111 protein-coding genes, 3 tRNA genes and 2 pseudogenes (1 of these 116 running past the window's edge) are annotated in these 112,901 nt (G+C 69.7%); 61 read left to right on the top strand and 55 right to left on the bottom strand.

The annotated features are described in order from the left end of the window. From VF106_RS00630 to VF106_RS00550, 17 genes are all read right to left on the bottom strand, one after another. Positions 1-814, bottom strand: the 5' portion of a protein-coding gene (locus VF106_RS00630) for an ANTAR domain-containing protein (protein ID WP_330837521.1). The gene continues 41 nt to the left of window position 1, outside the view; only the first 814 of its 855 coding nucleotides appear in the window; it begins with the start codon at positions 812-814; the stop codon falls past the left edge of the window. Positions 815-933: 119 nt separating this feature from the next. Further along, positions 934-1,527 (bottom strand): class I SAM-dependent methyltransferase, encoded by a 594-nt coding sequence (locus VF106_RS00625; protein ID WP_330837520.1) that lies wholly within the window; start codon positions 1,525-1,527, stop codon positions 934-936. Beyond that, a complete protein-coding gene (locus VF106_RS00620; RefSeq protein WP_330837519.1) occupies positions 1,524-2,177 on the bottom strand; it encodes a sugar transferase in 654 nt (217 codons plus the stop codon). The genes VF106_RS00625 and VF106_RS00620 overlap by 4 nt, the downstream gene beginning before the upstream one ends. Further along, positions 2,174-3,400 (bottom strand): DegT/DnrJ/EryC1/StrS family aminotransferase, encoded by a 1,227-nt coding sequence (locus tag VF106_RS00615; RefSeq protein WP_330837518.1) that lies wholly within the window; start codon positions 3,398-3,400, stop codon positions 2,174-2,176. The genes VF106_RS00620 and VF106_RS00615 overlap by 4 nt, the downstream gene beginning before the upstream one ends. Next, positions 3,397-3,957, bottom strand: a complete 561-nt coding sequence (locus tag VF106_RS00610) for a DapH/DapD/GlmU-related protein (RefSeq protein ID WP_330837517.1) — start codon at positions 3,955-3,957, stop codon at positions 3,397-3,399. Before VF106_RS00610 ends, VF106_RS00615 begins: the two co-directional genes overlap by 4 nt. 10 nt (positions 3,958-3,967) lie before the next feature. Beyond that, a complete protein-coding gene (locus VF106_RS00605) occupies positions 3,968-5,179 on the bottom strand; it encodes a lipopolysaccharide biosynthesis protein (protein WP_330837516.1) in 1,212 nt (403 codons plus the stop codon). A gap of 292 nt (positions 5,180-5,471) precedes the next feature. Beyond that, a complete protein-coding gene (gene wzy / locus VF106_RS00600) occupies positions 5,472-6,836 on the bottom strand; it encodes an O-antigen polysaccharide polymerase Wzy (protein WP_330837515.1) in 1,365 nt (454 codons plus the stop codon). Continuing rightward, positions 6,818-7,882 (bottom strand): glycosyltransferase, encoded by a 1,065-nt coding sequence (locus VF106_RS00595; RefSeq protein WP_330837514.1) that lies wholly within the window; start codon positions 7,880-7,882, stop codon positions 6,818-6,820. The genes wzy and VF106_RS00595 overlap by 19 nt, the downstream gene beginning before the upstream one ends. A 28-nt stretch (positions 7,883-7,910) precedes the next feature. Next, positions 7,911-10,331: a glycosyltransferase gene (locus VF106_RS00590; protein ID WP_330837513.1), complete on the bottom strand. Its 2,421-nt coding sequence runs from the start codon at positions 10,329-10,331 to the stop codon at positions 7,911-7,913. Positions 10,332-10,333: 2 nt separating this feature from the next. Then, on the bottom strand, positions 10,334-11,614 hold the full coding sequence (locus VF106_RS00585; RefSeq protein WP_330837512.1) for a nucleotide sugar dehydrogenase: 1,281 nt from the start codon (positions 11,612-11,614) through the stop codon (positions 10,334-10,336). Further along, positions 11,611-12,561, bottom strand: coding sequence for an NAD-dependent epimerase/dehydratase family protein (locus tag VF106_RS00580; protein ID WP_330837511.1), 951 nt, complete (start codon positions 12,559-12,561; stop codon positions 11,611-11,613). The genes VF106_RS00585 and VF106_RS00580 overlap by 4 nt, the downstream gene beginning before the upstream one ends. Further along, positions 12,549-14,468: a polysaccharide biosynthesis protein gene (locus VF106_RS00575; RefSeq protein ID WP_330837510.1), complete on the bottom strand. Its 1,920-nt coding sequence runs from the start codon at positions 14,466-14,468 to the stop codon at positions 12,549-12,551. The genes VF106_RS00580 and VF106_RS00575 overlap by 13 nt, the downstream gene beginning before the upstream one ends. 147 nt (positions 14,469-14,615) lie before the next feature. Continuing rightward, on the bottom strand, positions 14,616-15,251 hold the full coding sequence (locus VF106_RS00570; protein WP_330837509.1) for an arsenate reductase/protein-tyrosine-phosphatase family protein: 636 nt from the start codon (positions 15,249-15,251) through the stop codon (positions 14,616-14,618). Between the two features lie 37 nt (positions 15,252-15,288). Then, complete coding sequence (locus VF106_RS00565; protein ID WP_330837508.1) at positions 15,289-16,338, bottom strand: LCP family protein; 1,050 nt, start codon at positions 16,336-16,338, stop codon at positions 15,289-15,291. A 16-nt stretch (positions 16,339-16,354) separates the two neighbouring features. Then, positions 16,355-17,770: a tyrosine-protein kinase domain-containing protein gene (locus VF106_RS00560; protein ID WP_330837507.1), complete on the bottom strand. Its 1,416-nt coding sequence runs from the start codon at positions 17,768-17,770 to the stop codon at positions 16,355-16,357. 148 nt (positions 17,771-17,918) lie between these two features. Then, a complete protein-coding gene (locus tag VF106_RS00555; RefSeq protein WP_330837506.1) occupies positions 17,919-18,155 on the bottom strand; it encodes a hypothetical protein in 237 nt (78 codons plus the stop codon). Between the two features lie 10 nt (positions 18,156-18,165). Beyond that, positions 18,166-18,792: a NeuD/PglB/VioB family sugar acetyltransferase gene (locus VF106_RS00550; RefSeq protein ID WP_330837505.1), complete on the bottom strand. Its 627-nt coding sequence runs from the start codon at positions 18,790-18,792 to the stop codon at positions 18,166-18,168. A 486-nt stretch (positions 18,793-19,278) separates the two neighbouring features. On the opposite strand from VF106_RS00550, the gene VF106_RS00545 reads away from it, so the two are divergent. The 3 genes from VF106_RS00545 to VF106_RS00535 all read left to right on the top strand — a co-directional run bounded on the left by VF106_RS00545 (position 19,279) and on the right by VF106_RS00535 (position 22,697). Beyond that, positions 19,279-21,837 carry a winged helix-turn-helix domain-containing protein gene (locus VF106_RS00545; protein WP_330837504.1) on the top strand — a complete coding sequence of 853 codons (2,559 nt, stop codon included), beginning with the start codon at positions 19,279-19,281 and terminating at the stop codon, positions 21,835-21,837. A gap of 153 nt (positions 21,838-21,990) precedes the next feature. Beyond that, positions 21,991-22,380, top strand: coding sequence for a hypothetical protein (locus VF106_RS00540; RefSeq protein WP_330837503.1), 390 nt, complete (start codon positions 21,991-21,993; stop codon positions 22,378-22,380). Between the two features lie 17 nt (positions 22,381-22,397). Continuing rightward, positions 22,398-22,697, top strand: coding sequence for a hypothetical protein (locus tag VF106_RS00535; protein ID WP_330837502.1), 300 nt, complete (start codon positions 22,398-22,400; stop codon positions 22,695-22,697). A gap of 69 nt (positions 22,698-22,766) precedes the next feature. Here VF106_RS00535 and VF106_RS00530 read toward each other — a convergent pair whose 3' ends face one another. The 7 genes from VF106_RS00530 to VF106_RS00500 all read right to left on the bottom strand — a co-directional run bounded on the left by VF106_RS00530 (position 22,767) and on the right by VF106_RS00500 (position 31,154). Beyond that, the gene (locus VF106_RS00530) at positions 22,767-24,251 is read right to left on the bottom strand and encodes an ATP-binding protein (RefSeq protein ID WP_330837501.1); all 1,485 of its coding nucleotides are present in this window, start codon (positions 24,249-24,251) and stop codon (positions 22,767-22,769) included. Between the two features lie 16 nt (positions 24,252-24,267). Continuing rightward, complete coding sequence (locus tag VF106_RS00525) at positions 24,268-26,697, bottom strand: putative Ig domain-containing protein (protein WP_330837500.1); 2,430 nt, start codon at positions 26,695-26,697, stop codon at positions 24,268-24,270. Between the two features lie 20 nt (positions 26,698-26,717). After that, positions 26,718-27,722, bottom strand: coding sequence for a lamin tail domain-containing protein (locus VF106_RS00520; RefSeq protein ID WP_330837499.1), 1,005 nt, complete (start codon positions 27,720-27,722; stop codon positions 26,718-26,720). A gap of 19 nt (positions 27,723-27,741) precedes the next feature. Next, positions 27,742-28,293: a hypothetical protein gene (locus VF106_RS00515; protein ID WP_330837498.1), complete on the bottom strand. Its 552-nt coding sequence runs from the start codon at positions 28,291-28,293 to the stop codon at positions 27,742-27,744. Positions 28,294-28,442: 149 nt separating this feature from the next. Continuing rightward, positions 28,443-28,985: a hypothetical protein gene (locus tag VF106_RS00510; protein ID WP_330837497.1), complete on the bottom strand. Its 543-nt coding sequence runs from the start codon at positions 28,983-28,985 to the stop codon at positions 28,443-28,445. 151 nt (positions 28,986-29,136) lie between these two features. Further along, positions 29,137-30,360, bottom strand: coding sequence for a GAF domain-containing sensor histidine kinase (locus VF106_RS00505; protein ID WP_330837496.1), 1,224 nt, complete (start codon positions 30,358-30,360; stop codon positions 29,137-29,139). A gap of 107 nt (positions 30,361-30,467) precedes the next feature. Beyond that, positions 30,468-31,154 (bottom strand): response regulator transcription factor, encoded by a 687-nt coding sequence (locus tag VF106_RS00500; protein WP_330837495.1) that lies wholly within the window; start codon positions 31,152-31,154, stop codon positions 30,468-30,470. A 216-nt stretch (positions 31,155-31,370) separates the two neighbouring features. On the opposite strand from VF106_RS00500, the gene VF106_RS00495 reads away from it, so the two are divergent. From VF106_RS00495 to VF106_RS00485, 3 genes are all read left to right on the top strand, one after another. After that, positions 31,371-32,537, top strand: coding sequence for a PAS domain-containing sensor histidine kinase (locus VF106_RS00495; protein WP_330837494.1), 1,167 nt, complete (start codon positions 31,371-31,373; stop codon positions 32,535-32,537). 127 nt (positions 32,538-32,664) lie between these two features. After that, positions 32,665-33,219, top strand: coding sequence for a helix-turn-helix domain-containing protein (locus tag VF106_RS00490; RefSeq protein ID WP_330837493.1), 555 nt, complete (start codon positions 32,665-32,667; stop codon positions 33,217-33,219). 96 nt (positions 33,220-33,315) lie between these two features. After that, the gene (locus VF106_RS00485) at positions 33,316-34,566 is read left to right on the top strand and encodes a sensor histidine kinase (RefSeq protein WP_330837492.1); all 1,251 of its coding nucleotides are present in this window, start codon (positions 33,316-33,318) and stop codon (positions 34,564-34,566) included. 104 nt (positions 34,567-34,670) lie between these two features. Here the strand turns inward: VF106_RS00485 and VF106_RS00480 are convergent, their stop codons facing one another. Beyond that, positions 34,671-35,411, bottom strand: a complete 741-nt coding sequence (locus VF106_RS00480) for a prepilin peptidase (protein ID WP_330837491.1) — start codon at positions 35,409-35,411, stop codon at positions 34,671-34,673. A gap of 222 nt (positions 35,412-35,633) precedes the next feature. Between VF106_RS00480 and VF106_RS00475 the strand changes: the two genes are divergently transcribed. The 9 genes from VF106_RS00475 (at position 35,634) to VF106_RS00435 (ending at position 44,001) form a co-directional block, all read left to right on the top strand. Further along, entirely contained in the window at positions 35,634-35,843 is a 210-nt protein-coding gene (locus tag VF106_RS00475; RefSeq protein ID WP_330837490.1) for a Flp family type IVb pilin, read from the top strand. Further along, positions 35,840-36,247: a TadE/TadG family type IV pilus assembly protein gene (locus tag VF106_RS00470; RefSeq protein WP_330837489.1), complete on the top strand. Its 408-nt coding sequence runs from the start codon at positions 35,840-35,842 to the stop codon at positions 36,245-36,247. Before VF106_RS00475 ends, VF106_RS00470 begins: the two co-directional genes overlap by 4 nt. Continuing rightward, a complete protein-coding gene (locus VF106_RS00465) occupies positions 36,235-37,332 on the top strand; it encodes a TadE/TadG family type IV pilus assembly protein (RefSeq protein WP_330837488.1) in 1,098 nt (365 codons plus the stop codon). The genes VF106_RS00470 and VF106_RS00465 overlap by 13 nt, the downstream gene beginning before the upstream one ends. 133 nt (positions 37,333-37,465) lie before the next feature. After that, positions 37,466-38,113, top strand: a complete 648-nt coding sequence (locus tag VF106_RS00460; protein WP_330837487.1) for an RcpC/CpaB family pilus assembly protein — start codon at positions 37,466-37,468, stop codon at positions 38,111-38,113. 13 nt (positions 38,114-38,126) lie between these two features. Further along, positions 38,127-39,296: a CpaE/TadZ family protein gene (locus VF106_RS00455; protein ID WP_330837486.1), complete on the top strand. Its 1,170-nt coding sequence runs from the start codon at positions 38,127-38,129 to the stop codon at positions 39,294-39,296. Continuing rightward, positions 39,283-40,659 (top strand): TadA family conjugal transfer-associated ATPase, encoded by a 1,377-nt coding sequence (locus tag VF106_RS00450; RefSeq protein ID WP_330837485.1) that lies wholly within the window; start codon positions 39,283-39,285, stop codon positions 40,657-40,659. The genes VF106_RS00455 and VF106_RS00450 overlap by 14 nt, the downstream gene beginning before the upstream one ends. 5 nt (positions 40,660-40,664) lie before the next feature. Then, entirely contained in the window at positions 40,665-42,218 is a 1,554-nt protein-coding gene (locus VF106_RS00445; RefSeq protein ID WP_330837484.1) for a type II secretion system F family protein, read from the top strand. 4 nt (positions 42,219-42,222) lie between these two features. Continuing rightward, on the top strand, positions 42,223-43,122 hold the full coding sequence (locus VF106_RS00440) for a type II secretion system F family protein (RefSeq protein ID WP_330837483.1): 900 nt from the start codon (positions 42,223-42,225) through the stop codon (positions 43,120-43,122). A 234-nt stretch (positions 43,123-43,356) separates the two neighbouring features. After that, positions 43,357-44,001: a response regulator gene (locus tag VF106_RS00435; RefSeq protein WP_330837482.1), complete on the top strand. Its 645-nt coding sequence runs from the start codon at positions 43,357-43,359 to the stop codon at positions 43,999-44,001. Position 44,002: 1 nt separating this feature from the next. Here the strand turns inward: VF106_RS00435 and VF106_RS00430 are convergent, their stop codons facing one another. From VF106_RS00430 to VF106_RS00420, 3 genes are all read right to left on the bottom strand, one after another. Then, on the bottom strand, positions 44,003-45,739 hold the full coding sequence (locus tag VF106_RS00430; protein ID WP_330837481.1) for a glycosyl hydrolase family 28-related protein: 1,737 nt from the start codon (positions 45,737-45,739) through the stop codon (positions 44,003-44,005). 164 nt (positions 45,740-45,903) lie between these two features. Next, the gene (locus tag VF106_RS00425) at positions 45,904-46,743 is read right to left on the bottom strand and encodes a mechanosensitive ion channel family protein (protein WP_330837480.1); all 840 of its coding nucleotides are present in this window, start codon (positions 46,741-46,743) and stop codon (positions 45,904-45,906) included. Positions 46,744-46,757: 14 nt separating this feature from the next. Then, a complete protein-coding gene (locus VF106_RS00420; RefSeq protein WP_330837479.1) occupies positions 46,758-47,225 on the bottom strand; it encodes a DUF4383 domain-containing protein in 468 nt (155 codons plus the stop codon). Positions 47,226-47,498: 273 nt separating this feature from the next. Between VF106_RS00420 and VF106_RS00415 the strand changes: the two genes are divergently transcribed. The 19 genes from VF106_RS00415 (at position 47,499) to VF106_RS00325 (ending at position 64,252) form a co-directional block, all read left to right on the top strand. After that, complete coding sequence (locus VF106_RS00415) at positions 47,499-48,185, top strand: hypothetical protein (protein WP_330837478.1); 687 nt, start codon at positions 47,499-47,501, stop codon at positions 48,183-48,185. Then, on the top strand, positions 48,182-48,928 hold the full coding sequence (locus VF106_RS00410) for an SRPBCC family protein (protein ID WP_414638822.1): 747 nt from the start codon (positions 48,182-48,184) through the stop codon (positions 48,926-48,928). The genes VF106_RS00415 and VF106_RS00410 overlap by 4 nt, the downstream gene beginning before the upstream one ends. Further along, entirely contained in the window at positions 48,925-49,323 is a 399-nt protein-coding gene (gvpJ, locus tag VF106_RS00405) for a gas vesicle protein GvpJ (protein ID WP_330837477.1), read from the top strand. Before VF106_RS00410 ends, gvpJ (VF106_RS00405) begins: the two co-directional genes overlap by 4 nt. A gap of 5 nt (positions 49,324-49,328) precedes the next feature. Then, the gene (locus tag VF106_RS00400; protein ID WP_330837476.1) at positions 49,329-50,093 is read left to right on the top strand and encodes a GvpL/GvpF family gas vesicle protein; all 765 of its coding nucleotides are present in this window, start codon (positions 49,329-49,331) and stop codon (positions 50,091-50,093) included. A gap of 5 nt (positions 50,094-50,098) precedes the next feature. Further along, positions 50,099-50,353 (top strand): gas vesicle protein GvpG, encoded by a 255-nt coding sequence (locus tag VF106_RS00395; protein WP_330837475.1) that lies wholly within the window; start codon positions 50,099-50,101, stop codon positions 50,351-50,353. Between the two features lie 3 nt (positions 50,354-50,356). Then, positions 50,357-50,680 (top strand): gas vesicle protein GvpO, encoded by a 324-nt coding sequence (gvpO, locus tag VF106_RS00390; RefSeq protein WP_330837474.1) that lies wholly within the window; start codon positions 50,357-50,359, stop codon positions 50,678-50,680. Continuing rightward, positions 50,681-51,040, top strand: coding sequence for a gas vesicle protein (gene gvpJ, locus VF106_RS00385; RefSeq protein ID WP_330837473.1), 360 nt, complete (start codon positions 50,681-50,683; stop codon positions 51,038-51,040). Then, positions 51,033-51,806 (top strand): GvpL/GvpF family gas vesicle protein, encoded by a 774-nt coding sequence (locus VF106_RS00380; RefSeq protein WP_330837472.1) that lies wholly within the window; start codon positions 51,033-51,035, stop codon positions 51,804-51,806. Before gvpJ (VF106_RS00385) ends, VF106_RS00380 begins: the two co-directional genes overlap by 8 nt. Further along, on the top strand, positions 51,803-52,003 hold the full coding sequence (gvpJ, locus tag VF106_RS00375) for a gas vesicle protein (protein WP_330837471.1): 201 nt from the start codon (positions 51,803-51,805) through the stop codon (positions 52,001-52,003). Before VF106_RS00380 ends, gvpJ (VF106_RS00375) begins: the two co-directional genes overlap by 4 nt. Then, entirely contained in the window at positions 51,988-52,272 is a 285-nt protein-coding gene (gene gvpK, locus VF106_RS00370; protein ID WP_330837470.1) for a gas vesicle protein K, read from the top strand. Before gvpJ (VF106_RS00375) ends, gvpK begins: the two co-directional genes overlap by 16 nt. 27 nt (positions 52,273-52,299) lie before the next feature. Continuing rightward, the gene (locus tag VF106_RS00365) at positions 52,300-52,578 is read left to right on the top strand and encodes a GlsB/YeaQ/YmgE family stress response membrane protein (protein WP_330837469.1); all 279 of its coding nucleotides are present in this window, start codon (positions 52,300-52,302) and stop codon (positions 52,576-52,578) included. A 266-nt stretch (positions 52,579-52,844) separates the two neighbouring features. After that, positions 52,845-54,191, top strand: coding sequence for a GH12 family glycosyl hydrolase domain-containing protein (locus VF106_RS00360; protein WP_330837468.1), 1,347 nt, complete (start codon positions 52,845-52,847; stop codon positions 54,189-54,191). 160 nt (positions 54,192-54,351) lie between these two features. Beyond that, positions 54,352-54,621, top strand: a complete 270-nt coding sequence (locus tag VF106_RS00355) for a hypothetical protein (protein ID WP_330837467.1) — start codon at positions 54,352-54,354, stop codon at positions 54,619-54,621. 141 nt (positions 54,622-54,762) lie between these two features. Further along, the gene (locus tag VF106_RS00350) at positions 54,763-55,605 is read left to right on the top strand and encodes an ESX secretion-associated protein EspG (RefSeq protein WP_330837466.1); all 843 of its coding nucleotides are present in this window, start codon (positions 54,763-54,765) and stop codon (positions 55,603-55,605) included. 49 nt (positions 55,606-55,654) lie between these two features. After that, complete coding sequence (locus VF106_RS00345; RefSeq protein WP_330837465.1) at positions 55,655-56,044, top strand: hypothetical protein; 390 nt, start codon at positions 55,655-55,657, stop codon at positions 56,042-56,044. A 3-nt stretch (positions 56,045-56,047) separates the two neighbouring features. Then, on the top strand, positions 56,048-58,363 hold the full coding sequence (locus VF106_RS00340; RefSeq protein ID WP_330837464.1) for a hypothetical protein: 2,316 nt from the start codon (positions 56,048-56,050) through the stop codon (positions 58,361-58,363). Positions 58,364-58,365: 2 nt separating this feature from the next. Beyond that, positions 58,366-58,683 (top strand): type VII secretion target, encoded by a 318-nt coding sequence (locus VF106_RS00335; RefSeq protein WP_330837463.1) that lies wholly within the window; start codon positions 58,366-58,368, stop codon positions 58,681-58,683. A 59-nt stretch (positions 58,684-58,742) separates the two neighbouring features. Continuing rightward, complete coding sequence (locus tag VF106_RS00330) at positions 58,743-59,183, top strand: YbaB/EbfC family nucleoid-associated protein (RefSeq protein ID WP_330837608.1); 441 nt, start codon at positions 58,743-58,745, stop codon at positions 59,181-59,183. A gap of 47 nt (positions 59,184-59,230) precedes the next feature. Beyond that, entirely contained in the window at positions 59,231-64,252 is a 5,022-nt protein-coding gene (locus VF106_RS00325; RefSeq protein ID WP_330837462.1) for an RHS repeat-associated core domain-containing protein, read from the top strand. Positions 64,253-64,633: 381 nt separating this feature from the next. On the opposite strand, the gene VF106_RS00320 is transcribed toward VF106_RS00325, so the two are convergent. From VF106_RS00320 to VF106_RS00310, 3 genes are all read right to left on the bottom strand, one after another. Further along, entirely contained in the window at positions 64,634-65,506 is an 873-nt protein-coding gene (locus VF106_RS00320; protein WP_330837461.1) for an SAM-dependent methyltransferase, read from the bottom strand. A gap of 26 nt (positions 65,507-65,532) precedes the next feature. Beyond that, entirely contained in the window at positions 65,533-66,390 is an 858-nt protein-coding gene (gene relB, locus VF106_RS00315; RefSeq protein ID WP_330837460.1) for a type II toxin-antitoxin system RelB family anti-toxin, read from the bottom strand. Positions 66,391-66,496: 106 nt separating this feature from the next. Continuing rightward, a complete protein-coding gene (locus tag VF106_RS00310) occupies positions 66,497-66,724 on the bottom strand; it encodes a DUF397 domain-containing protein (protein WP_330837459.1) in 228 nt (75 codons plus the stop codon). A 227-nt stretch (positions 66,725-66,951) separates the two neighbouring features. On the opposite strand from VF106_RS00310, the gene VF106_RS00305 reads away from it, so the two are divergent. Both VF106_RS00305 and VF106_RS00300 read left to right on the top strand, forming a co-directional pair. After that, positions 66,952-67,149: a hypothetical protein gene (locus VF106_RS00305; RefSeq protein WP_330837458.1), complete on the top strand. Its 198-nt coding sequence runs from the start codon at positions 66,952-66,954 to the stop codon at positions 67,147-67,149. Between the two features lie 119 nt (positions 67,150-67,268). Then, positions 67,269-67,451: a DUF7455 domain-containing protein gene (locus tag VF106_RS00300; RefSeq protein ID WP_330837457.1), complete on the top strand. Its 183-nt coding sequence runs from the start codon at positions 67,269-67,271 to the stop codon at positions 67,449-67,451. Positions 67,452-67,455: 4 nt separating this feature from the next. Here the strand turns inward: VF106_RS00300 and VF106_RS00295 are convergent, their stop codons facing one another. Together VF106_RS00295 and VF106_RS00290 are read right to left on the bottom strand one after the other, a co-directional pair. Continuing rightward, positions 67,456-68,337: a universal stress protein gene (locus VF106_RS00295; protein ID WP_330837456.1), complete on the bottom strand. Its 882-nt coding sequence runs from the start codon at positions 68,335-68,337 to the stop codon at positions 67,456-67,458. After that, complete coding sequence (locus tag VF106_RS00290) at positions 68,324-69,148, bottom strand: hypothetical protein (RefSeq protein ID WP_330837455.1); 825 nt, start codon at positions 69,146-69,148, stop codon at positions 68,324-68,326. Before VF106_RS00290 ends, VF106_RS00295 begins: the two co-directional genes overlap by 14 nt. A 142-nt stretch (positions 69,149-69,290) precedes the next feature. On the opposite strand from VF106_RS00290, the gene VF106_RS00285 reads away from it, so the two are divergent. From VF106_RS00285 to VF106_RS00275, 3 genes are all read left to right on the top strand, one after another. After that, entirely contained in the window at positions 69,291-69,809 is a 519-nt protein-coding gene (locus VF106_RS00285) for a SigE family RNA polymerase sigma factor (protein WP_330837454.1), read from the top strand. Next, positions 69,806-70,963 (top strand): hypothetical protein, encoded by a 1,158-nt coding sequence (locus tag VF106_RS00280; RefSeq protein WP_330837453.1) that lies wholly within the window; start codon positions 69,806-69,808, stop codon positions 70,961-70,963. The genes VF106_RS00285 and VF106_RS00280 overlap by 4 nt, the downstream gene beginning before the upstream one ends. Positions 70,964-71,079: 116 nt before the next feature. Then, a complete protein-coding gene (locus tag VF106_RS00275; RefSeq protein ID WP_330837452.1) occupies positions 71,080-72,459 on the top strand; it encodes an MBL fold metallo-hydrolase in 1,380 nt (459 codons plus the stop codon). Between the two features lie 4 nt (positions 72,460-72,463). Here the strand turns inward: VF106_RS00275 and VF106_RS00270 are convergent, their stop codons facing one another. From VF106_RS00270 to VF106_RS00255, 4 genes are all read right to left on the bottom strand, one after another. Continuing rightward, positions 72,464-74,113, bottom strand: coding sequence for a (2,3-dihydroxybenzoyl)adenylate synthase (locus tag VF106_RS00270; RefSeq protein ID WP_330837451.1), 1,650 nt, complete (start codon positions 74,111-74,113; stop codon positions 72,464-72,466). Next, complete coding sequence (locus VF106_RS00265; RefSeq protein ID WP_330837450.1) at positions 74,094-76,163, bottom strand: acetate--CoA ligase family protein; 2,070 nt, start codon at positions 76,161-76,163, stop codon at positions 74,094-74,096. The genes VF106_RS00270 and VF106_RS00265 overlap by 20 nt, the downstream gene beginning before the upstream one ends. Beyond that, complete coding sequence (locus tag VF106_RS00260; protein WP_330837449.1) at positions 76,160-77,731, bottom strand: FAD-dependent monooxygenase; 1,572 nt, start codon at positions 77,729-77,731, stop codon at positions 76,160-76,162. Before VF106_RS00260 ends, VF106_RS00265 begins: the two co-directional genes overlap by 4 nt. Before the next feature lie 88 nt (positions 77,732-77,819). Beyond that, positions 77,820-78,641 (bottom strand): PaaX family transcriptional regulator, encoded by an 822-nt coding sequence (locus VF106_RS00255; protein ID WP_330837448.1) that lies wholly within the window; start codon positions 78,639-78,641, stop codon positions 77,820-77,822. 89 nt (positions 78,642-78,730) lie between these two features. Between VF106_RS00255 and VF106_RS00250 the strand changes: the two genes are divergently transcribed. After that, positions 78,731-79,447 (top strand): alpha/beta fold hydrolase, encoded by a 717-nt coding sequence (locus VF106_RS00250; RefSeq protein ID WP_330837447.1) that lies wholly within the window; start codon positions 78,731-78,733, stop codon positions 79,445-79,447. Between the two features lie 39 nt (positions 79,448-79,486). On the opposite strand, the gene VF106_RS00245 is transcribed toward VF106_RS00250, so the two are convergent. The 5 genes from VF106_RS00245 to VF106_RS00225 are packed head-to-tail and all read right to left on the bottom strand — an operon-like array spanning position 79,487 to position 84,597. Then, positions 79,487-80,629 (bottom strand): alpha/beta fold hydrolase, encoded by a 1,143-nt coding sequence (locus VF106_RS00245; RefSeq protein WP_330837446.1) that lies wholly within the window; start codon positions 80,627-80,629, stop codon positions 79,487-79,489. Positions 80,630-80,639: 10 nt separating this feature from the next. Then, entirely contained in the window at positions 80,640-81,536 is an 897-nt protein-coding gene (locus VF106_RS00240) for a fumarylacetoacetate hydrolase family protein (protein ID WP_330837445.1), read from the bottom strand. Then, complete coding sequence (locus VF106_RS00235) at positions 81,536-82,474, bottom strand: VOC family protein (RefSeq protein WP_330837444.1); 939 nt, start codon at positions 82,472-82,474, stop codon at positions 81,536-81,538. The genes VF106_RS00240 and VF106_RS00235 overlap by 1 nt, the downstream gene beginning before the upstream one ends. A 10-nt stretch (positions 82,475-82,484) precedes the next feature. After that, complete coding sequence (locus tag VF106_RS00230) at positions 82,485-83,615, bottom strand: FAD-dependent oxidoreductase (RefSeq protein ID WP_330837443.1); 1,131 nt, start codon at positions 83,613-83,615, stop codon at positions 82,485-82,487. A gap of 19 nt (positions 83,616-83,634) precedes the next feature. Beyond that, on the bottom strand, positions 83,635-84,597 hold the full coding sequence (locus tag VF106_RS00225) for a cyclase family protein (protein WP_330837442.1): 963 nt from the start codon (positions 84,595-84,597) through the stop codon (positions 83,635-83,637). An 85-nt stretch (positions 84,598-84,682) separates the two neighbouring features. Here VF106_RS00225 and VF106_RS00220 point away from each other — a divergent pair, with 85 nt between their 5' ends. The 4 genes from VF106_RS00220 (at position 84,683) to VF106_RS00205 (ending at position 90,206) form a co-directional block, all read left to right on the top strand. Further along, entirely contained in the window at positions 84,683-85,615 is a 933-nt protein-coding gene (locus VF106_RS00220) for a LysR family transcriptional regulator (RefSeq protein WP_330837441.1), read from the top strand. Between the two features lie 109 nt (positions 85,616-85,724). After that, positions 85,725-86,909 (top strand): MFS transporter, encoded by a 1,185-nt coding sequence (locus VF106_RS00215; RefSeq protein WP_330837440.1) that lies wholly within the window; start codon positions 85,725-85,727, stop codon positions 86,907-86,909. A gap of 124 nt (positions 86,910-87,033) precedes the next feature. Beyond that, the gene (locus VF106_RS00210) at positions 87,034-88,401 is read left to right on the top strand and encodes a glycoside hydrolase family 43 protein (RefSeq protein ID WP_330837439.1); all 1,368 of its coding nucleotides are present in this window, start codon (positions 87,034-87,036) and stop codon (positions 88,399-88,401) included. Next, entirely contained in the window at positions 88,398-90,206 is a 1,809-nt protein-coding gene (locus VF106_RS00205) for an RICIN domain-containing protein (RefSeq protein WP_330837438.1), read from the top strand. The genes VF106_RS00210 and VF106_RS00205 overlap by 4 nt, the downstream gene beginning before the upstream one ends. An 8-nt stretch (positions 90,207-90,214) precedes the next feature. Here VF106_RS00205 and VF106_RS00200 read toward each other — a convergent pair whose 3' ends face one another. Together VF106_RS00200 and VF106_RS00195 are read right to left on the bottom strand one after the other, a co-directional pair. Then, positions 90,215-90,901: a polysaccharide deacetylase family protein gene (locus VF106_RS00200; protein WP_330837437.1), complete on the bottom strand. Its 687-nt coding sequence runs from the start codon at positions 90,899-90,901 to the stop codon at positions 90,215-90,217. Positions 90,902-91,078: 177 nt separating this feature from the next. Further along, positions 91,079-91,489, bottom strand: coding sequence for a hypothetical protein (locus VF106_RS00195; RefSeq protein ID WP_330837436.1), 411 nt, complete (start codon positions 91,487-91,489; stop codon positions 91,079-91,081). 388 nt (positions 91,490-91,877) lie between these two features. On the opposite strand from VF106_RS00195, the gene VF106_RS00190 reads away from it, so the two are divergent. The 3 genes from VF106_RS00190 to VF106_RS00180 are packed head-to-tail and all read left to right on the top strand — an operon-like array spanning position 91,878 to position 94,592. Then, positions 91,878-92,951 (top strand): glycoside hydrolase family 62 protein, encoded by a 1,074-nt coding sequence (locus tag VF106_RS00190; RefSeq protein WP_330837435.1) that lies wholly within the window; start codon positions 91,878-91,880, stop codon positions 92,949-92,951. Positions 92,952-92,964: 13 nt separating this feature from the next. After that, the gene (locus tag VF106_RS00185) at positions 92,965-93,687 is read left to right on the top strand and encodes an SGNH/GDSL hydrolase family protein (protein ID WP_330837434.1); all 723 of its coding nucleotides are present in this window, start codon (positions 92,965-92,967) and stop codon (positions 93,685-93,687) included. Next, a complete protein-coding gene (locus tag VF106_RS00180; RefSeq protein ID WP_330837433.1) occupies positions 93,684-94,592 on the top strand; it encodes an extracellular catalytic domain type 1 short-chain-length polyhydroxyalkanoate depolymerase in 909 nt (302 codons plus the stop codon). The genes VF106_RS00185 and VF106_RS00180 overlap by 4 nt, the downstream gene beginning before the upstream one ends. 86 nt (positions 94,593-94,678) lie before the next feature. Here the strand turns inward: VF106_RS00180 and VF106_RS00175 are convergent. Then, positions 94,679-94,855: pseudogene (locus VF106_RS00175) on the bottom strand (IS30 family transposase); the annotation flags it as partial. Positions 94,856-95,305: 450 nt separating this feature from the next. Next, positions 95,306-95,872, bottom strand: coding sequence for a TetR/AcrR family transcriptional regulator (locus tag VF106_RS00170; protein ID WP_330837432.1), 567 nt, complete (start codon positions 95,870-95,872; stop codon positions 95,306-95,308). A gap of 80 nt (positions 95,873-95,952) precedes the next feature. Here VF106_RS00170 and VF106_RS00165 point away from each other — a divergent pair, with 80 nt between their 5' ends. The 6 genes and pseudogenes from VF106_RS00165 to VF106_RS00145 all read left to right on the top strand — a co-directional run bounded on the left by VF106_RS00165 (position 95,953) and on the right by VF106_RS00145 (position 100,522). Beyond that, positions 95,953-96,366, top strand: coding sequence for a tautomerase family protein (locus VF106_RS00165; RefSeq protein ID WP_330837431.1), 414 nt, complete (start codon positions 95,953-95,955; stop codon positions 96,364-96,366). Further along, positions 96,359-97,366, top strand: coding sequence for a zinc-dependent alcohol dehydrogenase (locus VF106_RS00160; RefSeq protein WP_330837430.1), 1,008 nt, complete (start codon positions 96,359-96,361; stop codon positions 97,364-97,366). Before VF106_RS00165 ends, VF106_RS00160 begins: the two co-directional genes overlap by 8 nt. Further along, positions 97,359-97,805: pseudogene (locus VF106_RS50770) on the top strand (alcohol dehydrogenase catalytic domain-containing protein); the annotation flags it as partial. The gene VF106_RS00160 and the pseudogene VF106_RS50770, both read left to right, overlap by 8 nt. Before the next feature lie 158 nt (positions 97,806-97,963). Beyond that, a complete protein-coding gene (locus VF106_RS00155) occupies positions 97,964-98,458 on the top strand; it encodes a zinc-binding dehydrogenase (protein WP_330837429.1) in 495 nt (164 codons plus the stop codon). A 109-nt stretch (positions 98,459-98,567) separates the two neighbouring features. Next, positions 98,568-98,762: a hypothetical protein gene (locus VF106_RS00150; protein ID WP_330837428.1), complete on the top strand. Its 195-nt coding sequence runs from the start codon at positions 98,568-98,570 to the stop codon at positions 98,760-98,762. A 227-nt stretch (positions 98,763-98,989) separates the two neighbouring features. After that, positions 98,990-100,522 carry a glucuronyl esterase domain-containing protein gene (locus VF106_RS00145; RefSeq protein WP_330837427.1) on the top strand — a complete coding sequence of 511 codons (1,533 nt, stop codon included), beginning with the start codon at positions 98,990-98,992 and terminating at the stop codon, positions 100,520-100,522. Between the two features lie 5 nt (positions 100,523-100,527). Here the strand turns inward: VF106_RS00145 and VF106_RS00140 are convergent, their stop codons facing one another. Then, entirely contained in the window at positions 100,528-100,716 is a 189-nt protein-coding gene (locus tag VF106_RS00140) for a DUF397 domain-containing protein (RefSeq protein WP_330837426.1), read from the bottom strand. 13 nt (positions 100,717-100,729) lie between these two features. Beyond that, a complete protein-coding gene (locus VF106_RS00135; protein ID WP_330837425.1) occupies positions 100,730-101,614 on the bottom strand; it encodes a helix-turn-helix domain-containing protein in 885 nt (294 codons plus the stop codon). Positions 101,615-101,825: 211 nt separating this feature from the next. Between VF106_RS00135 and VF106_RS00130 the strand changes: the two genes are divergently transcribed. Beyond that, a complete protein-coding gene (locus VF106_RS00130) occupies positions 101,826-102,215 on the top strand; it encodes a hypothetical protein (RefSeq protein ID WP_330837424.1) in 390 nt (129 codons plus the stop codon). Positions 102,216-102,257: 42 nt separating this feature from the next. Further along, positions 102,258-103,463, top strand: a complete 1,206-nt coding sequence (locus VF106_RS00125; RefSeq protein WP_330837423.1) for an MFS transporter — start codon at positions 102,258-102,260, stop codon at positions 103,461-103,463. A gap of 30 nt (positions 103,464-103,493) precedes the next feature. Here the strand turns inward: VF106_RS00125 and VF106_RS00120 are convergent, their stop codons facing one another. The 3 genes from VF106_RS00120 to VF106_RS00110 all read right to left on the bottom strand — a co-directional run bounded on the left by VF106_RS00120 (position 103,494) and on the right by VF106_RS00110 (position 107,199). Then, positions 103,494-105,035 carry an MDR family MFS transporter gene (locus VF106_RS00120; protein WP_330837422.1) on the bottom strand — a complete coding sequence of 514 codons (1,542 nt, stop codon included), beginning with the start codon at positions 105,033-105,035 and terminating at the stop codon, positions 103,494-103,496. After that, positions 105,028-105,645 (bottom strand): TetR family transcriptional regulator, encoded by a 618-nt coding sequence (locus VF106_RS00115; protein ID WP_330837421.1) that lies wholly within the window; start codon positions 105,643-105,645, stop codon positions 105,028-105,030. The genes VF106_RS00120 and VF106_RS00115 overlap by 8 nt, the downstream gene beginning before the upstream one ends. 927 nt (positions 105,646-106,572) lie before the next feature. Beyond that, complete coding sequence (locus VF106_RS00110) at positions 106,573-107,199, bottom strand: DUF3159 domain-containing protein (RefSeq protein WP_330837420.1); 627 nt, start codon at positions 107,197-107,199, stop codon at positions 106,573-106,575. 138 nt (positions 107,200-107,337) lie between these two features. Between VF106_RS00110 and VF106_RS00105 the strand changes: the two genes are divergently transcribed. Further along, a complete protein-coding gene (locus VF106_RS00105; protein WP_330837419.1) occupies positions 107,338-107,727 on the top strand; it encodes a VOC family protein in 390 nt (129 codons plus the stop codon). A 5-nt stretch (positions 107,728-107,732) separates the two neighbouring features. Here the strand turns inward: VF106_RS00105 and VF106_RS00100 are convergent, their stop codons facing one another. After that, the gene (locus tag VF106_RS00100; protein WP_330837418.1) at positions 107,733-108,581 is read right to left on the bottom strand and encodes a hypothetical protein; all 849 of its coding nucleotides are present in this window, start codon (positions 108,579-108,581) and stop codon (positions 107,733-107,735) included. A 42-nt stretch (positions 108,582-108,623) separates the two neighbouring features. On the opposite strand from VF106_RS00100, the gene VF106_RS00095 reads away from it, so the two are divergent. Further along, positions 108,624-109,004 carry a nuclear transport factor 2 family protein gene (locus tag VF106_RS00095; protein WP_330837417.1) on the top strand — a complete coding sequence of 127 codons (381 nt, stop codon included), beginning with the start codon at positions 108,624-108,626 and terminating at the stop codon, positions 109,002-109,004. Between the two features lie 21 nt (positions 109,005-109,025). Here the strand turns inward: VF106_RS00095 and VF106_RS00090 are convergent. From VF106_RS00090 to VF106_RS00080, 3 genes are all read right to left on the bottom strand, one after another. Beyond that, positions 109,026-109,097 (bottom strand) — tRNA-Asn (locus VF106_RS00090). Positions 109,098-109,125: 28 nt separating this feature from the next. Continuing rightward, positions 109,126-109,252 (bottom strand) — tRNA-OTHER (locus VF106_RS00085). 4 nt (positions 109,253-109,256) lie between these two features. Continuing rightward, positions 109,257-109,329 (bottom strand) — tRNA-Arg (locus tag VF106_RS00080). Positions 109,330-109,839: 510 nt separating this feature from the next. Between VF106_RS00080 and VF106_RS00075 the strand changes: the two genes are divergently transcribed. The 4 genes from VF106_RS00075 (at position 109,840) to VF106_RS00060 (ending at position 112,687) form a co-directional block, all read left to right on the top strand. Then, positions 109,840-110,283: a nuclear transport factor 2 family protein gene (locus VF106_RS00075; protein WP_330837416.1), complete on the top strand. Its 444-nt coding sequence runs from the start codon at positions 109,840-109,842 to the stop codon at positions 110,281-110,283. Between the two features lie 120 nt (positions 110,284-110,403). After that, the gene (locus VF106_RS00070; protein WP_330837415.1) at positions 110,404-111,828 is read left to right on the top strand and encodes an MFS transporter; all 1,425 of its coding nucleotides are present in this window, start codon (positions 110,404-110,406) and stop codon (positions 111,826-111,828) included. Next, on the top strand, positions 111,825-112,253 hold the full coding sequence (locus VF106_RS00065; RefSeq protein ID WP_330837413.1) for a nuclear transport factor 2 family protein: 429 nt from the start codon (positions 111,825-111,827) through the stop codon (positions 112,251-112,253). Before VF106_RS00070 ends, VF106_RS00065 begins: the two co-directional genes overlap by 4 nt. Further along, positions 112,250-112,687, top strand: a complete 438-nt coding sequence (locus tag VF106_RS00060) for a nuclear transport factor 2 family protein (RefSeq protein ID WP_330837412.1) — start codon at positions 112,250-112,252, stop codon at positions 112,685-112,687. The genes VF106_RS00065 and VF106_RS00060 overlap by 4 nt, the downstream gene beginning before the upstream one ends. Positions 112,688-112,901 lie beyond the last annotated feature (214 nt).

The raw sequence follows: 112,901 nt of genomic DNA, 5'->3' as shown, positions 1-112,901 counted from the left end.
GGCCTGGCCCGCTCGTGCCGTTCGGTGCGCCGTTGGCAGAAGTTCGTTGCGTGGCAACGGACGCGATCCGGGTGTACGCGCTGGCCGGGGTTCTCCGTTTGGTCAGTCTGGCGATGCTCGGGCTGTTCTCGACGACGGCACGGGCGACCTCGTCCAGGCGACGCCTGCTGTTCCTGGCGAACGACCTCATCGTCTCGAAGGCACTGTTCATCGGCAGGTCGTGCCGCTCGGCGAGGATCCCCTTCGCCTGTTCGATGACGACTCGCGAGCGCAGCGCGGACTCCAGCTGGATGACCCGCCGTTCGGTCCTGCCGAGCTCCCGCTCGGCGATGAGGAACGCGGTCGCCGCGCTGACGAGCGCCTTGCCCACCACGCGGTCGTCGGCGCTGAGGTCGCCGGGGTTCTTCCGGAACAGGATCAGCGAGCCGACGATCTCACCGGTCAGCATGAGCGGGATGACGTGTGCCGAGGAGAACCCGGCGTTCAGGGTGGCGGACCGGAAGATGTCCCCGTAGCGGTCCTCCGTCTCGAGGTTGGGCACGCTCACCGGCCTGCGGTCCCGGTAGCTCACGATGCTCGGCCCCGCCTCGTAGTGCACCTGGATGACCTGCAGAAGGCGAGCCGTCTGCGACAGTGCCGCCGTGATGGACAGACGGCCCTCCGTGTCGGCGAGGAGGACGCCCGCGTCGTCGGCGTTCAGCAGCCGGGCCGAATGCCGCGCCACGTCGTCGGCATAGCGCGACTCGTCGAACGGGCGACGACGCACGAAGGACAGCTCGGTGATCGCCGTCGCCAACTCGACATCTCGGCCCATGTTGTCTCCCTTCACCGGTCCCCTGTGGAGTGTGGACCACTGTGCCGCATCCGATTCACCCTCGGGGAGACGAAAACGTGATATTCACACACAATCACCCGCGGAAGGTGAGACCTCACCTAGCGCGTCCCGTAGACGCAGTAGTAGATCCGCGGCCGAGGGTCGGCCGGGCGTTGCATCACCGTGAACCCGGCCTCACACAGCAGGTCACCGACCGCGGCGCTGGTCCGCAGCCACGTGCTTCCCCCTTCGTCGGCTCGGAAGTCGTGACAGGACACCACGATGTTGCGTACCCGCGCGAGAACGGCGGGCGCCGCGGCGAGCACGCCGAGCTCACCGCCGCCGATGTTCACCTTGAGGAGGTCGATCCGGTCCACCTCGAGCCGCTCGACGAGCTCGCCCAGCCGTTCGCCGGCCACGGCGCCCTCGGCCGCCGCACCGAGCACAGTGGACCGTACCGCCGTCACGTTGTCCAACCCGTGCTGCGAGATCGTCCAGCGCAGGCACCGGAACAGCCACGGGTCCGGCTCGACGCTGACGACCCGGCCGTCCGGCCTCACGAGGTCGGAGAACAGTCGCGTGTCGACGCCGACGCCCGCGCCGAGGTCGACGATCAGGTCACCCTCCTTCGGGTGGTAGCCGAACAGGAACATGTCCCAGGTGGACAGTGCGTACACCGGTCCGCTCACCGCGGGCCGCTCGTCGGAGCTCATGACGGCGATCCCCCGGGTGAGGGGAAGCCGGGGTTGACGCCACCGTGGCCGGTGATGCCGCGTGGCCGGACGAGCGCGACGACCGTGAGCACGAGGATCCAGGCGTCGAGCCGCCACGACCGGTGTTCGATGTACCAGAGGTCGAGCTCGATCCGTTCGGCCCAGCTCAACCGGTTGCGCCCGCGGACCTGGGCCCATCCGGTCAGACCCGGCCGCACGGCGAGCCGGCCGCGCTGGCGCCGGTCGTACGCGCGGACCTGTTCGGGCAGCGTCGGCCTCGGCCCGATCAGCGACATCTCCCCGCGCAGGATGTTGACCAGCTGGGGCAGCTCGTCGATGCTCACCCGGCGTAGGGCGGCGCCCAGCCTGGTCTGGCGGTCCCGGTCGGGTTCGTCGGGATAGGACGGCTGGCGCATCGTGCGGAACTTGAGGATCGCGAACTCCTCGCCGTCCCGGCCGGACCTGCGTTGCCGGAACAGCACCGGCGTCCCGAGCCGCCACCGCACCAGCAGTGCGACCACGCCGAGCAGTGGCAGCAGCAACGCGATCGCGATCACCGTGACGAGGATGTCGAACAGCCGCCGCGCCGAGGTGTCCCGCCGCCCACGCTCGAAGGCCATGCCGTCGGCCCTCGTCGTGCCACTCGTCATGCGGTTGCCTCCCCCATCACCTTCACCACCGCCCGGCCCACGTCGGTGACGTCCGACGGGTCCAGGTTGGAATGAACGGGCAGGGTCAGCGACGTGCCGCCCAGATGTGCCGCCACCGGCAGGCTCTCGGGCACCCCGGGCAGCCTCTGGAACGCCCGTTCGCGGTAGATCTCGGTACATCCGCCGTGCGCGCACGGAATTCCCTCGGCGTTGATCGCGGCGACCACCCGGTCCCGGTCCCAGCCGTCCCGGAGGGCCTCGGGCCGCACGTGCGCGTAGAAGCGGTAGTAGGCGTGCGCGACGTGCGCCGGCGGGTCCTCGACACGGATCCCGTCGAGCTCGCGCAGCACGCCCAGCAGGGCGTTCGCGTTCGCCTGGCGCCGGGAGACCCAGTCGTTCACCTTGCGCAGCTGCAGCCTGCCGATCGAGGACTGCACCTCGGTCATCCTGGCGTTCGTGCCGAAGCTGTCGTGCAGCCAGCGGAACCCGTACCCGCGTCTGGGTTGTCGCACGGTGGACACGTTGACGCCGTGGTCCTTGAACTCCCAGCAGCGACGCCACAACGACAGGTCCGAGGTCGTGATGGCGCCGCCTTCCCCGCCGGTGGTGAGGATCTTGTCCTGGCAGAAGGACCAGGCCGCGATGTCGCCGAAGCCGCCAACCGACTCGTCGAAGTACCGGGCGCCGTGCGCCTGCGCGCAGTCCTCCACCAACCGGAGGTCGTGTTCCTCGGCCAGGCGCAACAGTTCCGCGAGCTCGGCAGGATGTCCGGCCAGGTGCACGACGACGATCGCCCGGGTCCGAGGGGACAGCAACGGCTCGACGGACTCGGCGGTGAGACACTGGCTGCGGATGTCCACGTCGGCGATCACCGGGGTGGCGCCGCACCGGACGACCGCGCCCGCCGTGGCGATGAACGTCGCGGCGGGCACGATCACCTCGTCGTCCGGCCCGATGTCCAGACTGGACAGTGCGATCTCCAGCGCGGCGGTGCCGTTGGACACGGCCACCGCGTAGCGGGTGCCGACGAACGCGGCGAACTCGTGCTCGAACGCACGTCCGTGCTCGCCGGTCCAGTAGTTGACCCGGCCGGACGACAACACCTCGCTCGCCGCTGCGATCTCCTCCGCCGAGAAGACCGGCCATGGCGGCAGTGACTCGGTCCGAAGTGGTTCACCACCGTCGATGGCCAACTCGGTCGACTTGATCGCTCCGGTGCTCATGCCGCCCCCTCACCCACGCGGATGACCCGTGCCGGCACACCGCCCACAGTGGACCCGGGATCGACGTCGCGCGTCACCACGGCGCCGGCCGCGACCGTCGCGCCGGCGCCCACCCGGACGCCACGCAGCACCGTTGCCCGTGCGCCCAACCAGACATCGGGTCCTATGTAGACCGGGGCGGTGCGGTGCAGTCCGGCGCGCAGCGGCGTGCCGGCGGAGCGGGCGTGGTCGGCGTCGCGCACCACCGTCATCTCCGCCAGGAGCGAACCTTCCGCTATCTCGACGTGGTCGCGTGCCACGATCACCGAGTGGGGCCCGACCGACTCCGCCGCGACGCGCAGGAACGCGCCCGGTCCGGCGATGATCTGGCACCCCCGGCCGACCACCACACCACTGAGCACGACGACCGCGCCCTTGCCGGCGTAGACCTCGACCCCCGGGCCCAGCACCGTTCCGGTGATCGTGACGTCGGGAAACGCGAGCCGTACGTAGCAGACGCGGGCAGCGGACATGGCGAGCGCGCCGGCCCGGCGCACCCCACGCAACGTCCTTCGCATATCAGTCCCTTCAGGTGTGAGCGGCCGTCCGAACGCGGCGGCGCAGCAGATCGCCGGCGACCACGGACATGCCGGCGTAGACGAGTACCGAACCGACCGCGACGCCGGTCGACCCCGCCGACGCCGCGAGGCCGTAGACGACGATGGCCACGCCACCGGCGACGCAGCCGAGCACACCCGCGGCACCGGTCCACCCGCCGCCGAGCAGTCCCCGGCTGGCGACGCTGAACGGCGCGAGGCACACCTCGGCGACCGCCAGCACCGGCAGCAGGCCGACGACGGCGGCGAACTCGGGTCCGAACACCGGCACGACCAGCAGCCATCCCGCGACGACCACGAGAAGCCCACCCACGGCGGCGGCGCAGACCGCGAACCTCGTCGCCCCGCCGAGCCGCCGGGCACCGAGTCCGACCGAGGTGTCCCTCAGGTACACCTGGCCCGCCGCGGCCGGCAGCAGGCGCGACACCTCGGACATCGTGGCCGCGAGCGAGTAGACCCCGACCGTCGCCGGCCCGGCCACGACCCCGAGGCAGTACCGGTCGGCCCGCAGCACGAACGCGAGCCCGACGGTCAGCCCGAGCGCCGGGCTGCCCTGCCGGAGCATCGCCCTCATCCGCCGCGACTCCGGTTTGGACAGTCGCAGGAGGCCGGCCCGACACAACCCGGCCACCTCGGCGAGCCCGACGACGACGATGCCGATCCCCTGCGCGGCAAGCAGAACCGCGGCGGACGGGCCGGCGGGCGCCGCGGCCAGCACCCCGGTGAGCCCACCAAGGCTCATCGCAGCCGCCCCGAGCGCACCCCGCCGGAGGTGACCGTCGGCGAACCAACCGTCCGGCACCTGGGTGAGCAACACCTGGCCCGCGGTACACACGGCGGTGGCGCCGAGAAACGCGGGCGAACGCAGCGCCGGATCGATCCACGAGGCCGACACCGCGGCGGCCGACACCGCGGCGGCCGTGGCGAGCACCAGCCCACCGAGCGAGCACCACGTGTACGCACACACGAGGGACCGCCGCGCGCTGGTGTTGGGTAGCCCCGCCCGAAACGCCGCGCCGGAACCAAGACCGCCGACGAGCCCGCTGATCCCGCCGATCGTCAGGCCGAGCACCATCAGACCGCGGTCCGCCGGCGCTAGCACCCAGGTGGCAACGAGCCCGGCTGACACGTTGGCGGCGGCCTGCAACGCACTGGCACCAGACACGGCGGCGAGCCTGCTCACGACGCCACCCCGGCCGCCTGCGCGGGCGGTGTGTTTGTGCCACCGGCGCTGTCTCGAAAGACTCTTTCGGGTCGTTGAACGTCATCGGCGCGTCTTTCGAGACACCGGCGATGCCCCGAACGCGTCTTTCGGGACCCAGCGGGTGCGCGCCGGGCGCGCAGCGCCCGGCGCCCGCGAAGTGTCTGACGAGGCCCGCAACCGTCTCGCAGGGTGCGACATCCCCACAGGATCATCGGTGGATTGAGGTTGAGTGTCCCGAAGGGCACCTTCAGGACATCACGATGCCTCCCGCTCACGGCGCCACCTCCCGGGTTCGGCGGCGTTCGCCCAGCCAGATCGCGGCGCGGGCCAGGATCACCAGCAGGATGCCGAGGGCGACCTGGACCGGGATCGGGGCGAAGGAGTTGCGGACGCCGGTGAGCAGCGGCAGGAGGACGACGCCGACCGTGGCGTCGCCGAGTGGGGTGCTCGGTAGCCGTTCGAGGCGGGACAGGACGAGGCCGATCAGGCCGAGGCCCAGCACCACGCCGAAGAATCCCAGGTTGTGGTATCCCTCGGCGACCGGGGAGCCGCCGATGGGACCGACCCTGGTGAAGATCTCGACGTTGAACATGCGGGTGTCGACGGTGGGTGGGCCGCCGTGCCAGCCGGTGAGTGTTTCCAGGACGCGTACCGGGAGCACCACGAGGGTCTCGCCGAACCGGTACGGCTCGCCGTAGGCGTGCCAGTCGAGCACCACGACGGTCGGGCGCAGTGAGTGACCCATCTCCGCGATGGCGTCGAGCGGGGCCGCCAGGAGCGAGGAAGACGCGCCGCCGCCCAGCCGCGCGGTGCGGATGAGTCCGATGACCGCGAGCAGGCACGGGATCCCCAGTATCGTCCACAACGGACGGATGGCGCGGCCTCGCCTGGCCTCGACCACCAGCATCGCCACCAGCGGGAACAACACCGCTCCCCGGGTGCCGATCAGGAAGGCCACGACCGCGTAGCCGCCGAAGCCGACCCACGCCGCCGTGCGGGCCCAGCCGCCGGCCACGATCGCGAGCACCGCCCCGAAGCCGATGCACAGGGTGCCGTAGCCGAGCAGCCCGTCGGACTCGTTGATCCGCAGGAACGTCGTGTAGCCGCCGAGGAACCCCTCGACCCCGCCGGCCTTCACCGCGGCCACGCCGAAGATGGCGATGCCGAGGAGTTCCACGCCGAGCCCGATCGTCCCGCACACCGGGCCGTACTGGGCAGGCCGCGGCGCGGGTCGGGCAGCGGCGACGCGGGTGTGCGCACACAGGGTGAAGGCGATCATGCCGACGATCGCCAGCCGGACGGCCACCGGCGTGTACGCCTCGTAGAGCCATGACGTGTCGTACGCGGTGAACGCGGCCGGTCCCCGCACGGCCACGGTGACCAGCAGGCCACCGTGGAAAAGTCCGAAGAGTACGAGATAGGTGGTGCTCGGCCGGTACCAACCTCTTCGGGACAGCAGTGCCACGCACAGCGCCCAGCTGAGCCAGAACTCGCCGGCCAGCGCGCCGATGTCGCCGGCCGGCACGGGGAACACCAGCACCACGGCCGCGACCAGCACGAGCGTGAGCACCAGCGCTCCGGCCGCCCTGCCCCGGTCGTCGACGGCGGCCGTCTCGGTCAGTGTCCGGCGATCCACACGCGCCTCCAGGCGTCCACAGAGGCCTCCAGCGCGAAGCGGGAGAGGGTCACGACGGTCCGGATCTCCGCGCGTTCGGCGGACGGTGTCGCGGCAAGGCGCAGCGCGGTCTCCGCCCAGAACCGCGGACCGGCGACGAGGGGCAGCACCGTGATGCCGCTCAGCTCGCCGGCCAGCTCGCGAATGCCCGGCAGGTCCGAGGCCAGCACCGGCACGCCGGCCGCGAGTGCCTCGAGCACGACGCCGGGGAGCCCTTCCCGATGGGACGGCAGCAGCAGCACACCGGCACGGGCGAGGATGTCGGGGATGTGGTCGACGTCGCCGAGCAGGCGCACCGACGGATCGACACACGCGGAGGCCGGCAGGTCGGCGATGCCTCCCGGGCCGGCGATGAAGAGTTCCGTGTCCGGCGCCGCATTGCGTGCCTCCACGTGCACCGCGAGCAGGAAGGCGCGGTTCTTCTCCGGCGCGGCGCGTCCGATGTGGACCAGCACGGGGTGGTCGGCGTCCACACGCCGGCGGGCGAAGCGCGCGACGTCCACCCCGTTGGGGACCACCCGGTAGCGGCCGTCGGCAGGGGGTGGCGTGGCGAAGGCGAGCGCGGCGGAGGTGACACCCAGTACCGCCGTCGCCGACCGCCGCAGAGCCACCCGGAGCACCGCTCTTCGCAGCCGGCGTTCGGTGTCCGGGTGGCCGTCGCCCTCGCTGTGCATGCGGGCGATCCGCGCCGGCACACCAGCCAGGGCCGCCATCGTGAGCACCAGGCCGCTGGCCAGGCTGACGTGGGAGGTGACGACGTCGGGCCGGGCCGCGCGCAGCCACCGCCAGAGACGGACGGCGAACGTGTGCCGAGGCGAGATCGGACACCGGTCCACCGTGGCGCCCGCGGCGACGAACCGGTTGGCGAGCCTGCCCTCGCTCTCGCCGAGGAGGAGGAACCGCTGCCGCACCTCGGTGGGCGGGATGCGCCGGCACAGTTCGAGCGCGACGGTTTCGGCGCCACCCCGGTCCAGGGTGCCGAGCACGTGCACGACGGTCACAGTCATGCCTGATCCGAAGTTGTCGTAGGGAGTGTCATGCCGTCAGCTCCCGGCGGCTCGTGGCGGATCGGCGGCGGGGCCGTGCCGGTGGCAGGGCCGCCAGCCATGACGCGAAGCGTTTGTCCAGTTCGGACCGGATGTAGCGGTGTGACACGGCGAGGTTGCGTGCCGACTGTTCCTCCCACGCGGCCGGGTCGGACAGCAGGCGGCGGATGGCGCCGGCCAGCGCGACCGGGTCGTCCGGTGGCACCAGGCAGGAGCTGTCGAGGAGTTCGGGGATGCCACCGACGGCCGAGCCCACCGCGGGAAGTGCCCTGGCCATCGCCTCGACGAGTGCCCTGGGCAGTCCCTCGGTGCGGGACGGCATCACGAACAGCGACGCGGCGTCCAGCAACTCGACGATCTCGCCCGGACCGTCGAGCGCGCCGGTGAACGTGACCGTGCCGGCCAGTCCGGCCTCTTCGCACTGCTCCCTCAGTTCGCCGTGCAGCCGGCCGTCGCCCACGACCGTGGCGATGATCGGCACCCCGCTGGCGGCGAGGAGTCGAACCGCGGTCAGCAGCACGTCGTGTCCTTTGTAGCGGGTCTCGTGGCTGCCGACGGCGACGACGCGGAACGGCGCGGGCCGCCACGTTCGGCCACCCGACACGAACGCCGCCTTGTCGAGGCGGACGTTGGACACCGCCACCGTGGGTGTGCCCGGCCGTGGCGGGTACCGGCGCTGCAGGGTTGTCTCGGTGACGAAGCGGGACGCGTCCGCCCTACCCACGATCGCCTTCTGGAGCCAGGCGACGGGGCGGGCGAGGAGCTTGCCCGGCAGGCCGAGCACGCCGGAGCGAAGCACCTCCTCGGGGTCGCCGACGATCTCGACCGCATAGCGCCGGCCCAGCGCCTGGCAGGCCAGCCCCGCCACCGTGCCCACCGGGCCCGGCAGGCGGAGCACGACGGTCTCGGCGTTCGCCACGGCCTTCGTCACGGACACGCTCATCGCGGGCGCCGCACGCAGGAGGCCGCGAGCACCGACGTAGTAGGGCAACGGGTGCAGCACGCTGCTGTCGTCCAAACGGGACGGTCGGCGTCGGCCCCTCCTGCCGGCCCGCGCGACCACGCGGACCCGGTTGCCGGCATCCAGATAGGGGGTGCGGAGCAGCTTGCCGTTCACCGGATCCACCGGCATCCACTGCCCCTGCCGCCAGACGAACCTGGCCTCGGTGAACAGGGTCAGCTCCCGGGCGCCGTGCGGGGTTCGGCCGGCGACCCGCTCGATGACGTCGACGACCGCGTCGGCGGAGCGCACGGCGGAGAACTCCCGCACCACGAGGTCTCGCGCCGAGCGGCCCCAGGCGGCGAGCCGCCCGGCCTCGTGCTCGGCGAAGGCATGGCGCAGAGCGTTTGCCAGCGCCTCCACGTCACCGGCGGGTACCACCAGCCCGCAGCCCGCCGGCACGGCTTCCGGCAGGGCACCGGCGTCGCTGACGACGCTCGGCACCCCCATGGCGCTCGCCTCGAGAACGGCGCCGTGATTGTCCGAAAAGGACGGCGAGACGGACAGGTCGGCCGCGGCGTAGTAGGTACGGACGTCGTCGGTGCTGTCGACGCGGGTGACGCCGTGGTCCGGGTCGTCCAGTTGGAACAGTCGGACCATGGACTGCCGGTGCCGCTCCCCCGCCTCGTCGAAGCCGCTGCCGACCATCAGCAGGCGGCTTTCGGGGTGCTCGGCGTGGAAACCGCGCCACGCCGCCAGCAGGACCTCGTGCCCCTTGACCCCGTACGCGCCGTGCAGCGATGGTTTCGGCGCGTAGACGTAGGCCACCATGACCACGACGAAGGCGTCCGGCGCCAGGCCGAGTTCCGCCCTGGCCCGTTCGCGTCGTTCCGGCGGGAACGGCTGGAACCGCCGGGTGTCCACACCGTACGGAATGGTCGGCGTCCTGGCCGCCGGCAGGCCGAGCCGGCGGTATCGATCGACGGTGTGGGCGCTGCCGCCGATGGTCACCGTGTCGAGCCGGGCGAGAAACCGTTCCGCCATCCGGATGGGCGCCGCGTCGAGGTACAACGGCCCGGCCACCATGTGCACCCGCGGGATGCCCAGCCCGAGGCTCGACAACCGGGTGGCCAGCGCGGAGGCGTACAGGTGGTAGTGCAACACGTCCGGTGCGAGCCGGACGAGCAGGCGCCGCAGCCGCAGCAGCCCGGCCAGGGTGTCCACGCTCGGCCGGAACTGGAAGTCGAGCGGGCTGTCGACGACCGGCACACCTCGTGCGGCCAGGGCGGTGCGGAGCCGGCCCGGCTGTTCGGGCAGCACCACGACCACGGCGTGTCCTCGTCTGCGCAGCTCGTCGATGTGCGGCAGCACCCACAATCCGCCCTCGCTGGTCTTCAGTACCAACAGGACGGACAGTGCCGCCGGTGCGGGTTGCTCGGCCGCGGCGGTGGTTCTCAACGTCTCGGTCATGCTCACAGGTACTCCACCTGCGGTCCTGACACGCGGTGCCGGGTGTCCAGCACGAACCGCGCCTCCCGCTCGACGAGCGCGTAGTCGACGTCCTCGTGGTCGGTGAGCACGACGACCGCGTCCGCCTGGCGGACCTCGGACTCCGTCAGATCGACGAGCTTCATCGCGGACGGGCACCGGTGCGGCTCCACGTGGGCGTCCACCACCCGAACTACCGCGCCCCGGGCGGACAGCAGGTCGAAGACACGCATCGCTGGCGACTCCCTGATGTCCCCGGTGCCCGGCTTGTATGCGAGGCCGAGCAGCAGCACGAGGCTGTCGTGCACCGCCCTGTGGTGCCGGTTCAACGCGTCGGTGAGCCGCTGGACCACGTAGTCCGGCATGTGGTCGTTGATGTCGTTGGCCAGCCCCACGAACCGGAAGTCGCGGTTGAGGTCCCGGCGCACCCGCCACGACAGGAAGGTCGGGTCGACCGGGAGGCAGTGCCCGCCGACACCGGGTCCCGGCCGGAACGGCAGGAACCCGAACGGTTTCGTCGCGGCCGCGTCGATCGCCTTCCACACGTCGACGCCCAGCTCGTGCGCGAACATCGCGATCTCGTTGACCAGCGCGACGTTCACGTGCCGGAAGGTGTTCTCCAGCAGCTTCGTGAGCTCGGCCTCCTTGGTGGTGTCCACCGGTATGGTCGAGTCGACCAGGTGGTCGTACAGGTCCCGAACCGCCGTCAGCGAACGCTCGTCGATCCCGGACACGACCTTCGGTGTCGTGACGAACGTCCATCTCCGGTTGCCGGGGTCGATGCGTTCCGGGCTGTAGCCGACGTGGAAGTCCTTGCCGGCGACCAGACCGCTGCCCGCCTCGAGCAACGGGACGACGACCTCCTCGGTGGTGCCGGGATATGTGGTCGACTCCAGCACGACCGTCGCACCCGGACGCAGGTAGGGCGCGAGGCCACGCACGGCCGCCGTCACGAACCGGAGATCCGGTACGGAGTCCGTCAACGGGGTCGGCACGGTGATGACGGCAGCGTCGAAGCCCTCGACGTCCTCGTAGCGATCCGTCGGCAGGTACCGCCCACTGGCCAACGCACACCGGAGCTGGCCGTCCGTCACGTCATCCACATAGGACTGACCGTCCTTGAGCGACCAGACCCGGACGCTGTCGGTGTCGAGCCCGATGACGAGGAAACCGACGCCCACGGCACGCATCGCCACCGGGAGACCCACGTAACCCTGGCCGACGATCACGAGCTTCGCGGACGGCTCATGCCCTGTGCCGCTCATACCGTGACCCTCGATTCCGCGGCGAGCGCCTCGGACTGGGTTCGCATCCACGACAGCGTCCGTGCCAACCCGACCCGGACCGGTACCGGGCGCACGTCGGGGAACAGCTCCCGCAACGTGGCCGGATAGGCCCGCGAGTGCCGGATGTCGCCGAGCCGCGATGGCCGGTGCTCGACCGCGAGCCGCCGCCCGAGCAGCTCGCCGAGCATGGTGACGAGCTCGTTGAGCGTGGTCCGCGTGCCGAAGGCGAGGTTGACCGCCGTCGGATGGGTCAGGCGCCGTTCGACGGCGTCGGTCAGCACGCTGACGACCGAGTCCACATGGGTGAAGTCGCGGGACTGCTCACCGTCCCCGTGCACCGTCAGCGGGACATCGTGCAGCGCCGCGTGGAGGAAGGCCGGGATCACCGCGGCGTAGGCGTGGTTCGCGGCCTGCAGCGGGCCGAAGACGTTGAAGAAGCGGAAGGAGACGGCGTCCAGGGCGAACGAGGTCCGGTAGGCGGACGTGTAGGCCTCGGCCGCCAGCTTGCTCACCGCGTACGGGCTCGCCGGCCGGCACACGACGTCCTCGGCCTTGGCGGTGGCGCCGTCGCCGTACACCGAGCTCGACGACGCGGTGACGACGTGCGCGCCGACCTCCCTGGCCACCTCGAGCACGGTCAGGGTTCCGGTCACGTTCACGTCGTGGCTGCGCTTCGGGTTCTCGATGGAACGCGGCACGGACGGGACCGCGGCCAGGTGGACGATGGCGGCGGCTCCTTCGCACACCTCGCGAACCGCGTCGGCGTCGAGCACCGACCCGAGCTGGACGGCGACGTCCACGCCCGCGAGGTTGTCAGCACTTCCCGTGCTGAGATCGTCGAGCACGCGCACCTCGTGCCGTGCCGCCAGTGCACGGCAGAGGTTCGCGCCGATGAACCCGGCGCCTCCGGTGATCACGACTCGCACGCCGGGTCCTCCTTCTTGTTGTTCCAGGTCGCCACGCCGACCGGCGTGCGGCGCCAACCCGACTCGGCCGGGCGGGATTCACCGGGCGCTTTGTCCGCCGGTGTCGACGGGCTCTCGTCGACCAGCGCGGCCATCGCGGCGCCGGGACCGAGCTCAGCGCAGCGCGTGTGGACCACGCGCGGGGCAAGCGGCGGCACGGCGACGTGGGAGATCGCCGGGTGCACCGGGCGCCAGTCGTCCTCGCCGTCGCCGAACAGCTGCTCGTGCAGCTTCTCGCCGCGACCGAGTCCGGTGTAGACGATCGGCGAACGCCGCCCCGTGACCGCCATGAGCCGCTCGGCGAGGTCGGTGATCCGGGCCGGGTCACCCATGTCGAGCACGAGCACCTCGCCAGCCGAGCCGATGCTCGCCGCCTGGATGAGCAGCTGCACGGCCTCCTGCGCGGTCATGAGGAACCGCGTCGCCTCGGGGTGTGTCACCGTGACGGGCTGGCCGGTCGCGATCTGCTCGATGAACGTGGTGAGCACCGACCCCCGGCTGCCGAGCACGTTGCCGAACCGGACGGACAGGTACGACTTGCCCGTGCGCCTGGCGAAGTCGGCGACGAGCCGTTCCCCGATGCGCTTCGACCGGCCGAGCACGCTCGTCGGGTTCGCCGCCTTGTCGGTGGAGATGTTGACGAAGGTGTCCACCCCGGCCCACTGGGCCGCGTCCAGCACGGCGAGCGTGCCGAGCACGTTGGTCTTCCACGCCTCGGCCGGGTACCGCTCCAGCACGGTGAGGTGCTTCAGCGCGGCGGCGTGGAACACCACGTCCGGCCGGCGCTCACGCATCACCGTGCGCATCGCCTCGACGTCCCGGACGTCACCGAGGACCACCTCGGGTGAGTCCAAACAGGACCAGGAGCGGATCGACAGCTGGAGCGCGTGCAACGCCGACTCGTCCCGGTCAAGCAGCATGACCTCGGCGGGGCGGAACCGGTGGACGTACCGGCACAGCTCGGCGCCGATCGAGCCGCCCGCCCCGGTGACCAGCACCCGCCGGCCGCTCAGCCATGCGCCGAACGGTGTGAGGTCCTCCTCGACCTGCCGGCGCCCGAGGAGCTCGGTGACGTCGACGCCGGGCAGTTGTTCGCGGGAGCGCAACAGCTCCGTCAGTGGCGGCAGGATCCGCACCTCGAGCCCGACCGAGCGGGCCTGCGCGATGACCATCCGCCGTTCCTCCGAAGGAGGCGCGGTGACGACGAGTATCTGGGCCTCGGTGTCCCTGACCACGGTCTCGAGGTCGCGGCCGGTGCCCATCACGCGAACCCCCGCGACCTTGGCACGGCGCAGTGACGGGTCGTCGTCGAGCAGGGCCACCGGGAGGGTGTCGCCTGCGGCGCCGCCGCGCATGGCGCGGACCAGCTCCTCGCCACGGTGTTCGACGCCGTAGACGATCGCACGCCGGGCGTGGACCCGGTCCGGTCGCGTTCGGCGGGCGCGCTGGCTGCGCAGGAGAACCCGCACGCCCAACGACACGGCCAGCGCCAGCGGGCAGGCGATCAGCGGGACCGAACGCGGGACCGGCGGGACGTCCGCGAGCAGGCAGATGGTGAAGACGGCGATGCCGACCAGGACGGTCACCCTGGCCAGGTGCAGTGCCTCGTCAAGGCTTCCGGTCGGATACCGTCCGAAGTAGAGGAAGGTCATGACCCCGAGGCACCACAGCACGACGGCCGTCACGACCATCGTCCACAGTAGAGCGGCCGGCTGCACCTCGGCGAGGTCGAACTCGTAGCGGAACCACGTCGCGGCGGTCAGGGCGACGGCCCAGGCCGCGGCGTCGGCGACCGGGACGGCGGTTCTTCTCAGCCAACGTCCGGCGGGCCTGCCCCGAAGCTCGGACGTCGTCGAAATCGCTGCCATGGATGTCTCCCTCGGAGCACGTCGGTTTCTGTTCGTAAGGCCGCCGGCGAGATGCGCCGTGAGCGGTGACGACCGAGATGCTGCGGGGTCTGGGGAGACATCACGGGATGCGCGTGTTCGTTCGGGCCGCCGCCCGGGAACGTGCTGCTAGGCCATGACTCCTTCCGCCGACAGTCCTGTCTCCGTCCGCCGGGCAGGCGGGATCAGCAGTTCCACCAGTCGCCGCGAGGTCGCGGTGATCAGCTCCACGGAACGCTCGTGTGCACTGGGCGGCTTGGCGATCGGATCGGGGATGGCGTCCGTCTCCGCGCGGACGATCCCGATCGTCCCGCGACGGCCCCTGGCCAGCGCGACCGCGGCACGCGCGTGGGCCACCGGGTCGGTGGGCAGGTCGTGCCGTTCGACGCCCGCGAGCAGCCGGACGAACTCCCGGAAGCAGAACGCCCTTGCCAGCGCCGACGGTTGGAGCGTGACCACCAGTTGCCGGTGGCCGCGTTCCGCGGTGAGCACCAGGTCGGCCGCGGCCACCATGCCGGCGCTCAGCCGGCGAGCGCGGAACGACCACACGGCGTGGGAGACGCCCAATGCGCTCAACGCCGCGCCACTGCCGGTCGCCAGCAGCGACCCGGGGATCGCCGCGGTGCCCGCGCTGGCAACGGTGAACGCGTCGGCGTGCTCGCCGAGCCGCTCGTCGAGCAGGGACCGGGTCATGATCTCGGCGACGGGTGACCGGCAGATGTTGCCGGTGCACACGAAGAGGATGCCGAACCTCGAGTTCGTCATGTGCCTGCCCTGTCCGGGCGCAAGTTTCGCATGGCCCTCATGGGTTCGTCTGTCCCAACTCGACGGTGGGGTCGGTGCGCAGGTAGCTGTCGACGTCGTCGGCGGAGAGCCTTTCCCACAGGCGGGCGCACCGCGCGGCGTCCAGGTAGACCACCGACTGCTTGTCCTCCCTGCCGAGACCGGCCACCGGGGCGGTCAGGAACGTGATGCCTCCGACGCCCAGCGCGGGCAGCCGCATGGCGATGGTGCGGAGCTGGTCGTTCGTGAGCGTGTCGTCGACGGTGATCCACCGGGTCAGCTCGAGGGCGAAGTCGTATCCCCGCACGGGGTCGAGCAGCCCGTCCGAGGCGGCCTTCGTGAACAGTGCCCGAATGGCGCTCTGGTGCCGCCGCACGCGGTCGAGGTCGCCTCTGGGAAGTCCCTTGCGCTGCCGCACGTACGCGAGCGCCTGCTTGCCGTCGAGGTGGTTCTTCCCCGCGTGCAGCACGAGGGAGCCGAACGTCGTCCGTGCGGCGACGTCCACCACGATGCCGCCGACCGCGTCGGTGAGCGCCTGGAAGCCCGTGAAGTCGACGACCGCGAAATGGTCCACGCGGATGTCAGTGGCGTCCTCGATCGTGCGCACCAGCAGGGATGGACCGCCGATGGCGAAGCTCGCGTTGATCTTCATCATCCCGCGTCCCGGTACGAGGACCCAGGAGTCCCTGGGGAACGACACGACCGTGGCGTGGGTGAACCCCTTGTCGATACGCATCAACATGATCACGTCGCTGCGTCCCGATCCGCGTAGGTCCGATGTGGACACAGCGGTGCTGCCGGTGGTCGGGGCGGAAGCGAGGCTGTCGCTGCCGACGAGGAGGATGGTCAACGCCTCCGTCTCGGGTGGCCGGGACTCCTCCGGCACCTCGGCGAACACCCCCGGGTAGCGGTCGACCTGGTTGGCCAGGTGCTCGCTGCCGAAGTAGACGCTGGCCGTCGCGACGCAGACCGCCGCGACGAGCAGACAGACGACGATCCGCGCGGCGATCCAGAGGCGGCGACGAAGGCGGCGTCCGCCATCGGGGGCAGTGGACTGTTCGGACACCACGTTCCTCCCTCCCGCGTCACCGGCGATTGTCCGCGTGCACCGTCATCGACGACCCGACCCGCCCGCCCGGCTCGCCGTCGTCCTGCTCCGGTGCGTAGTAGCGCCCGTAGGAGTCCTGACTGGACTTCGGCACCATCGTGAGGACCGTGCCCAGCAGCCGCACGGACGCGGCACGCAACGCCGACGCCGCCGCGGCGACCTGGTGCGTCGTGGTGCGCCCGTACCGGACCACCACGAGCGCGCCGTCGCACGCCGCACCCAGCACCGCGGCGTCGGTGACGGGCAGCACCGGGGGCGTGTCGAGCAGCACCACGTCGTAGGAGTCGCGCAGTTCGGCCAGCAGGCCCGCCATCTGCCGTGAGGCGAGCAGTTCGCTCGGGTTCGGCGGGATGGGACCGCTCGTGAGGACGTCGAACGAGGACGCGCCCCACGGCTGGATCGCCTCGGCGAGACCGACCCGGTCGGCCAGCACGCTGGTCACGCCCACCCCGCCCTCGAGCCCGAGGTAGTCGGCCACGCGCGGCCGGCGCAGGTCGGTCTCCACGACCGCGACCCGGCGACCCGCCCTGGACAGGGTGATGGCGAGGTTGCACAGGGTCGATGTCTTTCCCTCGCCGGACAACGCGCTGGTGAGGACGATCGTCTTGCACGGCTTGTCCACGTCGACGAACTGGAGGTTGGTCCGTACCTTTCGGAACTCCTCGGCACGCGGCGACCACGGGTCGGCCAGGACCGCAAGTGGGAAGTCGGACATGCGCGGGTCGCGGGAGACCACACCGATACCCGGCACGCCCGTCGTGTCCTTCAGCTGGTCGGTCGACTTGATCGTCGTGTCCATGGCGTCCCGCAACAGGGCGAGCACGTAGCCGACCACGATGCCCAACAACACGCCGACGGTCAGGTTCAGGGGGACACTGGGAATGGCGGGAACCGTTGGCAGGACAGCGGGTTCGACGACTCTCGCGGTCACCGTGGGCGGCGCGTCCGACGCGGGCTGCTCCAGCTCGGCGACCAGGCGGGTGAACACCACACCCGCCGCGTCCGCGATGTCCTTGGCGCGGCGCGGGGACCGGTCGGTCACGGTCGCGGTCAGCAGAACAGTGTCGGGTTGCGCCGATGCCTCGATGCGACCCGCGACGTTACCCGCCGGCTCCTCGAGTCCTAAGTGGTCGACGATGCCCTGTGCCACCCGGAGTCCGGTCAGCAGCCGCGCGTAGGACTTCACCCGCTGCTCGGAGAGCAGGCTTCCCTGGTAGGCGGCCGCGACACCGTCCGCACCGGTCTGCGCGGACACGTAGATGGTCACCTGCGCCTGGTACTGCCGAGGCGTCGACCACGTCACGGTGATGGCGCCGAGTAAACCGACCAGCAGACCGAGCAAGACGATGCGCCACCGCTTGCGCACCACTCGCACATAGGGAGAAAGGACCACCGCGATACCTCCGGCCGTTGCCGCTCTCAGGGATGTGACGTCAAATCGGCGACGTCAGGACTGCGGCTGGGGCCAGGCCGGAATGTGGTTTCGACCCTATCCCACAGTTTTCGCGACGACAAATCCTCGTGACGACCGGGAATCGCGTTCACCGCGGACGCGGTTCGACGACGTCGCGCGCGGAAGCGCCGCCCGCGGGCCGAATGACGCGGCCCGGCGGCGTGCTCGGTATTTCCGGACTCGACGGGACCGGCTCGCATTCCTCCCGCAGAATGTCGTCGATCTGCCGGTCGGCGCGGCGCAACGCGTGGACCGCGGCGATGACCAGTGGCACCGACAACAGCACGGCCGCGGTCACCTGTACGACCGCCAGAACGACCGACATGGCTTCACTCCTAGGGTCTTGCCCGCGCGGGTACCCCGACCACGACCCGGTCGGCGGGCTGGTTCCTGGTCACGACGGCGCCCGCCCCGACCATCGTGCGCGCACCGATCGTCAGCGTCTGGAGCACGCTCGCGTTGCATCCCACCGTGACGTCGGACCGCAGCGTCACGCTGCCCGACACCGTCGCGCCCGGCAGGAGGGTGACGTACTCGTCCAGCACGGTGTCGTGGCCGACCGTGACGTTGTAGTGGACCTGCGTGTACGGTCCCAACCGGACACCGGTGGACACGAAGGCGCCCGCGAGGATCAGGCAGCCGTCGGTCGGCCGCACGTCGTGGGCGAGGACGGCGCGGGGGTGCACGACGGAGGTCGGGACGAGACCGTAGCCGATCATGCGTTTCGACAGGGTCCGCCGCACCGCCGGATCGGCGACCGCGACCACGAAGGCGCCGCCGGTGACCTCGTACGGCCGGCACACCGGCACGCCGTGCACCTCGGTGGTCGGCACGTGGTCGTCGACCAGCACCAGGTCCTCCGCCGGATACCCCAGCGCGAAGAACGCGTCGAGCACTTCCCTGCCCAGTCCGCCAGCGCCGACAATGTGGACGATGGCGGGGTTGGGCGAGTTCCGTTTCATCGCAGGCGTTTCCGTCCTCTCTCCCCGGCACGCGACACGACCGCGACAGCGCGCGGCACGGGCCGGACCGACGGCCGCCGTCGGGGGCACAAGGCGGCCGCCGGTCGTTCACGGACCCCGCAGTCCGCGTCGGCGCGACACCGAGGGGAGGTGATCACGGTGCCACCGACCAATGATCACGCGGACTAGACGGGAAGGGCTCATCCGTCAAGGGTGAATTCGCTCCACATCGGACGTACCCCTTGTGGGAGTACCTCGAAAGGGTGAGCAATTACAATTTTGTAAGCGAACTATCGACAGTTTCCTGGCCCGTTGCCGATGTTTCCATATTTCCTGCTCACCCAAGTGGGGTGATATTTACAGAAACGTGTGCAACTAGTACACAACGGTTCATGGGTTCTCCTAGCCTGACACCTCATGTCCAGGGAGCAGCAGAAACGAGCGATTCGGCCAGACGTGCCAGAGGCGAAGACTACGGTGCCCCGTTTGCCGGAGGGCGTCATCACGCGCCGGCGCGCCGAGGGCCTGCTGCCACGCTCCAGTGACAAGCGGACCGACGTACTCGGCACCCTCGTCTGCGCCCCGCCCGGATACGGCAAAACCATTCTGCTGTCCAATTGGGCCGACGGCCCCAGAACCGTCGCCTGGCTCGACATCGACGAGGCCGACGACGATCCCGCCGTGCTCTGCGCCGGCATGCTGGCGGCCGTGTCCCGCACGATCTCGGCGCAGGACGATCACCCGTTCCCCCAACCGAGGGCCGACGAGCACGCGCTCCTGACCCAGCTCGTGGACCTCGTGGACGGGCAACCGGAACAGGTGTGGCTGGTGCTCGACGACCTCCACCGGCTGCGCCATCCCGACGCGCTGCGGTCGCTGGAAGAGCTGCTACGCCGCAGGCCGAGACGGCTGCGGCTCGTGATCTCCACACGGGAGTACCCCGCCACCGGCGTGCACCGCCTGCGGGTCGCGGGACTGCTCAGGGAGATCCGCGCCGCCGACCTCGCCTTCACCACCGACGAGACCGCCGAACTGCTGGCCGACCAGGGCGTCAGCCTCCGTGACGAGGACATGGGCCGGCTGATGGCGATCACCGAGGGCTGGCCGGTCGCGGTGCGGCTCGCCGCGGCCGCCCTGGCCGAGTCACCGGACCACACGACCACACTGGACCATCTGGCGACCACGGACCGGGCGGTCACCGAGTACCTCTCCGGCGAGGTGCTGGCCTCACTGCGGGAGGAGCAGCACCACCTCCTCCGGTCCACGGCCGTGACGGACCGCGTCACCCCGGAGCTCGCGGCGGAACTGACCCAGCACCCGGACGCACCCTCGGTGCTCGGGGACATGGAACGGTCGAACCTGATGGTCTTCCGGTCCCTCGACGACGAGGGCCAGTACCGCCAGCACCCGCTGCTCCGCGCCTATCTGTACGCGACGATGAAGGACCACTCCCCCGCGACGCTGGCACACCTGCACGGGCTGGCGTCGGTCTGGTACGCCCGCAACGGCCGGCCGGCGACGGCCGCGCACCACGCCGTGCAGGCCGGGGACGCCGAGCACGCCGCCCGCCTGCTGCTCGACTTCGGACTGGGACTCATGCTCCGAGGTGAGCTCACCCTCGTGTCGGCGCTCACCGCGCTGGTGCCAGCGGCGACGAAGGCCCGCGCGGAGGTCGGCCTGGTGCTGGCCCTGGTGGAGTTGTTGACCGGGGAACGGGCCGCCGCCGAGCTGCGGTTGACCGGGCTGGCCGAGGAGCTCGCCGCGAACCGCGACCCACGTGTCCGCGACCTCGAGCTGGTCGTGCGCACCCAGTGGGCCAGGCTCGCCGGTCGCTTCGTGCCGGAGATGGACGAGCTCGACCGGCGCATCCCGCAGATGTCCGACACGGACTTGCTCGTGTTCGCCCTGCTCAACCGGGGCGGCCAGCTGTTCTGGCTCGGCAAGCACGAGGAGGCGAGCCGCGACCTGGAACACGTGCTGCAGTTGGCCACGAGACACGAGCTCGACTACGCCGTGCTGCACTGCCTGAGCTTCCAGGCCGGCATCGCGGGCACGAACGGTGACTACGTCGAGATGCGCCGGATCGCCGAGGAGGCCATCGAGTTCGCCGAGGAGAGATCGACGAAGCCGCGGGCCGCGTCCTGCTTCGCCTACACGGTCGCGGCCGGCGCGTGCTACCAGACCATGGAGATGGAACGGGCGAGCGAGCTGGTGGTCCTGGCCCTGGACCTGCTCGACGCCAGCGTCGACCACAACATCGAGCTGTACACCCGAGTACTGCGGGAGGCCATCGACTTCGAACACGGCTCCGACCCGCTGACCGCGATGGTCCGCCTCCGCGCGATCTGGGCTGGTCAGGGCCGCGCGGAGCCTGTCCACCCCGGCCTGGTGGCCTGGGGCGCGTCGATCGAGCAGCGCATGGCGCTGCGGCTGGCCAGGGCCGACTGGGCGGCGGAGGTGGAACGGCGCGCGTCGGCGTGGCTCGGCGACTCGGGCGACGCACACCTGCTCCGCGCCCGGGTGCACGCCCACCACGGCCGGGTGACGGCGGCCAGAAGCCTCGTGGAGCGCATCACCCGGGGCCTCACCCCGACGTGCTCGTCCTACACGTTGATCGAGGCGCACATCCTCGCCGCGGTCCTCGCCTCGCGGGCGAACGAGCGGCAGACCGCGTCCGTCGCCGTGCGGACGGCGATCGAGCTGGCGGCGCCAAGAGGGGCGATGCGCCCGTTCTACGAGGCGGGACAGGACGTCAGACAGCTGCTCGTCGGGCAGGTGGGCCGGTTGGGCCGGCTCAACCAGTTCGTCGAGAAGCTCCTGCACCTGATCCCCGTCAACGGGCCGGACCTCACGATCGAGCTCACCCCGAGGGAGGCGCAGCTGCTCAGGGAGCTCCCGTCGCTGGCCACGCTCGAGGAGATCGCGGCGTCGTTCTACCTCTCGGTCAACACCGTCAAGACGCACCTGCGGAACCTGTACCGCAAGCTGGGCGTGACCTCCCGGCGGGAGGCCATCACCGCGGCCCGCCAACGTGGGCTGCTCTGAGCTGTCGCCATCGCTCACATACCCCGTTCGTTAGCGCACTCACCCATTCCGCGTGAAGACACGGACAGGCGTCTACGCGAACGTTGAGCAACATCCGGTAACCGAAAGTGGCCGCGTAGGCGGCCTTGACGCGTTTGGGAGGAATGATCTGGCATGGTCGCCCAAGACCTGGTCGTCTCGTGGGAGGACGCCTACCGCAAGTACGTGAGCGCGCCGGGAAGGGAGGTCACCGAGACCTCCAGGGCCGTGGCGGGAGCGTGGCGGGACCTGGCGGCATGCGCTGAGCTGCCGTGGTGGCTTTCCGCGGCGGTGCGTTCCGCGGCACAGGCGTTCGAGCAGCAAGCCGAGTCATGGACCGCCGGTGAGGTCGGTCGGGACGACCTGGCTGGCGCCGACGACGAGACGGAGAACGCCGAGGACGACGAGGACGAGCACGGGGCCTACCGCCGGGTGGTCCTCCCCGCCCAGAAGTCGTGCGCCTGCACGCACGCCCCGCCCGCCACCGGAACGAACGCCGGGACAGTCGTCCGCGCCATGGCCTGACCGAACGAGCCCGTGTCGTGAACGACCCAGCGGACACAGCGAACGCGGCGCTGGACTGGCCATGCGCGCCGCCGCCACGGCACGGCGGCGGTCGCACGCACCGGGTCGTGCTGGCCATGCCGGTTTCCGGGGTGGTCGGCGAGGACCAGCGCACGACGCACGTGTTCGTCGCCGTGACCGGATCGCCCCACTGCCTCACGGCCCTCTGCGGCATACGGGCACGGCTCGACTCGGTGGATCTCCTCGAGGAGCGGCCAGGGACACCGTGCAGGCGCTGCCTGATCGTGGCGGCCGACCGCCGGACCCACACGTCCTGAAGGCCAGCGCGATGAAGGACGCCATCCTCACCGGGTGCGTGAGGAAGGCGTCCTTCATCGCTTCTCACGTCAGGGGCGGCGCACCGGGATCGTCACCCGTACCCCGGCGCCTCCGGTGCGCTCCACGGTCAGCTCGCCGTGGTGCAGTTCGACCAGCCGCCGGCAGATCACCAGGCCCAGCCCGTTGCCCTCGCCGCCCGCGCGGCTGACGCGTTCGAGATCGGCGGCGGGGATGCCGATCCCCCGGCCGCCGACCACGATGGCCCACCGCGGCCCTTCGTGCCGGGCGGACACGACGACCGTGCTGCCCTCCGCGCTGAACTTCACGGCGTTGCGAACGAGGTTGTCGACCGCCTGCCGTAGCCAGTTCCCGTCGCCGACCACGGCCGGGCCGCCGCCCGTGCGGCAGGCCAGCATGACACCGGCCGCCTCCGCCTCCCCGGTTCGGTCCGCGACCGCGGCCCTGACGAGTTCTGGCACCTCGACCTCGCCGTAGCGCAGGGAAATCTCCCCACTGTCCAAACGCGACAGCAAGAGCAGGTCGTCGACGACGGTCAGCACGCGCCGGGTGTCGCGGGCGATCTCCTCGGTCGCGCTCCGCCACGCCTTCCGGCTGTGCCGCTCGGCCGGGTTGGACAGTGCCTCGGCGAGCCGCGCGATCGAGCTCAGCTCCTCCGACACGGCCGCGAGCACGCGCGGCTCCTCGCGGGTGCTCCCGGGCGTCGGCACGTCCCAGAACCGCCACAGCGCGCCATGGGCGAGCCCAGCGTCCCGGACCGGTGTGCGATCGACGTGGACGGTCCGGCCGTCCGCGAGGAGGAGTCGCAGCGCGTGGTGCTGGCGGGCCGCCGCCAGTGCCGCGACCCGCTGGCCGGCCTTCGGCACGTCGCGGCAGCTGGTGACGAGCCAGCGCAGGACCTCCGCCTCGTGCTGGCCGGTCCAGCAACCCGCGCGTGGCCCGAACACCTTCGTGAGCGTGGTATTGGTCAACCGGACGTAGCCGGCCTCGTCGACGACCATCACACCGTGGTTCAGCCGGGGAACCAGTTCCCGCAGCCGTGCGCGGTCGGCGTGCCAGCCGGTCAGGTCGTGCGCGTACACCGCGACCGACGGCCCTGGCAGACCGGCGAACGTCGCCTCGAAGATCCGCGGTTCCCCGTCGGTGGCGCGGACCCGGAGCGTCACCGTGCGCCGGGCCGAGCGGCCGGAGGCGGTCTCGACGTACGCGCGCATCGCCTTGCCGCGGTCCGCCGGGTGGACGAGGGTGAGCGGTTCGCGCGGCGCGCCCGGCGGGTAACCGAGACCCTGTGAGAGGGCGGCGGTGCGTGTCACCCACCGGTCCGGCCACAGCTGCAGCACGACCGACGGGGCATGCCGGAGCAGGCGGTCGTCGGGTTCCGGCTCGGGGCGGACCGGGCTCTCGTGCCCGGCGGTCAGCAACCCGTCGAGCAGGACGATCGCCTCGTCCGGCGAGACACGGCCGGCCAGCAGGTCGGCCGCCGACACCACCAGGTCGGACGCGGTCCGTCGTGGTTGCGGGATGGGGTCGGCCACGTGAGTCCTTCCCGGTTCAGGCCACGGAATGCGTGATGACGCCCGAGTACTGGCCGGCCACCTGCGACTGGACGAAGGTGAACGTCAGGTTGGGGTTCCAGGTCGCCGAGTTCGCGCCGACACCGCCGGTCCAGGACGCGCCGACGCCGGGCAGGGCCCCGTTGGGGAGGCTCGCCGGGACGAACGTGCCCGTGCCGCTGCTGCCCCAGGTGCCGGTGTCGTAGGCGATACGGGCGGCGGGGATCGTCTGCCCGCTCCCGCCCGCTCCGGTCGTGAACGTGGTGGCGCTGACGGTCACCTGCCACGCGGCCGACGAGGCCCCGCGGTTGTCGGTGACCGTGACCGTGCCGAGCGCCGCGCTCAGCGTGGCGGCGCCGGACGCGGCCGGGCCGAGGTCCACGGACGACGGCACGCTGAGCGACAGCAGGCCGGCGTTGACGGTGATCGACGTCGCCTGCGTGGCCGTCCCGCTGCCGGCGTCGGCGACCTGGACGGTGAACGCGAACGTGCCGGCCACCGTCGGAGTTCCGGTGATCGCGCCGGTGGCGGCGCCGAGCTGCAGACCGGGCGGCAGGCTGCCGGCCGTCACCGACCAGGTGTACGGGGTCTGCCCACCCGTCGCCGTGAGAGTCGTGGCGTACGCGACGCCGACGGTGCCGGCGGGCGGTGGCCCGAAGGTCAGTGCGAGGTCGACGTAGGTGTAGGTCGCCGATCCGGCGACACCCTGCGTGACGACCTTGACCTGCACCTCCCCGGCGGCGTGTGCGGGCATGGCGGAGATCTGCAGGGTGGCGCCGCTCACCGTGAAGCAGCCGGCCGCGGGCCCGGACGGGCAGGGCAGGAACACGGTCGGGGTGCCGGCCTGGAACTGGGCGGTGGTCCCGAATTCGACCGCGGTGGCCGTGGTGATGTTCGTGCCGCTGACGGTCACGCTGTTCCCACCGGCCAACGGGCCGCTGGTCGGGCTCACGGCGACCCCCGTCGGCGCCGTCCCGAGCGTGCCCGCCGGTGCCGAGGACGCGGTGCCGGTCACGGCGTCACTCGCGGTCGCCGTCACCGATGTGCCGCTCTGGACCGAGGTTGGGGTGACTCCGGCGGCGGTGACGATCGCGACGACGGTGATGACCGGCAGCGAGGCGCCCGCGGCGAACGGTGTGTTGCTGTTGGTACAGCTGATGGTCTGCCCGCTGGGCGCCTGGCACACCCAACCAGTGCCGTAGGCACCCAGCGGCACGACCCCGGCCGGCAGTGTCTGGGTGACGGTGACGGGCGCGGTGCCGGGGTTGCCCGCGGCCACCGCCGGCGTGATCGTGTAGGTGACCGGGTCGCCCTGCTGCGGCGACGTCGCGACCTGGCTCGTCTGCGAGACGGTCAGTACCGGGGCCGGGTCGATGGTTTGGACCCTGGCGTCGTCGAGCTCGTGGAAGTCGGTCGTGGTGCCGTTCGACGCGGTCCAGCCGAAGTTGAGGAACTTGGGATACCCACCGTTGAGCCAGCTCGGCGCCGGGTACAACGCGGTGGGCACGGTGGGCAACGTCCCGTTCAGGGTCCGGACCGTGCCGCCGACCGTGGTGACCTTGACCAGGTACTGCCCCGACGGCACGGTCAGCCCCGATGTGGTGCGGACCGTCCCCGAGGAGGGGTTGAGCACGACCTCCACCGGCATCGCCGACTCCGCTCGGGTCGCGGCACGCAGCGTGAGCGCGGGGGACGTGGCGTCGGTCGCCGTGCTGTTGATCCCGCAGTACCCGGTCGTGCCAGCCCCCGGACCGCGCACCACGACCTGGCCGGGGATGTTCGTGCCGGTCGTGATGTAGGTCTGGGCCGCGCACGCGGCCCCCTGCCGATCCGTTGTGCTGAACGCGCCGGCCGTGTCGAAGCCGAAGCTCAGGTAGACGTTCGGCAACCCGACCAGCCCGCTGGAGCGCACCGGGGCGACGCCGAGCGAACCACCGCTCTGCCCGAGAGTGGCCGGCGCCGGCTTGGCACCCGGGTCGGCGGCGGCGAAGGTGAACGTGAGACCGTCCCCTTCGGTCCCGCCGTACTGGTAGACGTTGAAGGTCGCGTGGATGGCCTTGTTGTTCTGCATGTCGTAGTTGGTGGTCGCCCCGGTCCCGAATACCCCGCCGAGCCGGGACGCTGTGGTGTCGGTGAGGCGAAGCTTTCCCTGGCCCAGCGTGTCGTTGAACGTGGTGCAGCTGCGTACGACACCGGTCAGGATGTTGCCGGGTGACGTGAGACAGGCGTGGTTCGTCCCGGTGGCGCCGGCCGGCAGAAGAGGCTTCGCGATAATGCCGGTACCGCCGGCCTGGTTGTCGTGAAAACCCTTGTCGAACAACGTCGTCACGGCGGCGTGCGCCACGACGGAGTTGGCCGCGATGATCATTGCGAGCAGGATCGCGGCCAGTCGTCCGCTACCCGTCGTGGCTCGCGACGGCGCCGACATCCGAAACCCTCCAAGATCTCCTATGCCGACATGGGCGGCGTGCGTGCCTCGTCAGGGACATGGCTGTACGAGCGGCGGCCGCGGCGCACAAGACCGGAGACCATGAGCAACGCGATTCCCAGCGCGGTGCCGACGATCGCCAACCACGGGATCGCCGGTCCGTCGACGGGTTCGCCGGTACTGCCGGCGAAGGTGATCCGCGCGGTCATCGAGTTCTTCACCGTGCCGCTCTCGAGATGGACGGCGATGGTCCACGGCCCGTCCGGCAGCTCACGAGGGAACCGCACGGTGACCGTGCTGGACTGTCCTGGGCCGAGTGTCGTGCCGTTCGGCACCTTGAACGGCCCGGCACGCGTCCCGGCCGGACCGTCGGTGAGCTCGGCCGTGCCGGACAGGTCCAGTGCCCGGCCGCCGGTGTTGACGACCTTGACCGAGACCATCGGGAAGCCGTGCACGTCCCGGTCGGCCCTGAGCGGGCCGAACCCGAAGGTGGACGGGGACTCGCCGCCCATGCCCACCTCGAGGTAGACCCGGACACCGATCCGCTGGACCTGACGCACGTAGCCCGGCCGCTCCGGTTCGGACGCGACCGACGCCCACACCACCGCGTACCGCTCTCCCGCCGACGCCGTCCGCGGCACGTTGACCGTCACCACCGCCGGCATCTCCTCGCCTGGCGCCAGGTCCAGCGCCGCCGGCTCAACCGACATCCACGAGGACAGGTCGTTGGCGAGCCGGTCGGCACCGAAGACGAACCGGCCGCGCTCGACCATGGCGGCCGCCGGGTAGAGTTCGACGAGGTAAGGGTTCTCGGACGCGTTCGCCACGAGGACTCTCCGCTGGATCACCGTCCCGGGGGACAGATGGTCGACGATGTAGCGGGACGCGCGGGGGTCGTCGCGCCGGCTCACCGGCGCGTCCAGCAACCGGATGCCGACCCCGCCCCCACTGGGCGCGGGATCCGCCTCGCCGGCACCCGCCGGCTGGCCGGCGCCGGCGAGACACACCAACGTCAGTGCGGCCAAACCGAACGGGTGCCACGGACTACGCCACCGAATGTGTCACCGTCCCGGTGTAGGCACCGGCCTGGCTGTCCAACGGCACGCGGACCGAGAGGGTCGGGTTCCACGTCACCGTGTTGTTCCCGGTGCCACCGGAGTGCGTGAACGCGGTGACCGTCGTCGGCGCGTTGTTCAGCGGCACCCGGTCACCCGCGGCGAGCTGGCCAGGGGTGAAGTCGCCGTTGCCGGTGGTGGTGATGGCCGGACCGGACCAGTAGTCGACCTCCGTGGCGAGGGTCGTCTGTGACGCGGCGCCGGCGCCGGTGGTGAAGTCGGTGGACGTCACGGTCACGGTCCACGACGCGTTCGCCGAGGCCCGCAGGTCGGTGACGGTCACCACGCCGAGTTGGCCGTTGATGACCCCACCCGGCGCACCGGGGCCGAGGCTGGCCGACCCGGGGACCGTGATGTCCAGGGCGCCGGCGGTCACCGTGAAGGTCACGGTCGTGTCGTCCGCCACGGCCGGTAGGGCCGTCAGCGCTGCCACCAGCAATGCCACGCCGCCGCCCAGGACGGACCTTCTGCCGCTACGCATGCGGGTACCTCCAACAGCTCGATTGCTTTGGCTGGGACCGGAAAGCGGGTCGTGCGGAAAGGGTGGTGCCTCGCTGGCACGAGTCGGAGGGCACGTGCCAGCGAGACGTCTCAACACACCGGTGAGCGCGTGGGGAGGGCATCAGCGAATCAGAGGATGTGTAGGCCGATAAGACTGTCGGCGTCCACCGTCACGTCGGCGTCGACGTCGGCTGTGATGCCGAGGTTGGCATCGATGTCGAGAGCGGCGTCGACCTCGACGTCCGCGTCGAGGCCAAGGTCGGCGTCGATTTCCGCTTGAAGTTCAGCCGCGATGGCGGCCGCGATGTCCGCCTCGAGGCTGGCCTGGAAGTCGAGGAGCGCGGCCAGGGCGGCGTGAGCATCGACGTTCGAACCCAGATCGAGGTTCACGTCAGCGGCAAGACCGACATCGGCAGCCGTGTCAACGTCCGCGTCCGCGTCCGCGTCGATGTGGAGCTCCACGTTGACGTCACCTTCGATCACCACGTTGACGTTGACCTCGATGGTCACGGTCACGTCTCCCACGATGGTGATGCCACCACCGCCGGACGTGCCCCCGCCGCCGCTTCCGGGCGGTGGGCAGTCCATCGGGTCGGCCGACGCGGGGTTGGCCACTAACGCGAGCATCAGGAGTGCGGCACCGGCAACCACGGCCGCCTTGGCACTTCGCATGGGTTTCCTCTCATGTTCGGATGGCAGCTGCGGTACGAGAAACTGCCTCTTCCTCGTACAGCTCTGATGTCGATCACCCTGGTCAAGGTGATCGTTCGTGTCTTCATCCGAAACAGGTGAGGGAGATCCCGGAAAGGGTGACGTTCGGTGGTCACCACCACGGGCGGTCGTCCCGAGGACCGCCGACGGGCAGGGAAACGGTGAACGTCGCACCGGCCCCTGGCGCGGACCGCGCCGACACGGTGCCACCGTGGGACTCCACGATGCCGCGGGTGATGGCCAACCCGAGCCCCGCTCCCGGCCGGCCCTCGACGCTGTCCTGGACGAACGGCTCGAAGATCCGGTCGAGCTGCTCCTCCGCCAGCCCGGGCCCCCGGTCGATCACCCGTATCACCGCGTGCGAATCGCCGTCCTCGCAACGCACCTCGACCGCCACGCCGGGCGGCGACAGCGAGACGGCGTTGGCCAACAGGTTGGTCACCACCTGGACCAGACGGTCGGCGTCCCCACGCACCAGGGCACCACCGGGATGGACGACCACCGGGACCGCGGCACGTTCGGCGATGCCGGCCACCGCACCCAAAGCCTGGTGGATGACGTCGTCCAGCGCCACGTCCCCGAGCCGCAACCGCAGCTCGCCACGCTGTGCGCGCGACAGGTCGAGCACGTCGTTGATCAGCCGCACCAGCCGCTCGATGTTCTGCACGGCGACCTCCATCAGCTCGCCGGCAGGTCGCGGCACCACCCCGATCAGGCCAGAGGCGAGCAGTTCCAACGAGCTGTGCACCGAGGTCAGCGGGGTACGCAGCTCGTGGCTGACCACCGCAACGAGGTCCCGTTGGGTTCGAAACGTCTCCTGTAGACCAAGACCCGCCTGCGCCATGGCACATTCCAGTTCGGCCCACGCCACGAGATCGGCCAGCCGCGACCGTTCGGCCCCGGAGAGCGGATCCCGCGTACACGTGTCGAACACGGACAGCACACCGACGACCCGACCGGACGGCGCCCGAACAGGTGCGGCGACACAGGAACGAACCGCGGGCGCGCGAGTGACCATCGGGTGCTCGGCAAACCTCCGATCCCCAACCAGGTCAAGGATCTCGGTCACCGGCTCTGGACCGACGACCTCGACGCTCAGTGACACCGCACGTTCCGTGTAGGCCTTGGCAAGGCCGGCACCGGAGGTGATCCAGGAATCATCCGCGTCACGCACACACAGGAACGCGACGGGCATCCCCAGCACGTGCCGGGCCAACCGGGTGATGCGATCCAGGTGCGCCATCCGCGGCGCACCCTGGCGCCGCAACGCACGCAGCGCGGAAATCCGATTGACCTCCGCGGCCCACTGCTCAACCGCCACCTGCCCCACAGTCACCGATCCAGTATCGGCGCAACCCGCACCAAGAGCACCCACGAGAGCCAGCACGATCGGCTGATTCACCCCGCGTTCCAAAGTGGACTATCAGCGGGGCGTGGCGTCCCCTATCTCGGCGGAGAGTACCGATACCCCATTCCACGGGCGGCTCGAATGGGTGAGTCGTCCGCGGACCAACCGAGTTTGCGGCGCAGGCGAAGGATGGCGAACTTGACGCGGTCCGCCCCGACACCGGATTCGTCGTCCCACACCAGGCGAAGCAACTGGCGTGGGGACAAGACCGCGTCGCGGTGGCGGACGAAAGTGGACAGCAGGCGGTACTCGGTGGCGTTGACCTCGATCTCGTCTCCGCTCGCGTAGACACGTCGTGCTCGGTGGTCCACCCGCAACGTGCCGTCGTCGTAGACCTCGGTGCCCGCCTCCGCGCTCGCGCGGTCCGCGCGGCGCAGCAGTGCCTCGACCCTGGCGAGCAACTCCTTGCTGGAGAACGGTTTCGTGAGGTAGTCGTCGGCGCCGCCACGCAGGCCGCGCACCTTGTCGGCTTCGAGGCCGTGCGCGGTCAGCAGCAGCACCGGCACCTCGCTGACGTCCCGGATACGCTCGAGCACGACCCACCCGTCCATCACCGGCAGGCCGATGTCCAACAGGACCAGGTCGGGTCTCTTCTCGTGCATCATCCGCAGACCCTGCCGGCCGTCTGCCCCGTGGGCGACCTCGTGACCGGCGCGTTCCAGGAGCATCCTGAGGACCATCGCGATGTCGGGCTCGTCCTCCACCACCAACACTCTGCTCATGGTGCTCACCCCGCCTCGCCGATCCGATGGCGTCACGATAGGTGTCACCGCGTTGGCCGGCAGCCGGCAAAGCCGTGATCCACCCGTATTCACCCGCAATAGGTGAGTATCAGGTTGCTGTCGCGGTGCGAAACGGTTGCCGACCGCACAGCCGGTACGGTCGATCCCCCACACTGGAAACCACACCGCAACGAGGCGGCGCGAAAGGACGGCACGATGACGGACATCCCACCGAGTGCGCTTAGCGAACACACCGGTGAGTCCGAGATCCTCAACCTCGCCACCTACATGGAACCGATGGTCCGCGGCCTGCAGACCGGCATCCTCATGGTGAACGTGGACCGAATCGTGCTGATGGCCAACGATGCGCTGATCTCCCAGCTCGAGGTCCGTGCCACGCCGAAGCAACTCGTCGGGATGAACGCGGGGGACATGCTCAAACTGCGTGTCCGTCCGGAAGAGGACTACCGGGAGGTGGACGAGTTCATCCGCGTCTGCGTGGAGAGCGGCGAGCCGCTGCACGGTGTCGAACTGGCCCTCGGTACCGATCAGACGGTCGAGGTGGACTTCGTCCCGATCGTCGAGGACGGCAGGTTGCTCGGCCGGCTGTGGGGCATCCGGAACGCCACCGAACGCACCGCGGCCAGGCGCACACTGGAGCGGCGCAACGAGGAGCTGTCCCGGTTGGCGACGCTGAAGACCGAGTTCCTCGCCACCCTGTCGCACGAGCTGCGGACTCCGCTGACCGCGTTGACGGGGTTGACCGAGTTGCTCACAGCCGGCATGGCCGGGGAGGACGACGTCATCGCCGAAGCCGTGCGGCGCAACGTGGAACGCATGAACGCGCTCGTGGAGACGCTGCTTCTGCTGGCGAGGGTGGAGTCCGGTGACTTCCCGCTGGAGATCGGCGACTTCGATCTCACCGAGCTGCTGCGGCGTAAGGTCACCGGCGCCACGTCCACCGCCGACTTCCTTTCCGTCCAACTGCGTCTGGTCACCGACGCGACGAGTCGGGTCGTCATGACCGGCGACGAGAAGCTGATCGGCCAGATGCTCCACCACGCCATCGTGTCGGTCATCAGCAGCTCCGGTAACGGTTCGGTCGTGGACGTCCGGGTCGAGACGGATGACGAGGAAGGTAGGTGGGCGGTCGAGATCGCCAACCACCGACCGCACGCCAGCACCGACTCGTTGCTGTTCACCCGCGCACCGCAGGCCGAACCCGGCACCCAGGCGATCGGCTCCGGACTCGGCATCACCCTCGCGAGGGCCATCGCCGAACGGCACGGCGGCAGTCTCGACATCAAACCACCCGAGGACGGCGACCACATCGTCCGCGTCGAACTGCCCATGCGGGATCTTTCCGGCAACCGAACGCGCTGAGGACACCACGCTCCGAGTTGCCGTTTTGCGTGTTCACGCGTACACAACTGCCCGAGACTCGTGAGCCGCGTCGTCGTCGCGAGCCGTTTGCGTGCACCTCCGGCAAGTGTGAGCAAGGAGAACCCTGGTGAAGGTTCAGGACAAGTCAGTCGCCAACGCCGTCGCCCGAGCCATCGGCGAGGAGTTGCGCCGGGCACGGGACGCGCGTGGCTGGACTCGGGCACAGGTCGTGGCGCTTCTCCCGTCCGGTATCGGTGAACGCACCCTGCTGTCCTACGAGCACGGCACGCGGCAGCTGTCGGTGCTGCGACTACTGGAGCTGTGTGAGGCTCTGGGGGTGACCGCGTCCAGCGTGTTGAACCTGGCGCTGCAGCGGGCGCGCCTTCTGCTGGAGAACCTGGCTCTACAGGTCGATCTGCACGCGCTGTTGAACGATCAGCGGCCGCAGGAGCCGCCGCTGGCCCAGTGGGCGAGCAACAAGCTCGGCCGGCACCCGGACGGCATCGTCGAGCTGGTGCCCGCCGCCGTGTTGGAACTCGCTGATGTCATGGGCTGTGAGCAGTCCGAACTCGCGGCTCGGCTCTCCCGGTTCGCGCCCAGCATGCCTACCCCCGGCAGTCTCAACGGGGCCGGGTTGGCCGTGCGGGTGGAGCAGCTGTGCCCTGACGCCGCACCGGAGTAACCGACCGTAAAGTCCACAAAGGCCGGTGTCGCTCGATGGAGTGTTCTGCGGGATCGGTCGATGTGGTGTCCCGACACCTGCTCCTACCCTCGGCTCGTGCGGTCACTGAGCAGTCGATTGTGGGGACGGGGTGCGGAGTCCGCTGCGCGCCAGGCTTCGCTGCTGTTCACGGTGGCCGGGTTGGTCACGGTGGCCAGCACGCTGAGCTTTCCCGACCGGGCCGTGCCGCTCGGCGTGCTCGCGGTGCTCGACGGCGCGATCGCCGTGGTGGCCTGGCGGCTGCCGTGGCGACGCTGGGGCCGGCGCCGGGTACTGCTGTTGTCGTTGCCCGCGTTGGGAGTCCTCGGGTCGGCCACGTGGGCGACGGGTGGTGTCGCGATCGGCACCGCGCCGTTGTTCATGCTGCTGTTCGTGTGGCTCGGGCTGAACTTCTCGCCCACCGTGGTGGTCGTGGTGGCGGTGCCCGGGTGTGTCGCCTATGTGGTTCCGTTGCTCGCCGCCGGCCAGCCCGACCCGGTCGTGGGCAGTGTGTTCGTGATGATGCCGGCGTTGGTCGGCATCGGTCTGCTGATCGCCTACCAGGTTTCCCACCAGGAACACGTCACGCTGCGGTTGCGGGTGGCCACGGCGCAGCTCCACCACGACAGGCAGTGGCGGGCCGCGCTGGTGTCCACAGTGGCGCGTGACGTGCGATGTCCTCTGGCGGCGGCACAGCTCGCACTCGACTCGCTACGCGACGAACTCCCCCGTGAACGACAGGACGCGGCACTGACGGCCGCGCGGCGTCAGGTCGAACGGGTCCGCGGGCTTGCTACGAGTCTGCTCGACGAGCGCGTGGATACGCTGCGCCTCGACCGGCGCGAGGTGCGGCTGGCCCATCAGATGGACGAGGTGCTGACGTATCTCGGCGGGGCGGCCGCTGACGTGCAGGTGGACATCGACCCCGCGCTGACGGTCACGGCGGACCAGGACCGGCTCGAGCAGATCCTGGTCAACCTCGTCGCGAACGCCTTCACACACGCCGGGCCTCCGGTCCGTGTGAGCGCTGAACGCCGTGCCGACGTGGTGCGCGTCGAGGTGCGCGACTTCGGTCCGGGTGTCCCCCAGGAACTCCTACCCCGGTTGTTCACCCGGTTCTCCGACGGACTGTCGATCGCACGTGAACTGGCGCGGGCCCACGGCGGGGACGTCCACTACGAACCATGGGAACTCGGGGCCTGTTTCGTACTGTCCTTGCCACTGACGGCAAGGCCACTGTCCACCGAGGATGGGATCGTGCCGGAGCAAGGGCAACGGGGCCGACGACCCGCCGCTCAAGACGCTCGATTCCGAGCGCGAAGAGCATGACGAGTATCGGCGTCAACAACGCGGCGTACATAATCTCGGCTACCCGAGATCACGGGGAGATAACCGTCCCGTTGGGACAGTCCACCGATCGAGGTCGGCCTGTGTCAGAGAGTCATGAGCAGCGCGGCGAGCGCACCCGCGACCATGAACGGACCGAGCGGCACCGCCGTGCGCAGGCCGCCACGCCGGGTGACGAGCAGACCCAGCCCCACCACCGCGCAGCCGGCGAAGGCGAGGGCGGTCGCGAGCAGGGCCGGCATCCAGCCGAACCACCCGAGGGCGGCGCCGAGCAGACCGGCGAGCTTCGCGTCGCCGAGACCCAGTTGGTCCGGCCGGAGCAGAACCAGCGCCAGGTAAGCGAGTCCCGTCGCCGCGCCGGCGGCAACGGCCACCCCCAGCCGCGCCCACTCCCCGCTCACGACGGCCGCGGCGGCCAGGAGTGCGGCCAGCACCGGGTATGCGGGCAGGGTCAGCCGGTCCGGTAGCCGGTGCACCCGGACGTCGATCGCGGTCAGCGCGACGCCGAGCAGGGTGAGTGACCAGAAGGCGAGTAGTTCGGGACGCGGTCCGACCACGCCGGCCACCGCCGCGAGCGCCGCCCCTGCCGCGAGTTCCATCAACCCGTCCGGCGCTCCCACGCGTGCCCCGCAGCCCGGACACCGGCCGGTCGTCGCGAGCCTGCCGCGCCACCAACTCCCGCCGGTGAGCAGCACGGCGTCGCAGCCCGCACACGCGACGCGGTCTGGTTCGTCCTGGCCGACCGCGAGTCGCCAGACCACGGCACGCAACCATCCTCCGGCGAGCGCGCCGGTAACCGCGCCGACCGCGATGACCACCGTGTGCATGCCACCTTGTACGGCGCGGTGATGTGCGTGCCCAGTGTTTCCCTGGTGGAACGGTCGCCGCCCGACATTTGTCGTCCACCGCCCGACAACGGGGTGGTCGCCGTCGATACCGGGTGCGGTTTTCCTGGCCGGTCACCCGCTGTGCGCAGCGGCCTCCGTGCCGCAGGAATGGTTGTCGGGCGGCGAGCGTCGCCCCAGCCAAGTCCTTTGAGGAGAAACCAGATGCTCGGTATGTACATGGCGGTTCAGGACTGGGTTCAGCGGCGGCTGGCGGTGTCCAGGGATCGCCAGAGCGGAGCGTCCGCGGTCGAGTACGGGTTGCTGATCGGTCTGATCGCGATCGCCGTGATCGCGGTGCTGGTCGTACTCGGCCCGAAGCTGGCCGGCATGTTCACCGAGGTCGAGACGAACCTGCCGACCTCGGGTTCATGATCCGACGGGGCAGCACGAACGACCGGGGCGCCGCTGCCGTCGAGTTCGCGCTCGTGCTGCCCCTCCTGCTGCTCGTGGTGTTCGGTCTGATCGACTTCGGGCGGGCGCTCAACGAGCAGATCGTGCTCACCCAGGCCGCCCGCGAGGGCGCCAGGGCCGCCGCGCTCGGCGGCACGGACGCGGTCGACAGAACCCGCTCCGCCGCCGAGCCACTGTCCGGTGTGGCCGTCTCGGTCACCACCTGTCCGGCCACCCCCGGGGCGGCCAGCGACGCGGTGGTCTTCGCGAACCACGGGTTCACGTTCATCACACCCATCGGGGCGTTCGTCGACATGTTCCGCGACAGCACCGCGGGCGCGCCGATCACGTTGACCGGCAAGGGAGTCATGCGGTGTCTTGGTTGATCGACCGGGTGAGGAGGCACGGCACGGACCGCGGCGCGGTCACCGTGCTCGTCGCGGGGCTGCTGTGCGCCAGCCTTCTGCTCGGCATCGGCGCGCTCGTGATCGACTCCGGTCAGCTCCGCGCCGAGCGGGCGGAGCTGCAGAACGGCGCCGACGCCGCGGTGTTCGCCCTCGCGCAGGACTGCGGGGACGGCGACGGCTGCCCCACCACCCCCTACGCGACGGCCACGCGGTACGGCGGGGCGAACGCCGCCGACGGAGTGTCGACGGCGAACCTGGTGTGCGGTCGCGACGGCGCGAACCGCCTCACCGCGTGCCCGGCGGAGGGCCAGAGCCCGTGCCTCGGCCAGCGTCCGGCCGCCGGGAACTTCGTCGAGGTACGCACGAGCACCCGGCTGACGGACGGGTCCACTGTGCTGCCTCCCGTGTTCGGCCGGGTCCTGCTCGGCGAGTCCTACGACGGTCGGGGCGTGCTCGCGTGCGCCAGGGCGGCGTGGGGTGGCCCGCGCGCCGCACAAGGGCTCGGCATGACGATCTCGCTGTGCGAGTGGCAGGCCGCCACCTCGTCCGGCTCGGTGTTCGCGCAGGCGCCGCCGGCCACCGTGTCGGCGAGCGTGGAGCGCGTGCTCATCCTGCACGGCAGCGGCCTCGCGTGTGCTGGCGGACCGTCCGGTTGGGACCTGCCGGGCGGCTTCGGATGGCTCAACGACGACACCGGCGCGTGTCAGACGCAGGTCGACATCACCGGGACCTACCAGGACAGCACGGGACTCGGTGTGTCGCACGCGTGCCGGGCCGTACTGGACAGTGCCAGGACCAACCGCGAGACCGTGCTCGTGCCGGTGTTCGACGGCGCGGGCGGCACCGGCCACAACGGCTACTACCACCTGCGGGGCTTCGCCTCGTTCGTGATCACCGGATACAACCTGACCGGCCAGCCGGCCGCGTCGACGTTGACCAACCGCAAGCCGTGCACCGGTGACGAGAAGTGCGTGTCCGGCTACTTCACCCGCGACCTGATCACGACCGCGACCGCGCTCGGCGGTCCGGACATGGGCGCCACCACCGTCCAGCTGCTCGGCTGAAATGGACAGTCCACATGAGCGAAGCTTGCGTAGCGAATCATCGGAAACCAGGGCGCCGCCGCGCCTGCGGAGGGTGCCGGAGGAGCGGAGCCTGCGGAGCGTTCCGGCACCACGGAGCGGGCGCGGCGGGGTCATGAAACGATCTGCACTGGTTTTCGGGCTGTCGCTCGTGCTCGCCACGGTCGGCACCCTCGCGGTCGTGTACTACGTCCGGCAGGCCGACGCCCGGGCGCTCGCCGGCAAGAACGCGGTGACCGTGCTGGTCGCCGACCAGTTGGTGCCGGCGGGCACCAGCGCCGGCGACGCCCAGCGGTCCGGTGTGCTGCGGGCCGAGCCGATGCCGGTGGACTCGGTGCCGGCCGACGCGCTCGGCGCGGTGGGTCCGGACGTGGCCCCACTGGTCGCGGCCGCGGACATCCAGCCCGGCCAGCTCGTGCTGCGCACGCTGTTCGTCGACAAGGCGCCGGCGTCGAGCCCGCTGCCCATCCCGGCCGGCAGGGTCGCGGTCACCGTCCAGTTGGGACTGCCGCAGGACGTCGCCGGCTACGTGACGCCCGGCGCCGAGGTCGCGGTGTTCGACACCGGCACCGACGGTGCCCGACCCCTTCTGCTGATCCCGCGGATCGCCGTCCTCGCGGTCGGCCCGGCCGAAGTGGACGGTCAACCCGCACCGGACGCGGCGGCCGGCGTGCTGCTGACCTTCGCGGCGAGCGCCGAAGAAGCCGAACTGCTCGTCCACCGGGCCGCGTCGCTCCACCTCGCACTTCTCCGCGAAGCCTGACAAGGGAAACAGTATGACCATCTTCTGCACCGCGGGCGACCCGCCGGGACCGCTGGCCGCCGCGCTGGGCGCGGGCGTCCACGTCGTCACCGATCTGTCCGAGGTGGACACCGCGCTGGCGGCGCGGCCCGGCGAGTCGCTGGTGGTCCTCGGTCCCGGTGTCTCGTTGCGGGAGGCCAGCGACTTCGCCGCCGCGTACCGGCTGCGGCGCCCGGCGCTCGGCGTGGTGCTGGTGCGACACGCGCCCGGCATCGAGGACTACTCGCAGGCGCTCCGCTCGGGGATCCGCGAGGTCGTCGACGCGGCCGATCCGGTGGCGCTCACCGAGGCATGCGCACGCTCCCGCGCGCTGTCCGAGTCGGCACAGGTCGCCCCGGCCGGCACCCAGGCCGGCAAGGTCGTCACGGTGTTCTCGAGCAAGGGCGGCTGCGGCAAGACGACCCTGGCCACCAACCTCGCGGTCACCCTGCACGCAGGCGGCCGGCGGGTCTGCCTCGTCGACCTCGACCTGGCGTTCGGCGACGTGGCGATCTCCCTTCGGCTGGAGCCGAAACGCACGCTGATCGACGCGGTCGGGATGGGCGAGGACCTGGACGAGACCGGTGTCGCCGGGCTGCTCACGCGTTTTCGCCCCGGCCTGGACTGCGTGCTCGCGCCGGTGGAACCCGGAGATGCCGAGCGGGTGCCGGCCTCGCTGGTCACCGACCTGCTCACGGTGCTGCGCGGGATGTTCGACTACGTGGTGATCGACACCCCGCCCCAGTTCAACGAGCACGTGCTGAAGGCCCTGGACGGCGCCGACCACCACGTCCTGGTCACCACGCCGGACATGCCGACGCTGAAGAACCTCCGGCTGACCATCGAGATGCTGGACGTCCTGTCCTACCCGAGGGACATCCGCGCCATCGTGCTCAACCGCGAGGACCCGCGCACCGGCATGACCGCGGCGGACGTGGAACACGTGCTCAAGACCCCGGTCGCGGCACGGATCCCGGCGAGCCTGGAGGTCACCGCGTCGGTCAACCGGGGCGTGCCGATCGCCGCCGAGCAGCCGAGCCACAAGGTCAGCGCGGCCATCCGCGAGTTCGGCGACCGTCGGCTCGCCGGGAAGGGCGCACAGGAACGCCCACGACGCGGGTTGTTCGCGCTGCAGCGCAGGAGGAGCCGCCATGAAGCTCAGTGAACGCCTCGCGCAGCAACGCTCAGGTCCCCCGCAGGCGGACGAGCCGGACAGCGCAACGCATGCCGAGCCGCCGTCGAGGTCGGGCACGTCCGGCCCCCTGGCCGCGGTCAAGAACCGGGTGCACCGGGCGCTGCTCGACACGCTCGGCCCGAAGATCTACGAGGACCGGCTGGACGAGCAGGAGCTGGAGCAGCGGGTGCGGCAGACCGTCCAGGACGTGATCGACGACGACGACACCCCGCTGACCGCTGGCGAGCGCGGCCGGGTCGCGGTCGAGGTCGTCGACGAGGTCCTCGGGCACGGTCCGCTCGAACCGCTCCTGCGGGACCCCGACATCAGCGAGATCATGGTGAACGGCCCCGAGCGGATCTTCGTCGAGCGCGCCGGCCGCCTCTCGGCGGTCGACGCGTCGTTCACCGACGAGAACCACCTGCGGCGGGTCATCGACAAGATCGTGGCCAGGGTGGGCCGCCGGGTCGACGAGGCCAGCCCCATGGTCGACGCGCGCCTCATGGACGGCAGCCGGGTGAACGCCGTGATCCCGCCGATCGCGCTGGACGGCTCGTCGCTCACGATCCGCAAGTTCGCCGCCGACCCGCTCCAGGTGGCCGACCTGATCCGGTTCGGGACGCTGACCGCGCCGGTGGCCGGACTGCTCGAGGCCTGTGTGCGTGGCCGGCTGAACATCCTCATCTCGGGCGGCACCGGGTCGGGCAAGACCACCACGCTCAACGTGCTGTCCTCGTTCATCCCGCACGACGAGCGCATCGTGACCATCGAGGACGCGGCCGAGCTGCAGCTGCGGCAGGACCACGTGATGCGCATGGAGTCGCGTGCCGCCAACATCGAGGGCCGGGGCGAGATCCCGATCCGTGCCCTCGTGCGCAACTCGCTGCGGATGCGACCGGACCGCATCGTCGTCGGCGAGGTCCGTGACGGGGCGGCGCTGGACATGCTGCAGGCGATGAACACCGGCCACGACGGGTCGCTGACCACCGTGCACGCCAACACGCCACGGGACTCGATGTCCCGGCTGGAGACCATGGTGCTGATGGCGGGGATGGACCTGCCGAGCCGGGCGATCCGCGAGCAGATCGGCTCCGCGGTCGACCTGGTCATCCAGCAGGCGAGGCTCTCCGACGGCAGCCGCCGGATCACCCACATCACCGAGGTGACCGGCATGGAGGGCGACGTGCTGACGCTGCAGGACCTGTTCCTGTTCGACTACGGCGCCGGCGTCGACGACAAGGGACGCTTCCGCGGCACGCTGCGCTCGACCGGACTGCGCCCGAGTTTCGCCGAGCGACTCGCCGACCACGGCATCGCCATGCCCGCCAACCTGTTCGACTTCGCCACGAGGTGAAGCGGATGCGACTACTCGCCGCGCTGGCAGCGGTGGCGCTGACCGGCACGCCCGCGGCGGCGGACACCCCACGGGCGACGGTGGTCGTCGTGCTCGACACCAGCGGGTCCATGAAGGGCGCCTGGGGGACGGCGGCACTGTCCGCGGCGCGGACCTACCTCGACGCGCTGCCCGAGGACGTCGCCGCCGGGCTGGTCACGTTCGGGGTGCACCCGGTGCTGTCCGTGCCCCCGACGCTGGACCGTGCCCGGCTCACGGCGGCGCTGGCCACGGACTGGACGGCACCCGCGTCCCCGGTCCACGACGCGGTCGCGCTGGCGGCGGAGACCGCCGGCCGGTTCCCCGGCCAGCGGCGGGTGCTGGTCCTGTCCGACTGCGACGATTTGGGCAGCTCGCTGACCCGCCACGGCATGACGGAGGCGCTCACCAGCCACCGGGTCACCGTCGACGTGCTCACGGGCACGAGCGTGGCCGGCGGGTGCGGCGAGGCCGTGCGCGAGACGGGTGGGCGGCTGCTGACGCCGGGCGAGGTCGCGGACCGCGCCGCGGAGCTCGCGTCCGCGCCGTTCCCGTCGAGGCCCGCGCCGCCGGCCTGGCCGCTGGGGCTCGCACTGGGCACGGTGTTCGTCTCCCTGCTGGGGCTCGGGGTCATCGGGTTCCGGCGGCTGCGTGGCGCGTCCCGGCACTCGAAGCTGGTGAGCGCGCTCGCGCCGTACCGCGCCGCCCCCGACCGGCGATCGGAGGCGCGGAACGACCGGGCGCCCGCCCTGCGACCGCTGCTGCGGCTCGCGAACCGGTTCCTGCGCTGGCGCCACCAGCACGGCAAGCTCGCCGACGCACTCGACCTGGCCGGCCTGCCACTGCGTCCGGCGGAGTGGTTGCTGGTCAGGGCCGGGGTGAGCGCGGGACTCGGCGCACTGCCGGCCCTGCTCGGGATGGCACTGGTGGGCGCACTGGTCGGGTTCGTGCTCGGCTGGCTGGTCACGCGGCTGTACCTGCGCATGCGGATCTCGCGCCGGCGTGGCGCGTTCGCCGATCAGCTGCCGGACACCCTGCAGCTGGTGGTGGGCGCGCTGCAGGCCGGGTTCTCACTGCCGCAGGCGCTGGCCGCCGTGGTCCGGGAGGACACGAAGCCGATCTCCGGCGAGATCGCCCGCGCGCTGGCCAGGACCCGACTCGGCGTGTCGGTGGAGGACGCGCTGGAGGCGGTCGCCGAACGGATGGGCTCGGCCGACTTCGCCTGGACCGTGATGGCGATCCGGATCCAGCGTCAGGTCGGCGGCAACCTGGCCGAACTGCTGACGACGACCGTCCGCACGATGCGCGACCGCGGTCAGCTCCGCCGGCACGTCAAGGCGCTCTCCGCGGAGGGCCGGCTGTCCGCCTACGTGCTGATCGGCCTGCCGATCGGGCTGGCGCTGTGGATGTTCGTGAGCCGACGGTCCTATCTGGAGCCTCTGTACACGCACCCGATCGGCTGGGTGCTCAGCGCGGTGGCGGTGTCGTCGGTGTCCCTCGGCTGGTTCTGGATGAGCCGCCTGGTCAAGGTGGAGGTCTGAGGTCGTGCTTGCCATTGGCCTGTCGGCACTGGCCGCCGGAATCGTGCTGGCTGTCCTCGGGGTGGCGTCGCCGCGGACGATGCGGCGTCGGCTGGCCGCGAAGGTCGCCGCGCTCGAGGCCTACGGGCGCACCACCGTCTCCTCCGGGCCGGAGGACCAGGCGACCGACGGCCTGCCTCCCCTGCTGGCCCGGCTACGGGCCGTCGCGACCGTGTTGTCGCCGTCGACCGTGACCACCTCGCTGGCCCGCCGGCTCGACGTCGCCGGCAACCCGGCGAGCTGGACGGTCGAGAAGGTGCTCGCCGCCAAGGGGCTCGGGTTGTTCGCCACCGCCGCGGTGGGTTTGCTGCTCGGCCTCTCCTCACCCGTGAGCGCGCTGGGGTTCGCCGGCCTCGGCGGGCTCGCCGGGTTCTTCCTGCCCGACCTGCTGCTGTACAACACGGGCGGCAAGCGGCAGGCCGTGATCCGCAAGGAGCTTCCGGACACCCTCGACATGCTCACCGTGTGCGTGGAGGCCGGGCTCGGCTTCGACGCGGCGGTGGCGCAGGTCGGACACGAGACGAAGGGACCGCTGGCGGCGGAGTTCCTGCGCATGCTGCACGAGACGCAGCTCGGACAGTCCCGTGTGGAGACTCTGCGTGCCCTCGCCGACCGGACCACCGTCGCCGAGCTGCGGGCGTTCGCCTCCGCGCTCGTGCAGGCCGCCGAGCTCGGTGTGCCGACCGGGCGCGTGCTCCGCGAACAGGCCAAGGAGATGCGGGTCAAGCAGCGCCAGCTCGCCGAGGAGAAGGCCCAGAAGCTACCGGTGAAGATCCTCTTCCCACTGATGTTCTGCATCTTCCCAGCGCTCTTTGTGGTGGTCCTAGGCCCAGCGGCGATCTCGATGTTCCAGTCGTTCCAGTGACATGGCCTCGCTCCCGCTCGGCGTTCGCGGGCCTTAACCCGGCGTCTTCCCTCCTGCGCGCGCAGATCCCTGGGCTCGTCCCTCGCACAGGGATCTCCGTGCTCGTCAGTCCAGACGCCGGCGGCCCGCTCAGGTGCAACTAATCCGCAACCGACCCGCACCCTGCCCATCACCCGAAGCGCTCGCCTACCAGGTGACAGGACGAGAACACCGAGTAGTCGAAATGGGTGGGCCATGACAATCCGGTTGGTCGTCGTCGACGGTCACACGCTGCATCGGGTCGGTTTGACACATCTCGTCCGCCAGCATCCGGACGTCGAGATCGTCGGGGAGGCCACCACGGCGGCCGACGCGGTCACGATGGTCGCCGCGCTGGAGCCGGACGTGGTCACCGTCGACGTCGCGTTACCGGACAAGAACGGGCTCGCGCTGGCCCGTGAGCTCCGGGACCGGTGGCAGTCGCTCGGGATCGTCGTGCTGACCTCGTTCGGCGAGGACGACGTCCTGTTCCGCGCCATGGAGACCGGGGTGTCCGCGTTCGTGCCGAAGACCGCGCCGGAACAGGAGATCATCACGGCCGTCCGGCACGCGGCGGTCGCCGCGTCCTCGTTCACCGCGCCGGGGCTACTGGCCGCGCTCGACCGGCTGCGCGAGGCCCGCGAGCAGTCGCCACTGACCCGCCGCGAGATCGACGTCCTGCGTCACCTGCACCGCGGTCTGTCCATTCCGGACGTCGCGCGTGCGCTGTTCGTAAGCACCTCGACGGCGAAGACGTACGTGGCTCGGATCTACGAGAAGCTCGGAGTCTCCAGCCGGGTGCAGGCACTACAGGCCGGCACGGAGCTGGGCGTCCTCCCCCGCCATCCCGCCACCGTCTGACTCAGGTCCACGTCGCTCCCTCGGGAGCCGTGGTCTGCCGGTGCACCCGACCCGTCGACCACTCGGTGATCTCCGAGCCGACCAGCAGCCTGCCCCCGGGGTTGGTGAACGAGGTGGCCGACATCCGGACGTACCAGCCGCCGTTCTGGGCGTGGGTCTGGACGAGCTTGGTCCGGTACCCCTCGGCGTGGTTCCCGATCGCCTCGTTGCGGCCCCCGCCGGACGCCAGCGGGTACAGCCACAGCGCGGTGTCCATGGTGTGCGTCGCCTGGTTGTCGACGATGTGGTTGTCGCTCACGCGGGAGCCGGTGAGGACCCCGGTCATGCTGATGCCCGTCGCGTACGAGTTGAGCACCGTCCCGCCGGCGGCGACCGTGCCGCGGCCGGTGTTGAGGACAGTGTTGTCACGAACCGTGACGTAGCGGCCGTGACACGACACCCGGATGCCCGCGGCCAGCGCGTTCTCGACGTGGTTTCCGCTGATTCGCACGTTCGTGTCGGTCGCGGTCGCACTCAGCACCGGTCGGTACCAGTCGATGCCGTTCGCGCCGGAGTCGGTCTTCGAGGACCCGGCGTACGTGCCGTTCCTGAAGACGATGGTGTTGCCGTCGATCGTCGCGTTCTCGATCCCGACGGTCGCGGTGGCCAACCTGATCCCGGCCACCGAAAGGCCGGCCACGAAGAACGGCGCCCAGCCCTGGGTGTCGAGTGTGATGGTGTTGCTCCGGATGGTGACGTTCCGCAGGCCGGGGGACGTGTTGATCCCGCCGACATAGGGCATCGACCACAGCTGCACGCCGATGGCGGCGTCCATGATCGAGTTTCCCGCGCAGACGATGCCCTCCCCCGTGGTGTGGCCGACCCCGGTGAGGTTGATGCCGACGCGGTAGTTGCTGATCCGGTTGCCGGTGATGGTCTGCGACGAGCCGTGGGTCTCGATCGCCGTGCGCGCGGACTTCGAACCAGAGCCCTTGGTGGTGAACACGTTGTTGGTCACCCAGCAGGACTGCGCTGTCGTGGAGTGGTGGTAGATGGCCGAGTGGTCGTGGTCGATCGGCGACGAGCCGTACTCGAAGACGCACTCGGCGACCAGCAGGTTCCCCACCGTGCCGTTCGCGGAGATGGCACTCACGTTGTCCTGGTCGGTGAACCTGACCCGGCGCACCGCGATCCCCGCGCTCGCGGCCGTCACGTACACGCAGAACCTCGGCTTGCCCGACATCAGCGACCGCGTGCTGGTCAGCTGGTTGTTGGTGTTGTTCTGGTCGACGCACAGATCCTCGATCCGCGCCCCGCCCGCGTCGCCCTGGCCGCTCGTGAGGATGCCAAGGTACTCGCCCTGGGCGTTCGCCAACCTGATGGTGCTGGCGTTCGGGCCGGCGCCGCGCAGGGTGACATTGGCGCGGAGGGTGAGGGCGTTGGTCCCGTACCGGATGGACACCTTGTAGGTCCCGGCGGGGAAGGACACGACGCCGCCCCCGGCCGCCGCGGCCGCGTCGATGGCGGACTGGATCGCGGCCGTGTCGTCGGTGACGCCGTCACCCGCGGCCTGGTGTCGCAGGACATCGAACTCGAGGCTCCGCGAGACGGCGGCGGTGTCCGCGACCGCCGCGGGGACGTAACCGGCGCCGCCGGCCAGCCCGACCCCGGCGAGCCCGGCCAGCATGCCTCGACGCGACATGCCGGCCCGGCCGGCCGGTTCGGGGGCGTCTCCACCCCGGGCAATACGGATCGTCACCGCTCCTCCAGTCGATTCACTCGTTAGAACCAACATTCTGGAAAGTCGGCTACAGATCGTCACTAATTAGGGTTGCGGCCAAGATGCGGGCGGTCGGAGGACACGCTGTCCCACCATCGAGACGGCGTGTCCCCCGACCGGACGACCGGACCGTCAGTGCCGGCTCAGTGCTCCCAGGGTGGCAGCGGTGGGGCGTCACCGGCCCTGTGCCGTGCCGGCGGCGGGGTCGTGGTGACCGGCTGCTCGGACCGCGTGACCTGTTCCCGCGTGGCCTGTTCACGTGTGGCCTGTTCCTGACGCATGGCGTCCTCGCGGCCGCGATCGTAGGCCTCGCTCTGCGCCCGCGCGGCCGGGATGTCGTGTTCGGCGCGGGTGAGCCAGCGGTCCCAGCGGTCCTGCATCGGACGCAGCAGTCCACCGCCGACGCCGACCACGAGGATGCCGACGACGGCCGCCAACACCGCGATCAGCACCGGTCCGGTCACGGTGGTCGCGATGCCGACCTGGTTGAGCGCGGCGATCACGCCGAGCACGATCACGGCCACCTGGATGATCTTCGCCATGAGCGGGCCGAAGCTGAGCGCACCCATCGCGGCCATGGCCAAGTCACGTAGGATGCTGGCCGCGGCCGTGGCGATGATCACGATCAGGACGGCGACGATGGCGCGGGGCAGCCAGGCGACGATCGAGGTCAGCACGTCGCTGACCGGGTTCGAGCCGAATACGCCGAACGCGAGCTGCAAGGTGATCAGCATGACGGCGTAGAACACCAGTGCCGCGATCAAACCACTCGCGTCGAACTTCGACCGCTCGAGTGCCTGCTTGATCCCGCCCCGCTCGACCACCGCGTCGAAGTTCATCCGGTGGAGGACGACCGACACGGCCTTGCGCAGTGCCTTGGCGACCAGCCAGCCGATCAGGAGGATCACCAGGAAGACGACGAACTTCGGCAGAAAGGTGATCACCATCCGCAGTACGTCGTTGAACGATTCCGTAATGTTCATCGTGTTTCACTTTCTTAGTAGGCGACCGGCTGGGTCCAGCGCACCGCCTTGTGCGCCGGGATCACGGCGATCACCAGACCGGACACGGCGATGACGAGGTGCCACCATCCGTCCTGGACGGTCAGGCCGAGAGGGTCGCCCAGCCGCGACAACGGGTTGGCCGCGACCAAGCCGTTGAGCATGAGTCCCCAGGCGAACAACAGCCCTCCACCGAGGAACAGCAGCCAGCCGAACGTCCGGGCGGTGGCCGAGGCGAGACTCGCCGCCATCCCGAGCATGCCGGCCACCAGGAAGATCTGGGACTGGAGTGGGTTCAGGGTCAACCCGAAGATCGACACCTGGTCGAAGTCGACGCCGGTCCCGATCCGAAACAGACCGAACCCTCCGGCGACTACCAACAGCACGGACTCGAGCGCGGCGAGCAACTGAGCCGGCTGCATTCCCTTGACAACTAAGTGTGCTTCGTCGTTCGAGTAAGCCATGGCTGCCCCTTTGCCGGCGTGGCCACATCACCACTCGGCTCACGTACCCGACAACAGTCCATTTGAAACGGTCGGAAAATCGCCGCAGGAACAATTTCCCGACCACTGTGGACAGTTGGCGACAAAGTCCCGAAAATCGCCACGCAGAGTACTCGGACAGTCCTCTTGAGACAGATCGATCCTTTTTGTACGGAGAACTGTTTGGCATGTGAGCGCGGTGGTACGACCTCTTCCGGGGGTAATCAGGGTCTGCGCGACAAGAGGAGCACGAGGATGAAAACCGGAGCACGGGTCGCGTTGGGAGTTGGGGTGGGCTACCTCCTGGGACGCACGAAGAAGATGCGGTTGGCACTGATGATCGCGAGCGCTGGAGCCACCGGTTCCCTGAACCCGCTGAAGCGCGGGATGCAGCAGCTCGGTGAGTTGTCCGAGCTCGGCAAGATCGCCGAGACCGCGCGCGGTGAGTTGCTCGCCGCGGCCAGGACCGCGGCGATGAGCGCCGTGAGCAGCCGGATCGACTCGTTGAGCGAGCGGCTCGGTGATCATGAGATCGGCGGGCTCGGCAAGGTCGGCAAGGCCAAGGACGAGCAGTCCGAAGAGGACACACCGAAGGACGAGGAAGACCAGGTCGCCGACGAGGGCTCCGCCGAGGAGCCCGCCGAGGACGAAACCGAAGCCGAGGACGAAGCCGAAGCCGAGGACGAAGAGCCTCAGGAGGAGACGGAAGACGTGGCCGATGACGAGGAGTCCATGGAGGACGACGCGGAGCCCGCCGAGGACGAAGCCGAAGCCGAGGACGAGGAACCGGCTGCCCCGCGTCGCCGGGCCCCGGCGAGGCAGGCGACGTCACGGCGGCGGACCTCGGCACGGCCGGAGGAGGACGAGGAGTCCTCGCCGTCACGGCGCACCAGTACCCGCAGCCGGACCGGCCGTACCCCGGTTCGCCGCACGAGGAAGTGACCACGATGGTCGAGCAGGCGAAGAAGGCGAAGGAAGCCGCCTCGGCGCCCGGGAACCCACTCGGGCAGTCGGTACAGAAGTTGGTCGGGGTCGCGACCAAGCGACTCGCGACCACGGTGACGGGCAAGGTCGGTCAGCTGACCGCGTTCGCCACCAACGGCGGTAAGTCCGCCGCGAGCAAGGCGCAGGGCGAAGCCGACCAGGACGACTCCGGCGACGACAGCAACGGCAACGGCAAAGGCGAGGGCAAAGGCGAGGGCGGTGACCGGTTCAAGGTCACGAGCCTCATCGAGCAGATCGACGTCGGCGCCCCGGCAGGGCAGGTCTACGACGAGTGGGCCCGGTTCGAGGACTTCCCCGACCTGTGGTCGCACCGATCCTCGGAGTCCACGCTCGTCGAGGAGGTGCCGCACGAGCGGATGGTGTGGATGTCCGAAAGGGACTCGGAACACATCGACGCCGCGGTGACCTTCCACGAGCTGGCGCCGGACCTGACCCGGGTCGTCCTCGTGCTGGAGTACCACCCGAAGAACATCGTCGAGCGGACCGGGAACCTCTGGCGGGCACGCGCAGGTCGGGCTCGTCACGAGCTCAAGAACTTCCAGCGCTACGTGATGACCCACGCTGTCCTGCATTCCGAAGAGGAAGAGCCGCCGCAGCAGGAGAAACCGCGCTCGCGCGCAAGCCGCGGCACGGCGGCCACGAAGACCAAACCAACCACCAGACAGAGGAGTCGGGCATGACCACAGCCGTACAACCAGCCGGCGGAGGCGGCGGCGTCGAACGCCCGTCGGCGTCCGGGCTGGCCGACGTCATCGACACCATTCTGGACAAGGGCCTCGTGCTCGACGCCTACGTGCGGGTTTCGCTGGTGGGCATCGAACTGCTCACCATCGACGCCCGCGTGGTGATCGCGAGCGTCGACACCTACCTGCGGTTCGCGGAGGCGGTGAACCGGCTGGAGATCTCGAACACCGAGCAGAAGGGCCTGCCCGACCTGCTCGACGACGTGACGAGCGGCGGCGCCAAGTCGAAGACGAAGGGCGTGCTCGACGCGGCCGGTGACAAGCTGAAGGAGTTCCTCAACGAGGACTCCTCGGACAGCCGCGAGCGGGTCCGGCGCGGCAGGGATGGGTGACTGAGATGCCGGCTGGGAAGAAGCCCGAACACGCGGTGTACATCTACGGGATCGTGCCGTCCGATGTGGAGACGACCCTCGACGCGCGCGGGGTGGGTAGCCCGCCCGCGAAGGTGCGCACCGTGGCGCGCGGCGACATCGCGGCGCTGGTCAGCCTGGTCGACACGAAAAAGCCGCTGGGCAGGCCGGAGGACCTGACCGCCCACGAGGCGCTACTGGACCAGACCGCGGCCGAGGCGCCGGTGCTGCCGGTGCGGTTCGGGGCGGTGATGACCGACGAGGAAGCCGTGGTCGAGGAGTTGCTCTCCGCACACTACGAGGAGTTCGTCACGGCGCTGGAGGAGTTGGAGGGCAAGGCGGAGTTCGTCGTCAGGGGCCGTTACGAGCTGGACGCCGTACTTCGCGAGATGTTGGCAGCGGACGAGGAAGTGGTGAGGCTGCGGGACGCGATCCGCGACAAGCCCGAGGATGCCACGCGCAACGAGCGGATGGCCCTCGGCGAGCGGATCGCGAACGCCATCGCGGCCAGGCGTGAGGTCGACACACAGACCGTCGTCCAGGCGCTCACCGACGTCGGCGGCACCGTGAACGTGCGCGAGCCGACCCACGACGAGGACGCGGCGCACGTCGCGTGCCTGATCGACCTGTCGGCACAGCACGACCTGGAGTCGGCGGTCGACAAGATCGCACGGGAGTGGGTCGACCGGGTGAACGTGCGGCTGCTCGGTCCGCTCGCACCGTACGACTTCGTCGTCAAGACGGAGGTGTAGCCCAGATGGGTCTGCTGTCGACGATCCTCACCTTCCCGCTCGCGCCCGTCCGGGCCGTCATGGCGCTGGGCAGGGTGATCCAGCAGCGGGTGGACGAGGAAATGCGCAATCCCGCCTTGGCTCGACGTGATCTCGAAGCACTCGAGGAAGCCCACCGAGCCGGCGAGATCACCGACGAGGAGCAGGCGGACCACCAGCAGCAGATCCTCGATCGCATGACGGGGTCGGCTCCCAGCACTGGGACGAGCGAGAGGACGTGACCGATGGCCACCGCGAAATCACGCGATGACGCCGATCCGGAACCGGCTGACGACGACCGGGAGATGTCGGCGTCCTCCGCCGGCGCGGCCGCGCTCGAACAGGTGCGGGAGCTGATCGGCAGGGACTTGCTCGGCATCACGTCGGTCGAACCGATCGACGACGGCTGGGTCGTCGAGGTGGAGGTCGTCGAGGACCGCCGGGTGCCGTCCTCTTCGGACATGCTCGCCACCTACGCGATCGAGCTGGACCTGGAGGGCGCTCTGATGGCCTACCGACGGACCAGGCGGTACGCCCGTGGCCGCGACCCCGGAAACGGCGGTGGGTAGATGAGCCCCGAGCAACCCGGTCTGATGTCCCAGCAGGGCAGCCTGGGCGCCGCGGGGAACCATGCGCCTTCGAACCTGGGCGACATCCTGGAACGCGTACTGGACAAGGGTCTGGTCATCGCGGGGGACATCAGGGTGAACCTGCTGGACATCGAACTGCTGACCATCAAGCTCCGCCTGATCATCGCCTCCCTGGAGACCGCGAAGGAGGTCGGCATCGACTGGTGGGAGCACGACCCGTGGCTCTCCGGCCGCGACGATCGCGGACTGGTGGAGGAGAACAAGGAACTGCGGGCCCGCATCGCCGAGTTGGAGAAGGCCGGCGAGGAGCGGATGCTGGAAGGCGGCGACCGTGACTGAGGGCGACCGGAGCTGGCTCTACGCCGTCACGCGAGAGCTGGATCAAGCGGTGCTCTGCCGGATGGCCGGAGTGGCCGGGGAAACACCGCACGTGGTGGAGTGCACCCGGCTCACCGCCGTCGTCGGCCGGGTGCCGGCGAGTTCGTTCGGCCAGGAGGCCCTGCACCGCAACCTCGAGGACCTGGACTGGCTCGACCGCGTGGCGCGAGCGCACAACGCCGTGGTGGACACCCTCGCGCGCGTCGGGCCGACCGTGCCGTTGCGACTGGCCACCATCTACCTCGACGACGTGCGCGTCCAGCTCGCCGTCGACGAGCACGAACCCCAGTTCCAACGCACGTTGTCCCACGTCGCCGGCCGAACCGAATGGGGTGTCAAGGCGGTACTGGACCCGGCGCTGCTGGGTGGCGAGTCCACAACCGACACTGCCGGTTCCCCGGGCATGGCCTACCTTCGGCGCCAACGGGAAGCGCTCTCGGCGCGGGACCGCGCGCTGCGGTTCGGCGCCGAACAGGCCGAACACATCCACTCGCGACTGTCCGCGTTGGCCGTCGACGCGCAGCGCCACCGGCCGCAGGACCCGCAGCTCGCCGGCGAGAAGCTGCCCATGATCCTCAACGCCACGTACCTGGTCGAGAACGACGCGACACAGGAGTTCGGCCAGGCGGTCGCGCGGTACGGCCACGCGCACCCGGCGATACAGCTGAAGTTGACCGGGCCGTGGCCGCCCTACTCCTTCTCGTCGCAACAGGAGCGGACACCATGACCGACCTAGTTCCCGCAGCTGGCACGGACCACCGCATCGCACTGGTCGACCTGCTCGACCGGGTGCTGGCCGGCGGGGTCGTGGTCAGCGGAGAGCTGACCCTCTCGATCGCGGATGTGGACCTGGTCCACATCTCCCTGCGAACGTTGCTCACCTCTGTCAGCGCCGCCGGGGAGGCGTCGTGGACGAACCCTTGAACCCCCGCTTCGACGCCGATCCGGAAACCGTGGAACGCAGCCTCGTCACGCTGGTTCTGACGGTCGTGGAACTCCTGCGGCAGCTGGTGGAACGACAGGCGATCCGCCGCGTCGACCACGGCGACCTCGACGAGAACAAGATCGAGGAGATCGGCCTGACCCTCATGCTGCTGGACAAGCGCATGCAGGAGTTGTGCGACCACTTCGGCATCACACGTGACGAACTGAACCTGGACCTCGGTCCACTCGGCCCTCTGCTCGCGGAGTGATGAGCAGGCGGAAAGTAAGGAGTTGCCATGGCAGTCAGTGGAATCATCAGTGCGATCGTCGTCGGGCTGATCATCGGTGTGCTGGGTCGGTTTGTCGCACCCGGTAAGCAGAAGATCCCGATCTGGCTCACGATCATCGTCGGTATCGTCGCCGCCTTTTTGGGCACCGCCATCGCACGTGGGATCGGCTACGCCGACACCGACGGGTTCGACTGGCTCGAGCTCATCACCCAGGTGATCGTCGCCGCGCTTGGGGTCACCGTCGCCGCCAGCGTAACCGGACGCCGGCGGAAAATTCTGCACTGACCCCTTCCCGGCCCAACCAGGGACACGCATAAGCTGTCCCTGGTTGGGCATTTTCTTGCCCTTTTCTTTTCGGCTACCGTCCGAACACGCGTGAGCGCGGCCAGCGAAATGCCGTGCGCCCGCGGTGACTAAATGCTGACGCAAATCAAGTAAGAAAGTGGCACATCCCACACTCGCTTTGTGAAACGGCGAGACTCCCTATGAGATCGGAGGCCGAAAGCAACCCAGGAGATCTAATCGTGATCAAAACTCGTCAATTTCGTCGCTTGAGCCTCGCGTTGGCGGCCGGGGGCGCGTTGGTGGTGACGGCGGGTGGTCTGCTCGTCTCCGCCGCTTCGGATTCCCCGGCCCCGGCCAAGACCTTCGAGACCGACGCGGAAGGGATGTCGCAGTGGTACGACGTGGCACTGTCCAGAGTGACCAGTCCCGCGGCACACTCCGGCAGCTTCTCCCTGCGTGTCCGGCCGCGTAGCGATAGCTGGGGTGTCGAGGAGGCGTGGCCGGGCGAGTTCTCGGTCAGCGCCGGCACGACCTACCGCTTCGGCGCGTGGACCAGGGCCGCCACCGGCACCACGAGCGTCGACATGAGCGTCGCCTGGGTCGGCGCGGACCGCCGCCAGATCAAACAGGACACCATCGCCACCGCGCCGAGCCTCACCAAGACGTGGACCGAGAAGTCGAAAACGCTCACCGCTCCCACGGGCGCGACCAGCGTCGTGTTCCGGTTCACCGGCACGGGCCGAGGGTCGTGGCTCATGGACGACGTGACCGTCCAGCCGACGCCGGCGACCACCACGACTCCCCCGGCGACGACGTCCAGCGGCACCCCCACCACGACGCCGACCACGACCACGACCAGCGCACCGCCACCGCCCAGCACCACGACGACGACCCCGGCGCCCGCGGCGACCAGCACCACCACGACCGCGGCGCCGCCGGCAGCCACCACCACCTGCACCAACCCGGCGTTCGTCACCTCGCGTAGTGACGACGGGTGGAGCGACGGCGGCTACTACGTCCACAACAACGAGTGGAACGCGTCGGGCTACAACGTGACGCAGAGTCTCGCCGCGTGCTCGTACCGCAACTGGTCGGTCACGGCGACGGCCGACAACAACAACGGCGACGGTGCCGTGAAGACCTACCCGAACGTCCACAAGGACTACCACGACTGGGGCACGGGCAAGGAACCGCTGCTCAGCTCGTTCTCCACGATCACGTCCAGGTTCGCCGCGACGAGCCCGCACGTGGGCATCTACAACGTCGCCTACGACATCTGGCTCAACGGCGTGCCGGGCAACCGCGAGATCATGATCTGGACCGACAACTACCGGCAGGTCCCGGCCGGCTCCAAGGTCGCCAGCGGCCTGTCGTTCAGCGGCACGACCTGGGACCTGTACGCGACGAGCGGCAACGGGTACCTGGCGTTCGTCCCGGCCCAGCCGATGACCTCGGGCACGCTCGACCTGAAGGCCTTCCTGGACTACCTCGTGTCGAACGGTCGCGTGCCGTCGAACTCGACGCTTGGCCAGATCTGCTTCGGCGTCGAGGTCGTGTCCACCGACGGGAAGCCGGCCACCTTCCAGTTCACCGACTTCTCGATCAGCAACTAACGCAGGACCTCCGCGCGGGCCCGACGCCTCCGGGCCCGCGCGGGGTGGGTTGTGGGGCACTACAACCAGCCTGCAACCGGGAAGCCCCCGTCATTCACTCGCCGCCCTCGAAGCTTCTTGTCATCCGCTAGTCGGACACGAAGCGACGAGGAGACGCGTGATGTCGAACGCCGGAACCAGCGAGCTGTCCCACCGCGCGATCTCCATGCTCCGGGCGGTCGCCGCCGGTCGTGCCGAGCTGACCTGCAGTTGTGAACCGGACCTGCGCATCGACTCGCTGCTCTGCTGTGACCAGGCCACGGCCCGCCTGCTGTTCCACTCCGGACTCATCGAGCCGACGGCGAACGTCGCGATCGGTCAGTGGACCACCGCCGGCCTGACCCCGGCCGGTGAGAACGCGCTCGCCGAGGCCGAGCCCCACGCCGCCTGACCCCCGGTATGGCAATAGGGCATCCGGGGGAATCTGGGGCAAGGTTCGAGGGGTATTTGGGCAAACACTCCGTGTAATGCACACCTGGGCCTGCGTCCCTGGGCACGATGGCGGGCAGGCACAGGGGGTGACATCCAGAGCATGACGGACCGGTTCGAGTTCACGCTGGGTAGTGTCGAGGCGACCATCGTCGGTCGGGCGGTGCGTGCCGACGTGCGTCGGTTTCCACTGCGGATCCGGAACAGCACCGTCGACCCGGTGCGGTTCGCCAAGCTCGCGTTGCGGGTCGACCAGGAGTTGACGCGGCGTGGGCTGGCGGCGGCCGGCCGGCTGCACCCGTCGGTGCGCACGGCGCTGGCGCTGTTCGGTGAGCACCAGGTGTCGGTGTCGGTCAGTGGCCGCGACGAGCGCGGTGAGGACATCGCGCTGCTGGCGATGTCCGACGGCTCGCAGGCGCTCCGCGTCGTCCAGTCGCCCAAAGAGGACACTCTGCGCTTCTGCCTGTTCTCCGACGAGGACCTGGACTTCGAGGTCTCCGCGTTCCTTCCGAGGGTGCCGGCCGCGCCGAAGGGCGAGCTCACCGTCGAGCACCGTGCCGCTCCCACCATGTCCGCGATGGCCGCGCGGCGGCGGGCGGAGGAGGACGCCGAGGCGGAGGAGACCGACGCGTTCGGCAACCTCGATGTCATCGGCACGCTCGACGCCGAACCGGCACGCAGGCCCGGCCGGCGCGGCGATGCCGAGCAGCTCGGCGAGATCATGGCTGGCCAGCGGCTCGGCGGCGGCTTCCTGGCCGCGACGGGACTGCGACGCAACGGCGAACGCCGTTCCGCGCCGCCGCTCGGCTGGGTCGACACCGAGCGCGGGCGGTACCTGGTGCGGACCTCGACCGAACCGAACGGCTCGACGGTCGCCACGTTCACGGCGGCGGGGCCTGCGGAGCTCCAGGAAGCCGTCCAGCACCTGATCTCCAGCGTCTACTAAGGACAGAGCGGTGACTGAACCAACACTTCGGCGATCGATGGCGCCCGCCATGCCAGCCCTGTCAGCCCTGTCCGGCAGAAGGCTCAAGGAGCTCGCGACCAGCGGCGGTTTCGCGATCGACGACAACACCGGGAACCGCATGATCGAGGCCCTGGAGGCGGCGATCGAGGCTCTCGAGTCCCGCTGGTCGGAGTTGGTGAAACTCCAGGAGACCCCGCCGATGAGCGAGACACCCGCGGCACGCTGGGTCGCCCAGCACATGGTGGACACGGCCGCGGACGCGGACGGCCTGCTCACCCAGCTCAACGCGGCCCGCACGGAGTTCCCCACCTACGTCGAGGCGATCGAGCTCGCGAAGCGCACCTACCGGGAGGCGGAAACCGCGAGCAGCCAGGAGTTCACCGGGCTCCGGGACCGGCTCGACACCACGGAGGCATGACCGATGGCACAGGCCGACGCACTCGAGAAGACCCGGTCGGTGTCCGATCCGGACAGTCCGGACTACGACCCGGACAGCCCGCACTACGACGTCACCTCGGACTCGTCGTCGCCGTTCTACGTTGGACCGGTCACCGACGACCACAAGTCCGGCGACCAGATCCGCGAAGAGGTGACCGCGACGATCGACGAGGCGTTGCCCGTCCCGGGCGGCTGGCTCGGCGAGGTGTTCGAACCGGTGAAGGACGGTCTCGTCCAGTCGACGTACACGGATCGTGTCGAGGCGGAACGGGAAGGGCTCGTCGACGGGATGGACCTGCGCTCCCCCGGTGAGGCGCCGAGGACGATGTGGGAGAACGCGTCCCACGAGCAGATGGTCGAGATCATCAGCAGCAACGCGGACTCCGCGGCCGTCGCGGTGACCAGCGAGGAATGGGTGCGGCTGGGGAACGAGCTGGCCGAACACCAGAAAGCGTTCGGCGCGGCCATCAACGACAGCCTGTCCAACTGGGAGGGCGACGCCGGCGACGCGGCCAGGACCCACCTGGCCGAAGTGGCGAAGTGGCTGGGCGGCACGGCGAACGGGGCCGTGCTCACCGGCCGCCAGCAGGAGATCCACTCACAGACGCTCAACGAGACACAGAAGGCGATGGCGGCCAACCCGCCGGTGCCGTTCTCCTCGGCGGAGGCCAACGCACGGCTCGCACAGATCACCAACCCGGTCCAGTACGCCATGCAGTTCGCGGTGGAGATGCGGACCTACCACCAGCAGCGGGCCGCGCGCGACCAGGCCGCCCAGGTGATGACCCGGTTCGACGAGACGATCGCCGGCGCCGCGACGACCCCGAAGTTCACCGCTCCGCCCACCCTCGCCCGCGCCACGAAGATGGCCAGCGCCTCGCGCCCGGTGCAGGGCACGGAAGGCCAGGCCACGCTGCCGCAACGACCCACCCGAATGGACGGTTCCGACGCCGGCACGGACCCGGCGAGGCAGGACGCCGCTCCGGGGATTCCTGCCACTGCTGGAAGTCCAGGCGGCGGTTCCGTGCCGCAACTACCCCGCACGGCCGGAGGCCCCGGCGGGCAAGGCTTCCCCGGCGGCGGTTCCGTTCCCGACATACCCGCCGCCGGAGTCCCGGGCGGGCAAGGGATACCCGGGGCTGGTTCCGTTCCCGACATACCTGCCACCGGGATCCCGGGCGGCCAAGGGGTACCCGGGGGCGGTTCCGTGCCCGGCATACCCGGCACGACAGGAGTCCCGGGTGGTCAAGGCTTCCCGGGAGGCGGTTCCATTCCCGGGATCCCCGGCAGCGCCGGAGTGCCCGGCGGCCAAGCCTTCCCCGGTTCCATTCCGGACATTCCCGCCGCCGCCCAGGCGCCCGGCGGGTTCCAGGCCGGGCGCGTCCCCGACATCCCTGGCACGCCAGGGTTTTCCGGCGGCGCCCGGTCCTCGGTACCCGAACCGCCTCCGTTCGCGCTGCCCGACACCTCCCCCTCAGGTGTCAACGGCGTGGGCGGGGGCGGTTCGACCGGCGCGTCCGGCTTCACGCCGACCGTGCCGGACATTCCCCGCGGCACCACCATCCCCAGCGGGTCCGGCCCCGGTGGAGGGCCGAGCTTCGTGCCGCCGACGTTCCCGAACCCCGCGGCCGGAGGCGGCGAGCGGACCGCCAGGATGCCGACGACCCGGCCGACCGTGCCGAACCTGCCCAGTGGGAGCCAGATCGGCGGCGGCTCACTGGGCGGGCGGGTACCCGGCGGCAACGTGCCCGGTGGCGGCCGCATTCCTGACATTCCCGGCGGCGGCAACACGCCGGGCGGTGGTCGTATACCTGGCGTACCCGGCGGGAGCAACGTGCCGGGCGGTGGCCGGTTCGGCCCGGGCGGGGTGCCCGACATACCGGGTGGCAGCACGTCGTCGGGCGGTTCCATGGGCGGCGCGGGTTCGCGCGGCTTCGGCCCGACGGGCGGCGGCATGCCCGGCGGTGGCATGGGTGGCGGCGGTGTGCCCGGAGGCGGTGGGGCCGGCGCGGCCGCCGGTCGCTGGGGTCCGGTCGGCAATGGTGCGTCGATGGGCGCCGGCATGGTGGGCGAGGAGCCGGTCGCCAGGCCCGGTGCGCAGGGCAGCGCGGGTGCCCGGGGCGCGTCCGGGGCCGGGATGCCCATGGGTGGCATGGGCGGCGCCGGCAGCCAGCGCGACGAGGAGAAGGAGTACAAGGTCGCGGAGTACCTCGAAGGCGACTCGGAGCTCTTCGCGCCGGACGCCGTGGTGCACCCGCCGGTGATCGGTGACTGGGCGAACAAACAGGATTGGAAGTAGGTATGTCCTCTGCGTTCGAGGTCGTTCCCGAGGACCTGGTCGCGCACGCCAGCCACCTGGACGGCCTGGTGGACCGGTTGAACACGGCCGCGGACGCGGCCAAGACGGTCAGCATGTCCGACAGCGCCTACGGGTTGATCTGCCAGTTCGTGCCGCCGTTCGTGAACCCCATGGAGCAGAAGGCGATGGCCGCGATCGACGCCGCCGCGGAAGGGGTGCGGACCACCTCGGAGAACGTGCGTGCCACGGCCACCACGTACCAGGACCACGACGAGGCCAAAGCGAGCAAGTTCAAGCAGACGCGCGACGCGCTCGCCTGAGACGACCACAGGAGACTGACGTGACGGCGTTCGGAACCTCACGTGACCCGGACGAGGTGATGGCGGGCATCGACCGGTGGGCGCAGGGATTCGCCGACAAGGCGCGGCGCTACCAGGCGGCCCAGCAGCAGACCGAGCGGCTCCGGCTGACCGCGTCGAGCGCGAACGGCGTCGTGCGCGTGACCGTCGGCGCGGACGGCAACGTCACCGGGCTGGAACTGAACAACAAGGTCCGCACGATGCCGCCCGAGGACCTCGCCGCGCAGATCCTGGACACCATGCGGCGCGCGCAGGCGGGCATCGCCGACCGGGTGAGCGAGGTGATGACCGCACAGCTCGGCGACGAGGACCAGCAGACCAGGGCGGAGCTGCTCGGCAACCTGCGGTCCCGGTTCCCCCGGCAGGAGGACGAGGCCGAGGAGGAAGAGGAGACGCCACCCCCGCCGCCACCAGCCGGTAAGCCCGCCGCGGCCGACGACGAGGACAACTCACCGTGGTGAACCCCTTGACGGCCATCCGTCACGACGAGAACGCGTAAGGACGAACCATGGCGAACCCGTTGGTGGCTGAGGCCGAGGACGAGACCAAGGCCTACAGCGGCATGCCGCTGGTGGAGGCCGCGTTCGACCTCAAGGAGGCCATCGAGAAGGGCGACTGGGCGTCTGTGGCGCTCGGCTCGGTCGGCACCGCGCTCGAGGTGCTCGGCATGGCGCTGGATCCGTTCGCCGCGATCCTCGCCAACGGTGTCGGCTGGCTGATCGAGCACGTCGGACCGCTCAAGGAGGCACTCGACGGGCTCGCCGGCGACCCGGCCGAGATCAAGGCGCACTCCGAGACCTGGAAGAACGTCGCCACCGAGCTGGGTGCGGTCGGCGAGGACCTGACCGGCATGGCGACGAGTGACACGGCCGGCTGGCAGGGCGCGGCGGCGGACACCTACCGGCAGCGCACCACCGACACCGTCAACCTCATCACCGCCGCCCAGAAGGGCGCTGAGGGCGCGTCCAGCGGGATCAAGACCGCCGGTGAGGTCGTCGCCGCCGTGCGCAGCCTGGTCCGCGACATCATCGCCGAGCTTGTCGGCAGCCTCATCAGCTGGGCGCTGCAGGTCGTGTTCACGCTGGGGATCGGCCTGACGTGGGTCGTGCCGAAGGTGATCGCCAAGGTCGCCGAGGTCGCCGCGGAGATCGCCAACCTGATCAAGCGGACGGTGCAGGCGCTCAAGCAGCTGGTGCCGCTGCTGAAGAAGGCCGGCGACCTGTTCGACGACGCGGCCAAGGCGTTGAAGAACATCAAGAAGACCACGCCGGACACCCCGCCCAAGTCAGGCCCCGGCGACACACCGAAGTCGATCGACCCGCCGAATCCCAAGGGCGGCGACACCTCACCGTCCGGTGCGAAACCGGACCCGAAGCCGGAACCCAAACCAGAGCCCAAGCCGGGTGACACGAGCCCGTCGGGCGCGGGCAACACACCGGACACCAAGCCAACGCCGACACCAGATCCCAAGCCAGAGCCCAAACCCGGCTCCGGCGACACACCTGGCGGTTCGGCGGGGCCGGGCGGCGGTTCCCCGGGCGGCGGCGGCAAGCCTGGCGGCGGGAGCGGCCCGGGCGGTTCGCCGAACAAGCCCAACCCGCCGCGGGACGGCGCCGTCGGAAAGGACGACCTCACCTGCAAGTCCGACCCGGTGGACGTCGCCGGCGGACGCGTGATCCTGGACCAGGTTGACCTCGAGCTGCCCTCGCCGCTGACGCTGGAGCGTCTGCACATCTCCTCCTACCGGGCGGGTCTCTGGTTCGGTCCATCCTGGACGTCCACTATGGACCAGAGGCTGGAGCTCGACGACGAGGACGTCTGCTACTTCTCGCCGGACGGCATGGTCCTGGTCTACCCGAGGGCCGAGTCCGGCGTCCCCGTGCTGCCGGTCGAGGGTCCGCGGTGGCCGCTGATGATGGCGCAGGACGGCACGTACACGCTCACCGACGTCAAGCGTGGCCGGGACCTGCGCTTCGGTCGGCTGGCGGGCCGGGGCCGTGCCGTGCTCCCGCTGCTGACCATCAGCGACCGTGGCGGCGACCGCGTCGACATCGACTACGACGGGCTCGGCGCGCCGCACCTGATGCGCCACTCCGCGGGCTACCGCGTGGAGTTGCGCACCGACGCCGGCCGGGTCACGGCGTTGCGGGTCGTCGACCCGCAACGGGACTTCGGGGTGTTGGTCACTCGGTTCGGTTATGACCAGCAGGGCCGGCTGACCCAGGTGATCGACTCCTCCGGCGTCCCGCAGGTCTTCGACTACGACCCCGACGGGCGGATGACCGGCTGGCAGGACCGTACCGGCCACTGGTACCGCTACATCTACGACACCGAGGGCCGGTGCGTGCGCACCGTCGGCGACCAGGGCTTCCACGACGGCGCCTTCACCTACGACCGCGAGCGGCGGATCACCACCCACACCGACTCACTCGGCAACACCACCGAGTTCCACCTGAACGAGGCGAACCAGGTCGTTCGTGAGGTCGACCCGCTCGGCAACACCACGGTGTCGCAATGGGACCGCTACGACCGCCTGCTCTCCCGCACCGACCCACTGGGCCGCACCACGACCTTCGAGTACACATCGGACGGTGCACTGGCGACGATCGTCCGGCCGGACGGGAGCCGGGTGCGGGTGGACCGGCACCACGACGGCGCACTGTCGGTCGCCGTGGCGAGTGGCGATCGGAGCTGGCAACGCGTCTATCCCGCGGGCAGCGTCCCGGACGTCTTCACCGACCGCGTCGGGGTTGCCACGACGTTCCAGCACGAGCGGCAGTGGGGCTCGGCACCCGGCACGGCCAGCGAGCCGGGCGAGCGTGACCTGTTCGGCCGTCCGCGCGTGGTGACCGACGCTGCCGGCGGTCGCACGAGTCTCGGCTGGACCGTGGAAGGGCGGCCGGCGAACCGGGTCGGCCCGTCGGGCCGGCGCGAGGAATGGCGTTACGACGCCGAGGGAAACCCGGTCGAGCACACCAGCGCACCGGACCGGCGGACCCGCTACGAGTACGGTCCCTTCGACCTGCCGGTGGCGAGCGTCGACCCCGCCGGCGCGCGCACGACCTACGAGTACGACACGGAACTGCGCCTGACCCGCGTCACCAACCCGGCCGGGCTGTCGTGGCGATACTCCTACGACGCCGCGGGCCGGCTCGTCGAGGAGACCGACTTCGACGGGCGCGTGTTGCGGTTCGGCTACGACGCCGCCGGTCAGCTCGTGCGTGCGGCCAACGGGCTTGGCGAGGTCACCACCTACGCCTACGACGTGCTCGGCAACGTGGTCGAGCGAAGGACACCGAACGGCGTCACGACCTACGCCTACGATCCGGCCGGGATGCTGGTCCGTGCCAGCGAGGCGGAGTCCGTGCTGGAGATCGAGCGGGACGCGGCCGGCCGGGTCGTCCGGGAGTCGGTCGACGGGCGCGCGGTCACCTACACCTACGAGGCGAACGTCCTGCGGCGACACACACCGTCCGGTGTGGACAGCACCTGGACCTTCGACGACAACGGAAACCCGGCGCGACTGGCTGTCGCCGGGCATGTCGTGGGCTTCCGGTACGACGGGGCAGGCCGGGAGATCGAGCGAACCACCGGCCACGGCGCGGTGTTCACACAGTCGTTCGACGCCGAGCACCAGCTGACCGCCCAGACCGTCACGGCACACGCCGGCCACGTCGTCCAGCACCGCCGCTATCAGTACCATGTGGACGGTCAGTTGACCGGTGTGGACGACGCGATCTCGGGTCCGGTCCGGTTCCGGCTCGACCCGGCGGGCCGGGTGACCGACGTCGCCGCCCAGGACGGGGAGAACTACCGCTACGACCCGGCCGGCAACATCGTCCACGCCCACTCTCCGGCCACGGGTCCGGCCGCCGGTCCCCGTCAGTACGCCGGGAACACGCTGCGGGTCGCCGGGTCGGTCCGGTACGCCTATGACCAGCAGGGCAGGCTGACCAGCCGCCACGAGACTGACCCGGCCGCGGGCGAGCGGACCTGGGTCTACAGCTGGGATTCGCTGGACCGGCTCGTCGGCGTGCGCACCCCGGACGGCGCCGTGTGGCGGTACCGCTACGACCCGCTCGGCAGGCGGATCGCGAAGCAGCGCCTCATGGGTTCGGTGGTGGCCGAGGAGGTCCGGTTCGTCTGGAGCGGCCAGCTCCTGGTCGAGCAGGTGTACACCGACCAGCGCGGCCAGCGGCTCGTGCTCACGTGGGACCACCATCCTGGCACCACGCGTCCGGTCTCCCAGACCGAGCATCTCGGCGCAGGCGTGCGGTTCTTCTCGTTCCTCACCGACCAGATCGGCACCCCGGTCGACATGGTCGACACGGCGGGCACGGTGGCGTGGCACGGCGCAAGCTCCCTGTGGGGTCGGGTGCGGCCGGGCCGGGCCGCGGGGGCGTCGACGCCGCTGCGCTTCCCGGGTCAGTACGCGGACGACGAGACGGGGTTGCACTACAACGTCTTCCGTTACTACGACCCGGGTACGGGGCGGTACCTCAGCCAGGATCCGCTCGGGCTCGCGCCGGCCCCGAACCCGGTGGCCTACGTGCCGAACCCGCTACTGGACTCGGACCCGCTCGGACTGGGCCCGTGCATGAGCTGCATGAAGGGTTCGAACGAACCGGAGAGCCGACCCGGCGGCGGCAACGACGCGGGGAACGTCCAGGACAACAACCCGAGACCCCCCACCCCCGAACCGGCGCCGAAGCCCGAGCCGGCACCGAAGCCCGACGGCAACGAAGGGGGTAGCTCGTCAGGCAAGCAGAACGACACCCCCGACGGTGACAAGCCTGATGGCGACAAGCCCGACGGCGACAAGCCCGACGGTGACGGGAACGACGCGGGCGGCAAGTCCGAGTTCGACCAGAAGGTCGACGACTACAAGCAGCAGCTCGGCATCGACGGCCCGGCAAAGATCATGACCATCCCCGACGATCCCAAGATCAAGATGAACACGCCGGTGAGCGACCTCGACCCCAGCCTGACGAACGGGCTGTCGAAGGCCGACAAGGACAAGATGGTCGGCGAACTCCTGGGATTCCAGAAGAACGACATCCTCGGCGATCCAGAGTTCGGCAACAACAAGGCCCACGACATCATGGACATGCAGGGCGGCGGTGCCTACAACCACCAGTCAGGCACGATCAACCTCACGCCGAACTCGGACGACAAGACCCTCTTCCACGAGATGGGGCACCTCCAGCAGCACGAGAAGTACGGCTACACCGGAGCGAACACCAACCAGTCCATTCTGGAGTACCACAACGTGCTGCTCAACGAGAACAAACTGGACGGTCCACTGCGGGACAACTACATGCACCAGTCCGTCCCCGGCGGCCAGGCCGGCAAACACAGCTTCGACGACGTCATGACCGACATCAACAAGCTCCCCGACAGCGACCCGATGAAGGCGAACAGCCAGTCCGCACTGAACCAGATCGACAACGCACTGACCAACGACCCGCGCTACCAGGGCATGGCGGACCGCATCAAGCAGAACCTGGCAGACGAGTACTTCAGGCGCTGACCGGACCCCGGGGGGTGCGATGCAGGATGCCTTCCTCACCGTGGGAGTGAGGAAGGCATCCTGCATCCTGGATCGACCGATGATCTTGTCGGGATGTCGCACCTTGCGGGAGAGTTGTGGGCCTGGTCAGACACTTCGCGGCGTCGGGCGCTGCGCGCCCGGCACGCATCCGCTGAGTCCCGAAAGACGCGTTCGGGGCATCGCCGATGTCTCGAAAGACGCGCCCATGACGTTCAACGACCCGAAAGCGTCTTTCGAGACAGCGCCGGTGGCACAGCCACACCGTTCGCAGCAGTGGGCTTTTTCGGGCGATGTGGTGATGGACGCCTACCTCACCGTGGGCGAGAGGAAGCATCCTTCATCGCTGAGGCGTCCGGGCCCTCAGCGTGTTTCCGGTTTGCGGCCCACTCCGGTCCAGATGACGGCCTGGTTCGGCTGGTCGAACTCGATCACCGGGGAGTTGGGGCCCGTCTCCTCCGGGTGCCAGGACGGGGACCAGCCCATGCCCGGGGGCAGGAGTTCGTAGTCGCCGAAGAACTGGCGGACCTCGTCTCGGGGGCGCCAGATCACGGGGCTGCTCGACGTGTCGTACATGCGCTTGAGCTCGGCCAGTTGTTCGGCGATGTCGTCGGGTACGCCGTCGGCGGTGCCGTGGGAGATGGCCAGGTAGGAGCCGGCCGGGAGCAGCTCCCGGTACCGGGCCATGGCGCGGTGGGCGATGTCGACGCCGTCCGCGTCCAGTTGCTGCACGTGCAGTACGGCGATCACCAGCAGCGCGACCGGCTGGGTCATGTCGATCACGCCGGTCTCGATGACCCGTTGCCACAGGCGGTCCGGGTTGCGCAGGTCGGCGTTGATCACCGCGTGGCGGTCGGGGTCGCCGTGCTTGTCCAGCAGTACCTGGGAGTGGGCGACCGCGACCGGCTCGTTGTCGACGTACACCACTCGGGAGTCACCGGCCACCTCGTCGGCCACCTGGTGGGTGTTGCCCATGGTGGGGACCCCGGAGCCGATGTCCACGAACTGCCTGATCCCCAGGCCCACGAGGTGGCGCACCACCCGGTGCAGGAACATCCGGTTGGCGAGCGCGATCGGGCGCAGCAGGGGGAACATGGCCAGTGCACGTTCGCCGAACTCGCGGTCGATGGCCCAGTTCGCGGTCCCGCCCAGGTACCAGTCGTATACGCGGGCCACGCTGGGGCGCTCGAGGTCGACTCCCTGGGGCGGGAACGGGTCCTGCTCGGTGTCGGTCAATTCCTGGTCCTTCCCGCCATGAATGCTCACACCTGTATCTGTGTTCGGAGGTCCTCGGCGAGTTTCTCCAGGAACTCCGCGGTCTCCCGGCGTTCCTGTGCCGCGCCGCGCAGCCGGTCCCACGCGTCGACGAACAGCTCGAAGTCGCCCTCGTCCTCGATGTAGACGCCGCCCGCCGCGTGCTCGACGAACACGAAGTCCTTGGTGGCGTCGGAAAACCTCATGATCGTGAAGTCGTTGGGCACGAAGGACAGCCTCGTGTCGAACGGCAGCACGTGGATGAACGTCCTCGCGTAGCGCTCCTCCAGCCGGAGCAGGTGCTCGACCTGGTCGAGCGCGACCGACGGGTTCGGGCCGCCCGGCATCCGGCGGAACGCGGCCTCACCGAGGATGAACCGGTAGTACGGCGGCCGTTTGAGGTCGAAGACCTGCTTGCGCTCCAGTCGGTTGCGCACCAACGCGGTGACATCGGTCGCCCTGGCCTCGCTGAACTGCTTGAGCATGTAGTGCTCGGACTGCAACGGCCCCGGTATGCGTTCGCCGTGCCAGCTCAGTATCTCCGAGGCCGCGGGTTCGAGGTCGGTGAACGTGCGGAACCAGTGCGGCACCGCGGACCGGTACCCGGACCACTGGCCACGCTGTCCGCTGGTGCGCGCCAGCTCCATCATCATGTCGACCTCCGTTCTGCTGGCCCCGAAGGCATCCAGCATCTGCTTGAGGTCGGACTGCTTGACCGAGACGGCGCCCGCCTCGATCTTGTTGATCTTTCCCTGCCCGCAGCCGAGTAGTTCGGCGACCTCCTGCTGGGTCATACCGGCGGCCAGCCGCGCACGACGGATCTCGTTGCCGAGTTGCCTGCGCCGCGACGTCACCGTGCTGGACACAAGGTCTCCGCTCTCCGTCCTGGGACCGACGAGTGGATCACTCTAGTGCACCCGTAGCACGCACCGTACTCCGCTGGTCACAGCCGGAAGAACACTCGCGGAACAATCACCGGGGCCCGCCGGACCTCGTCGTGGCCAGGAACGCGCGCCAGCCGACCTCGCCGATGGTGAGCACCGGGCCGGCGACCGGCTTGCTGTCCCGCACGCCGACCACTCCCCGACCAGCGAGGTTCACCTCGACACAGTTGCCCCCGTTGGGACCGCAGAACGCCGCCGACGCCCACATGTCGTCGGGAAAGACGTGGCCGATCGTGGCCGGGTTGTCGCCGCTCATCTCGCCCCCCTAGATCAACATCGTCCTTGACAGCAAGATTAATCGTGCACCAAGATTAATCTTGAAATCAAGTCGGGGAGGTGACGCACGCAGTGGACATTGTCGGGCTCACGTCGGTCGATGTCGAGGCACCGGAATCCGGTGCGCTGATCGCGGCGCCGAGGACCGCGTCACCCAGAGCTGCTTCGCTCCATCCCACCCCGCCCCAGGGTGATTATTCCGATCCAGTGATAGTCCTCGGACGGCTCAAGGCGGGGACGGCACGCGAGTCCCATCGCGTGGTGCACGTGTTCGCGCTGGCACCCGAGCTCCTGCACCTGCCGGTGGTCACCGCACGCTGCGGTGCGCCGTTGCCCTCTGGTGACCTGCAGTGGCTGCCCCGGTTCGCCGGCATGCCCTGCGAGTCGTGCGTCCTGGCCGACTGAACCGCTCACACCGCGTCACCCGGGCCAAAGGTCCCGAACATCGGTGGCCAAGGACCATGGGCCGGGCACCGCTTCAGGAGGAGAGTCCTGAGCGAGGATCTCCGGAGCAAGGGGTCGCCATGATCACCACCGACGGGCCCACCGCGCCGCTCACCGCCGCCAACCGCTGCGACCTGTGCGAGTCCAAGGCCACCACGCGCGCCGTGCTGTGGAGCGGCGGTCAGCTGGTGTTCTGCGATCCCCACCTCCGCCAGTACCGCCCCCGGCTGTTTCCGCTGACGAGGCGGTTCGAAGCACGGTGAGCGCTCACACCCGTTCCGTCCGTGCCACCGCGACCGGACACTCGGCGTGATGTAGCAGGGTCTGGCTCACCGAGCCGAGACCGAGGCCGGCGAACACGCCACGTCCGCGCGAGCCGACGACAACCAGTTGCGCGCTGGCGGCGTAGTCGAGCAGGGCGTGCGCGGGCGAGTCCCGCACCACGACGGGCCGGACGTGGACCTGGGGGTACCTGTCCTTCCACAGGGCGATGCGCTCGGTGAGCCGTTTCTGCTCCTGGGCCTGGAGCCAGTCCCAGTCGATCGTGTCCGGCAGCAGAGTCCACGTGCCGGCCATGTTCACGTCCAGCCACGTGTGCACGGCCACCAGCGGGACGCCACGCGCGGCCGCGGCGTCGAAGGCGAACGTCAGCGCGGCGTCGCTCAGCTCGGAGCCGTCGTCGCCGACCACGACCGGGCCGCCGTCAGGGGCGGCCGAGCGGACGACGACGACCGGGCAGTGCCCGTGCGCGGACAGCGCCACGGCGACGGACCCGACGAGCAGTGCCGCGAACCCGCCAAGCCCGCGGGAACCGAGCACCACCAGACGCGCGGTCCGCGACTCGGTGATCAGCACGTCGGCGGGAACACCCGCGTGCAGGTCGGTCTCCACCGGCAGGTCCGGCACGGAGCGGTGCGCGGTCTCTCTGGCCTCGGTCAACCAGTGCCGGCCCTGGTCGAGGACCGCGGCGTGGTAGTCCGGCGGCGGTGTGACCTTGCGTGGGTGCCGGACGGGGGTCAGGTGGTAGACGTGCACGAGCCGAAGCGGCGCGGCGCGGCGGCGCGCCTCCCGTGCCGCCCAGCTGGTCGCCTGCAGTGCGGACGCCGATCCGTCCACACCGACCAGGACGGGACGTTCACTGGTGTCCATGGTCGTCTCTCCTCGTGGGGTGACCGAATCGGAGCAGCAGCTGTGGATTCCCCTCCAGCGTCAGGGCCGCCGCGATCTCTGTCCGAACTTCGTGCGGTTGGAACGGTTGGGTGAGCACCGAGCCGACGAGACCGGCGGCCACGGCGGCCAGCCACGTCAGCTCGGCGGCCATACCGGCCCGAACGTGGTCGAGCCTGCCGTCGTCGGGAGTCTCGGCGAGCAGGAGGAACTCCCGGCTCAGCCGATCCGGTGTGGTCCACCCGGCCAAGTCACGCTGGAAGGCGCGGTGGGTGAGCGCGGTGTGGTTCAACACCCTGGCCAGCGCCTCGATCTCCGACGGCTCGACCGGACGCAGTCGCACCCTGTCGACCCCGTGTGCGCCGAGCAGCTCCCGCCGGAGTCCGTTCTCGACGGGCCGGTCCGCGAACGGCTCGCGATGGCCGCGCCGCACGGTGATCGCGTCATGGCGGCGCAGGTCCACACCGGACGGTTCGCGTCGGCCGGTGACCGCGATCCGCGCGACCTCGTCCATGCGCTCGCGGTCGTGCCGCAGCTCCATCGCCGGCGTCCAGCCGAGCATCCGGATGGCCAGCAGCACGCGTTCGAGCGCCGCGCCGCAGGAGATGAGCCGGTCCCGACCGAGTGGATCGTGACGGGACACTGTCCAGCCGAGGCGCTCGTACAGTGAAACCCGGTACTCGTCGTGGAACTCCAGCACCCACGGTCGGTCCGACGACGCGACGGCGGCGGCCGCGGTGATCAGGTGCTTCTCACCCGACGTCCAGCCGGTCATGACAGCGCCCCCGTTCATGGGACGACTCCTGTCGGTACGGTCCCGATCGGACCATGTCCCCAGCGTGCACCTTCGGCGCCAGCTCCGCCAAAAGAGACATGCAACCTCGTGCCCGGTCAGCGCATTAGTGGGCTGGGAGCTATCGAGGACAGGAGAGAATGTGCGTGATCGAGATCGCGACTACGTCGACTACGTGACCGCGCGAACGCCGTGGCTGCGTCAGGTGGCCTTCCTGCTGACGCACGACTGGCACCGAGCGGACGACGTGGTACAGACCGCGATCACCCAGCTGTACCGGCACTGGCGGCGAGCCTCGCAGGTGGAGAACCTGGACGGCTACGCCCGCACGGTCCTGGTCCGCTCGTTCCTGAGCGAGCGGCGCCGGTGGGGGTCCCGGGTTCGGCTGACCGCCGACCCGCCGGAGTACCCCGCCAGGGTGGAGGACCACGCCGGACGGATCGCGGTACGGGCCGCGTTGGCCGAGGTTCCGCCACGGCAACGAGCCACGCTCGTACTGCGCTTCTACTGCGACCTGACCGTCGAGCAGGTCGCCGAAGTACTGCGGTGTTCCCAGGGCACCGTCAAAAGCCAAACCGCACGTGGCCTGGATGCGTTGCGACGCGTGCTGGCCGACACCCCGTCACCGGCCACACCGGCCGGGGAGAGGACCGCTTCATGAACGAGCAGGACGTTCGCACCCTTCTGGACGACCTTGCCCACACGCCGGCCCCACCGTCCCAGGTCGACGTGCAACACGCGGTGACCACGGTCAAGCGCCGGCGGCGAGTCCAAGCGGTCACCTCGGCCGCGGCGTCGGTCCTCGTCGTGGGTCTGGCAGCCGGCGTCACGTACTCCCTCATCGGCCAGTCGCCGGGAAACACGAACTCGCCGGGCTCCCCGGCCACGCTGACCGCGGCCGCACCGGTGACCAGCGCACCTCAGCGGTTCGACCCACTGGTCCAGTACGCCTCGTACGGCTGGCTGCCCGAACAGGAAACGCTGACCTGGCGGTCCACCTCCATCTCCGGCGAGCAGTTCACGCTGAACGCCCAGAAGTACGTCCCGGACCCGGCCAACGGCCCGAACGCCGCTCTCCCCGCCGCGTTCGTCGGCGTGCAGCTCTACGCCGCCGGCGTCGTCCCCCAGACCGAGAAGCCGTTCGAGGTGACCACCCCCGCCGGCAAGGAGACCATGCACTACGGACCGGTCACCGACGCACCCGCGGTCAACGGCGCCCCCGCCTACTGGGTCGGCGCGCCCGGCGACCCGGAGACGACCATCCTGAAGTGGCGCTACGCCCCTGACGCCTGGGCCGAGCTGTTCAGCGCCCGGCTCAGCGGCGATCAGCGTGCCGTCCTGCACCGCATCGCCAGCGAACTGACCGTCGGCGGCACCGAACGACTGCGCTTCCCGTTCCAGGTCACCAACCTCCCGGCCGACCAGCGACCGACGGCCAGCGCGGTCGAGGAAGGCGGACCCAACTGGCCGTGGCACGCCTCGCTCGACCTCGACGCCGGAACCGACGGCCAGGAACCGGGCCTGAGCGTGGCCGTCCACCCGGCCACTGACGATTCCGAGAGCCGCGGGCCCAACACGACCGTCGACAACCACCCGGCCCGCCGCGACACCGTCGAAGGAGATCACCTCGGCAGGCCGGAGTACTCCGACCGGCTGCACGTGTTCGACGTCGCCGGCCTCCAGGTCAACCTCATCATCGACGCCAAGACGGCCGCCGGCGCGGCGCCGTTGGGCCCGGACGGCGTCCTGGGCGTCTACCGCAACGTCACCGTCCACCCGGACCGGGCTGACTGGACCGACCAACCGCTGCGCTGACCGAGCGCATCCAGTGCCCACCGTCACCGGTCACCGGCGGCGGTGGGCACCTCCCCGTCGCGCATGCCTCTTCAGTCCTCTGTGGAATAGAGTAGGACGGCTCGAGGAGGTGTCCGATGAGTGCGGTGGATGTCGTTCCGCTGGTCGACGAAGGACTGGGGAACTCGGCCTACCTGGTGGACCTGGGCGACGGGCGGGCACTCGTGGTCGACGTCAGCCTCGACCTGCGTAGTGCCTCGGACACCGCGCGGCGGCGCGGGCTGGCGGTGGCGTTCGCGGCGGACACGCACCTGCACGCCGACTTCGTGTCCGGCGCCCGGCAACTCTCCGCGACCGAGGGCACCCGCGTGCTCGCTTCGGCGGCCGGCGGGCGGGAGTTCACCCACACCGGGCTACGCGACGAGGAAGAGGTGGATCTCGGCGGTCTGCGCCTCCGCGCGCTGGCCACACCGGGCCACACGTCCGAGCACCTGTCGTTCCTGCTGCTCGACGGCGGCGCCCCGGTCGGCGTGTTCACCGGCGGATCACTGATCGTCGGCGCGGCGGCCCGCACGGACCTCGTCGCCCCGGACCGCACCGAGGAACTGGCCCGCCGCCAGTACGCGTCCCTGCGGCGGCTGGCCACGCTGCCGGACGAGGTGGCGGTGTGGCCCACGCACGGCGCGGGCTCGTTCTGCTCCGCGCCACAGGGTGCGCGACGCACCAGCACCATCGGGGAGGAGAAGGCCACCAACTCCCTGCTGCGGGCGAGGAACGAGGACGAGTTCGTCGCCGAGCTGGTCGGGTCGCTTGGCAGCTTCCCGTCGTACTTCGGGCGGCTGGCCGAGCTGAACCGACGCGGTCCCGCCGTGCTCGACGCCGACCCGGCCCTGCGTTCCCTGGACGTGGACGCGGTACGAGCACTACTGGCCGACAGCGCACGTCTGGTCGACGTCCGCCCGGTGCCGGAGTTCGCCGCCGCGCACGTGCCTGGCACGATGTCGATCCATCTGCGGCCGGCGTTCGCGTCGTGGCTGGGCTGGCTCGCCCCGCACGACGTGCCGCTGATCGTCCTGCGGGGCACCGCGCAGGACCCGGGCGAGGTCGCGTGGCAGGCGGCCAAGATCGGCTACTCGAACCTGGCCGGTGAACTGGCGGGCGGGATCGACGCGTGGACCGCGGCCGGGTTCGCCACCACGAGCATCCGACTGGTGCGAGCCGACGAGATCAACGGTGAGCGCGTGCTGGATGTCCGGCAGACCGCGGAGTTCGCGGCCGGTCACCTTCCCGGCGCCAGCCACGTGGAACTCGGCGAGATCGCCGCCAACGCACGAAAGCTACCGACGGAACCGACGGTGGTGATGTGCGCACACGGCGAACGCGCGATGTCCGCGGCGAGCCTGCTCGAACGAGCCGGCCACCACGACCTCGCCGTCCTACGCGGCAGCGCCGACGACTGGGCTCAGGCCACGGGCCACTCGCTCGCGACCGGCACCCCGGTGACGTCGCCGAACTGAGGGCTCAGCGAGGTGTTCCGGTCAGACGACCAGTGATGTCGGCGCGTAGGGCCTTCTTGTCGATCTTGCCGACCTTCGTGGTGGCCAGCTCGTCGACCAGGACGAGGTGTTCGGGGAGCTTGAAGCGGGCCACGCCCATGGTGGCCATCGAGTCGCGGATCTCCTCGAGGTTGACGGTGGTGCCGGGGCGGGGCACCACGTACAGGCAGACGCGCTCCCCCAGTTCGGGGTCGGGCATCGCGACCGCGGCGACCTGGGCGACGGCGGGGAGCTGGTAGACCAGGTTCTCGACCTCTTCCGCCGAGATCTTCTCGCCGCCGCGGTTGATCATGTCCTTGTCGCGGCCCTCGACGATGAGGTTGCCCTCGGGGGTGCGGCGGCAGATGTCGCCGGAGCGGTACCACCCGTCCTCGGTGAAGGCGCGGGCGTTCTGCTCGGCGGCCTTGTAGTAGCCGCGCGGTGTGTACGGGCCGCGGGTGAGCAGGGAGCCGAGCTCGCCATCGGGGACGTCGTTGCCCAGCTCGTCGACGAGGCGGACCTCGTCGTCCGGACACATGGGACGCCCCTGGGTCGTGCAGATGATCTCCTCGGGATCGTCGAGGCGCGTGTAGTTCAGCAGGCCCTCGGCCATCCCGAACACCTGTTGGAGCGTGGTGCCGAGCACCGGCCCGATCCGGCGGGCGAGCTCGTCGGCGAGCCGGGCGCCGCCAACCTGCAGCACCCGCAAGGAGGCGAGGGCCGAGGCGCCGTGCTCGACGGCGTGGTCGAGCCACCGGCCCGCCACGGCCGGCACGACCGCGGTGTGGGTGACGCCTTCGGCGGCGATGGTGGCGAACGCACGGGCCGGTTCCGGGGACGGCAGCAGGACGACGCGGCCGCCGGAGAGCAGGGTGCCGAGGATGCCCGGGCAGGCGAGGGGGAAGTTGTGGCCGGCTGGCAGGTTGACCAGGTAGACCGTGTCCGCGTCCATGCCGGCGACCTCGGCGCTGCGGCGGGCGTTGTAGGCGTAGTCGTCGTGGGTGCGGGCGATGAGCTTGGGCAGGCCCGTCGTGCCGCCGGACAGCAGGAACACGGCGACGTCCCGGCTCCCGACAGGGACGGAGGTCCGCGCCCCGCCGGAGCCACAGAGAGTTCGCAGGTCGACGCTGCCGGGCAGGATCTCCTCGCCGGCGACCAGGACGTGCCATGGGCCGACCTCGTCGCGGAGGTCGTGTGCCAGCCGCTGATGGTCGAAGTCCCGCATCCGGTCCGGGACGGCGATCGCGGTGGCCTCGGCGTGTGTGGCCAGGTAGGAAAGCTCCATGCGCCGGTGCGCCGGCAGCGCCATCACCGGCACGATGCCCGCCCGCAGGCAGGCGAGGGTCAGCACGACGAACTCCCAGGAGTTGCCGAGTTGCACGACGATCCGGTCGCCGGGAGCCAGGCCGAGGTCGAGCAGGCGGGCGGCGGCGGAGTCGGCGCGGTCGGCGAGTTCGGCCTGGGTCAACCGGATCCCGGCCGCCGGGTCGACCAGCGCGGTCTCGCTGGCATGCCGGTCCGCCACGGCACGGAGCAGGTCGCCGAGCGGGACACCGGCCCAGTACCCCTTGTCCACATAGGACTTGGCCACCGGCTCGGGCCAGGGCACCGTGTGGTCACTGATCGGGGTGGGCATCGCTGGCCTCTCTGGGGACGCGTCGGGTGACGAGGACCGCGTCGAGCGCGATCAAGCCGGTCGTGGTGAGCCGCAACGGGTTCACCTCGATCTCGACGAGTGCGGGGTTGGCGACGAGCAGGTCGCCGAGCATCGCGACGATACGCCCGAGTGCCGCGGTGTCCAGCACGGGTCCGCCGCGCCAGCCGTCGAGCAGTGCGCGCCCGGCCAGTTCCCCGGGCATCTCCTCGGCCTCGGCAGGCGACAGCGGCGCCAGACGGACGGTGACGTCGGCGAGCGCCTCCGCGGTCGTGCCACCCAGGCCGAACAGCACGATCGGGCCGAAGACGGGGTCGCGGCGGGCGCCGAGCACGAGGTCCACACCGGACGGAGCCATCTTCTCGACCAGGTAGCGGTCGGCGTCGATGGCGTCCACGGCGGCGTCGAGCTCGGCGGGCGTGGTGATGCCGAGGTGGACGCCGCCGATCTCGGTCTTGTGCAGCACCGTGGCGTCGAGGACCTTCACCGCGACCGGACCACCGAGATCGGCGAGCGCCGCGTGTGCCTGCGTTCGGCTCGCGCAGGCCCGGCGGGCGGGGGTGGTGACGCCCAGCCGGTCGAGCAGGTGCTTGGCCTGGTTCTCGTCGTAGGCGCCGATGATCCCGGTCGGGACGGGCCCCGTCGGTTCGTGCCGGTGTGTTCGCGCACGGGCGCGTGCGTCCGCGACCAGCGCGCCGACCGCGGCGGCGACTCCGCGCGGGTCGGTCGCGACCGCGATGCCGGCGTCGAGCAGGGCGCGACGGTCGCGCACGACGTCCGCACCGGTGCCGCCGACGCCGAACACCATCGGCACGTCGAGGGTTCGGGTTTCCTTTGCCGCCGCGACCAGGTCGACCGCGGCCGGCTCGTGGAGGGCGTACGCCGCGAGCACGTCGACCTCGGGATCGGTCGCGACCGCACGGAGAATCCGCCCAAGCTCGGGGCCGGGCCGACCGGTGTCGACCGGGTTGCGCTGGAAGGTCAGCGGCGGCAGCAACCTGGCCAGCGTGTCCTGTGTAGACGAACGGAGCTCGGGGACGCGGACACCGCGGCCGCGGAGGTCGTCGAGCACGAGCAGACCCGGTCCCGCCTGGGCGGTGACCACGCCGGCACCGGCGTCGCGGGCCGGCCGCGCCCGGGTCACGGCCAACGCGCCCACGGCGTCGACCAGTTCGCGTTCGTCGTCCACCACGACGGCGCCGGCCTGGGCGAGCGCGGCACGGGTGATGCGCCACGAGGTGGCCAGCGCACCGGTGTGTGACGCGGCGAAGGCGCCGATGTCGTGCCGGCCGACCACCAGGGCGACCACGGGTGTCCGCGCGGTGAGCCGGCGTACGGCGGCCACGAGACGCGGCCCGTCGGCGACGGACTCGACGTGCAGTGCGACCGCGCCGGTCTCGGCGTCGTCGGCGAGGTGGTCGAGCACGTCCGGCGCGGAGACGTCGACGGCGTTGCCGAGCCCGACGGCGAGGCTCACCCCGTGCCCGGCCTCGGCGAGCAGGAACGCCAGCGCGTGGTTCACCCCGCCGCTGGCCGCGACCACCGCGACCCGGCCCGGCCGCACCTCGGCGACGCCCGGCACGAAGCTGGCCGTCACGCCGGCGTGCGGGGCGAGGAAACCGCTGGTGTTGGGGCCGAGCAGCCGCACGCCGGTCTCGGCCACGACGGCCGCGAGCTCCTGTTCGTACCGAAGGCCGGGCGCACCCGTCTCGCCGAACCCGCCACCACAGATCACTGCCGCGCCGACCCCCGCCTTGGCGGCGTCCGCCAGGACCCAGGGACAGGCAGCCGCGGGCACGCAGATCATGGCCAGGTCGACGGGCCCGTCCACGGCGGCCGCGCCGACGGACCCGTACATCGTGTCGTCGCTTCCGTTGACCAGCGCCAGGTTCCCGCCCCGCTCGGCGAACCCGCCCAGCGACCGGGCCATGGCGGCGCCGAGCTTCCGGGAGTTCCGGGACGCGCCGACCACGGCGATCCCCCGCGGCGCGAACAGCGCGTCGAGGCCTCGACGCTGGCGTGTGGCGGTCATGGGTGCACCGCCACGAGGTCGGCGCGACCGGACAGCACCGCGGTCAGCGCCCGGTCGCGGTCCGCGTCCGGGTCGACGAGCAACACCGGCAGCCGGTCGTGCGTCCTGGCCTGCTCGCAGACCAGTGTCCGGGTGAGCGGTGTGCCGCCGTGGACGGCGACGAGGACCGGTTCGGTGGCGGCGATCTCGGTCAGCTGGGCGAAGACCGCGGGCAGGTCGGCCTCGGCGTCCGGCGCGGCGACGAGCGCGCCCCACGGGCCGCCGGACCGGAGCTGTTCGGCGAGCGGCAGCGGCTCCTGCCCGAGTACCGCGGCCGGCACTCCCCACGCGTCGACCGACACGGTGAGCAGGCGGTGGGGTGTGGACCAGCCGCGCAGCGAGAACGGTGTGTCGAGTGGCTCCGCGCCGTGCGCGTCGACCCAGCCGCGGTGGCTGGCGGCGACGAACTCCGGGTCGCGCCTGGCGAGGCGGGCGTCGGTGATGGACCGGGACAGGAAGTGGTAGGCGAACTGCCACGGCTCGAACTCGTCGTGGTAGCGCCCGAAGTGTTCCCACCACGCCAGGCTGGGCCGTGCCGAGTCCTGGATCTTCCGCACCGACGGCTGTGCCGCGTCCTCGTAGGCGGCCAACGCGGCGGACAGGTCCGCCACGTTCGCGGCGAGCGCGCGGGACAGCGCGACCGCGTCCTCCATGGCCATCTTCGTGCCGGAGCCCACCGAGAAGTGCGCGGTGTGCACGGCGTCGCCGAGGAACACCACCGGCCGGTGTGTGCCGGTGTGCCAGCGGCGGGTGCGGCGGGTGCGGAAGTTCCCCCAGCGGGAGTTGTTGCCCACCAACCGTTTCCCGTCGATCTGGTCGGCGAACAGCTTCTCCAGGTACGCCTTGGACTTCAGGTCGCTGGGGCCTGGGGGAACGGTCAGGTCGAACTCGTCCAGCCCAGCACGCCGCCACGACGGCTCGTCGGTCTCCACGATGAACGTCGACAGCTCGTCGGAGATCGGGTAGCCGTGCACCGCGAACACCCCGTCCGGGCCGTGCTCGTGCACGAAGGTCAGCCCGTCGAACAGGTAGTCGGTGCCGAACCAGATGAACTTCGCCGTCGCGGTCTCCACCTGCGTCCCGAGGTCCGCCTCCACCTGGTCACGGATCTTCGAACCGGCGCCGTCGGCGGCCACGACGAGGTCGTAGTCGGCGAGGTCGTCGAAGGACACCTCGGTGGAGAACCGCAGCCGCGCGCCGACGTCCCGGGCCCGGGCCTGCATCAGCCCCAGCAGCGTGCGCCGCACGATCGCGGCCATGCCGTTGCCGTGGCACCGGATCCGCTCCCCCTTGAGCCGCACCTCGATGGCGTCCCAGTGACGGCCGTGTTCGGCGAGCGCCTCGCGCAACACCGGGTCGGCCTCGTGGATGCCTTCCAGCGTCCGGTCGGAGAACACCACCCCGAACCCGAACGTGTCGTCGGCCCGGTTCCGCTCGAACACGGTGACCTCGATCGACGGATCGGCTCGGCGGATCAGGGTGGCGAAGAACAGCCCACCCGGCCCACCCCCCGCGACGGCGATGCGCATGATTCGGATCCCTTTGGTCACGGCGTTGCCCAGGACTCACACGCTACAACGAACTATCGACGACCGTCTAGTAGATGACACATATCCGTCAGCCAGCCTCCTGATCAACCGCCGCACTGCCGAGCAGCTCGTCCACATAGGACTCCGCGGGGTCGCGCAGCAGGCCGTGGGCCTCGAGGAAGATCTCGTGCGCCTGCCTGCCGAGCCAGCCCTCCGGCAGCAGCTCGGGCGGCAGGTCCGGGTCGCGGAAGGGGAAGTGGCGGTAGTCGTGGATCAGCGTCATGCGCTCCACGAGCGCGTCGGCGCCGGTGCGCTCGCCGGACCGGTAGGCGCGCAGCCGCGGGCGGTAGACCTCGAGCAGCTCGGCGTAGTCGCGGTCGAGGCCGGCGAGGTCCCAGGCGCGCGAGGCGATGTCCCGGTCGGCCGCCATGCCGCCGGAGCGCGACCGGAACACGTCAAGCCGCACGGACGGCTCGCCCGCGAAGGCCTCGCACACCTGCTGCCCTCGGTCGTGCGGGCTGAGCCACACCGCGGCGGACAGCGGCCCGAACCCGAACCAAGCCAGCTTCTTGCGCAGCTGTTCCCGCAGGGCGCGCTCGGTCTCCGGGACCGAGTAGATGACCATGTGCCAGTTCCCGTCCCACGGCCCCCGCGCCCGCTTGAAGATGCGGTCCCGGCCCTCGTCGAGCAGCGCCCACGAGGTGTCGGTCAGCGAGTACACCGTCTCCCGGCCGTCACGGCGGCTGGCCAGCCAGCCCTCCTTGCGCAGGCGCGTCATCACCACGCGAACCGTCGCCTCCGGCACGTCGAAGCACGCCATCAGTGAGATGAGACCGCGCAGCCTGGCCTCACCGCCCCGGTAACGCAGGTAGTCACCGAAGAGGTCGAACACCAGTGACCGCGCCTTCACCGAACACCTCCGTAATGTTTCACCTCATTGACGACCGTGCAGCTAACGCATCATACTCGCTGAGGCCACGATGTAGTGAGGAGTCCACGATGCCCGAAACGTTCGTCCTGATCACCGGCGCCTGGCACGGTGGGTGGACCTGGCGCCCGGTGGCCGAACACCTCCGCGCGGCCGGCCACCGAGTTCTCACCCCCACTCTGCCGGGCCTGGCGGACGGCGCGGACCCGACCGAACACAGCCTGGCCGACGTCGTCGACTCCGTCGTACGCACCGTCGAGGAGAACGACCTGCGCGACATCACCCTCGTCGGGCACAGCTGGGGTGGCTATGTGATCACCGGGGCGGCCCCGCGACTGGCCGGCCGGCTGCGCAAGCTCGTCTACTGGGGCGCGTTCGTGCCCGCGGAAGGCCGGTCCCTGTTCGACGAGGTGCCACCGCCCTACCAGGACCTGTTCACGGCGCTGGCCGAGGCGTCCGGCAACAACAGCGTCACCCTGCCGTTCGAGGTATGGCAGGAGGCCTTCATCGGCGACGCGCCAGAACCGGTCGCCCGGCTGCTCCATGACCTGCTGGTCCCCCAACCCATGCAGTACTTCACCGAGACCGTCGCCCCGCTCGACGCCGCCGCACTGGGCGTGCCCGTGGCCTACCTGCTGGGCGAGGAGGACATCTCGCTCCCGCCGGGCGAGTACGGGTGGCACCGCTTCGCCGACCGGCTCGGCGTGCCGATCCAACCGGTGCCGGGAAGCCACGAGGCGAGCTTCACCCAACCCGCCGCACTGGCGGAGGCACTGCTCAAGGCCTGACGCCACCCCGTGCCAGCGAACACCTGTTCGGTCACAGCGCTACCGGATGCCGAGGACATCGGCGACCCAGTCCGCGATGTAGGTGCTCGTGTGGGGCAGGTGGTCGAGTCCGATGTGCTCGGTCGCGCCCTCCTCGGCCGTGAAGATCCGCAGTTGGCGGTTGGGGCTGCTGGTGGCCTGCTCGTGGGAGCGGTGTGCGTAGGAGACGGGGATCTGCCGGTCGTTCTCGCCGTGGCAGATCAGGAACGGCACCGTGATGTGCTCGACCACCCCGTCCAGGCACACCGCGTCCGCGAAGTCGACGAAGGTGTCGAGGTTGTCATGGCCCCACACCCACAGCACGTGCTCCCAGTAGTGCGGCACCGGCCGCTCGCCCTCGCGTTCGAGGCGGCGGCGTTGCACGGCACCCCAGTCGTGGTTGGCGCCCCACGCGACCACGAGTGCGAGACGCTTCTCGAACGCGGCGGCCCGCGGGGCGTAGTAGCCGCCGAGCGACCACCCGACGAGCCCGATCCGGTCGTGGTCGACGTCGTCGCGGGACTCGAGGTAGTCCACGCACGCGGCGGCCCATGCCTCGGTGTCGACGCGGGCGGTCAGTCCCTGCAGCCTCAGCGCCTCACCGGAGCCGGGGCAGTCGACCATGAGACAGGAGATGCCGCGGGCGGCCAGCTCTTCCCAGTGGCCGGAGGAGTACATGTGCTCCTTTGTGGAGTCCAGACCGTTCCACATGATCATCACGGGGGCGCGGTAGCCGGCCGAGCTGAAGTACGCGGGCAGAGTCGTGCCCTCGTACGGGATCGCCACCCGGGTGATGCCGGGATCCTTGAGATCGAAGGCTTTCTGCTGGAGTTCGAGGACGCGGCGGTAGGTGTCGAGCCGCTCCGGCGCGGAGGCGCTCTGCAGCCGCTCGGCCTGGGACAGGTAGTTGGTGGCACGCGCGTACAGCTGCCCGGCCGTGCGGGTGTGGCCGGCCTTCTCGGCTTCCTCGGCCTGGCTGACGAGCTGGTCGGTCAGTGTCGACCACGCACGCAGGAAGTCCGGGGTGCCGGCGTCCTCGCCGCGCGTGGCGGCCTCGCGGATGGGGCGGCAGGCGCGGTCGACCTCGTCGATGAGGCCGCCACTGTTGAGGGTGGCGACGACGCCGAGGTTCCAGACGTAGTTGCCGGGGAAGTACTCGAACACGGGGTTCCTCTCAGGTTCTGGGGCGGGCCGGGCGCACCGGCGGCAGGTCCTGGCCGGCCACGACGGTGTTGCGGATGGTGCCGATGCCCTCGACGGTCATTTCCACGACGTCGCCTGGCTTCAGTGGCGGTGGGTCCTGCTTCCCCCGGCGGCCCCACAGTTCGGCGAGGCAGCCGCCGTTGCCGCAGGTGCCTGAGCCGAGCACGTCGCCAGCACGGACCTGGGTGCCTCGGGCGGCGTAGGCGAGGAGTTCCTCGAAGGGCCAGCCCATGTTGGACAGCCGGTCGTGACCGATCTCGACGCCGTTGACGGACACGCGCATGTCCAGGTCGAGGAAGCCGTCACCGTCCACGGTGAACTCGTCGGCGGTGACGAGCCATGGCCCGAGTGTGGTGGCCGAGTCCTTGCCTTTGGCGGGTCCCAGCTGGACCTTCATCTCGCGGCGTTGGAGGTCACGGGCCGACCAGTCGTTGAAGATCGTGTAGCCGAAGATCGCGTCGGGGCCCGCCACCGCGGCGACCTCCAGCTCGAAGTCGAACAACCGCGAGTTGGGCGGGATCGCCACGTCGTCGTGTGCGCCGACGAGGGCGTACGGGTTGGTGAAGTAGAACGTGGGCGCCTCGAACCACTCCGGTGGCACCGACCCGGGGGCCACCATGCCCTCGACGTGCCTCTGGAACGCGACGAAGTCCCGCACTGTCGGCGGTTCGAGCGGTGGTAGCAGTCGCACCCGGTCGAGCGGCACGGCCGTTCCATTCAGGACCGAGGCGCCCGCGTCGAGCGCCGCCGGCAGGCCGGACCGGACGAGGTCGAGCACGGTCACTCCGCGCGGAAAGGCGTGGATGCCCTCCGGCCCGACCACGCCCGCGCGTACGGCGCCCAGGTACTCGTAGGTGGCGAGGCGCATCAGACCGGCGGGGCCACGAACAGGCCCTTGTCGGGGTCGTTGAACGACTTCTTCGCGACGAACTCGTTCATCGCGTTGGCGGTGCCCCACTGGTCGGACACCTCGGGTTGGCTGAAGTCGTAGAGGTGCGGGTGCCAGGTGTCCTCGTCGACCTCTTCCAGCTCGGTGGTGTACTCGACGGTGTTGCCGTGCGGGTCGAGGAAGTAGCTGAAGGTGTTGTTGCCGGCCATGTGCCGGCCGGGGCCCCAGATCTTCTCCACCCCGGCCCGTAGGAGCCGGCCGGTGCCGCGCATGTACTCGTCGATGCCCCGCATCTCGAACGACGCGTGGTGCAGCGACGGGTGCGGGCCGCGGGCGATCGCGAGGCTGTGGTGCCATGCGTTGATCCGCAGGAACCACATCATCTCGCCCATGCGTGGGTGCATAAGCGTGTCGGACAGCCGGAACCCGAGGTGCCGCTCGTAGAACGCGCGGGTGGCCTCTGGGTCGGCGGAGTTGATGACCACATGCGACAGTCGCACCGGGACGGATTCGCCCTCCTCGACCCGGCGGTGCCGCCGGACCGTGACGTCGGCACTGACCTCGACGGTCCGGCCCTCGTTGTCGAAGAACCGGAACCCGTAGCCACCACCCGGGGTCACGAGTGCGCGTGGTTCGTGCACGAGCGTCACCCCGGCGATGGCCAGCCGGGCGGCGAGGGTGTCGACGTCGGCGGGCGTGGCGGCGCCGAACGCGATCAGGTCGATCCGCTTGTCCGCGGCCTGGCGCAACCGCACCACGTACTGCTCCGGCGAGCCCTCGGCGGCCAGGAACGAGATCCCGGTGTCGCCGTGCTCCTCGGTCAGTCCCCACACGCCGGTGAAGAAGTCCTGCTGCCGCGCGAGATCCGGCACGGCGAGGTCGATGTGTCGCAGGTGGGTGATCAGACGTTCTGTCACGGCTTTTCTTTCAGGCTGGTTGGGATACGAGGTCGCCGATGCGTCGGACGAGGCCTGGCACGTCGCCCTGCACGTGGTCGAGCAGCCACTGGCCGACCTGGTTCGACGCCTCCACAACGGTTCTGGCGCGGTCGTAGCGGCGGGCGGTGAACGTGTTCCACAGGTCGTCGTCGAGGCTGTCGCGGGCGAGCAGCAGTTCGGCCAGCACCGCGGCGTCCTCCAGCGCCTGTGCGCCGCCCTGCGCGAGGGTGGGTGGGCAGGAGTGCGCCGCGTCGCCGATGAGCACGACCCGACCACGGTTCCAGGGCGGCGGCAGGACATGTGTCTCGAACCGGGTGTAGTTGATCCGGCTCGGGTCGGTCAGCGTCGGCCGGATCTCGTCCCACGGCCCGTGGTAGGCGGCGGACAGCTCACGCATCGTCGCGAGCCGCTGCTCGGCCGCCAGTCCACTGTGGTCCGTGACGTCCTCGACGATGTAGGCGTAGAGCGAGTTCGTGCCCGTCGGGGTGTAGCCGGCGATGTAGCAGGGGCCGCCGTAGTACAGGTCCGTGTGGGTCACCGACGCCGGCCGCGGCCCGAACGCCCGCCAGATCCCCATCCCGGTCGACCGGATCTCCAACTCGATGCCGACCAGCTGGCGGGTCGTCGAGCGGATGCCGTCGGCGCCGACCACGAGGTCGTAGCGGCCGGTCGAGCCGCCGGTGAACGTGACGTCCACCCCGCCGGCGTCCTGCGCCAGACCTGTCGGGGCAACGCCGAAACGGGTCTTCACACCGGTCTCGGTCGCTCGGTCCAGGAGAACCCTGGCCAGCGCCGGCCGAGGCATGCCCATCGTGGCCGGCAGGTCCGGGCCGCCGCTGCGCACATCGGGGATCTCGAACAGCAGCGTGCCGGCGGGGTCCGGGGCACGCAGCCCGAGGCAGTCGAACGGGAAGCCCTCCGCCCTGGCCCGTTCCCACACCCCGAGCCGCCGTAACTCACGCAGAGCGTTGCCCTGCAAGGTGATTCCGGAGCCGATGGCGGCGATGTCCGGCTTGACCTCGACGAGGTCGACCGCGACACCGCGCTGCGCGAGCAGGATCGCCGTGGCCGTGCCGGCGAGGCCGCCGCCGACCACCAGAACGTTGTTGACCGCGGGCATGATGGACTCCCTTGTCCGGTTACTTGACGGCGATGGGTGCGACCGGCGCGCCGACCGCACCGGTCACCGGAAGCGGGGCGGCGGTCAGCCAGAACTCGTAACGCCCGTCGGCGACACAGTCCGCGGCGAGCGCGTCGAGGTCCCACATCTCACCGAGGAACAGACCGATGTGCGGAATGGCCACCTGGTGCAGTGGCTGGAACGCGTTGTCGAACTCGTTGGGCCGCACCTCGACACCCCACGTGTCGGTCGCGACCCCGGCGATCTCGCTGCCGTGCAGCCAGTCCACTGTGGAGAACGACAGGCCCGGCGAGTCGCCGCCGGCGTAGTCGCCCCAGCCTTCACGCCGTGCCCGCGCGAGCCGTCCGGTGCGCACCATGAGCAGGTCACCCCGGCCGACACGCGCGGTCTCGCCGTGCGCGGCGATCGTGGCCTCCAGGTGGTCGGCGGTGATCGCGAACCCGTCCGGCAGCTCACCGCCCACACCGAACACACGACCGACGTCGAGCAGCACACCCCGGCCCGCGATCAGCCCGGCCGTGGTCTCGATGCCGGTGAGCCGGTCACCCTCGCTGGTCACGACGTCGCCCGCGCGCCGGCCGTTGTAGGCCATACCGTGGTCGAAGATGTGCCCGAGGCCGTCCCACTGCGTCGAGGCCTGCAACGGCATCGCGATCACGTCGTCCGCACCGCCGATGCCGTGCGGGAAGCCCTGCGTGCCGCGCTCGGCGTCGGTGCCCGTGTCGAGCATGGTGTGCACGGGGTTGGTGCGCCGCCGCCAGCCCTTCTGCGGACCGTTCATGTCGAAGCGTTGCGCCAGCGAGAAACTCGCGCCCCTGCGTACGAGTGCGGCGCCCTCTTGGCGTTTCGCCTCGTCGAGGAAGTTCAGTGTGCCGAGCACGTCGTCGGCGCCCCAGCGGCCCCAGTTGGAGCACCGCTTGGCCGCCGCCGCGATCGCGCCCTCGGGATCGGTTCGGTCCACCGTGTCACTGTCTGCCGTCCCGCGACATCAGGGAAGCCGAAATCACCTATGCTCGGTATCAGCCGTATTGATACTCTGACCGCTTGTGAACCTCGCACGGCTGGATCTGAACCTGCTGGTGGCGCTCGACGCGCTGCTGCAGGAGCGCAGCGTGACGCGCGCGGCCGAGCAGATGGGGCTCAGCCAGCCCGCGGTGTCGGCCCAGCTGAGCCGGTTGCGGCGCCACTTCCACGACGAACTGCTCGCGCGGGCGGGGAACCAGTACCGGCTCACGCCACTCGCGGTGCAGCTCAAGGAACGCGTGCGGGTCGCGCTCTCCGGCGCCGAGCGGGTGTTCGCGGCCGAGCCCGACTTCGACCCCGCGTCGTCCACCCGCGAGTTCTCCCTGCTCATGAGCGACTACGCGATCGCCGTGCTCGGCCCGAACATCGCCGGACTGCTCGCGGCGGAGGCGCCGGGCACCCGGCTGCGGTTCCCCGCCAACACGCCCAAGATGGTCGACGCGGCAGCCCAGGTGCTCGTCAACGTCGACCTGCTCGTCATCCCGCACGGGTTCGTGGAGGACCTGTCCCACCACGACCTCTACCTCGACGAATGGGTGTGCCTGGTCGCCGCCGACAACCCCGGGGTCGGTGAGTCGCTGACCGCCGAACAGCTCGAGACCATGCCGTGGGTCGTGACCTACCACGGGCCCACCGCGTCGACACCGGCCGCGCGACAGATGCGCATGCTGGGGATCGAGCCGCACGTGCAGGTCGTGACCGAGACGTTCCTGACCGTGCCCGCACTCGTCGCGGGCACCAACCGGGTCGCGCTGCTGCAGAAGCGCCTGGTCGACCTGATTCCCCACGGGCTCGGGGTACGGGCTCTCCCGTGCCCCTTCGAGGTCGGCCCGCTGGTGGAGGCCATGTGGTGGCACCCGATGTACGACGACGATCCTGAGCACCGCTACCTGCGGGACCTGGTCGTGCGTGCCGTCGCCATCGGTGCTGTCGATACGCCGCTTCGGCAGAAGTGATTTCCGCTCGCACCACACCGCGCCGACACTTCCAGGCACGCCGGTCGTCGAGGACCGGCGCCGGACGTCATCGGAGAAGCCAGTGTCGGACGCTCCCCCAGTCACTCCCGTGGACCCGGCCACCGGCCGGCCGGCGGGCACCCCGCAAGCCATCGTCCTCCTGCTCGCCAGCTGCCTGGCGGTACTGGGCGCGGTCCTGCTCGCGCCGGTCCTGCCACGGATCCAGGAGGCCTTCGCCGGCACTCCCGGCGTCGCCACCCTCACTCCCGTCGTGCTCACCGTGCCGGCACTGGTCATCGGTCTCACCGCGACGATCGCCGGCCGCATCGTCGACCGGCTCGGCCGCAAACGCCTCCTCGTCGGCGCGCTCGTCGTGTACGCCTTCGTCGGCACGGCCCCGCTGTGGTTGCCGTCGCTGCCCCTGATCGTCGCGAGCCGGGTCCTGGTCGGCATCACAGAGGCCGCGATCATGACCTGCTGCACGACACTGCTCGCCGACTACTTCCACGGCTCCAGGCGGGAGAAGTACTTCGGCCTGCAGACCGTCTACACCACCGTGTCCGCGACGATCTTCTTCGCCGTCGGCGGCCTGCTCGGCTCGACCGGCTGGCGTACCCCGTTCTGGCTGTACGCGGTCAGCCTGCCACTCGCGTTCGCCGCGGCCCGCCTGATCTGGCAACCGCCGCAGCGCGTCCACGAGAAGCTCCCGCCCCTGCCGTGGCGCGACTTCCTCGTCCCGGTCGCCGTCACCCTCGCCGGCGGTCTCGTCTTCTACGTCCTCATCGTCGAACTGTCCTATGTGCTCGACGGCATCGGCGTCACGTCCACGGCCACCATCGGTCTGGTCAGTGCCATCGGTTCCCTCGCCACGGCCGTCGCGGCCTTCCTGTTCGCCCGGGTGGCCCGGCTCGGTCCGGCCGTCACCGTCCCGGCTGCGTTCACGCTCTCCGGGCTCGGCATCCTCGGGCTCGCACTGGCGCCGTCGGTGCCGGTCGCGGTCCTTGGCGCCGTCGTCGCCGGCCTGGGCAACGGCCTGATGCTCCCGGCCCTGCTCACCTGGGCGCTGGGCAACCTGTCCTTCGCGCAACGCGGCCGCGGCACCGGTGTGTGGACCTCCGCGATGTTCATCGGTCAGTTCGTCTGTCCACTCGCGATCCTCGCTCTGGCCGGCGCCACCGGCGGCCTGTCCACCGCCCTGTTCGTCGTCGCGATCGCCACGCTCGTCCTCGCCGCGGCGATCCGGTACCGGCAGGCAGGCGTGCGGGTCGAAGCGGCAGTGGATCAACCCGTCTGACCAGCTTGTGAGCGCGAACAACCTAGGTTAGCGGTTGCCCCACACGGACCCTTGCTTGCACACCCTCTGAATGTTATCGTTCACATTCCGTAGGGGGTCACGAAAGCAGGGTCGCATCGTGGCTATGGACAGACGTACCTTCGCGCTCGCGGGCGTAGTGTCCGCGTTCACCGCCGCCGGTCTGACGACCGCCCCTCGGGTCGCGGCCGCGGCGGCGAACACGGCCTACCTCATGACCTACTTCACCGAGTCGCCGCAGATGGTGGGTGCCGACTACGGGCTACACCTCGCGGTCAGCCGGGACGGTCTCAACTGGACTCCGCTGAACCAGAACAATCCGGTCGTCACCCCGACCGCCGGCGATCTGGGACTGCGCGATCCCTTCGTGTTCCGCAAACAGGACGGCACGTTCGTGGTCGTCGCCACCGACCTGCGGGGTACCGACTTCAGCAAGAACAGCCAGTTCCTGCACGTGTGGGACTCGACGAACCTGACCGGCTTCACCGGCTACCGCCGGATCCGGATGCACACGCTCAACACCCACACCTGGGCGCCGACGGTCTTCTGGGACGCCGCGCGGGGACAGTACGGCATCGTCTACTCCGCCAACAACGGCAGCGACGTGTTCATGGTGAACTACACGACCGACTTCCGGACCGTCAGCGGCCCGCAGGTGTTCTTCAGCCCCGGCTTCGGCGTCCTGGACGGCGACATCGTCGTGGACGGCGCCACGACCTATCTGTACTACAAGAACCTCTCGAACGGGAACCTCTTCGGCGCCCGGTCCACCACCGGCGCGCCGGGCAGCTTCACCACCTACACCGGCGGGCTGCGGCAGGGCAACGCCATCGAGGCGCCGTTGTTGCTGAAGACCAACGAGGGCGGATGGCGGCTGTGGGGCGACTCGTTCAGCCCCGTCAACAACGACTACTACGCCTGGTCCTCGAGCAACATCACCTCTGGCTCGTGGTCCGTCATGAACCAGCGTGACTACACCCCGCCGCTGAACGCCAAACACGGCTCGATGGTCGGCATCACCGACGCCGAGTACAACGCGATCGTCGCCCGGTGGGGCACGCCGAACTGGGTGCGGCTCAAGTCCTCGAACTTCCCGGACCGCTTCGTCCGGCACGCGAACCGCGTTGGCCGCGTCGACGCGTACCCGTTCGACCCGTTCCAGGACCAACTGTGGCGCATGGTGCCCGGCCTCGCCGACTCCGCCGGGGTCTCGTTCGAGTCGGTGAACTTCCCCGGCAACTACCTGCGGCACTTCGACTTCGCGATCCGGCTCGATCCGAACGACAACACGTCGGCCTTCCGCGGCGACGCCACGTTCTACCGCGTCGCGGGCCTCGCCGACGCCGCCTGGTCGTCGTTCCGCTCGTACAACAACCCGACCCGCTACCTGAGGCACTTCGACTTCCTCCTCCGCATCGACCCGATCAGCACGAGCACCGAGCGGCAGGACGCGACCTTCCGGATCGCCTCATGAACGCGCTGAAACGCCGCCGTGCCATGGTTCTCGCCCTGGTTCTCGTGCTGGTCTGCGGGGGTTTGATGGGCACGAGCAAGCAGCAGGCGGACGCGTGGAACAACGGGGTGGCGAACACCCCGCCGATGGGTTGGAACAGCTACGACTCGTTCAACTGGAGCGTGACCGAGGCCGACGTGCGGGCCAACGCCGACTACATGCGGGACAACCTGCGACAGCACGGCTGGCAGTACATCGTCATCGACTGGGCCTGGTACTACCCGGGTCGGCACAACAACAGCCCCAACCAGGACACCAACCTCCAGCCGCGGCTGCGCATGGACGGCAACGGGCGGCTGCTGCCGGACACCACCCGCTTCCCGTCCGCGGCGGGGGGCAACGGGTTCCGGCCGCTCGCCGACTACGTCCACGCCCAGGGGCTGAAGTTCGGGGTGCACCTGATGCGCGGGATCCCGCGCCAGGCGGTGGCGGACAACGTGCCGATCCTCGGCACCTCGTGCCGCGCCAACCAGATCAACAACAGCACCACCGCGGCCTGGCTCAACCTGATGTGGGGCCTGAACATGTCCAACACGTGCGCGCAGGCGTACCTGGACTCGGTGTTCCAACTGTTGGCCAGCTGGGGTGTCGACTACGTCAAGGTCGACGACATCGCCGCGCCCACCTACCGGCAGGCCGAGGTCGAGGGCTACCGGACCGCGATCGAACGCAGCGGGCGGCCGATGGTGCTCAGCCTCTCCCCCGGCCCCACCCCACTGTCGGCGGGCACGCACGTCCAGGCGAACGCGCACATGTGGCGGACCGTCAACGACCTGTGGGACAACTGGTCGAGCCTCAACGCGCTCTTCGAGGTGCTGCGGGACTGGACGCCGTACCGGACCACGGGTGCCTGGCCGGACCCGGACATGATCCCGATCGGCAGGCTGTCCAAGTTCGGGCCGGTCGGCGCGCCGCGCTACTCGAACCTGACCGCCGACGAGCAACGCACCATGATGACACTGTGGTCGATCACCCGGTCGCCGCTGATGTGGGGCGGCAACCTCGTCGAGAACCGGCCCGCCGACCTGGCACTGATGACCAACGCGGCCGTGCTCGCCGTCGACCAGAACAGCACCAACAACCGACAGCTGACCGGCGGCAACCGTCCGGTGTGGACCGCCGACGTGCCGGGCGGCAACAACCGGTACGTGGCCCTGTTCAACAGGGAAAGCGCCGCGGCCGCGGTCTCGGTGAACCTGGCGGATCTCGGCATCGGCTCGGCGACCGTCACCGACCTGTGGTCCGGAGCCAACCTCGGCACGGTGAGCGGAACCTTCACCCGCACGATCCCCGCCCACGGCGCCGGCCTCTACCGCCTGAGTCCTCAGACCACGGTGCCGCCACCCGCCCGCTACACCCTCACCGCCCGGCACAGCGGCAAGCTGCTGGACGTCTTCAACGCGGCGACCACCGACGACGCCAACGCGGTGCAGTGGACCGCCAACGGCCAGACCAACCAACAATGGCAGTTCCGAGACGCCGGCGGCGGCTACTACAACGTGGTGAGCGTCAACAGCGGCAAGTGCCTGGACGTCAACGGCGCGTCCACCGCCGACGGCGCCCGCGTGGTCCAGTGGACCTGCAACTCGGGCACCAACCAACAGTGGCGCGTCCAGGACCTCGGCACCGGCTACCTGCAACTCATCGCACGACACAGCAACAAGTGCCTGGACGTACTGAACGCCGCGACCACCGACGGCGCCCAGGTGACACAGTGGACCTGCGGCACCGGCACGAACCAACAGTGGCAACGCCGCCAGCTGTAGGGCGTGGCTCAGCTCGGGGCCACCGCGCGGCCCGTCTGTGGGGAGATCATGCCTGCGCACAGGTTCTTGCTGGCCAGCACCTGGGCGATGCGCGGGATCGCGGCGCGGGTGTTGGCCGGCCATTCGTGCATGAGGATGATCTGGCCGTTGGACAGCCGGCCGACGGCCTGCACGATCGCGTCGACGCTGGCGTTGTTCCAGTCCCCGGAGTCGACGTCCCAGATGATCTGGGTCAGGCCGTACCTGGCCAGGACCGACCGTACCGTCGCGTTGGTCTCGCCGTAGGGCGGACGGAAGAGCCTCGGTGTGCCGCCGCCCGCTCCTGCGATGGCCTGTTGTGTCCTGGAGATCTCCGAGTCGATCTGTGCCGCGCTCAGTTGGGTCATGTGCGGGTGGGAGTAGCTGTGGTTGGCCACCCACATGCCGGCGCTCACCTGCGCCCGGACCTGGGCCGGCGCGGCGGCGGCGAACTGGCCCTCGTTGAACATCGTGGCACGTAGTCCGCTCTGGCGAAGCGCGTTGAGCAGGGCCGGGGTGTTGCCGTTGGACGGGCCGTCGTCGAAGGTGAGCCCGACGTACCCGTTGCAGGCGGCGGCGCTGGCCGGGGCCGCGTTGGTCGCGACGGTGGTCGCCGCGAGGGCGAGGGCCAGGCCCGTGACGAAGATGCGTTTCGGCATGCGTGTGCTGGTTCGCATTCCGGGGTCCTTTCTCGTGCCGACGACGCGGCTCGAGCAATGCCATGGGAATTGGCTGACAGCGGGGTTCGACCCGTGCGGATACCAGCAGTGTTGATCCAACTCCATGGAGATGTCAACGAGTTTCGGAGATGTTTCGGAAATGTCGGCCGAACGATAATTACGGAAACTTTCGAATTATCGCGCCATTACCAGGCTGGTGACCGGCAGGGCGGCGAAGACGATCGGGACGACGACCATTGCCACGACCGTGGACGGCGGATCGGCGGAGTTGTTCGCCACCACGGCCAGCGCGTGGAGGACGTAGGCCGCACAGAGCAGCACGTGCAACACGTTGCCGGCAACGAACATCCGGCGCCCGGCGCCCCTCGCCAGCCGCACCCCACCCGCGATCAACAGGACCGCCGCGGTCACCTGCGTGACGGCGACCGTCAACACGACAGGAAAGAACCAGTCCGCGATCGTCGGATCGAAGAGCACGGTGCCGACAAGCGCACAGCCGACAAGCGTGACAAAGCCCGTCACCATGCTCAGGAGCGCGGCGCGGGTAACCGCGGGCTGATCGGTCCGACCCCACAACGCGTCCAACTCGACTCCTCCGGTTCGCCCCTCACCATCCATATCGTCAATGCCGTCCCCATCGTGTCACCCACCCACCGCGACACGATCATCGGAGACACAGACGTTCACGCTCACATCACGTAGGTTCCCGTGCCGACGCACACCGTTCGAACGATTCAAGTCGACCCGGGAAAACTCGGCTACCTGGCGTTTTAGCCTTGAACGCGCCACGCGCGACATTGATCGCGACATTACGTTAGCGCTCACAAAATCATGGGACTCGACGGTTGACCGGACTGCGATCACGTGGCTACATTGTGTGAAACTTTAGCTCGGAGAGCGAAAGTTTCGGCCCAATCAGGCCGTGCCGAAATGCCGGTACGGCCTGTCCGTCAACGGTGACGATGGGACTCTCATGCGTGTAGCACGCTGGTGCGCGGCGCTCGCCGCGAGCATTCTGTTCCTGGGTGGCGGGATTGCCGCCGCCGAACCGCGGCCGCAGACGTCGGACGACGTCGGGGTGTCGGCGCTGCCGACGAGCTTCCGGTGGTCATCCAGCGGGGTGCTGATCAGCCCGAAGTCGGACTCGACGCACAACATCCTCGCGGTCAAGGACCCGACCGTGGTGCGACACAACAACAACTGGCACGTGTTCGCCTCGACCGCCAACTCGGCTGGCGGCTACAACATGGTGTACACGAGCTTCGGGGACTGGTCGCAGGCGGCGAACGCACCGCAGTACTACCTCGACCGCTCGGCGATCGGCGCCGGCTACCGGGCGGCGCCGCAGGTGTTCTACTTCGCCCCGCAGAACCGGTGGTACCTGGTCTACCAGACCGGCCTGCCCTCCTTCTCGACCACGACGGACATCAGCAACCCGCAGTCGTGGTCCGCGCCCCGAAACTTTCAGAGTTCGATGCCCGCGATCATCCAACAGAACATCGGCGGCGGCTACTGGGTGGACTTCTGGGTCGTCTGCGACAGCGTGAACTGCTACCTGTTCTCCTCCGACGACAACGGTCACCTCTACCGGGCGCAGACCACCGTGGCGAACTTCCCGAACGGGTTCACCAACACCGTGATGGTCATGTCGGACTCGAACAAGTACGCGCTGTGGGAGGCGTCCAACATCTACAAGGTGCAGGGCACCGCCAACCAGTACCTGCTGGTCATCGAGGCGATCGGCAGCAACGGCAAGCGCTACTTCCGGTCATGGACCGCGAACGGCATCACCGGCAACTGGACTCCCCTCGCCGCGACCGAGAGCAACCCGTTCGCGCGCTCGACCAACGTCACGTTCTCGGGCAACGCGTGGACACAGGACATCAGCCACGGCGAGATGATCCGCGCCGGGATCGACCAGACCATGGAGATCAACTCCTGTCGCATGCAGTACCTGTACCAGGGTTTGGCTCCCGGGTCCGGCGGTGACTACAACCGGCTGCCCTGGCGGCTCGGGCTGCTCACCCAGACCAACTCCAACTGCTGAAGGAGGCACCGCGATGCACAGAACACTTCGTGCGCTCACCGCCGTCATCCTCGGCGCGACCCTCGCACTCGCCGGCACGGCCGCCCCCGCGGTCGCCGAGTCCAACGGCGGGACCCGGGTCATGCCCCTCGGCGACTCCATCACGCACGGCACACAGGTCCCCGGCGGCTATCGGATCGGGCTGTGGCAGAGCTTCACCAACGGCCGGTTCCGGGTGGACTTCGTTGGCAACCAGTTCAACGGCCCCGCCAACCTGGGTGATCACGACCATCAGGGCCATCCCGGTTGGCGCATCGAACAGATCGACGCGAACGTCGTGAGCTGGGTCCGCGCGACGAACCCGCGTTCGGTACTGCTGCACATCGGCACCAACGACGTGATACAGAACTTCAACCTGGGCGGCGCCCCGGGCCGTCTGTCCACTTTGATCGATCACATCACGGCGACCGCCCCCAACGCGGACGTGTTCGTGGCGACGATCATCCCGCTCGCCAACGCCGGCTGGCAGAACGCGGCCCGCAACTTCAACGCCCAGATACCCGGCATCGTGCAGAGCAAGGTCAACCAGGGCAAGCGTGTCCACCTGGTGAACATGGCGAACGCGCTCACCACCGCCGACCTGATCGACGGCGTGCACCCGAACGCGGGCGGCTACAACAAGATGGCCGCGACCTGGTTCAACGCACTGCGCTCGGTGCCCGGCAGCATCGGCAACCCGACGAGGGCAGCGGCATGATCCGAAAGACCGTCCTGGGATGCGTGATCGCGGCCGTCCTGGCCCTGGTCGCGCCACCGTCGGCGTCGGCGGCGTCACTGGTGGCTGTGACGATCTTCGGCAACAATCCGAGCAACCTCCAGATGCACATCTACGTGCCGGACCGGGTGGTGAGCCCTCGGCCGATCCTGGTGGCCGTGCACTACTGCGGCGGCACGGGTCCGGGGTTCTTCAGTGGCACCGAGTTCAGGAGTCTGGCCGACCAGCACGGGTTCATGGTGATCTACCCGACCGTGACCCGCAGCAGCAAGTGCTTCGACGTCTACACGCAACAAGCCTTGCGCCGAAACGGTGGCAGCGACCCGGTCGGCATCAAGTCCATGGTGGACTGGGCGATCCAGAACCGGGGCGGCGACCGGAACCGGGTCTTCGTCACGGGTGCGTCGTCGGGCGCGATGATGACCAACGTCCTGCTCGGCGACTACCCGGACGTGTTCAAGGCGGGCGCCGCGTTCTCCGGCGTCCCGGCGACCTGCTTCGCGACCACGCCGCCGAACGAGTGGAACAGCAACTGTTCCAACGGGAGCATCATCAGGACCGCGCAGCAGTGGGGGGACGCCGCCCGCGCGATGTTCCCCGGCTACACCGGTTCGCGGCCCAGAATGCAGCTCTGGCACGGCACCAACGACTCCATCCTGCGCTACCCCAACTTCGGGGAGGCGATCAAGCAGTGGACCAACGTCGCCGGGCTGAGCCAGACCCCGTCGTTCACCGACAGCCCACAGGCCGGCTGGACCCGCACCCGCTACGGCGGCACGGGCACCATGGCCCAGGTCGAGGGCATCTCCATCCAGAACGGCGGGCATGACCTACCCAGGCCGGGCATGGCCGCCAGGGCCATCGCCTTCTTCGGCCTCAACACCTGACCCGTTCCGCGGCAATGCGGTGCGGTTCGGACCTCCGAACCGCACCGCGCCGTAACTGCCGGCGATGCGATGAAGGGAGGGCGGGTTCAACCGGTGGTTGCAACGGGGGATTGTCCGCAGAGTACTCGGTTGAGTGATTGGGCTGGGGTGAGCCAGCCCAGTGTTTGTCGGGGTCGTTGGTTGAGTTCGGCGGCGACGGCGGTGAGGTGTTCGGCGTTGTGGACGGACAGGTCGGTGCCTTTGGGGAAGTACTGGCGGAGCACCCGCACCACCCGACTCAACGGCTCAGCCATCACAAACTCCCAGCTCACAGAGGGTGTTGCAACGACCGCTGGAAACCGCCGAGCCTTCCTCACCGTGGGCGTGGCGAAGGACTCCTTCCTCGCCTGGCTGCCGCTGGAGCGCACCCTTCCACGGCATCAAGGCGAGGGGCCCGCTTCGCGGGGCGCCGAATTCAGGACTGCAGCAGCCTGAGGTCCACCTCGGACTCGGGCTTCGCCCGCGCAGCGGGCCGAGCGCGGGCCGAGCGCGGAGCGTCTGGTTGCCGGGTGGAGTGCGGTGGCGGCCGAAGCGGTGCGATGAAGGGAGCCTTCCTCAATGTGGGTGTGGTGAAGGACGGGCCTTCATCGCATGGCCGCCGGCTCGAACCGCCCGACCGGCGCAGTCGGCCTCCCGCCGTCCGAGAGACGGCGAACACGGTCGGGGACAAGCACTCAGCGGTCGGTCACGGCGCTGATCAGGGCGGTCAGCTCGGCGGCGACGTGGTCGAGGGCGTCGGTGGTTCGCTGGGCGCGGCACATGGCGACGGCGCCTTCGGCGGCGGCGACGACGAGAGAGGCGAGGTGGTCGGCCCTGGCCGGGTCGACGCCGTGCTGTCGCAGGGATTCGGCGAGTAGGGCGGACCAGGCGGTGAACGCCTCGGCGGCGACGGTCACGGCTGGGTCGTCGGAGGGTGCCTCCTCGATGGACACGGCGAGGACAGGGCAGCCGGCCTGAAAGTCGGAGCCGGTGATCACGTTGCGCCACAGGGCGAAGAAAGCCTGGAGTCCGTCGACCGGGCCAGCACGCAGTTTCGCGGCGAGGATGCCCGACACGGTGTCGGCCGCGTAGCGGACCGCCTCAGCGGCGAGTTCGTGCTTGCCGCCGGGAAAGTAGTGGTAGGTGGAACCCAGCGGGGTGCCGGAATGCTTGGCGACCTCGCGGATGCTGGTGGCGCCCCGCCCACGCCGGCGGATCATGTCGGCCGCCCCGGCGACCAGTTGCTGACGCGAGTCTGTCATGCACACCCCTTGGCTATAACACTCGTCATAGGATAGCGTGCCCCTGGTTATAACAGTCGTTATAGGGAGTCGCTATGCCCATGATCGAGTTGACGGTGCCCGCAGGCGCGCTGACGGACGCGGGACGGGCTGACGTGCAGCGTGAGCTGGCCACCCTGCTGCTGCGGTGGGAAGGCGCCCCGGACACGGAGTTCTTCCGGGCACAGGCATGGAGCTACCTGCACGAGGTGCCCTCGGGCGCGCAGGCCACCGCCGAGGACGACGCGCCGCGTTTCCGCGTGGATGTCACCGTGCCGCAGGGCGCGCTGTCGGACCGCCGCAAGGCCGGTCTGGTGCGGGAGGCGACGGCGGTGGTGCTGAAGGCCGCCGGGTTGCCCGAGGCCGACGCGCTTCGGGTGTGGGTGCTGATCCACGAGCAGGCCGACGGGACCTGGGGCGCGGGCGGGCAGATCGTCCGGTACGCCGACCTGGTCAAGCTGGCCAAAGATGCGTGAGCTGACCTACGTCGCCCGCCGGACCGTCGAGTGGCGTGAAGCGCCCGACCCCGTCCTGCGGTCCGACTGCGAAGCCGTCGTGGCGCCGGTCGCGGCCACGCCGTGCGACGTCGACTCGTCGATCCTGGCCGGGCACGGGCCGATCCCGCCGCCGTTCCCCATCGGACACGAGTGCGTCGCGCGGGTCGTCGACGTCGGGGACGCCGTCCGCGGGGTGACGCCGGGTGACCTGGTGGTCGTGCCGTGGGCGATCTCGTGCGGGGACTGCGCGCGATGCCGTGCCGGGCTGCCGACGCACTGCACGTCCGTGCCGCACATGGCGATGTTCGGCGCGCCGATCGGCGGCGAGTGGGGTGGGCTGTTCTCGGACCTGGTCCGGATCCCGTGGGCCGACGCGATGCTGGTGCCGCTGCCCGCCGGGCTGGACCCGGTCGCGATGGCCTCGGCCAGCGACAACTGGCCGCTGGCCTGGCGGCTGGTCGCCCCACACCTGAAGGCCAGGCCGTACGTCCGGGTGCTCGTCATCGCGCGGGGCAGCATCGGCCTGTACGTCTGCGACATCGCGAAGGCACTCGGCGCGGCGGACGTGCTGTACGTCGACCCGGACCCGACTCACCGCGCGCTCGCCGAGACCTACGGTGCCCGCACCGCCGAGGCCATCGAGCCGATCCACCACGGGTTCGACCTCGCGGTCGAGGCCACCGGCCGGGTGGACCAGCTCACTCTCGCGCTGCGATCCCTTGCCCCAGAAGGGTTCTGCGAAAGCGCGGGCAACCATTTCCGCCCGGGCGAGCTGCCCCTGCTGGAGATGTACCTGACCGGGGTCACCATGCGCATCGCCCGCGACAACGTGCGCGCCCACCTCCCCGATGCCCTGGCGCTGGCGGGATCCGGCCAAGTCGAGCCGGGACGGGTCGTGTCGGACGTGTTCGACTGGGCGCAACTGCCCGTGGCACTACCGGAACGGCACCTCAAGCCGGTCTTCGTGCGCGATGCGTGAGCTGCGGTTCGTGCGCAGTGGCCGGCTGGCCTGGTACGAGCGCCCGGCACCCGAGGTGCGGGAACCGGGGGACGCTCTGGTCCGCCCGTTCCTCGCGGGCCGCTGCGACGGCGACACCCTCCCCCTTCACCGCCCGGTGTCCCGCGCCCTGCAGGCCGGGATCGCCGTCGGCCTGGTCGACCCGGTCGTCGCGGCCATCTGTGGCAAGGTGCCCTTCCGCGGTCCTTTCGCCATCGGTCACGAATGTGTCGCCGAGATCGTCGCGTTGGGACCAGCGGTGACCAGCCTCCGCATCGGGCAACGTGTCGTCGTGCCATGGGCCGTCTCGTGCGGCACCTGCCCGCCCTGCTCGCGCGGGCTGACCGCCAAGTGCGCCACCACCACCGCGGCCGGCACGCTCACCGCCTACGGCTTCGGGTCGGCGTGTGGACCGTGGGGCGGCATGGTCAGCGATATCCTCCGCGTCCCGTTCGCCGAACACATGCTCGTGCCCGTCCCACCCGGCGTCCCCCCGGCCCGGGCAGCGGCGGCGAGCGACAACCTCGCCGACGCCTGGCGCGCCGTCGTACCCGGCCTCACGACCCGCCCCGGCGGGGGGTGCTCGTCCTCGGCGGCGGCGCCAAGAGCATCGGCCTGTACGCCGCGGGGCTCGCCGCCGCCCACGGCGCCACGACCGTCCACTACCTCGACGCCGACCCCGAAACCGCGGAGTCCCTCGGCGCGCACCCAACAAGCCAACCGCGTAGCGGTTACGACGTGGTCGTCGAGGCAACGTCCCGCCCAGCCGGCCTCCGGCGCGCCATCCGGTCCCTCGCGCCGGGCGGGGTGTGCACCGCGGTCGGCTACTACCTGTCCACCGGCACCCGCGTGCCCCTGATGCGCATGTATGCCACCGACGCGACCCTCCGCATCGGCGTCTCCCACAGTCGCGCCGTCCTCCCCGACCTCCTGGACTTCCTCGACCGCACCGGCTTTCCCGCCGAACGGGTCACCACCCGCACCGCCCCCTGGGAGGACGCCCCGACCGCCTGCCAGGCGAGGACCACCAAGCTCGTCCTGCACCGCGCACCCCTGAACGAGGCCACACCGTGATCTCCCTCCACCACACCCACCTCATGGCCACAGACATCGACGCCACGATCGCCTTCTGACGCGACGCGTTCGACGCCGAACTCCGCGACTACTTCACCGGAGGCATCGCATGACCGTGATCACCGTGAACACGACCGCGGGACGGCTCGACGTCATGGTCATCGACATCGCCGTCATGGACGGGGACTGGCGACAGGAGGTCAGGACGGCGGTCATCGAACGGGTCCTCGCCGCGATGGCCAAGGCCTGCGGCCTCACCACGCCGGCCACGACCTGGTGGGTCAAACTTCCGGGTCATCGATGAGGGAAGCTGGGGCGCGAACGGCGGAGTGCTGTCCGTGTTCTCTCTTCTCGACAGCGGCGTGTTCACCGAGGAAAAGGTCAAGGCAATCCGCGCGGCACAGCCCAGGGACGCTTGACGGCGAGACAGTCGGCTGGTTACCAGTTATAATCTGGGAGCGCTCCCATATAATATCTCCCGAGATTTTCCGAAATATTCCGAGGACTCCCTCAAAGGGGAAGGAGCCTCCCATGCGCCTCAAGGCAATCGTCGCCGTGGTGCTCGCTGCCCTCGTCTTCGTGCCCGGCCCCGTGGCCGTCGCCGCTCCCCCATCGCCCGCCCGGGCCGCGTGCACGACCTTGCCTTCGACGCTGCCCGCGCCGGGTGCCCTGCCGGCGGTCACCGAACTGCCCGACCCGTTCAAGTTCTGGGACGGCACAAGGATGACCAGCCCCGACGAATGGTCCTGCCGCCGCGCCCAGCTGAGTGAACTGGCGCAGTACTACGAATACGGGCACCTGCCGGCCGCGCCGACGAGCGTCACCGGGGTCCGCAACGGCAACACGCTGACGGTGACCGTCCAGGCCAACGGCAGGACGGCGTCGTTCAACGCGACGCTGCGGTTGCCCAGTGGCAACGGGCCCTTCCCCGCCATCATCATGCTGAACCCTTTGGCCGCCAGCGCGACCTCGCGCGGGTATGCCGAGGTCAGCATCGATCCCAACAGCATCGCGGCCGACAGCACGTCGAAGACCGGTGCGTTCTGGACGCTCCACAATGGCTCCAATGTGGACACCGGGGTGCTGATGGCGTGGGCGTGGGGTGTGCACCGCACTCTCGACGCGCTCAGAGCCGTGCCGCAGATCGACACGAGCAGGGTCGGGGTGTCCGGCTATTCCCGGTACGGCAAGGCGGCCGTCGTCGCCGGTGCTTTCGACCAGCGGATCGCGTTGACCGTGCCCGGCTCGTCCGGGACCGCCGGCATGGGCAACTACCGCTTCTTCTTCGCGCAGGGCGGCAACAACGAAACGCTCGACGACATCCTGGGCGCGGCGTACTGGTTCACACCACGGTTCTCGTCGTTCCGTGGGCAGGCGAACCGGCTGCCGTTCGACCAGAACTCGGTCGCCGCGCTCATCGCGCCGCGCCTCCTGCTGACCACGAGCGGCACCGAGGGCTCCGACATCCGGACGAATCCTCAGGGCACGAGCCTCACCTACCGCGGGGCGAAGATGGTCTACCAGTACCTCGGCGCCCCCGACCGGATCGGCGTCAACTACCGGCCAGGCGGCCACCAGCTTGACCTCAACGACTACAACGCGATCATGGACTTCGCCGACAAGTACCTGCGCGGGCTTCCCGTCAGCCGTACGTTCGACAACGTCCCCTACCCGAACAGCACGGCCGCGATCCCGTGGACGATCCCGTCCGGTGGCCCACAGGAACCGCCACCACCCCCGCCGGCCACCTCCTGCCGGGTCGCCTACGACACGACCACCTGGAACACCGGGTTCACCGCCAACATCGCGATCACCAACACCGGCACCAGCGCCGTCAACGGCTGGCGGCTGCAGTTCTCGCTACCCTCCGGCCAAGTGATCATCGGCGGCTGGGGCGCCACCTACTCCCCCGCCTCGGGCCCGGTGACGGCCACGAACGTCAGCTACACCGGCACGATCGCGCCCGGCGGCAAGGTCACGGTCGGCTTCCAGGCGACCCACACCGGCACCACCGCCGAGCCGTCTTCCTTCACCCTCAACAACAACCCCTGCGCGACGGCCTGATCAGATCAGGCACGCAGAACCGAGAGGAACTCCGCCCACGCCGTTGCCGGTAGTTCGACGAGTCCACTGTCAGGGCACTTGGAGTCGCGAACGGCGACCACACCAGACTGGAGGCCCACCTCGACGCACTGGCCACCGTTCGTGCTGCTGCGGCTGGACTTGCGGAACCGAACCATGGCCCAGTCGCCGGTCATGGCAGTCAACTCCTCATGTTTCCTCCGCGGCGTACTGCTCCGCCACGGTCTCCACCAAGTGTCGCGACTCCACCGGCCCGAGTGCCACCCCCTGCAGGCGGCCAACCAGTTCGGAGTAGCGGCGGACCATCTCGGGCGGCTTGTCCAGGTAGGCGGCGTCGGAGTACATCTCCACGTAGACAATGTCATTCGCCATCTCATGGCCGAATCGGAACAGTGTGAAGTCCGTGCACAGGTGCTCGTAGGACCGGCTGTCGAAAGGGATGACATGGAGCGTCACGTTTGGCAGCAAGGCGGCCTCGGCCAGGTGACGCAACTGCTCGGCCATCACCCCCGGCCCACCGATCCGGCGGCGTAGCGCGGACTCGCTCAACACGAACGCGAAGCGGGCCGCGTTCTCCCGCGTCAGCAACCGGCGGCGGTCGGCGCGGACCCGCAGTGTGTCGTCCACGATCCGGTCTGCCGGGTCGACACCCTGTGCGTCGAACATGGCCCGGATGTAGGCGTCGGTCTGCAGGATGCCGGTGATGATCTCCGAACGGACCTCCATGATCTCCGTGGCGTCCGCTTCCAGGTCGCGGAAGGCACGGAACCAGCGCGGTCCGAGGTAGAGCGTGGTCTCGCTGGCCGGCCTGCCCCGCTTGGGTTTGGCCGTGCGGTTCAGCTCCCGGCACCAGAGCTGGTCCTTCTCCGATGCCTTGTACAGCTTCAGAAGCTCGTCCAGGTCCGTCTTGTCGATGCCGATCTTCCCTGACTCGACGCGGCTGATCTTGTTGCCCGCCTTGCCGAGCCGCACGCCAGCCTCGTCCTGCGTCAGGCCCGCGAACTCACGCATCCGGAGCAACTCGGCACCGAGCAGGCGCCGCTGCATGCTGATCGACCTCGATGGGCTCGTCATGCCGCGAATCCTCTCACATCCGATCACGGTGGGTGACTCAGGATGCTTCACCCAAATTAGCGACTATACAAGTTGGATTTCCACAATAAGCTGCTGACCAGCTCAAACAGTTCGCGTTGCCAAATCACGAAGGACGCCACGGTAGCGAGCAAGTCCGCGACTGTCACGCAACGTATACGCAGACGGAAAGATTCTCCACGGAAGGAACACCATGACCCACCCGCGCGAAGCCCGGCACCGGCTGGACGAGTTCGCCGTCGACCACGGCACGCTGACCCCGGCCTGCGACGAGCCCGAGTTCGCCGCACTCCTCGAAACCATGGTCGCCGACGAGGCGCCCCGACTGTTCGCGGTGATCCAGGAGTACGGCGAGCGCGTCGACGCGGTGATCGCCGCGTGGGGGGTGGCCTTCGACGACCACGCCGAGATCGTGGCGCACCGACTGCGGATGAGTGTGCGCGAACCGGCGAACGCGCTGCGCATGTTCCACGTCGGCAACCACGTCCGAGCCCGCCTCGTGTGGTTCAACCCGGCCGGCGACCCCCGTCGATCCCGAGTGACGCCGATGGATTGTGTGAATCCAGTCGACACGACCCCTTAGCCTGTAAGGCATGGATCTTGATCGTGTCTCCGCGGGCTGGTCATGACCGATACGTTCGCGACGAAGGCCACCTATGGACAGGTCTTCGCGGTCACACAGTTCCGTGCGGTGTTCGCGGGTCGGCTGCTTGGCGTCATGTCGGACACGCTGCGGTCCGTCGCGCTGGCGGTGCTGGTGTTCAGCGAGACCGACTCTCCGTTGTTGGCGGCGATGGCGTTCACGATCGGCTTCCTCCCCCAAGCCGCGGGCGGCCTGTTTCTTGCCGCGATGGCGGACCGGTTCTCGCCGAGGACCCTCATCACCACGGGCTACGCGCTCCAGTGCGCGGTCGGGCTGCTGCTCGCGTTCGGACACCTCCCGGTCGCGGTCAGCCTGGTCCTCGTCGCGGCCGTTGCCTGCCTGACACCGGTCACCACCGGGACCGCGGGCCGAGTCCTGGCGGAGGTCCTCACCGGCGACACCTACGTTCTGGGGCGTTCGCTGTCCTATCTGGTCGCGGTCGCGGCGCAGATGGTGGGGATGGCCGCTGGCGGGGTACTGGTCGCGTGGCTGGGCGTGGATCGGACGATGCTGGTCACCGCGGGGGCGCACCTGCTCGCGTTGGTGATCAGCCGCCTGTTCCTGTCGCGCACCACGGTGGTCCGCGCGGGCGGGTCGATCGTACGTAGGACCTTGCGAGGTAACGCCGCGCTCGTCGCCGCCCCCGGGGTCGCCAAGCTGATCATGGTCCAGTGCCTGCCCGCCGCGTACCTGGCCGCGGCGGGAAGCCTGCTCATCCCGTACTCCGCGCAGCGTGCTTTCAGTCCAACGGAGACCAGCATCCTGTTGGCAGCCACGTCGGTCGGCATGCTCATCGGCGACGTGGTGGTGGGGCGAGCGTTCGCGCCCGCCACCCGAGAACGACTCGTCCTGCCACTATTGCTGGTGATGGGCACTCCCCCGATCGCGCTCGTCCTGGACCTGCCGTATCCGGCGGTCGCCGCGGCGTACGTGATCACCGGCGTTGGCTCCGCCTACTTGCTCGGCCTGCAGCGACGCTTCCTGGAAGCGGTCCCGTCCGACCTCCAGGGACAGGGTTTCGCACTGCTCAACACCACCACCATGACCATTCAGGGGATCGGGCCCCTGATCTTCGGCGTGTTCGCGGAATTCCTCCCGGTCGGCGTCGCGATCGCCATGACCGGGGTGAGCAGCGTGATCACCACACTCCTTCTGCGCAACGCGATCCGCCAACGCACGTCCGGCTGAGAGCGGATGCGGGTCATCGCGGCCAGTCCCTCAGGCGTGTACGACCTCCGGCTGGGGTTCGTTGGTGTCGGCCAACTTCTTCTCCGGCAGGAAGAACGCCAGTATCAGGCCGGCGGCGAACACCGGTGCCAGGTAGGCGAACACGGGCACGAGCGCGTGTTGGTACGCGGCCACGATGACGTCCCGCAGCTCCTTCGGTAGAGAGTGGACCATCGCGGGGGTCAGTGAGTCGACGTCCCCGGCCGTCGCGGTGCCCTGCGGTGGCATGGTGTTCGAGAGCTGTGTCGTGAGGCGGTTGGTGAAGATCGCGCCGACGACCGCGGTGCCCAGGGTCGCACCGATCTCGCGGAAGAAGTTGTTGGCGGAGGTCGCGGTGCCCACGTTGGCGGTCGGGAAGTCGTTCTGTACGGCCAGTACCAGTGTCTGCATGAGCAGTCCGATGCCGGCGCCGAGCAGGAAGACGTACACGCACACCACCACGACGGACGTCTCGACGTCCAGTGTGGACATCAGCACGGCGGTGCCGGTGACGATCGCGGCGCCGAGGATCGGGAAGATCTTGTACCGGCCGGTCCTGCTGATCATCTGTCCGGAAGGGACAGCGGTCGCCATGATCCCGACCACCATCGGGATGAGCAGCAGCCCGGACTCGGTGGCCCCGTAGCCGTAGACCATCTGCAGGTAGGTCGGCAGGTAGCCGATCACCGCGAACATGCCGACGCCTACCACGATCAGCCCGATCAGTGTGGCGAGGTTGAAGATGCGGCTGCGGAACAGCCACAGTGGAATGACCGGTTCGGTGGCCCGGCGCTGCGAGGCGAAGAACAGCACCCAGGCGACCAGCCCGCCCACGATCAGGCCAAGGATGACCGGGTCGGACCACTCGTAGGTGGTGCCGCCCCAGGTCGCGGCGAGCACGGTGCAGGACACCGCGGCCGCCATCAGTGTGATCCCGAGGAAGTCGATGGAGACGGTGGCCTTCCGGCGCGGCAACCGGAGCGCGACCGTGCACACCGCCAGTGCGAACAGGCCGACCGGCAGGTTGATCCAGAACGCCCAGCGCCAGCCGATCGAGTCGGTGAACCAGCCACCGAGCAGCGGCCCCGCCACCGCCGACAGCCCGAACACCGCACCGATCGGCGCCATGTACTTGGCCCGCTGCCTCGGTGGCACGAGGTCGGCGATGATCGTCTGGGACAGGATCATCAGCCCGCCGCCGCCCAGGCCCTGGATACCCCGGCCGACGATCAGCATGGTCATGTTCTGCGCCATGCCCGCGACCGCGGATCCGACGAGGAACACCGAGATCGCTGACAGGAACAGGGTTTTTCGGCCGATGAGGTCGCCGACCCGGCCGTAGACGGGCATGGAGATCGTGGCGGCCAGGATGTAGGCGGTGGTCACCCACGCCATGTGGGACACACCGTGCAGCTCGCCGACGATCGTGGGCAGTGCCGTGGCCACGATCGTCTGGTCGAGGGACGCCAGCAGCATCACGGTCATCAGGCCGGCGAAGATCAGGCCGAACCGGCTGGGGAGTCTCTGCCCCGTGGTCTCGGTGGTGTCAGTCATGGGAGAACTCCGGGGTCAGTAGCGCGTGGAGGAGCTCCATGGATCGCTCGACGTGCGGGACCGGGGAGTCGTCCTCGGTCCGCGCCCACCGGTCCATACCCTGCCGGACAGCGGTCAACGCGACCGCGGCGATCAACGCGGGCACCTCGTCACGGGCCTGCCCACCGAGGCGGCGGGCCACCAGGTCCGCGACCTCCAGCTGGAACGCCTCGAACCGCGCCAGCATCGCCGCAAGCACCTGCGGGTGCTCACGGGACAGCTCGAACACGGCGAGCAGTTCCTCCCGATGCGGCGGGGCTTCCGCAAGATGACGCACGAGCAACCGAGCCAGGTCGGCGAGCACCACGTTCGGCGGCGCCGCCGCGGCCGCCGCGAACTCCGCGACGAGCTCGTCCGGCAGGTCAGGCGGCCCCTGCGCGACGGCCGCGTCCTTGGTCGGGAAGTAGTTGAAGAACGTACGCGGCGACACCCCGGCAGCCGCACTGATCATCTCCACGGTGACCTTGTCGAACCCGTGTTCCCGCGCGAGACGCAAGGCGGCGAGATGGATCTCCCGCTTCGTCTCCCGGCGTCGCCTGCCGCGCAGACTCTCCCCACTCGGCGCACTCACATCGCAAGTTTGCACGATCTGCAAGTTTTACAGATGATGCATGTAGTGCAGATCACGCAAGGTTGCTTGGGTCGGATGTGTGCCTCGGAGACGCGACAAGTCGCGCGGGGTTCGGTCGTGGGGGCCGGTCAGTTGGTTGGATCGAGCAGTTGGGCCAGCAGCCGGCCGAGGTCGTCGCCGTCGAGGTCTAGGTGAGTAGGACACCCGAAGAGCCATGGTCGTTGAACGAGGTCGGGTGAGATCGTGTGCCGTGGTGGCTGGTTTGCACGCCGGGGCGGAGCTTGCTCCAGCTGAGCGACTACTTCCTTCGCGGGGCCTCCGATCGCAGGCGCCGGTCAGCTGATCGGGTCGAGCCAGATCGGCCAGCAGGCAGCCGCAGAGGTCGTCGCAGTCGAGGTTGGGATGAGTAGGACGCCGGAAGGGCCATGTCGTCGAACGAAGTCGGACGAGATAGTGCAACGAGGCGGCGAGTTCGCTCGCCACGTGCCGGACTTGCTCCAGCCGAGCGACTACTTCCTTCGCGGGGCACCCGGTCGCAGGCACCGGTCAGCTGATCGGGTCGAGCCAATGGGCCAGCAGGCGGCCACGGAGAGGTCGCCGCCGTCGAGGTTCGAGTGAGTAGGACGTTCGAAGGGTCGTGGTCGTCGAACGAAGTCGGGTGAGATCGTGCACTGTGGCAGCGAGTTCGCTCGCCACGCGCAGGACTTGCTCCAGCCGAACGATTACTTCCTTCGCGGGACGCCCGGCCGCGAGCCGCAGGCCAACTGGTCCGGTCGATTAGTTCGGCCAGCAGCCGGCCACGGAGGTCCTCGTCGTCGAGGTTGGGGCGAACAGACGTCCCGAAGTCCCACGGGCTTCGAACGAAGTCGGGTGAGATCGTGTGCCGTGGTGGCGGGTTTGTTCGCCGCGGGCGGAGCTTGCTCCAGTTCAGTTCTCGTCGGCGCGGGTCACAAGCGAGGTCCTGGTGCGCAGGATTCGCCAGCAGCAGTAGACGCAGACGGCTATCGCGGGCGTGCCCAGCAGCGTGGCGGCGATGCCGAGGGCGACGACCTGCCCGGCCAGGTACAGCGGCGCCATCACCGACGGCGCGATGATGAACTTCGCCAGGAACACCGCGGTGCACGCCTGGTACCGCCGCCGTCGTACCCGGTCGCGCCGCCAGCTGACGCCCTCACCGCGCGCTGCCCCGATCAGCAGCCCGATCAACGGCCACCGCACCAGCATGGACACCAGTAACACTGTCGCGGCGCCCAGGTTGCGCACGATGTCCGGCAGGTAGAAGTTGATTCCCTCCCCGGTACTCCCGGCCAGCAACGCGGACAAACCCACCATGAACAGCGCGCCGGTCGCCTGCCAGTACTTCCGGGCGGTGAAGATCCGCACCACCGCGAACACCGCCACCCCACACACCGCCACGAGCGCGGAGACCAAGACCTCACCGGTGATCAGATAGGCGATCAGGAAAAGGACCCGGGACACGAAGAGCTCGGCGACCGTGCGCCAACCGCCCACGGCGGCGAACAACGACCGCGACCCGTCCGTCAGTGCTTTCATACAGCCGACCCCCATCACCCGAAGCGGTGGTATACCCATTGCCCTACCAGACCGGTCAGGAATCGAGAAGCGCGCATTCGGCGGCCGCAATAGCGTGACGCGGACGGCTCCAACCACCGAGAATGCCTGGAGGCGACCGTGTCACTGCAAGTGAACGCCATCATGCTCGGCGTCAAGGACGTGAACCGCGCCAAGAAGTTCTATGTCGACGGTCTGGGTTGCGCGACCGACCAGGACTTTCCCGGATTCGTCCGGTGCAGCCTTGGTGAAGGATCCTCGATGCTGGCGCTCTACGAATGGGAGGCGGCGGCACAGGACGCCGGCGTCTCGCCGGAGGGATCCGGGTTCCGCGGCGTGTCGTTCCACTACATCACCGACTCCCGGGAGGCGGTGGACGAGGTCATGCGGAAGGCGGAGGCCGCCGGCGGCGCCGTGGTCAGGGCGGCGGCCGGGGCTCAGTGGGGCGGGTACTTCGGCTACTTCAGCGACCCGGACGGCTACCTGTGGAAGGTCGCCACCAACGCCTGAACCGGTCAGGAATGAGCCAGCGCGGCCTCGATGGTGGTGTCCACGAAGGCGAGGGTGTCACGGCGGCGGGCCAGCGGGCTGCGGTAACCGCGGCGGCCCTCGGCACCACCGGTACGCAGGCTCAGGCTCTCGTCGATGATGCGCTGCCAGCGCGGATCGAACACTTTCTGTGCGTACCGGCCGGCACCGCACTTGGAGGTCAGCGTTCCGGTGGCGAGCAGATGGTGCAGCCGGCTCACGCCAAGCACCGCCCACACCGGGAACCACGCGGTGAGCCCGATGGCGAGCGGCAGTGGGCGCGCCTGCTTGTTTCGCTGCCACCACGGCCGCCAGTAGTCGCGGAGGTTGTCGGCGGTGAACGCGCGCAAGGCGTCCTGGTCAGCCCACACGTCCAGCTCTGTCGGCTGTGGGCCGCGCACCGCGACGCCGTGCCAGGCCAGCTCGCAGTACGTCACCGGGTTGAGGCCGGCCCGTCCGGCGGGCGTGAACCGGCTCTCCTGCGCACAGGGCACGTTCGGGCACCCGTCGGGCCCTGCCGCGAGGTCGGCCCAGGTGAACACCGCACCGTCGAAGTTCGGCTTAGGGAAGCCGGCCACGGTGCGCGCGTGCGCCTCGGCCACCGCCGCCAGCTCCCCGGAGTCCTGCTCGAGGCGGCGGTCGGTCACCGCGACGAAGTCGATGTCGCTGGCGGTGCTGAGCCGCCCTCGACCGGCGCCGCGGGGATGAAAGTCGTCCAGTGCGACCGAGCCGACCAGGTAGAAACCGGTGACCAGGCCGGGCGCCACCTCGTCCACGGCCGCCAGGAACGCCGCCACGCTCTGACGGACCTCGACCGGAAGATCATCGCTTGGCATGCCGGCCAACCTACCGTGGCCGTGCCGTGGCATCATCGAACCGTGAGCGGGACCGAGAAGGACGTCGAGACGATCACGGCGTTGGAACGGCAACGCTTCGACGCGGTCGTCGCCGGCGACTTCGACGCGTTCGCCGCGGTGGCGCACCCGGAGTTGATGTACACGCACTCGAACGGCGTGACCGACACGCTCGAGTCATACATGCGAAAGTGCCGCGACGGTTTCTACGTCTACCACCAGATCGACCACCCCATCACGAAAATCGTGATCACGGGCGATGTCGCGCTCGTGCTCGGTGAGATGAACGCCGACCTGACCTCGGGCGGCACCCGCAAGCAGTTGAAGAACGCGTCGCTGGCGGTCTGGGTTCGCGCCGGTGACAGCTGGCAGCTCATCGCCTACCAGCCAACGCCGCGACCCTGACAGTCCACAGTGGAGCATCTGCTCTCCCGCCAGGATTCGAACCTGGACTTCCCGGTTAACAGCCGGGCGTGCTGCCTGTTGCACCACAGGAGAAGAACGCCCGGGACACGCCTGGGCGCGGTGGGTCGCCGGGGACTCGAACCCCGAACCGGTCGATTAACAAGGAGAAGGAAGCACGTCCATGACCGCACGTGCGGAGAGCGGACGCACTACTCTGCCGACTGCTCTACCAGTTGAGCTAACGACCCACGGTACCCCCGGCCGGAGTCGAACCGGCGACCTTCGGCTTCGGAAGCCGCGGCTCTGTCCGCTGAGCTACGGGGGTGTGGTGGAGGGTGGAGTCGAACCACCTGTGTCTTGCGACGCCCGGGTTACAGCCGGGCTGGGCTCCGCAGCCCGCTCCACCGTTCTGCTCCACTGTGGAGTTGTCAATGAGCACCGAAAGCACGGCGAACAAAGAAAAAGCCGCCCTGGTCGGGTTTCCCGACGGGCGGCTCCCTGGCGTGACGTCATCAAGTCACGGTGGGGAGCCCCCTACGCCGCGCGGCCTGGTTCGATCGATTGGCGCGACGGTACGACCAGCACGCGGCATTCTTGCGATACCACTTTCGGCCAGTCATCGCTTCTCCTCTGATCGATCCGACGGGAGCAATCATGGCCAGCGTCTCGGGACACCGTCAACGCAATTAACGTAGTACGGGATCACCTCTGGTGGTACCGGCACTGCCAGTACAGTCTCGTCCTGTATCCGGCGTGCGCCGGGGAGGAGACTCGGGCCCGGCACCGTGTCCACTGTCATGTCCAACTGCCGGGATCAGCCGCTGAAGGAGAACCCATGTCGACCGCGAGCCTGCAGGATCGACTCGACGTCATCGAGGTCGTGAACAGATTCGGGTGGCACACCGACCAGCACGAGTGGGACGAGCTGAGCGAGGTGCTGGCCGAGGACATCTACTGCGACTACTCCGCCGTGTTCGGCGTCGAGCAGAGCACCGTGGCCCGCGCGGACGTGCTGTCACAGTGGGAGAAGCTGTTCTCCCACGTGCGCACCCAGCACATCATCACCAACCACATCGTGGACGTCGACGACGACACGGCAACCTGCCGCGCGCACTTCCATGCCAACCACGTCGCCGAGGCCCGTCACGGCGACTCGCAGTTCCTGCTCGCCGGGTCCTACCAGTTCGGCCTGGCCAGGACGGATGGCCGCTGGCGCGTCGCCTCGGTCGTGGTTTCGCCGATCTGGTCCCGTGGAAACCTGACGATCCTCACCGGATAGTTCCCCGAAAATTCTCCGCGGCGTATTCAGGCAAGTCCGCATTGATCGTAATTCCCGGTAACCAGGACAATCTGGACTGGAAATTCGATCCGACTGACTGATTTCGCGTGGAGGATGTTGATGGCCCGCGCCACCAAGATTCGCGAGGAACCGACTCGGGGCCGGCAGCGGGGGCAACTCGCTCTCCTGGTGCTGTGCGGAGCGATGTTCCTCGACTCGCTCGACGTGTCGCTGATCGGCGTCGCCTTGCCGAGCATCGAACAGGACCTGGCGCTGACGCCGGCGACACTGCAGTGGCTGATCTCCGGCTACACCGTCGCCTACGGCGGGTTCCTGTTGCTCGGCGGGCGCACGGCCGACCTGTTCGGGAGACGCCGGGTGTTCCTGGCGGCCATGGTTCTCTTCGCGGTCGCCAGCCTGGTCGGCGGCCTGGTGACCGACGGCACGCTGATCATGGTCACCCGGGTGCTGAAGGGCATCGCGGCGGCGTTCACCGCACCCGCGGCGCTGTCGATCATCACCACGACCTTCCACGAAGGGCCGGAGCGCAACCGCGCGCTCGGCGTGTACGCGGCCACCGCCGCCAGCGGGTACAGCCTCGGTCTCGTGCTGTCCGGGTTCCTCACCCAGATCCACTGGCGGCTCGTGTTCTTGCTGCCCGCGGTGATCGCGGCGCTGGTGATCGTGCTGGCCGTCCGGGTGCTGCGTGGCGACGAGCTCGCCCGGTCGCGCAACCGCGGCTACGACCCTCTCGGGGCGATCAGCGTGACCGCCGGCCTGCTGCTCCTGGTGTACGGGCTGACCGAGGCGCCGGAGTCCGGCTGGGGCAGCGTCTCGACCCTCGGTGTGCTCGCGGCGGCGGCAGCGCTGCTGGTGGCCTTCGTGGTCATCGAGAGCCGGCACCCGGACCCCGGCGTGCCGTTGCGCATCTTCGCCTCCCGCACGTTGAGCACCGCCAACGTGCTCGGCGTGATCTTCCTGGCGGCGAGCATCGGCTGGCAGTTCATCGCGACGCTCTACCTGCAGCGCACCCTCGAGTACAGTCCACTGCAGACCGCGCTCGCGTTCCTGCCGCTGGGCATCATGGTGTTCCTGGTGGCCGAGTTCGCCACCGGCAGGCTGATGTCCTGGATCGGCATCCGGACCGTGGCCAGCGTCGGGTTCCTGTTCCAGGCCGTGGGCATCGGGTTGTTCGTCCTGGGCGGGATCTTCACCGACTACTTCTCGTTGCTGCTGCCGGCGGTGGTACTGCACGGCATCGGCAACGGGCTGGTCTTCCCCGCGGTGAACATCGCCGGTCTGAGCGGGGTGGCCGACGAGGAGCAGGGCCTGGCCTCCGGGCTGATCACCGCCTCCACCCAGATCGGTGCCGGTATCGGCGTCGCCGTCGTCACGGGCGTCAGCACCGGCGGCACCCGGCTGGTCGGTTACCAGTACGCCTTCGCCGTCGCGGCCGGGATCTCGGTGCTCGGCGCCATCGTGGCGGCACTCGGGCTCGGCCGGGTTCGCCGGCCGGACAACGCAGAGAGGAGCAAGCAGGTATGAGCGACACGACCCGGAGCGTCGCGCAGGGGTGGTTCACCTCGCTCACGAGCGGCGACATCGACACCGCGCTGACCTACCTGTCCCCCGACGTCGAGTTCATCAACTACACCCCGGTGCCCGGCTACAACGACGACATGAAGTGGATCGGCACCTTCCACGGCCGTGACGCCGCGCTGGCCGGTTTCAAGATCTTCGTCGAGACCTGCGAGGTGCGCCAGGAGGAGGTCGTGCACCTGGCCGTGGACGGCGACGAGGCGTTCGGCGTCATCCACGAGATCTCCGTGGTCCGGGAGACCGGGCAGGAGTTCGAGATCGAGTTCATCCAGCGCCTGACGATCCGCGACGGGCTGATCGTCCGTTGGAAGTCCTACACCGACCCGTCGCCGATCATTCGCGCGATCCGCGGCGAGAACGGAGCACCATGAAGTTGCGTTTCCTACTGATTCCTGCCGTACTGGCCGCGGTGACCGCGTGTTCCAGTGAGAGCGGCGGATCCGACACGGGCGGGTCGGAAGAAACCTCGACCAGCGCCACCGCACTGGCCGAAGTGGACACCGCTGGCCGGTCCTATGTGGACGCGGTGAACGCCGGGGACCTCGACAAGGTCGTTGGCTCGTTCACCGAGGACGCGGTCGTGGTCGACGTGGGCCGGGAGATCAAGGGCGCTGACCAGATCAGGCGGTGGGCCGACAACGAGGTGATCGGTGGCCGCCTCGACGTGCTCAGCGTCAGCCCGATGGAGAACGGGCAGGACCTGCTGGTCAACTTCGCGCCGACCGGCGACGGCGGGTTCGAGGCCCGTTACCGGTTCACCTACGAGGACGGACTCATCGTCAAGGCGGACCTGCAGTACGCCTGACTTTCGTCCGTACGCGGGCCTGGCCCGGGGCATCAGCCCCGGGCCGAGCCTTGTTTTTGACTACTCTCCGCATTCGGCGTGCTACCGATGTGCACCACAGCCGTGCATCGACACGCACCTGTCCACACCGAATCTAGGTGGCAGACACACCACCACTTCGGAAGGACACCGGACATGCGTAAGGGCACCCTCTCGCTGACCACGACCACACTGA

This window comes from Actinophytocola sp. (assembly GCF_036378875.1).
In the GTDB taxonomy this organism is placed as follows: Bacteria; Actinomycetota; Actinomycetes; order Mycobacteriales; family Pseudonocardiaceae; genus Actinophytocola.
This window is presented reverse-complemented; position numbering and strand designations above follow the sequence as displayed.

Coding starts and splice junctions, on each gene's coding strand:
- VF106_RS00120 (WP_330837422.1), bottom strand. CDS start 105,035: ATGACTGACACCACCGAGACCACGGGGCAGAGACTCCCCAGCCGGTTC.
- VF106_RS00205 (WP_330837438.1), top strand. CDS start 88,398: ATGAACGCGCTGAAACGCCGCCGTGCCATGGTTCTCGCCCTGGTTCTC.
- VF106_RS00250 (WP_330837447.1), top strand. CDS start 78,731: ATGCCCGAAACGTTCGTCCTGATCACCGGCGCCTGGCACGGTGGGTGG.
- VF106_RS00590 (WP_330837513.1), bottom strand. CDS start 10,331: ATGACCGAGACGTTGAGAACCACCGCCGCGGCCGAGCAACCCGCACCG.
- VF106_RS00435 (WP_330837482.1), top strand. CDS start 43,357: ATGACAATCCGGTTGGTCGTCGTCGACGGTCACACGCTGCATCGGGTC.
- VF106_RS00510 (WP_330837497.1), bottom strand. CDS start 28,985: ATGCGAAGTGCCAAGGCGGCCGTGGTTGCCGGTGCCGCACTCCTGATG.
- VF106_RS00210 (WP_330837439.1), top strand. CDS start 87,034: ATGGACAGACGTACCTTCGCGCTCGCGGGCGTAGTGTCCGCGTTCACC.
- VF106_RS00515 (WP_330837498.1), bottom strand. CDS start 28,293: ATGCGTAGCGGCAGAAGGTCCGTCCTGGGCGGCGGCGTGGCATTGCTG.
- VF106_RS00470 (WP_330837489.1), top strand. CDS start 35,840: ATGATCCGACGGGGCAGCACGAACGACCGGGGCGCCGCTGCCGTCGAG.
- gvpJ (WP_330837477.1), top strand. CDS start 48,925: ATGACCACAGCCGTACAACCAGCCGGCGGAGGCGGCGGCGTCGAACGC.
- VF106_RS00525 (WP_330837500.1), bottom strand. CDS start 26,697: ATGTCGGCGCCGTCGCGAGCCACGACGGGTAGCGGACGACTGGCCGCG.
- gvpO (WP_330837474.1), top strand. CDS start 50,357: ATGGCCACCGCGAAATCACGCGATGACGCCGATCCGGAACCGGCTGAC.
- VF106_RS00475 (WP_330837490.1), top strand. CDS start 35,634: ATGCTCGGTATGTACATGGCGGTTCAGGACTGGGTTCAGCGGCGGCTG.
- VF106_RS00280 (WP_330837453.1), top strand. CDS start 69,806: ATGAACGAGCAGGACGTTCGCACCCTTCTGGACGACCTTGCCCACACG.
- VF106_RS00425 (WP_330837480.1), bottom strand. CDS start 46,743: ATGAACATTACGGAATCGTTCAACGACGTACTGCGGATGGTGATCACC.
- VF106_RS00450 (WP_330837485.1), top strand. CDS start 39,283: ATGAAGCTCAGTGAACGCCTCGCGCAGCAACGCTCAGGTCCCCCGCAG.
- VF106_RS00310 (WP_330837459.1), bottom strand. CDS start 66,724: ATGAGCGGCGACAACCCGGCCACGATCGGCCACGTCTTTCCCGACGAC.
- VF106_RS00480 (WP_330837491.1), bottom strand. CDS start 35,411: ATGCACACGGTGGTCATCGCGGTCGGCGCGGTTACCGGCGCGCTCGCC.
- VF106_RS00620 (WP_330837519.1), bottom strand. CDS start 2,177: ATGACGAGTGGCACGACGAGGGCCGACGGCATGGCCTTCGAGCGTGGG.
- VF106_RS00420 (WP_330837479.1), bottom strand. CDS start 47,225: ATGGCTTACTCGAACGACGAAGCACACTTAGTTGTCAAGGGAATGCAG.
- VF106_RS00540 (WP_330837503.1), top strand. CDS start 21,991: ATGGTCGCCCAAGACCTGGTCGTCTCGTGGGAGGACGCCTACCGCAAG.
- VF106_RS00140 (WP_330837426.1), bottom strand. CDS start 100,716: ATGACCGGCGACTGGGCCATGGTTCGGTTCCGCAAGTCCAGCCGCAGC.
- VF106_RS00365 (WP_330837469.1), top strand. CDS start 52,300: ATGGCAGTCAGTGGAATCATCAGTGCGATCGTCGTCGGGCTGATCATC.
- VF106_RS00350 (WP_330837466.1), top strand. CDS start 54,763: ATGACGGACCGGTTCGAGTTCACGCTGGGTAGTGTCGAGGCGACCATC.
- VF106_RS00340 (WP_330837464.1), top strand. CDS start 56,048: ATGGCACAGGCCGACGCACTCGAGAAGACCCGGTCGGTGTCCGATCCG.
- VF106_RS00550 (WP_330837505.1), bottom strand. CDS start 18,792: ATGAAACGGAACTCGCCCAACCCCGCCATCGTCCACATTGTCGGCGCT.
- VF106_RS00585 (WP_330837512.1), bottom strand. CDS start 11,614: ATGAGCGGCACAGGGCATGAGCCGTCCGCGAAGCTCGTGATCGTCGGC.
- VF106_RS00200 (WP_330837437.1), bottom strand. CDS start 90,901: ATGCGAACCAGCACACGCATGCCGAAACGCATCTTCGTCACGGGCCTG.
- VF106_RS00240 (WP_330837445.1), bottom strand. CDS start 81,536: ATGCGCCTCGCCACCTACGAGTACCTGGGCGCCGTACGCGCGGGCGTG.
- VF106_RS00125 (WP_330837423.1), top strand. CDS start 102,258: ATGACCGATACGTTCGCGACGAAGGCCACCTATGGACAGGTCTTCGCG.
- VF106_RS00445 (WP_330837484.1), top strand. CDS start 40,665: ATGCGACTACTCGCCGCGCTGGCAGCGGTGGCGCTGACCGGCACGCCC.
- gvpJ (WP_330837471.1), top strand. CDS start 51,803: ATGACCGACCTAGTTCCCGCAGCTGGCACGGACCACCGCATCGCACTG.
- VF106_RS00300 (WP_330837457.1), top strand. CDS start 67,269: ATGATCACCACCGACGGGCCCACCGCGCCGCTCACCGCCGCCAACCGC.
- gvpJ (WP_330837473.1), top strand. CDS start 50,681: ATGAGCCCCGAGCAACCCGGTCTGATGTCCCAGCAGGGCAGCCTGGGC.
- VF106_RS00265 (WP_330837450.1), bottom strand. CDS start 76,163: ATGACCGCCACACGCCAGCGTCGAGGCCTCGACGCGCTGTTCGCGCCG.
- VF106_RS00180 (WP_330837433.1), top strand. CDS start 93,684: ATGATCCGAAAGACCGTCCTGGGATGCGTGATCGCGGCCGTCCTGGCC.
- VF106_RS00165 (WP_330837431.1), top strand. CDS start 95,953: ATGATCGAGTTGACGGTGCCCGCAGGCGCGCTGACGGACGCGGGACGG.
- VF106_RS00190 (WP_330837435.1), top strand. CDS start 91,878: ATGCGTGTAGCACGCTGGTGCGCGGCGCTCGCCGCGAGCATTCTGTTC.
- VF106_RS00160 (WP_330837430.1), top strand. CDS start 96,359: ATGCGTGAGCTGACCTACGTCGCCCGCCGGACCGTCGAGTGGCGTGAA.
- VF106_RS00150 (WP_330837428.1), top strand. CDS start 98,568: ATGACCGTGATCACCGTGAACACGACCGCGGGACGGCTCGACGTCATG.
- VF106_RS00575 (WP_330837510.1), bottom strand. CDS start 14,468: ATGGCAGCGATTTCGACGACGTCCGAGCTTCGGGGCAGGCCCGCCGGA.
- VF106_RS00355 (WP_330837467.1), top strand. CDS start 54,352: ATGTCGAACGCCGGAACCAGCGAGCTGTCCCACCGCGCGATCTCCATG.
- VF106_RS00500 (WP_330837495.1), bottom strand. CDS start 31,154: ATGAGCAGAGTGTTGGTGGTGGAGGACGAGCCCGACATCGCGATGGTC.
- VF106_RS00325 (WP_330837462.1), top strand. CDS start 59,231: ATGGCGAACCCGTTGGTGGCTGAGGCCGAGGACGAGACCAAGGCCTAC.
- VF106_RS00495 (WP_330837494.1), top strand. CDS start 31,371: ATGACGGACATCCCACCGAGTGCGCTTAGCGAACACACCGGTGAGTCC.
- VF106_RS00460 (WP_330837487.1), top strand. CDS start 37,466: ATGAAACGATCTGCACTGGTTTTCGGGCTGTCGCTCGTGCTCGCCACG.
- VF106_RS00625 (WP_330837520.1), bottom strand. CDS start 1,527: ATGAGCTCCGACGAGCGGCCCGCGGTGAGCGGACCGGTGTACGCACTG.
- VF106_RS00275 (WP_330837452.1), top strand. CDS start 71,080: ATGAGTGCGGTGGATGTCGTTCCGCTGGTCGACGAAGGACTGGGGAAC.
- VF106_RS00070 (WP_330837415.1), top strand. CDS start 110,404: ATGGCCCGCGCCACCAAGATTCGCGAGGAACCGACTCGGGGCCGGCAG.
- VF106_RS00345 (WP_330837465.1), top strand. CDS start 55,655: ATGCCAGCCCTGTCAGCCCTGTCCGGCAGAAGGCTCAAGGAGCTCGCG.
- VF106_RS00615 (WP_330837518.1), bottom strand. CDS start 3,400: ATGAGCACCGGAGCGATCAAGTCGACCGAGTTGGCCATCGACGGTGGT.
- VF106_RS00135 (WP_330837425.1), bottom strand. CDS start 101,614: ATGACGAGCCCATCGAGGTCGATCAGCATGCAGCGGCGCCTGCTCGGT.
- VF106_RS00395 (WP_330837475.1), top strand. CDS start 50,099: ATGGGTCTGCTGTCGACGATCCTCACCTTCCCGCTCGCGCCCGTCCGG.
- VF106_RS00230 (WP_330837443.1), bottom strand. CDS start 83,615: ATGCCCGCGGTCAACAACGTTCTGGTGGTCGGCGGCGGCCTCGCCGGC.
- VF106_RS00060 (WP_330837412.1), top strand. CDS start 112,250: ATGAAGTTGCGTTTCCTACTGATTCCTGCCGTACTGGCCGCGGTGACC.
- VF106_RS00170 (WP_330837432.1), bottom strand. CDS start 95,872: ATGACAGACTCGCGTCAGCAACTGGTCGCCGGGGCGGCCGACATGATC.
- VF106_RS00270 (WP_330837451.1), bottom strand. CDS start 74,113: ATGCCCACCCCGATCAGTGACCACACGGTGCCCTGGCCCGAGCCGGTG.
- VF106_RS00065 (WP_330837413.1), top strand. CDS start 111,825: ATGAGCGACACGACCCGGAGCGTCGCGCAGGGGTGGTTCACCTCGCTC.
- VF106_RS00075 (WP_330837416.1), top strand. CDS start 109,840: ATGTCGACCGCGAGCCTGCAGGATCGACTCGACGTCATCGAGGTCGTG.
- VF106_RS00185 (WP_330837434.1), top strand. CDS start 92,965: ATGCACAGAACACTTCGTGCGCTCACCGCCGTCATCCTCGGCGCGACC.
- VF106_RS00455 (WP_330837486.1), top strand. CDS start 38,127: ATGACCATCTTCTGCACCGCGGGCGACCCGCCGGGACCGCTGGCCGCC.
- VF106_RS00610 (WP_330837517.1), bottom strand. CDS start 3,957: ATGCGAAGGACGTTGCGTGGGGTGCGCCGGGCCGGCGCGCTCGCCATG.
- VF106_RS00555 (WP_330837506.1), bottom strand. CDS start 18,155: ATGTCGGTCGTTCTGGCGGTCGTACAGGTGACCGCGGCCGTGCTGTTG.
- VF106_RS00130 (WP_330837424.1), top strand. CDS start 101,826: ATGACCCACCCGCGCGAAGCCCGGCACCGGCTGGACGAGTTCGCCGTC.
- VF106_RS00290 (WP_330837455.1), bottom strand. CDS start 69,148: ATGAACGGGGGCGCTGTCATGACCGGCTGGACGTCGGGTGAGAAGCAC.
- VF106_RS00100 (WP_330837418.1), bottom strand. CDS start 108,581: ATGCCAAGCGATGATCTTCCGGTCGAGGTCCGTCAGAGCGTGGCGGCG.
- VF106_RS00595 (WP_330837514.1), bottom strand. CDS start 7,882: ATGACTGTGACCGTCGTGCACGTGCTCGGCACCCTGGACCGGGGTGGC.
- VF106_RS00400 (WP_330837476.1), top strand. CDS start 49,329: ATGCCGGCTGGGAAGAAGCCCGAACACGCGGTGTACATCTACGGGATC.
- VF106_RS00260 (WP_330837449.1), bottom strand. CDS start 77,731: ATGCGCATCGCCGTCGCGGGGGGTGGGCCGGGTGGGCTGTTCTTCGCC.
- VF106_RS00570 (WP_330837509.1), bottom strand. CDS start 15,251: ATGACGAACTCGAGGTTCGGCATCCTCTTCGTGTGCACCGGCAACATC.
- VF106_RS00110 (WP_330837420.1), bottom strand. CDS start 107,199: ATGAAAGCACTGACGGACGGGTCGCGGTCGTTGTTCGCCGCCGTGGGC.
- VF106_RS00415 (WP_330837478.1), top strand. CDS start 47,499: ATGAAAACCGGAGCACGGGTCGCGTTGGGAGTTGGGGTGGGCTACCTC.
- VF106_RS00330 (WP_330837608.1), top strand. CDS start 58,743: ATGGCGGGCATCGACCGGTGGGCGCAGGGATTCGCCGACAAGGCGCGG.
- VF106_RS00335 (WP_330837463.1), top strand. CDS start 58,366: ATGTCCTCTGCGTTCGAGGTCGTTCCCGAGGACCTGGTCGCGCACGCC.
- VF106_RS00145 (WP_330837427.1), top strand. CDS start 98,990: ATGCGCCTCAAGGCAATCGTCGCCGTGGTGCTCGCTGCCCTCGTCTTC.
- VF106_RS00295 (WP_330837456.1), bottom strand. CDS start 68,337: ATGGACACCAGTGAACGTCCCGTCCTGGTCGGTGTGGACGGATCGGCG.